Consider the following 115,343-nt stretch of genomic DNA (forward strand, 5'->3'; position numbering starts at 1 on the left):
TTTCAGATAAAATAGGAAGCTTGTTAATATAACTTAAATAGCCTGATAAATTATTATCGGATACTACGGGTAAAGTTTTTGTTTTTGCGGGTAAGAATTTTTTTTCACTACTCATTGTTGATAATCACCTTTGAGAAGTAAGATATGTTTTTATGAATTATATTAATAGTAAGCCTGCTTTAATCTATTTATTTGTTGTTGTTGTGCTTGTAATACTGAAACAAATTCTTTTTGCATTTGAACCATTTGTGCTTCTAACTGCCCTATTCTTCTATCTTGAGAGTCTATATGGCTTATCATCTGTTGAAACATTATTTTCTTTTGATTTTGTTTCATATATGCTTCTTCAGCTTTTTTAAGCTCTTCCATATTGATCCAGCCAGTTTTTCCATTCTCTTGATTTACAATTTCACACCAACTATTTTCTGTACAATAGAAAACTGTATAGCTTTTATCTGATTTTGGTAATAATTTGCTTATTACTTCAGCATCACTAGAGTTTTTATCATAAATGCTTACATAAATTTCTTTATTTTTATTACTATCTTTGCAACTACTATTGTTTTCAGCTGCAGTTGAACTTGCAAAACCATAGCTACAAAATAAAGCAACCAATGTTAAAGAAAAACTAATTATTTTTTTCACGATATTCCTTAAATAATTTATAAATATTTTAAATAAATTATAGTTTCCATAACTATAAATATTCTAACGAGATTATACATTATTTAATATTTTTTATATAGGATAAAACTTTAGATATCTTCTAGATTTTTAGAAACTTGTTTTGGTAATAAAGATTCCCTATTAAGGCCTAATGCAACAGCAATCACTCCAGCAACATATATAGAAGAGTAAGTCCCAACAATAATACCTAAGATAAGAGCTAATGAAAAATTATGAACAGATGCCCCACCAAATAAATATAGGATAACTACTACTAGCATAGTAAGACCTGAGGTTAAAATTGTACGTGATAATGTATCATTAATTGCACTGTTAACAACCTCAGTAACAGATGCTTTACGCATTTTTCTAAAGTTCTCTCTAACCCTATCATAAATTACTACTGTATCATTTAATGAATAGCCTATGACAGCTAATATAGCTGCTAGTACAGTTAAATCAAACTCTAATTGAAATGCTGCAAAAACTCCTAAAATAACTATAGGATCATGCAATAAAGCTAGACAAGCACTTATTCCAAACTTCATTTCAAATCTAGCACTTATATAAACTAAAATACATATAAGAGCTAAAAGTATAGCTAAAATACCATTGCTTGCTAATTCTTTTCCAACTTGTGGTCCAATATAATTTATACTCTCAACATTTCCATTAATTGCTTTTTCAATTTGAGTTTTCATTTCTTGTTGTACAGTTTCTATACTAACAGAGCTTGCTTTACTTTGTTGTGGAGGAAGCTTAATTAGAAAACCATTATTTTCACCAAATGTTGTAATATTAGAGTTTTTATAACCAATTTTATCTAATTCAGAAGTTAATTCACTTGCTGTTTGTGAATTACTCAACTGAACTTGCATTTGATAACCGCCTGTAAAATCTAGTCCCAAATTAAGACCTTTTGTAAAAATAAAGAATAAAGATAATACAATTAAGATAGCTGAAAAAGCAGTCGTATATTTCTTTATTCCAAGGAAATCTATTTGTGTTTTTTTCTTAAAAAATTCCATTTTAAAATCCAGCCTCTTAAATACCTATAGATATTTTTTCTAATTTTTTTCTTTTACCATAAACAAAGTTTGTCATAGCTCTTGAGACTGTAACTGCAGTAAACATAGAAGTTACAATACCTATCATTAAAGTTATAGCAAAGCCTTTAACAGCACCTGTACCTATGAAGAAAAGAATTACAGCAACTATCAATGTGGTGATATTTGAATCAACGATAGTAGCAAATGCTTTTTCATAACCAATATGTATAGCTGACTGTCTTGGTATTCCTGCTCTTATTTCCTCTCTAATTCTTTCAAAAATAAGAACATTTCCATCTATAGACATACCTAGGTTTAAAACAATGCCGGCTATACCAGGAAGAGTTAAAGTTGCTCCCGGGATAATTGACATAACAGCTACAATCATCAATAAATTAAGTACAAGAGCAATATTTGCTATAATTCCAAAAACTCTATAATAAATAAGTATGAAAACTATAACAGCGCCTAATGCAGCAATGATAGAGATCATACCTTTTTCAATATTATCTTTACCAAGGCTTGGACCAATTTGTTGTTCTTGAACAATATGTACAGGAACTTGTAAAGCACCCGAACGAATCATTAATGCTAAATTATTTGCTTCTTTTTGCCCGAGCCCAGTTATTTGAAAATGTGAGCCTAAAGCAGATTGGATAGTTGCAACATTTATTAATTTTTCTGTTTTATCTATAGTTGTTTTGTCGCTGCCATCTTTATTTTTAACTTTATCATAAGTTATATTTACGAGCATTACTCCCATTGGGTTACCAATGTTTTTAGAAGTCATTTCTCTAAAGTGGCTGGCTGCTGTACGACTTAGTTCAACTTTAACAATAGGTAATCCTGTTTGTTGGTCTACTCCTGGATTAGCATTAATAATATCTGCTCCACCAGCTACAGGTAAACCTTTTAGACTATAGTAGCTTTTATATCCCCTACTATCATTATCTAATTCGTATACTTTATAGCCCTGTTCCTCAGTTGCTAACCTATCAGTAACAAGTTGTACCAAATAAAAGTTAGCTGTAGATGTCCCACCTAGAATTTGTTTAGCTTGTGTAGCATCTTGCAATCCTGGAATCTCTATAACCACTCTATTTTGTCCAGCTTGAGCAACAGAAGCTTCTGAAACACCTAGTGCATTAACCCTATTTCTCATTACTGTAACAACTTGAGATATTGCATCTTGTTGAAGTTGTAGGATTTTAGCACTATCAAATGTTACATATACAGTTTTACCTTTAACCATGTATGCTATTTGATAATCTTGATTCTTTTTATAATCATTTTTTAAGTAATCAACCAAAGATTGAGCATCATTGTTATTAGCTAATGTAACAGAGAAATAGCCATTTTGTGTATAGCTCTTAGGAACATCAATAATATTTCCTTTTTCTTCAGCTTTCTTACTACTGCTGACAGTAATATTTTTTTCTTTTAGGTAATTTAAAACTATATTTAATGAGTTATCTAACTGAGCATTAACTGCTGATTGTGTATCTGCTTCTAACATTAGGTATATACCACCTCTTAAATCTAGACCAAGATTCATTGGAGAAGCACCTAATGCTGTTAACCATGCTGGAGAATTAGATAGCATATTCATAGCTATTACATAATTAGCACCTAACTCGTCTTTAAGAGCTTTTTTAGCTGATAGCTGATCATCAACATTGTTAAATACTATTGAAATATTACTTTCATTATCGGCAATGTATGTTTTCTCATAAACTATTTTATCTTTTTTTAGAATATCTTCTACTTTAGACAAGGTTTGTTCTGTAACATTTGAATCCTTCTCTGAAACCTGTAAGGCTGGATTTTTACCAAATACATTTGGTAAAGCATAGAATAAAGACAATGCTAATATGAATACTATTAATAAATTTTTCCATAATGGAAATTGATTTACTGGAAGAGTTTTATGTTTTGCCATGGAGGATTCCTTCAAACAATAAAAAAGATAAAATGAAGAATTTTATATAATTAGTAAATTATGCTTTTAAAGTACCTTTTGGTAAAACATTACCGATAGCATTTCTTTGAACTTTAACAGTTAAATTATCAGCAATTTCTAAATCAACAAAAGTGTCGCCTAATTTAACGATTCTACCAACTATTCCGCCGCTAGTAAGAACTTCATCACCTTTAGTTAATTCAGATAACATTTTACGAAGTTCTTTATTTTTCTTTTGTTGAGGTCTAATTAAAAGGAACCAAAAGATTGCAAAGAAAACTACTAGCATCAATATAGAAGCTATTGGACTGCCTGCTTGACTACCTGCAGCATCAGCTGCGAAAGATGTTGAGCTAAATAAAGTAATCGCTGCTAAAGATAGAATTATTTTTTTCATTATTAAGTTACTCCCTAATTTAAATACATTACATTTTTATAATTAAACGACAAAATTTTACATTACACACATGGTATTATCAAATACTATTACTTGTAGCTTACTATAAAGTCTTTATAAAAGTCTTCAAACCTTTCTTCTTCTATAGCTTTTCTTATACTTTGCATTAGCTTTTGGTAGTAATGTAAGTTATGAACAGTATTTAGTCTTGCACCAAGTATTTCTTTAGTTTTATCTAAGTGATGTAAATAGCTTTTTGAAAAATTCTTACAGGTATAACAATCACAGTTTTTGTCTAAAGTAGATGTGTCCTCTTTATATTTAGAGTTTCGAATTCTAATTACCCCATCACTTGTAAACAAATGACCATTCCTAGCATTTCGTGAAGGCATAACACAGTCAAACATATCTATGCCTCTATACACAGCTTCAACCAAGTCTTTAGGAGTACCAACTCCCATTAAATATCTTGGTTTATCTTCTGGTAATTTATAAGCTATATGATCTAAAACTCTAATCATATCTTCTTTAGGTTCACCAACAGACAAGCCTCCTATAGCATAACCATCAAAATCAATTTCTTTTAATGCTGCTAATGACTCATCACGTAAATGCTCATACATACCACCTTGGACAATGCCAAATAATGCAGATGGATTATCTCCGTGAGCATCTTTAGATCTCTTTGCCCAACGCATAGATAGCTCCATAGAATCTTTAGCTTCTTTTTCTGTAGCCGGATATGGAGTACATTCATCAAAACACATTACAATATCTGAGCCTAGATCTCTTTGAACTTGCATAGAGATTTCTGGAGATAAAAAAACTTTTGCTCCATTTATAGGAGAGCTAAAAGTTACACCTTCTTCTATAAGCTTTCTCATTTTTCCAAGGCTAAATACTTGGAAACCACCAGAGTCTGTTAATATAGGCTTATCCCAGCCTATAAAATCATGTAGGTCACCATGTTTTTTAACGATATCTGTACCAGGTCTTAGCCATAGATGAAATGTATTACCTAATATAATCTCTGCTCCTAATTCTTTTAATTCTACAGGAGACATGGACTTAACTGCCCCATAAGTCCCAACAGGCATAAAAGCTGGAGTTTGAATATCTCCTCTAGGAAAACTGATGATCCCCCTTCTTGCTTTATTCTGCTTATTTAATATTTTAAATTTCATTACACTCATACTATAAATATCTATATTTTATAATTAGTACTAACTATTGCAGTTTACTATGCTATAAAAATAACTCTCTAATAGCAATAAAAATAGCTAGTCTATATCTCTAGGAAATAGTATTATTTATCCTAAAATTTATATTTAAATGAATATTTTTTATAACAGGAGTAATAAAAATGGATTTAGTAAATTTTTCATTATTAATATTTGCTTACCTATTAGGGTCTATTAATAGTGCTATTATTATATGTTATTTATTTAGGCTTCCCTCCCCTAAATCAGTAGGTTCTGGGAATCCTGGCACAACAAATGTTTTAAGAATTGGTGGGAAAGTTCCTGCAGCTTTGACTTTGTTATTTGATTTGCTTAAAGGCCTTGTTCCAGTAGTTGTAGCTAATATTTATAGCAGTAGTGAATTTATAGTAGCCTTTGTTGCACTATATGCTGTTTTAGGACATATCTTTCCAATTTTCTTTGGATTTAAAGGTGGCAAAGGTGTTGCTACTTTAATAGGAACATTATTTGGTTTTTGCTGGATAGTAGGATTAATTTTTGTAATAACATGGGTTTTAGTAGCTAAAATTACAAAATATTCCTCTCTTTCAGCTCTAGTGGCAACTACTATTTCATGCTTATCTGTAATATTTCTAGCAAGTTTCAAAGTTGCTATTCCTTTTATAATAATAGCTCTTATTGTGATTATAAAGCATAAAGGCAATATACAGAGATTGATAAAAGGTGAAGAAAGTAAAATTGGTGATAAGGCAAAAGCCAAAAGTTAAATATAAGGCCTGATAGAATGATAAGAGTAGAAAACTTAAAAAAAGAATATATAACCAATGGAGTATCAAACTTAGTTCTTGATAATATAAATTTGGAAATCAAGAAAGGAGAGATATTTGGTATTATTGGACATAGTGGTGCTGGAAAGAGCTCTTTACTTCGTTGTTTAAATTTACTTGAAGAACCTTCTGATGGTAAAGTATTTGTTGCAGATGAAGATATTACTAAGAAAAATCCAAAGGCTTTAAGAGCTTTTAGAAAAAATCTTGGAATGATTTTTCAACATTTTAATCTACTGTCCTCAAGAAATGTTTTTGAAAATGTAGCATTACCTTTGGAAATTCAAGGATATAGTAAACCAAATATAAAAAAGAGAGTTTTAGAGCTACTTGAGTTAGTTGAGTTGCCAGGTAAAGCAAATGCTTACCCTAATGAACTAAGCGGAGGTCAAAAGCAAAAAGTTGCTATTGCTAGAGCTTTAGCATTAAATCCTTTAGTTTTGCTTTCTGATGAGGCAACCTCTGCATTAGATCCAACTTCAACTAAGCAAATTCTTAAATTATTAAAAAAATTAAATAGAGAGTTAAATTTAACAATTGTACTTATCACACATGAGATGGATGTAGTTAAAAATATTTGTGATCGAGTAGCTATTATAGATAAAGGAAAAATAGTAGAACTTGGAGATACTATTAATATCTTCTTAAATCCAAAAGCTGATGTTACAAGAGCTTTTGTTGAAACAAGTATTAACACAAAGATACCAAACTATTTATTATCTAAATTACATGATAACCCTTACTCTCATGATAATCTTTTTCCATTAGTAAGGCTCACATTTTATGGATTAAAAGGTAAAGCACCTATTATTTCACAAATATCTAAAAAATTTAATGCCAATGCTAGTATTATCCAAGCGAACATCGAAAGGATTCATCAGCAGATTGTAGGAATAGCAATTTGTCATATAACTGGCGAGAGAAAAGACTGGGAAGAAGCATTAAAATTCTTATCTACTCAAGAAGTAAACTTAAAGGTACTGGGCTATGCATCAACAGATAACATCTAACCTTACTGAGCTAAATTTAATAATCGGTGCAACTTGGGAAACTATATTTATGGTTTTCATTGCTACACTTGTAGCAGTTATTGGTGGTATTGCACTTGGTATAGTTTTATATATTACAAAAGATAGTAAAAATATTTTTATAAGAGGCTCTAATAAAACTATTGGAATAATAATAAATATTACTAGAAGTATTCCTTATATTATACTTTTGATCTTACTTTACCCTATAACTAGGATAATTGTTGGAACTACTATTGGGACTACAGCTTCAATAGTGCCTTTAGCGATAGCTGCCCTTCCATTTTATGCTAGGTTAACAGAATCTTCTTTGAAAGAAGTTGATAAAGGATTAATAGAAGCTGCTACAGCAATGGGAGCTACAAAGTTTCAAATAATTTTCAAAGTACTTTTACCAGAGTCTAAAAGTCTATTAATAGATGCTGCTACATTGACATGTATTTCATTAATAGGTTTCTCTGCTATGGCTGGTATTGTTGGTGGTGGCGGTCTTGGTGACTTAACTTATTTTAAAGGTTATAACTATAGCAACTATACTCTTCTTTTTGGAGGAGTAATAATGTTAGTTATTCTTGTGCAACTGTGCCAATCATATGGTAACTACTTAGTTTCAACAAAAAGATTAACTAGTTTATGGATTGTTACAGCTATATTAATTTTAGGTAGTGGTGCTCAAATTTATTATAACAATAGTAAAGTTAATACAAATGAAATCACTATAGGTTATGTCACTAGCCCCCCTCAAGATAAAATAATGCAATTAAGTAAGAAGATTGCTAAAGAGAAATATGGCTTAGATATAAAACTAGTAACTTTTGGTGACTATAACATTCCAAATAGAGCATTAAATGATGGTGAAATTCAGGCGAATGTTTTTCAACATATTCCTTTCTTAGAAGATCAAATAAAACAATTTGGTTATGATTTAACTTATATTGGAAAAACTTTCTTATATCCTATGGGCGTTTTCTCTAAAAGAATAGATAACTTAGGTGAATTAAAAGATGGAGCAACTGTAGCTATTCCAAATGATCCAACAAATCAGGGAAGAGCTCTAATGATTCTTGAAGATACTGGACTTATTAAATTAAGAAAAGATGTTAAGTGGAATGCGACGCCTAATAGTGTTGTAACAAATAATAAGCATCTTAAGATTATACCTTTGCAGGCTGATCAAATTCCTAATAATCTTCAAGATGTTGACATAGCAGTAATTAATAATGATTACTTGGCTAAAGCTGGCTTAAGTCTTAAAAATGCATTATTTATTGAACCTAAAGATTCTCCTTTTGCGAATATTATTGCTGTACAAAAGAGTCAAAAAAATAATCCAAACCTTCAAAACTATGTTAAAGCTTATAATAATGATGAAATGATAAAATTAGTTGATGAGCTTTATCCAAATGGCGCTGCTATTGCTGCTTGGTAAAAACTACTTTTTACTTAAGAAAAATTCTACAAATTCTAAATCTTCTTGCTTTGTTACTTTAATATTACTTTTTAACCCTTCTACAATTATTGGATTATCACCATATAATTCTAAAGCAGAAGCTTCATCTGTAACGTTATTTATTAGATTATTATTGGAACAGAAATTAAATGCGCTTAATAAATCTCCAAATTTTGATAGTTGAGGAGTTTGAGCTAACCATATATTTTCTCTATTTAAAGTTTTAATAATTTTATTATTTGTAACTTCTTTTACTGTTTCAAATGCTCTAATAGCTAATATACCAGAATTTGAATTAACATTAGTAGAAACCTTGTTTAATAAACTTTCTACACTTTCTATGTTAATACAAGGTCTAGCAGCATCATGGACAAATATCCAGTCTCTCTCATTGGCTATATCTTTTATGAAGCTAAGAGCATTATAAACGCTGTGAAATCTTGTTTCTCCACCAATACAAGTTTTTATTAATGGATGAGTTGCAAACTCTGATTTTATCCAATATTTATCCTCATCGCTTAGAGAAACTATAACTAGATCAAAAAATTGTTTTTCTAAAAGAACTGAAATTGTATTATCAAGAATAGTTTTATTATTGCTTAGTTTAAAATATTGTTTTGGTAGATCTAATTCCATCCTTGAGCCAATGCCTGCAGCTGGAATAATTAATATTTTTTTAGGGTTACTCGACACTATAAAAAACTTCTCCTTTTTTAATGTATCCAAGATTCTCTCTAGCTAAATTTTCTAAAACACTATTATTATCTCTTAAAGAGACTACTTCAGAATATAACTTTTCATTGTTTAGCTGTTTGTTATTAACTTCTTGCTTTTCTTGGACAACTTTAACTCTTAAACTTTTAAGCTTTAAATATCCTGTATCACTAAACCAGAAGTTATATTGTAAAGAAACTATTAGTAAAATAACTACTGCTATAAAAGCATAGAAAGGAGTATTTGTTTTTACCTTCATTTAAAATTATTCTTCTACACTTATAACAACGTTTTCTGTTTCTTTTACAATTGTCTCTTTTACTTCTTCATTCACATGGTTATTCTCATCTTCTTGAGCTGAAGCAAATACAAAAGCTTTTATTCCTGGGTAAATAGCATTTTCACCAAGTTCTTCCTCTATTCTTAGAAGCTGATTATATTTAGAAATACGATCAGATCTACATAAAGAACCTGTTTTGATTTGACCTGAACAAGTAGCTACTGCTAAATCAGCTATTATAGTATCAGAAGTCTCTCCTGAGCGATGAGAAACAACACAAGTATAACCAGCTTGACCAGCCATAGCCATTGTTTCAAATGTTTCAGTTAATGATCCAATTTGATTTAATTTAACTAGAATAGAATTAGCAACACCCTTTTCTATTCCTTGAGCTAGAATACTTGCATTAGTTACAAATAAGTCATCGCCAACTAATTGAACTTTATCACCTAATTTTTCAGTTAACAGTTTCCAACCGTTCCAGTCTTCTTCTGCTAATCCATCCTCTATAGAAACGATAGGATATTTCTCTACCCATTCAGCATAATAGTTTACCATTTCTTCTGAAGTAAGAGATTTATTCTCTGATTTTAGTTCATATCTACCATCCTTGTAGAATTCACTACTAGCAGGATCTAGTGCGATAAATACATGTTTACCTGGCTCATATCCAGCTTTTGTAATAGCTTTTAAAATAGCTTCAATAGCAGATTCATTTGAAGGTAAATTTGGAGCATAACCACCCTCATCACCCACTCCTGCTACTGTGTAGCCATCTTCTATAAGAACCTTTTTTAGAATATGGAATACTTCTGTACCACATCTTAATGCTTCTGAAAAACTATCAAAGCCAGCTGGTACAATCATAAATTCTTGCATATCAACATTGTTATCAGCATGAGCGCCACCATTGATAACATTCATCATAGGAACTGGCATTAAGTATTCTTTTACATCCATCAAATAACGATAGAAAGGTTTTCTCAAATGAGATGCTGCTGCTCTAGCTGTAGCTAATGAAACACCTAAAATAGCATTTGCACCAAGTTCTCTTTTGTTTTCAGTTCCATCTAGTTCAATCATAGTTTTATCAACTAATCTTTGATCTAAAGCATCAATACCTTTTACTACCTGAGATATTCTTGTATTAACATTCTCAACGGCTTTATAAACACTTTTACCTAAATAAATATCTTTATTACCATCTCTTAATTCTAAAGCTTCTCTAATACCAGTGGATGCACCTGATGGCACAGCAGCTCTACCAAAGGCACCGCTTTCTAATATTACATCAACTTCAACTGTTGGATTTCCTCTAGAATCTAAAATTTGTCTTGCAACTACTTTATTAATTAGTGATGACACAATTGATCTCCTTTATTTGTATAAGTAAGTAAAATAGTACTTAAAATGTCTTTGATAAATTATAGGTTAGAGTTATAACCTTTGCAATTATTGATACTGTTATTTGATATATATAAATTGATTAATTAGTATTATTTTTTACGAGAGTATCAATTTTTCTTTCAGAAGTATTTATATTTAGAGGCCTTGTTGGATCATCTCTATCATCTTTCTCATTTTTTTTATCCCAGCCTTTAGTTGTTTTCACACATAATTCAGCAAAATCAGGTAGATAGAAGTTTTTTTCTACTTCTTTACACCCATCTATAAATATATCTATATATGATTGTTTTATTGGATATTCCTTATTTGGTTTTTTAATATCTGATTCTTTTTTGGCATATATCCAATAGTCACCCTCTTTTAAAGTGATATTACCTATTTGCTCAATATCTTTTGATTTTAATTTATATCGACAATATTTTTTTTCTCTTTCATCAGTTTTACTAATATCTTCAGGTTTTGCTGAATAGTAGACTGCATTAAAATTACTATCTAGTTTAGGTATAACAACTAAGTATGTTATTTTATATTTATTAGACCTTTTTCCCCATAATCTTTCATAGTTTTTTATCATTATGGGATATATTTTTTTAGCATTTGGATCTGTTTTTTGTCTAGATTTTGAATTTATTAGACTTCCATAGCCTACTATAAAATTATTTTTTTTTGTATTAACTTTTGGGTGGCATTCCATACTATAAGCATATGAAATACTGCTTAGTAAGAACACAAGATAAATAAGCTTTTTAAAATATGAGCAGTCCATCAGATAAATTTTATTATTTATTAAATTACTTTAATAATACTTTATTTTGTAAAAAATGTTTCTATTTTTTTGTCACTTTTTGTCAAAAAAAGGTTGACATGATTTTTTACAGCACTTATACTCGACTATGAACTGACAACATAAGGAGTCAAAAAATGAATAAAGAAACAGTAAAAGGCAGATGGAATGAGTTCGTAGCTACTATGAAAGTAAAGTACGCTGAAATAAAAGATGACAAAGAATTAGAAACTAAAGCGAACATAGAAAAATTTGCTGCACATTTACAAGCAAAATATGGAATAGCTAAAGAAGAAGCAGAAAAACAAGCTAAAGAATTTGGAAAAGCGTTTAAATAAGAAATGGGGAGAAAATAATATGTTTACTAAAAATAAAAAGAAAATAGCTTTAACGATTTTATTATCAACTTTAATTTCACCTGTAGCTTTTGCAGGAAACCTTTCAGATGCTGGTGAAAGCATGGATAATGCTGGAAGCAATATAGCAGATGCTGCTTCTAGTACAGGAAAAGCTGTAGCAAATAAATCATCAGATGCATGGCAAGCAACTAAAGAAGGTGCTTCTGATGCAGGAGATGCAATATCAGATACATCTTCAGACGCATTGGATTCTACTAAAGAAGGAGCTTCTAAGGCTGCTGGTTATGTTTCTGATAAAACTAGTGATGCTGCTGATGCTATGGATCCAAGAAGCCCTGCAGAAAAAGCTGGTGATGCTTTAGATAATGCTGGTGATGCTGTAGCAGATAAAGCTCAAGATGCTAAAGATGCTGTAGATCCTCGTGGACCAATGGAAAAAGCTGCTGATCAAGTTGAAGATTAGTAATAGTTAGTTAATCTTTCACAAATATGTTAAGTAAACAAAATCTCTTAACAAATTTTTTCTTTCCTTTTTTTTTAAATATCTGTTTAACATCCTTATACATGTATCTTCATCATGGACAACTAATGTATTTAAATCTTGTTGAAAGTATACAAAAGTTTTTGCCAATAAGTATTTCTATATTCTTTGTAACTTTTATAACGATACATACTTCTGGAAATCCCTTTTTATCTAAAAGGATATCAATTACTCAAGATATATTTTATTTTAAAAATAATCTTATCTGTAAAAATTATATTAGTTTTGTTTTTTCAAAATTATTGATAGTAAACATCTGTATATATTTATTAACAGTAGTTTTTGATAAATCTGCGAATATAGTTAAAGAATCTTTTTTATTAAATCAATTTCTTTCAATTGTTCTATTGAGTAGTTTTTTTTATATATTACTTAACTTAGTTCGTATAATTAAGTTATTAAGAAGTGTTACTTATGAAGATGATTCATCAGCTTAGATAAAATTATTTTGCAAAGAATTTTTCTGCTATGTTTATAGTTTTTTGAATATCTTCATCAGTATGAGCTATAGACATAAATCCTGCCTCATATGCAGATGGAGCAAAATATACTCCATTATCTAGCATATATGCAAAAAACTCATTGAACATTTTTATATTACATTTAGCTAAATCAGAAAAACTATTTATTTCTATATTACTATCACAGAAAAATAAACCAAACATACTACCTAAAGCTTTGGCATGAAAAGGAAAGTTCTTAGCTTTTGCAACACTATTTAAACCATCAACTAAAGTTATAGTTTTCTTTGTTAATTCCTCATAAAACCCATGCTCAGTTACTTTTTCTAAAGTTTTTAGACCAGCTTTCATAGCTATAGGATTTCCAGATAATGTACCTGCTTGATAAACAGATCCTGCTGGTGAGATTAATTGCATAATTTCTTTTTTACCACCGAAGGCACCTACTGGCATGCCTCCACCTATTACCTTTCCTAAAGTAGTAAGATCAGGCTTTATATTATATAAGCTTTGAGCTCCTTTTAAAGCAACTCTAAAGCCAGTCATAACCTCATCAAAAATTAATAGGCTATTATATTCATCACATAATTTTCTTAACTCAGCTAAAAAGTTTCTATGTGGTGTAATAAGGTTCATATTGCCTGCTACTGGCTCAACAATAATACAAGCAATACTATCTTCATGCTTTTTAAATAAATCCTTTACAGAATCTATATCATTAAAACTAGCAACTAATGTATCTTTTACAACATCTTTTGGTACGCCTGGAGAATTTGGTTCACCTAATGATAATGCTCCCGAACCCGCGGCCACAAGAAATTCATCTGCATGACCATGATAGCACCCTTCAAACTTGATGATTTTATCTTTTTTTGTATATGCTCTAGCTAAACGGATAGCACTCATAGTAGCTTCTGTACCAGAGTTTACAAATCTAACTTGCTCAATATTTGACATAATACTGATAATCTTTTTAGCAAGCTCAATTTCTAATTTACAAGGAGCACCATAACTTAAACTATTAAAAGCCTGCTGTTGTACAGCCTCAATAACTTCATCATCTGCATGTCCTAATACCATTGGTCCCCATGAACCAACATAGTCTATATATTGATTATTATCTTCATCAAATACATAAGCTCCTTTAGCAGAACTTATAAACCTAGGATATTCTTGCCCTACACTTCTAAAAGCTCTAACAGGCGAATTAACTCCACCTGGGATATATTTTTTTGCTTCTTCAAAAAGTTTTTTTGAGTTTGAGTAATCTCTGCTCATCTTAATATGACCTCATTTTTTCAAGTCTTTTTTCAATTGCTTCAACCAATAAACCTGCTGCATTTATCCCTGTATTTTTATAAATTTCCTGAATGCCTGTTGGGCTAGTAATATTAATTTCAGTAAGTTTATTTCCAATAACATCTATGCCTGCAAACATAACACCATGTGTTTTTAATTTTAATGCTACATCTTTAGCAATTTGGTATTCAACTAAATCTAATTCTCTAACCTCTGCAGTAGCACCGGCTGCTAAATTACCTCTATTATCTTTATCACTAGGTATCCTAGCTAAACAATAATTAATAGGCTCTCCATCCACTATTAATATTCTTTTATCACCTTTAGATATTGTAGCTTGATAGTCTTGAACCATAATATATTTAGTTTGATGTTCAGTAAGCATTTCAAGGATTACATTTTTATTTTTATCACCATCTTTGATTCTAAAAATAGAACTACCACCCATTCCATCTAAAGGTTTAACTATAATATCTTTATACTGCTCATAAAACTCATTAATTTCTGCATAACTTCTTGTCACAAGAGTTTGAGGAGAATATTGAGGAAAATTAGATATAGCAACTTTTTCATTATAATCTCTTAAAGCTTGAGGATTATTGACTATAAGAACATTAGCCTTTTTAGCCAAATCTAACATATATGTAACATATATATACTCCATATTAAATGGAGGATCTTTTCTCATTAAAATAACATCTAAGTCAGTTAGAGCCATTTTATGTTCACTTTCTATCGTATACCAACTACTTTCACTATTATGATTAAACTTAAATACCTTAGCATTACCAAAAGGAACGCCATTTAGAATACTTAAGTCATTTAAGTAAAAAGCATATATATCCCAACCTTTATCATGGACAGCATTTAGCATCATGTATGTACTATCTTTTCCTATATTAAAGGTTTCTAATCTATCAATAATAAAACCAACTTTCATATGTTAACCTACTTTTTTACCTATATAATTTTTCAAATCTTTATAACCATTTAATATATCTGCAATATTGAGCATTTTTTTACCAGGAAATTGTAATTGCTTGAATCTAATAACTTTATCGGCTGTAGCCACATCAAAACCATTCTTACTTATATCTAGAATCTCACCAAAGTTATTACTATTAATTTTAGAGTCTAATATCTCAAACTCGCCAACCTTAATTGTTTCATTATTTAGTATAAAATATGCTGATGGCCATGGAGTAAATGCTCTTATTTGACAGCTTATTTCAGCTGATCTCTTAGAAAAATCAATATTTCCTTCTTCTTTTGATATCTTATGAGCATAAGTAATATCACCATTTTGCTTTTGTGGTTCGATAGTTTCAATATTATTTAAAACCTCTAGCAATGGTTTAATAGAAAGCTTTGCAAATTTATCATGTAATGTCTGTGAAGTATCTGTATCTAATATGTCTATTTCTAAAATTTTTAGAATATCACCTGTATCTAAACCTTCATCCATTTGCATAATACAAACACCTGTTTTTTTATCTCCAGCCTGAATTGCCCTTTGTATTGGTGCAGCACCTCTCCATCTTGGTAGAAGTGAAACATGAATATTTAAGCAGCCATATTTTGGAATATCTAAAAATTCTTTAGGAACAATAATTCCATATGCAATAACAATAATTACATCAGGATTTAAATTTTTTATATCTTCTAAAACTTCAGGATTCTTTTTAAATGACAATGGCTGAAAAACAGGAGTATTATGATCTAGAGCAATTTCTTTTACTGGAGAGTATTGAACTTTTTTTCCTCTGCCTTTTGCTCTATCTGGTTGAGTTAAAACTGCTTTGATATTGTGTTCAGTCTTATATAAATCTTTTAATACTTGTGCAGATATGTCCGGAGTACCCGCAAAAACTATATCCAGCTTTTTCATAATAACTAATCCCTAAAAGCATAAGCTTGAAGATTAACTGTACTTAATTCATTTAACTGCCCTTCTGGAAAGAAGCACATATATCTTACAGTATTCGTACCATTAGCAGCTGCTAACCTAACAGCTTCTTCTAGGTCTTTATTGCACGCTCTTTCAAAATCTTGAGGATTTTTAACGTTTATAGAAACTCTAATAGATCCTATAGCATTATCAAATTCACCTTTATAAAGTTTATTTTGGCTATATTTTAAATCAAAAGCTTTTACATTATCTGGATCTATGCTTGGCAACCTTATATCATGAGCTGGTAAAAAAACGCCATGAGGCTTTATTGGTTCATTTGTATAAAATAAAACAGCACATATTGCGAAAACAACTAGTAAAACACCTAAATATAATAAATTTTGTGAAAACCTACTCATCAGACTTATCTTAAACTTTAAAACTAGCTAAATTTTATCATATCTTAGAAAAGATAATTTACTAATAGTCAGTAAAAACTAAAAAGAATGTAGATTTATCAATTATTTATTTCTAATTTCCCAACAATTATGAATATTTTTATTTGATAAGAAATCTCTAGATAAACATTTTTTATCTATATTTTCACAAGTATATTTATCAATAATGCTTTGAGCTATTTTAAAACGACGGTAATTATTAGAAAAATATAAAACTCCATCTTTGTTTAAAGATTTCATAGCTAAATCTATAAGCATTTCATGATCTCTTTGTACATCTAAAACATCGTCCATTCTCTTTGAGTTAGAAAAAGTTGGAGGGTCTAAAAAGATAACATCAAATTTTTGTTTATTATTTTTTAGCCATTGAATACAATCTGCTTGAATAAAACTATGTTTTGACCTATCAATATTATTTAGATCAAAGTTTTTCATACCCCACTCAAGATATGTGTTAGACATATCAACACTTGTGGTTTTCGCTCCATTTAAAGCAGCATGAACACTTGCTGTACAAGTATAAGAGAAAAGGTTCAGCATAGTTTTATATTTGCTAGCTTTAGCAACTAACTGCCTAATTTTTCGATGATCTAAGAAAATACCTGTATCTAAATAATCTGTAAAATTTACATAAAATTTAGCATCAGCTTCTCTTATTATATAAAATTCTTTTTTTGTATCAGCCTTTTCATACTGATTTGCACCCTTTTGTCTTTGTCTAACCCTTGTATAGATATTTTCATAAGGAATATTTAGGATATTATGTATTTGATATATAGATTGAAAAAATCTTTGTTTAGCTATTTGAGGATTAATAGTAGCATCTGCTTTATATTCTTGTAGGTAAACTTTATCACCATAAACATCAACTGCTATAGCAAATGTAGGTATATCTGCATCATATAAACGATAACATTCTATATCACTCTGATTTAACCAAGGTTTCAAATTATTTAGATTTTTTTTAAGTTTATTGGCAAAAGCTATATGCTCATCAGATTTTTCTGCTGAATATTCTGCTAATCTAATATTTTTTTCTAATTGAGTTTCATGTTTAAATCTTGATTCTTTATTAATATTAAATTGGTATAGAACTACCTCAATAGCACCATTATAAAACTTATTTTTTCTAACAGCCCTATATTGAAGCTCTTTTACTGAATCATAAAAGCTTGTGATTATAGCAATATTCCATCCTTGGAAATCTTTCTCAAGAGCTTTATCAAATTGAGTAAATGAATCAATTAGTTTAGGGATTCTATCGCCAAAAAGCCTTTCTCCATAAGGAGGGTTCATAATCATTAAACCACCATCTGTTGGAAAAATATTTTTAATATCCCTAATATCTTGCTGTTTGATATTTATTACATCTTCTAATCCAGCTATTTCAATATTTTTCTTAGCTTTTTCTAATATGTAATTATCAATATCATAGCCTTGGATAATTGCATTTGAACACTTTACTTTAGACTCTGCTTCTTCTAATAGATTAGACCATAGCTTTTCATCATGTAATTTTGAATCAAAAACCTTAAAGTCTGGGTTTAATAATGCTGGAGCAATATTTTTAGCCATCAATGCTGCTTCAATAAGTATAGTTCCTGAACCACACATCGGGTCAACTAATACAGGATTCTCACTTTGTAATTGTTCTAACCATCCTGATTTAATAAGGATAGCTGCAGCTAAATTTTCTTTTAGTGGAGCATAACCTTGGAAGTTTCTATAACCTCTTCTATGTAAACTGTCATTATTTATACATAGAAAAATATTTACATATTCTTTATTTAAATGGATTTTAATTACATTATCTGGAGTTTTTTGATCAACATCTGGTCTGATATCATATTTATCTCTAAACTGATCAACTATAGCATCTTTAACCTTTTGTGATACAAACATAGAGTTATTAAAATCATAATGACTACCAGATATTATGATCTTGAAACTTTTTTCAACGGAAAAATATTCATCCCAATTGATAGAGTTAGCAAAGTCATATAACTCTTCTTGAGTTTTGACTCTACTAGTTTGTATTTTAAGCATTACCTGACTGGCTAAATATGAGTATATACAAACTTTATAAGCATCCTCTATAGATCCTTCAAACTCTACACCAGCTAATTTTTCTTGAGAAAAAATATCTAACCTTTCTAACTCATCCTTTAAAAGAAGTTCCAACCCCTTAGGGCAACTTACAAAAAATAGATTATCTTGCATGATTATAAAAATATAAAAAATATAAAGACTATAATAACTTAATCAATAAAAATAACAATCGCTAAGTAAAAATCCATTTTTACCAAGACATAAATCTATTTATTTTGTCCAAAGAACCAAGTAAAACCTGCAGATACCATACTCATTGCTGCTTTTGCATTTGGTTGCTGCATACCACCACCTGCTACAGGATCAGGGCCTACTGTTTCAATATATCTGTACATAACGCCGACATTTAGATGTTTTGAGAGTACGAAGTTAAGCCCTCCACCAACATCCCATGCACCTTTAACAGGACCAGAAAGATTTGACCACCCTCCTCCTCCAGCAAAGCTTGGCATAACCATAGTTCCTGTTGGGATCATGATTACACCCTCACCTATTCCAGTAAATGTGCCTCCTAAAGACATCATTTGGTTATATTGAATACCAAAATATTTATTAAAATTATAACCTGGCATAATCATCACATTTGCCATTGGACCACGCATTACACCATTATAAGCAGGAATACTACTACCAACCATAACTCCTAAGTGCCATTGACCAGACCTATTTTCAGGTCCCCAAGTATCATCCTCATTTGTCAAGGAACTCCATGTACTAGCAAAAGGTTTTATAAAGTAGTTTGAGGTGATGCTATTAGAGTCATCAGTATTAATATTATTTGGAGAGATATTTGTTTCATCATTACTACTAAAAGATATGCTAAATATACTTAAAAGCATAAAAGTAATTATTAGAAACTTTTTAGCCATAAAAAAATATTTTAAAAAAAATAGATGCAAATAATATATTTTTTTTATTAAAAGTACAAATTATTTTGCTCCAATCCCATATAGATTTGACATTAGAAAAATTAATACTATAATGAAACTTCGAATACTCGCATAGCTCAGTTGGTTAGAGTACTACCTTGACATGGTAGGGGTCACTGGTTCGAATCCAGTTGCGAGTACCACTCTCAAAACCTTTAATTATCTATATGACTCTTCAAAATGAGTATCTTTAAAGACTTTTATTTATTTTATTTGAGGTACTACTGGGATACTACAATATATTTTCTGAAATGTATAAAATTAGAATAATTAAAGAAATATTAAAAAGTTAAATTGTCTATAACTATAGTATTATTCTCTATATCTGTAGCAAGAGCAGTAAATTTTTTATGATGAACAATATTCATATGCACTTGTATCAGAACCAAGATTAAATGTCTCAGTGCTAGAATGTGCTGTATGATTATTAATAGATGTACTATAAGACCCTATCTGAAAAGCACAAGAAAACTCAACCAATGTCACTAACGATATAGTTACCAATAATATATTACTAATCCTTTTTATCATTCTATCTCCCAAATTATAGTTGTTTTTACTAATCTGGATTAATAATATGAGTTTTAAGATTAATTAAACACCTGCTAATGAGAAAAATACTTTTTCCAAAATGGAAAAAGCTCAAAAATATAAAATATATTTAAACAACCTTTTTAAAAACTCTTAAGAAATCAAGCGACTTATAGCGCATGTTCGCAAATATTAAGGTTAATACAATGCTGTCTCAAAGAGCAGCCTCCTTGACCAAAGATAACAACTTTATCTAGAATTGAATCTCCTCATTTAGGTTAGTTGCATCAACATAAAGATAGTCAATATTAACTGACTTTTCTCATCTCTTTTTTTTGACAGCTTTAGTCTTATTATTTTTTATAGCAGTTAAGATCTTTACTTGTTGCAATTAAAGCTTTTTTATAGGTTATAAATATTATTAAACAAATTCCTCCCATTATTAAAAATAATGAAGTTCTTCCAAAGATTTCTAATAATATACCTCCTGTAAGAGGTGCTAGGAATAACCCTAAACTGTATAAATTAGCAGCACCAAAATATGCTCCTTTTAAATTGTTTGGAGCCATTTTATCTATCTGAAGATTAATTATAGAAAATAAAATAATCTCACCTAATGTTAAAATTATTGTAGCCAATATCCAACCTAAAAATAAAAATACAGGTGTGCTCGCAAAAATTATCTGAGCTATAGCAAATAATGAAATTCCCAAATAGACTTTTACTTTATCTGAGAAGCTTGATATTAACTTTAAAAGAGGAAATTGGAATATTAAAACTGTCACACAATTTATAACCATTAAAGCACCGACAAGTGATATTAGTTCGGAACTATTTTGTCTTGAGAAGAACTGAACAAGAGTTGAATCAAACTGATCAAAAACAAGCATTATTAATAAAAAAGATATTATTAATAAGATAAATGGTTTGTCTTTTCTAACTATATATAAGGATTCAAAAAATGAATACTTCTTTTCAGATATAGATGATAATTTGTTTTCAAATACAAAAACAAAAGAGATTAATAAAACTAGAAGCGTTAATGAAATAGCAATAAAAGTACTACTTGGATAGACTAATGCAAAACTAACACCTAAAAATGGGCCGATAGCTCCGCCTATATTTATAGCATAATATAAAAAGTAAAATGCATGCTTTCTTACCTCAACATCTTGTATCGCATCAGAAATAATTGCCTTAAAAATAGTATCTATTACACCTTTACCTAAAGCTACGCTATATAAAAGGATTAAATAAAATAAAAAGTTTTGGATAAAAATTAAAAAAAATGTGCTAGTCAATAGAATACTTAATGTTGTAATTAATATTAATTTTCTACCTACTCTGTCTGAAATAATACCTGCGTAGATACTACAAATAATTGATACTAGAACACCAGATGCTATTAATGCTCCAGTTGTAATAATAGATAATCCAAAATCTCTATCAAATACAACAGCAAAGAATGGCCAAAGCATATAATATATAGTTCTAATACTTAAGGCGCCAAGAAGTATAGCATTTATAGAAGTGGGGAATTGTTTAATGATTTTCACTTATTTAAAAACTTTACAATAAAATATAGATTATATTAAAATCATTGATGTTATAACATAAGACATATAATAATTTTTATTAAAAATGTTTTTAACAAAATCTCTTGATAACACTCAGATGCAGCACAGGTTTTATACCCTTCAATGCCCTTTATTTGTTTAGCAATTTCATAACCTCTTTTCTGGATGATAATGTTGCTCAAAACTTCATTACAAAATTCAAAAATAGCTTTCTCTTCACATGAAAATGAATAATTTATTATTCTAAGACCTATCTTTCTCTTTCTTATAACAAAAACACTACTTCTAATACTATTTAGAATATATAAATTATAAAAAGATATTTGACTTAAAGAATTTTTTGCAGTTTCAATATCTTCAGCAGATGTAAATAGTTTGCGCGCTAAGGAAAAAAGGTATTTTAATCACTTGAGGCTCATAATAGTCAGCAACACTAAGAATCTTATCATAATTACTATCAATTATTTTGCTGAGAGAGTTAGCAAGATAAAATTCTATAGATATTTTAGGATAGCCTTTTAGAAAGTTTGTAATCATATTCATTAATGGACTATTAGTAAGAGATAGAGGTATAGAAAAAATATTTTTTAACTAATACTTATAATTTCTTAACAAACTGCGACTTTAATTTCATTGCTCCAATACCATCGATTTTACAATCAATATCATGATCTCCATCAACTAAACGAATGTTCTTAACTTTTGTACCTACTTTTACTACCAGAGATGACCCCTTAACTTTTAAGTCTTTAATAACAGTCACACTATCACCATCTTGTAAAAGATTACCATTAGCATCTTTTACGATCTTTTCATCATCTGAGCTATTTGATTCCCCTACAGCATTCCACTCATATGAACACTCTGGACAAATAAATAATTGGCCATCTTCATAAGTATATTCTGAATTACATTTTGGACAATTTGGTAAACCTGACATGATAAAAATTCCTTATAGCTTTTGATATACCCATAAGTATAACATTTATTTATTTTGGATTTTCTTGATTTAATTAAAGTTTTTTCTTTTCTTAATCGCATTTATAATTTATTTTAGACAATAGATTATATATGTATATAAATAATATGTTTGCCAAATTTAACCCTATAAAACTAACTCTTGCTCTAGCTATTTTATCTAGTATCGGTTCATCATATGCATCAGAAAGCTTAGCTCCATCATTATCACCAGAACAAATAGCTCAATTACAAAAAGAGCGTAAAGAGTTTATACAAACTTTGATAGATAATCGTTATGTTTATAAAATTTCTACAGAGAACAATCAAGTAATCGTATATGTAACACCTAAATTATTAGAAGGATCTCCTGCAAGCCCTCAGGTTAGAGAAGAGACTCTTAACACTATACTAGCCTATTATTATACTAGTGATAAAAAAATTAATAAAATAAGTATTAAATCCAGTATATCAGATAAAGAAGTCGGCTATTATTCATTTCAAGATGGGCTAATTCTGAATCAAAAAATAGCTAAATAAATTTTCAATAAATTTGTTCTAAGATTACCAAAACATATTTGATGTCATTGGTTTAATAGCTAAAACTACTATTATTATTACATAAGCATACCATGGTACAGTTATTAAAACCGGTACTAGAACAGTAATCATACATCCAAAGAAAAATGTAGAAAAGAATAATAATACTTGATATGACGGTTTATTAGTTGCCAAATAATGTCTTGCTTTTTCTATATAGCTCCCCTCTGAAGCAAAAAAATGTATAAGTAAAGGAAATTGAGCAATCAATGCCATAAGTAAGAAAAAGATCCAACTAACATTCAATAGTGGTGTATAAAGTGTACAGGTTAATAGACCAACAAATAAATAAACCCATTTAACTAGAGCAATATCTAATAAAGAGAATTTTTGTAACTTTTCTGATAGAAATTCCTCTGCAGACATAATAAACCTCCAACACATATTTCAAATAAATATATTACTGCAAAAAACAGTATAGCCTAGCTATATTAAAAAACAATTATTTACTTAAGCATTAAATTTTCATATTAAGATCTATCAAAATTATCATTATATAAAACATGCATCATAGCTATAGTTTTATTAGTGTTATATAAAGGTTGATAACTATTCATATCAAGCTTACAAGATTTCTCATACAATGGTTCAAACTCTTTATTACACAATTTAAAATAATATAAACAGAATTCTTTTGTGATTTTTGTATGAGTCTCATAGTATGCTACATTTTTAGGTGTATATACTTTGCAGAAATTCACATATTCCTTATTTTCTCCAGCATATAATGCGCTTGAAAAACATAAGCTGACAATCAGCAGAAATACTCTTTTCATATATATAACCATGTAAATTACTAACTTAGCTATATGGTTTTTTTGATGATATATAATTAAATTAACTCACATACTCAATATATTTCTCTGATGAAATAAGATTTTTCAACTCTTCAGAATTTGAAAGTTTTAATTGATATAACCATCCCTTGTCATAACACGACTCATTAATAAGCTTCGGTTTATCAACAAGAGTTTCATTAACTTTAACCACTTCACCAGATAATGGAGAACAAATATCAGAAGCTGTTTTCACTGACTCAATCACACACACATCATCATCTTTTTTACATTTTTGACCAATCTTTGGTAAATCAACATAAACAATCTCACCAAATTCATTTTGAGAATAATCATCTATACCAATAGTAGCAATATCGCCATCTACTCTAATCCACTCATTTGTTTCTGTATATAAATAATCCTGCTTTATTTCAGCCATCTCATATCTCCACTAGGACTTTATAGCCCTTTCTATTTAAAGCTTTTTACTGCTATAGATAATAACATAAAAATATTTTAAACTTAATCTCAACAAATCTATCTATTTATAATGACTATATGGAATATAAAACAGATTTATCTAAGCTAAAAAATAAAAATATCATTATTACAGCCGGCGGTACTGGCGGCCATATTTTCCCTGCATTAGCTGTAGCTCATGCACTAAAAGAAAATGGCGCCAATATAACTTGGGTTGGTACCAAAAATAGTATGGAAGAAAAAATAGTTTCTGGAAAATTTAATATTCAATATATTAAAAGTTCTGGTATTCGTGGTAAAGGTCTTTCAAAAAAAGCTGCTTTACCATTTACATTAACAGCAAGTGTCTTAGCTGCTACTATTATTCTTAAAAAAACAAAAGCTAATTTAGTTATCGGTTTTGGTGGATATGTTTCTGGACCCACATGTATAGCTGCTAAGCTTATAGGAATCCCTGTAATAATTCATGAGCAAAATGCTAAAATAGGTTTAACTAATAGAGTTTTAGCTAAATTTGCAGAAAAAGTTTGCTTGGCTTTTCCCATTGATAATTTAAATAACTATTTTAAAGAAAAGCAGTTAAAGAAATTTTCAATCGTAGGTAACCCTGTTAGATCAGAAATTGTAAGGCTTAATGGTATCAATAGAGATTTTAGCCATAAAAAATCCTTAAACTTACTAGTTTTAGGTGGCAGTCAAGGAGCTAAGGCTATAAATGAGAAAATACCCTCTTTAATAGAAACTTTAAAGGATAGAGGTATTAATATAACAGTATGGCACCAAACAGGAAAGTTATTATTTGAAGATACAAAAGAACATTATTCTTCTACTCCTAATGAAAATATTAAGGATCTAGCTCCTTTTATAGAAAATATGGCTGAAGCATATGAATGGGCTAATATTGTTATTTGTAGAGCTGGAGCACTTACAGTATCAGAAGTAGCCATATCAGGTTTACCTGCTATTTTTATACCATTTCCATCAGCTGTTGATGATCATCAGTATTTTAATGCTCATACAATGGTAGAAAATAATGGTGGATTTTGCTTGCGACAAGAAGAAGCTAGTATTGAAGAATTATCAAATATACTCTTAGAACTCGCTTCAAATAAAGAAAAACTTGCTAATATGTCAGAAAATGCGAGAAATACCTTGATAAAAGATAGTACTGCACAAATATTAACTATAGTAGCACAGACTTTAAAATAATTATTAGATGGAGAGAACAATGAATTTCGATATGTCCAAATTAATGCAACAAGCACAAAAAATGCAAGAGCAAATGAAAAAAGCTCAAGAAGAAAAAAATAAAATGGAAGTTGTCGGCGAAGCTGGCGCTGGTCTTGTAAAAATTATTATGACAGGTAAGTATGATGTTAAAAGTGTTAGTATAGATGATAGCCTAATGTCTGAAGATAAAGAGATGTTAGAAGATTTAATTGCTGCTGCTGTTAATAGTGCCGTAAGAAAAGTAGAAGAGAGTTCTGGAACAGATTTAAACAAGATGGCTCAGGAAGCTGGCATAGATATACCATCAGGCATGAAGTTTCCATTCTAACTCGTCTTAACTATGCAAAACAATATACTTTCACCTAAAATAATTGCAGTAATAGATTCTTTAAGAAAACTTCCTAGTATTGGAAAAAAGACCTCTCAAAGATTAGCTTTACATCTTTTAGATAAATCTCCAGATACAGCTATTCAAATTGCTAATTCATTATTAGAAGCCGTTAATCATATTCAAAAATGTAGCATTTGCCAAATATTAACTGAATCAGATATTTGTGATATTTGCCTAAATGACAGAAGAGATAGCTCTAAATTATGTATTATCGAGAATATGCTTGATTTAATTGCTATTGAAGAAGCAAATATTTTTAAAGGAAAATATTTCGTATTAAACGGAAGGCTTTCCCCCCTAGATGGAATTGGTCCCAAAGAGCTTAAGCTAGACCTTCTAGAGAAAATCATAACATCCAGAAAGGTTGAAGAAATAATACTTGCTATAAGCCCAACCGTAGAAGGTGAAACTACTGCACACTTTATATCTGAAATGATTCGAAATAAGGATATTAAAATTACCAGAATTGGTTTTGGTGTTCCTTTTGGAGGAGAACTTGAGTATCTAGATCAGCAAACGATATCTCATGCATTTAACTGTAGAACAAATATTTAATCTTTATTTAAACCTCTTTCAGCATTTAGACAAATATCTAATTTCCTAATAGCCCTAGATAGTAAATAGAATTCTTTTGTATCTTTAACAATTATTACAGCCTCTAAAACAGCAACCGAATTACTCATACTTAAAACGCTGAAGCTTCTAATATCAACACCCTCTCTTGCAAAAGCAGTTGTGATTTTTGCTATTGCACCTGATATATTGTTTATTGTAATAATCATCCTAGCTCTGAAACTAGCCTCATCACCATCATGAGAAACCCATTTAGCAAAAGTCTCTTTAGAGCCTTCTTTAGCTAAATCTCTATAAGCAATATTACAACTTGATCTGTGAACTTTAGTACCTTCTCCTGAAACTATAACCGCTTTTACATCATCGTTTGGAATAGGTAAACAACAGTTTGCTATCCTAAGATCATCACCATATCTAATTCTTATCACAGTTTCATCAAATTCTTCTTCTTTTATAGAATCTGATATATGTTTAACAATAAAGTCTATAAAGTTATCTTTCTCAACTAATCCGAGACCTATATCCAAATAAAATCTGTTTATTGTTTCTATACTTTCATAATTATATAAAGCACCATCAACCACTTCAGATGGAATTTCTTCTATATTTATATCAAATTTAGCTAATTCATTAGAGATAATCTCTTTACCTCTAATATAGTTTTCATTCGTACTTTGTTCTTTTATATATGATCTTATAGAAGCTTTTGCTCTGCCTGTAACTACAAAATTCAGCCATGCCGGATTTGGATCAGCTACGGGTGATGTAATAATTTCAACGCTATCTCCTTGTTTAAGCCTATAGTTTAAAGGAACATTTTTTCTATTAACTTTTGCCCCTAGACATCTATTCCCTACAGCTGTATGAATGTAGTATGCAAAATCAACACATGTAGAACCTGCTGGTAATTCTATAATTTCTCCATTTGGAGTAAATACAAACACATCATTATCAAACAGATCTTTTTTTACATTTTCTAAAAACTCTACAGAACTAGCTGTATACACTTGTATATCAGAAATTCTCTTAAGCCATTTTTTAAGAGACTTATCACTCTTCTCATCTGACTTATAGCTCCAATGAGCTGCTACTCCAAATTCTGCAGACTCATCCATTCTTTGAGTCTTAATTTGTATTTCCATTGGAATATTATATGGACCTAAAACTACTGTATGTAAAGATTTATATCCATTTACTTTTGGTGTAGCTATATAGTCTTTAAACTTTTGTGGAACAGGTTTATAAGCTTCATGAACTTTACCTAAAGCAACATAACAATCTATTCTTCTAGGAACTATTACTTTATAAGCATACATATCCATTATTTCAGAAAAAGGCATTCCTTTTTTCTTCATTTTATTATAAATACTATAAAGGGTCTTTTTTCTACCTTTTATACTCTTATCTGTAATTAATGTACCAAGCCTTTTACTTAAAGTTTCTTTTACTTCATAGAATACTTTTTCTTTATTTTTTTCTACTTGTCTAACTCTTTCTTCTAGGATCCTATAACGGTACGGATACATTCCTTCAAATGCTAAAGTTTCTAATTGTTCTTTTAATGTATTGATACCTAGTCTATGAGCTATAGGTGCAAAAACTTCTAAAGTCTCTTTTGATATTCTTCTTTTCTTTTCTGGCTTTAATGGAGCTAATGTCCTCATATTATGAAGCCTATCAGCAAGCTTTATAAAAATCACTCTAACATCTTTTGTAACAGACAATAACATTTTTCTGAAATTTTCAGCTTGTTGCTCTGCTCTATTTTTATGCCTAATTTGAGTAAGTTTCGTAACCCCTTCCACTAATTCTGCAACTTTAATCCCAAATTTATTTTTTATATCTATAAAAGTATATTCTGTATCTTCTATAACATCGTGTAGTAGTGCTGCAATTATTGTATCTGCATCTAACATCATGTCTGCTAAGATACATGCCACAGCAACAGGGTGTGTAAAATATGGTTCTCCGGAGCTTCTAACTTGCGTTTCATGAGCATCTGCGCCAAAGATATATGCTTCAGCAATCTTTAATCTGTCAGATTCAGATAAGTATTCACAAATTAATTTATTTAAATGATAAAAGCTAAACATAAGAACCTATTATATAAACTTATATAAATATAATAATTAGATTTAAAGATCAAAGCAATTATTTAGTTTTATAGGAAATAAGATATCTTCTTGAAAGAATTGCTACTACAGTTATTAATATAATATCTATAATTAGTAGTATAGCAGCCAATGTTGTATTATATTTTTTTTGTGCAAATATAGCACCCTGTCCAGGAGGCACCATTGTGTTAGGGTTGTAGGCAACTCCATACTTCTCAACAATAGAGGAGTTGATATCTCTAATATTAACAACTGGAATGCCTTCTTTTAAATAGTTAACTGCTACTGAGTTTATATTTTTATATTCAGGAGGTAGTTTCTTTGTTATCCCTGGTGGAAAGCTAGGAATACGTACAAATTTTTTATTTTCTTTTTTATCATCGCTCTCTTTCGTAGCCTTATCATCAGTATCTATTTGTTTAAGACCAATAGAAGCCATATTCCCACCAACGTTAATATAAGCTTCTATTTTATCTTCTCCAGCAGCTTTTTTATAAAGTTCCATTCTTGTTTTTATTGATGTATTAGTTGAATCTTTATAAGGAACATTTATCAATTTATAACCATTTCTTTTAACAGCATCATTTAATTTCAATATAGCTGCTGGTGACATTCCATAACCAGTATCTCTTGAACCTCCTAAAGTAATGCCTAAAATAGGATAATCAAAAACTCCATTTTTAACCAAATTCTTATAAATATCTGGCCATGTGAAATCTGGTCTATTTGCGCCAAACTGAGAAGCCCCAGCTGAAAAAATAATAATGGGCTTAAGTTTTAAGGCTTTGATAGCAGATAGCATTCCTATATCTAAAGCTGGATATGAGCCAGTTTCTTGAACAGCCACTACATCACCTTCTTTTAAATCTAACTGCGTTAACCAACTAACAAATAAAGCTGCTATATTAGGATTTACTGATGACCTTTTAGCATAAAGATCTCCTGAGTCAGTTGTAATTTCCGTCATAGATTCACCAATCAAACCAGTACAAGAAACATCGCCAACCTTACTACAATAGTAACCTTTCGACAAAAATTCTCTTTGCGTAGTTTTAAAAGCATTAAAAGCAATATTTGCAGCTTCTAGTTTTTGTGTCATTCCTTTATTTTCTACAACAAGGTTTCCTTCAACTATATATAAAGAAACTATCATAAATACACATAAGAAAACTATAATGTAACGTGACAAAAATTTTCTATGCCAATACATATTTTTCATTTTATATCCCTACTATTTGTGGACCTATTAATACAATTAACAATAAACGGATTATTACAGATGCTATCAATAGAGAACCTATTGTCTCTATAAGCCCTTGTCTATCTATAGATAAGGTAATTAATCCTGGTATGATATATCCAATAACTTGTAAATCACTAGAGAAGTAGCTTGCACCAATATATGGAGCAACAAAGATATTTGACAAATAACCTATAATAAAAGAAAGCAAAACTGTTAATGCTATCCTTCTTCTTCCATAGATAATCATAAATTTAGACATAAAGCGTATAATACCAAAAATAATTATTGAAATTATTATAGTTATTATAACTCTATCAGGAGCACCCATTTCTAAAGCAAAATAACCAGGTACAACCATACCTCCGGTAGAAAGCCCTAGAAATGAAACAAATATTAAACCAACGACAAGACCAATTCCTATCGAGAGAGTTAACGGATCCATAAACAATTACTCCTTAAACAAATTAAACTTCTAAATTATGCTTCTTTTTATGTTCATTATCACAAAAATCAACTAATTGCATACCTATATCTTTAATATTCCCAACACCAACCAAGATATATGAATCGCCAGAATTAGCCACTATAGTTTTATTTAAAATCTCTATTGGTGTCATTTCTTCACAAATAACTACTTTTGCCATAGGCTTACTAAGTACTTTTGCATATTTTTTATAAAAAGAAGTAAAGACCTCTGTTCCTGTACCAATAAGCACAATAAGATCTTGAGTTTGCCATTCTAAAGCTGCTTCTGCCATTTGTTTAGATCTGTCTTCCCTATCATCTCTACAGTTAACAACAAGAACTTTTTTATCACAGGCCTCATATTTGCTACAAAGTTTATCCCAAAGCATTTTTGTAGATACAGGATCATTTGCTGCAAAAGCATTTGCAAAATTAATCTCTTTACCTTGGATATCAAAATTATACTCTGTCATAGCCCCTGGATCTGGAGTTGCTTCCCACATGCCTTTTAAAGCAACATCTCTTGGAATTCCAAGATCATCTGTCACTTTTAAAGCCAAAGCTACATTAATTTTAAATTCTGAATAAACAAACTTATTAATTTCTTCGTCTGTTATTTTTTCAGCATCTTCTGGAGTAGCGACTATAAGCTCTGTACCTCTATCCTTACATGCATACTTAAAAAAATCTAAATGAACATCTTCAGCAGTGAAATATTTTGTCCCAACAGGAACTGTCCCAGCTAAGGCTTTCGCAACATCTCTTTCAGCAGGACCCATAACATCTAAATGGTCTGGACGCGCATTTGTCAAAACTCCATGAGTAGCTCTCACTAACTTTCTTTCACAAAGAGATTGTAAAAGAGGTTGTAAAGCCATACATTCAATAATAATAGCATCCGCTTTTGCTTTTCTTGCTTTAAAAAGTATTTTTATCTGCTCTGCAATATTACTATAACCTATTCTAAAAACTGGTGTTTCAGAACCATCCACATCTATGTATCTTGCTAATGTTCCTGTTGTTTTAGCAACAGTTCTATAACCACCAGCTCTAACACCTGCAGCTATTAGTCTAGCTACACTTGATTTCCCTCTAGTTCCATTAACATGAATTCTTATAGGAACACTTTTTATACTTTTATTGTGAAAAATATTTTCTATTATTAAATACACAGCTAAAGCCACAAAAACGCCAGCAACTAATAAAAAGTCCAAAACTACATCCTTATATTGACAATAAGATATCGGCTAAGATTATATCACTATAAAAGATTTATATAAAGTAACAGATAAAATGTATATTCACTACACTTCTTTAAATCTTGTTTCCGGCATATAGTAAACTATTGGAATCATTATTATTGATGAAATGATCAATAACCAAGCAGGAGCTGATGCACTACCGACAACAACTAATAATAAAGTCGCAACGAAAGGTACTGTCCCACCAAAAAAAGAATTTCCTATATTATAGCTCAAAGCATTACCACTATAGCGATATCTAGCTTGAAATAACTCTGGGGCTGCTGCACCATATGAACCCCAAATTAGCATAAGTGGAATGCTTAATATAGCCGTAGAAAGCATAAGGTAAACAGGTCCCATAGTCATCATAATAAATGCGGGATATGAAAATATTATGTATAACACTATTGAAATTTTAACTAATATCTTACGACCAAAGAAATCACTCATTAAACCCCATAATGGTGCAGAGAATGAAAATAATAAACTAAAAACTGTAATTATAGCTAACGAAAAAAATTCAGAATAACCAAGATCAATAAAGTGTGTTTCTAGATACGACAAAATTAAATAATATGCGATATTACCATATGCTGATAAAGCTATAGCAAAAAACAAAGGTTTTCTCTGCTCTTTAAACATTGAGCGAACTGGAGTTAATGCAATTTCACCAGCTTCTTTAAGCTTTTCGAAAGAGTGACTTTCTGGTATGATCAGTCTCATTATTAATGCAATTATTGCTAAAATCAAACCAACTAAATACCCTACTCTCCAACCCCAAATATCTAAAGCAGTGCTTCCTAATATCCCAGATAGAATCATCACCACTAGAGATGCAAAAAAGACGCCAGTTCCAGATGACATAGTTGCAAAACTTGCAATAAAGCCCCTACGATTAGATTTTGCTGATTCAATCATAAGAACCATTACACCACCATAAGATCCACCTATTGAGAATCCTTGAAAAAGTCTCATCAATATCAATATTAAAGGGGCTAAAATACCTATACTGTTATATGTTGGCAGAAAAGCAATCACCAACATAGGGAAAATCATCATCAGTAAAGATATTACTAATGCTCTTTTCCTACCTAAACGGTCCCCCACACTCCCCATAACCATACTTCCTATGGGACCCATAAAAAAACCGGCAGCAAAAACCCCAAAAGTCATCAAAATTCCAGCATACTTATCTACATGTGGAAAAAAATTATGTGCAATAATTGGAGTCAAATATGCAAAGAGCATAAAGTCATACCACTCTACTATAGTACTAGTAGCGGCAAAGAATACATGTTTTTTTGAGAATTTGATCATTCTAAAATAAATATAATATACATATTGATACTTTAATAAGTATTTATAGTCTTTACAATGATTATTTAGAGTTTGGCTTAATTTTAAATTTGAATGGTGCGGACGGGGAGACTCGAACTCCCACGGTTGCCCGCTGGAACCTAAATCCAGTGCGTCTACCAATTTCGCCACGTCCGCAATATTGTGGGGTGATTGATGGGACTTGAACCCACGACAACCGGAATCACAATCCGGGGCTCTACCAACTGAGCTACAACCACCATTACATCTCTTACTATGTAATGGCACGTCCGGCAGGATTCGAACCTGCTACCCTCGGCTTAGAAGGCCGATGCTCTATCCAGATGAGCTACGGACGCACAAAAATGGTCGGAGCAGAGGGATTTGAACCCCCGACCCTCTGGTCCCAAACCAGATGCGCTACCAAACTGCGCTATGCTCCGACAATATTTTAATTAGTGGTGGCCAGAGGCAGAATCGAACTGCCGACACGAGGATTTTCAGTCCTCTGCTCTACCGACTGAGCTATCTGGCCAATGACGTATATTAAACTATATAGACTATTCTAAGTCAACATGTTTTTTACATTTTTTCTTCGTAAAAAGTTCTAATTTTGTTGCCATCTGCATAAGCATATAGCGTCTGTGCAACTTTAGTTGATCCCGAGTAGATATTACCCTTTTTATCTAGAGCTATTAATCCAACATAATACCCTAATTCATCACTTTCATTTATAGACTTATCCACAGCTTCTTCAAGACTCAATCCATCTTTAATTCTTGTTGCTACTTTTACAGCAACACCTTCATTAACAATATGCTCACCTATACCAGTACAAGATATTCCCATAATATCATTAACGAAGTTCCCAGCTACTGTTGGACTATCTCCAACTCTTCCAGGATACTCAAAACCTGCACCACCTGTTGAGGTTATTGCGCAAATATTACCTTTAGAATCAAGAACTACTACACCTATAGTTCCTGAATATCCTTTTTTCAGGCTTAAATACTCCTTCCAACGTTTTTCTGTCATTGGATTATAAACCTCTAAACCCATAATATTATAAGCAAAATCTGTAGCCTGTTGACCCGCTAAAACACTATTATGCTGCTCTGCCAATTTATTAGCTACTTCAATAGGATTTTTGATATTCTGAATATTTATAACTCCTGCAAATTTCTTTTTAACACTATCCATAATAGATGCTGACATTCTTATTTGTCCATCTTGCTGAACTCTAGATCCTGTTCCAGCATTAAAGATATCATCATCCTCTAATAACTTAGCTGCAAATATAGCCACCTCTCTAGCATTATCTATTTGCACTAAATACTCATGTGATTTTTTGATAATAGACAATAAATGCTCATGATAATCTGAAAAACTTGTATTTTTATCTTCTCTTGCACCACAGCCACCATGAATAATAATTTTTTGCATAATAATTACACTAAGTAAAAATTTATTTACAAAAATTATATATTAACTATCTAAAAAGAGAAAAAGAAATGATTAAAATTCTACAAGATGAGTATTTAAGTTATATTTTTGACCTTCAAGAAGTAAGTGCATTCTGATATCAACTAAACTAATAGGATCATCATCTCTAGCATTATGCATAGACGAATGCTTAAGATGAGAAAAATCTACTATTGTTATCATACCACTACCAACTACTTCAACAACACCTGCTGGATTTAAAAATGCCCCAGTATCCTCATCTATCCCAATACCAACCATATAAGGATTATAAGACAATGCTGTTAGTAACCTACCCAATCTATCTCTCTGAGAAAAGTGTTGATCAACTAATAATTTATTAGTTAATCCTAATCCAGGTGCTAAACTAACCATATTACATCTAGGCATAAGACCTGGTTGACCACTAGCAATCATAAAGCCAGACATAAATGCTGCTCCTGCAGAAGTTCCAGCAACATGAACACCTCTAGCGCTTAATCTTCTAATCATTTGAGCGATAGGAGTTCCACCTAGAGTTGTAGAAAGTAACAATTGATTACCTCCTGTCATAAATACACCTGTACATTCACTCAGCGTATTTAAATACTCTTCATTTACCGTTGCATCTAGCCTAGTTTCGATTTTTAGATTATAAACATCTCTTACACCCATTGAATTAAATATTTTGACATATTCATCACCAGTGTCTGGAAGTTTAGAAGCTGTAGGAATGACTGCTATTTTTGCATCTTCTCCACCTGCTAAATCTATAAATCTTTTTAATACTGTAGGACTTGCTAACTTATCTTCTCTACCCCCAATAGGGATTATATAACCTCTTTCTTCTTTAGAATCTACTTTAGAAGGCATTAATTAAATCTCCTTTAATAAAAATAAAATACACTAAACTTTAAATTTTAAGCCATATAAAATAATACTAATTTATCATTAATAATTCTATATAAATTACTCTAAATAAGTATATAAAGTAACTTATTATACTCTTATATAAATGCTATAATTCGCTTAATTGTTTGATATTTTATAAATGTTTAATTTACCTATGGATAAAAACATAAAAACCCTCGTTATCGGTGGTGCTACTTTAGATACTATTATTGAATATGAAGAAATGCTTACCATGAATATGCAAAGAAAAGATAGTAACCAATCATTTATGCTTTTAGAAGAAGGGGCTAAAATAGAAGTTAAAGAACATAATTCTTTTTCTGGTGGTGGTGCTACAAACACAGCTGTTAGCTTTAAAAAACAAGGCTTAGATGTTAGCTTCTTTGGAAAAGTTGGCAAAGATATAGCTGGAGAAAAAATAATAAAAGAACTATTGGATCTAGGAATAGATACTTCAAATGTTAGATATTCTGATACTTATGGAACAGCAACATCATATGTAATACCCTCATTAGGAGGAGATAGAACTATTTTTGCATATCGTGGAGCTAATAGAGATATTCTAAAAGATGATCTTCCTTATGATGCTATTAAAAGCAGTGACTTTATATATATAACCTCATTAAGTAAAGCCTCTGCAGCTAGGCTTCCAGAAATAGTTAAAATTGCTTCAGAAAGCAATGTAAAAGTCGCTATAAATCCTGGATCTAGCCAGTTAGATGTTGGAGAAAGTTTCATTAAAGATTCTATGTTTGGCATAGATACTCTTGTGTTAAATTACCAAGAAGCAAAAAAACTTATGATGTCTTTACTCTCTACGGCTAATTCTGATGTTATAGAAGTCAGAGATGACAATACAAATGAAAATTTAATAGAAACTAGTACAGCAGTCTTTCAAGATGCTACTTTTAGATTAAAAAGTTTCTTTAAACTATGTCTTAATCTAGGACCTAGAATTATTGTAGTGACTGATGGAGAAAAAGGTGTTTATGCTGCAACTAAAGAATGCCTCTATCATTCAGAAGCTATTTATACTGAAAATGTAGTAAATACATTAGGTGCTGGAGATGCATTTAGCTCAACTTTTTGTGCAAATATATACAAAAATAAAAAAATTCCTGAAGCCATACAATATGCATTGATAAACTCAAGTCAAGTTATACAATATCCTGATGCAAAATCAGGTTTACAAACTTTTGAAGATATAGAAAAAATCAAATCATGGCTTGATAAAGAGCTTGATAAAAATATAAAAGTCATTTCCTGGTAGCTATATAATCACCATCAAAGAAAGATTCTACATCTCTAACATAATAATCAATCTCTTCATTATCATAAAAGTTAGTAGCTGATTTATCATCATCCGCATGCACAAGTACTGTAGTCATGCCTAAATATTTTGCTGTAACTAGATTATGAGAAGAGTCTTCAAAAAAGATGCTATCTTCAAAATTTATACCAAATTTTTGCTGACCTATTTCATAATATTTTTGCTTTGGTTTTGGCACAAGTCCAGTTTTTTCAAGTGTTAAAATGCCATGAAAAAATTGATGTAAATCAAATTGCTTTAAAAGCCTATCAGCATGAAAGTCTGATGCATTAGTAAAAATATATAGGTTTTTATTCTTTTCTTTAAGATCTAATAATATTCCGTTTAATTCTTTATTTGGCCTAAAGTGATTTATTTCAATGTTATCAATAAAATGTAAGAACTCTTTATATTCTATATTATGATATCTCATAAGACCAAGCATGGTTGAACCACACTCATAATAAAGCTCATCTCTTATAGCATTTGCTTTTTCATCATCTAAAACATCTAGCTTAAGTTTTATGAAATCAGACATTCTTTGAAGTTGCATATCGAAAAGGCCATTATCATATGGATAAAGTGTATTATCTAAATCAAATATGTAGTTTTTCATAAGTTCTTCCCGCTCGCTATTTTATACATTTTCTTCTAAAACTTGTCTATATAAATCAACATATTTTTTTGTATTTAATTTTTTAGAAAATCTATTTAAAAAGTCTTCTCTTATAGCGTCTGGATCATAAAAATTAATATTTCCAATAATATCTAACATTGCTTCTACTAGTTGTTTAACATCGCCTATATCTACAAGCTTTCCATTTATATCATTTACTATATCTTCTGGACCTCCACACTTAGTAGCAATTATAGGTTTTCCAAAAGCTAGTGCTTCTATATATACTATCCCAAAACTTTCATGTCGACTAGGTAATACAAATGCATCACAGTTATTAAACTCTTCTATAATATTTTTTCTATCAAGCTTACCTACAAATTCAACTTTATCAAAAATATTATAATCTTGTGATAGCTTAATATACTCTTCTTTTTGATTTCCATCTCCAACAATTCTAAATTTTATTTCTTGAAGATTTGGTATATCTTTAATAGCTCGTAACAAAATATCTATACCTTTTTGACTTGTCATACTGCCGACACTAAGGAAAGTAAATATTTTTTTATTTATCTTAGCTTTTTCTTCTACATAATTATTTTCATTAATAAAATTACTTATAACTACTATTTCTTTTTTCATATTAAGTTTCGCTATATCTTTTTTCAGACTATTACTCACAGCTATAACTCTTGCTGAATTTTCCATTGATTGCTTTATCTGATTTAAAATTTGCTTATTTTTGATATAAGCATTAAAAGGAAAAGGGCTCATGTGTTCAGTAATAATAAAGGGGATATCGAAATCTTTTGATAATATATATGCTATATAACCAGCTGGATAGCTCACATGAGCGTGCAATATATCAATTTTTATACCTTCATTAAGTAAATTTTTTAGCCTTTTTCTATGATTTTGTATTTGATTATCTAAATTACCATTTAAAACTATATTGCTCCAACTCAAAGACTTTGAATAATACTCTATATAATTACTAAGCAACTTATTAATCTTACATTCATCATTTTTATAGTTTTTAAGATTTTTGATGGATTGAATAATAGCTTTAGGAGATAGTGTATATAAACTTGCTATACTTACAAAATAATTTACCTTATTCTCATGCTCTTCAGCAATCATCATAGCTTGTTCTTTTATAAAAGATCCTGATAAAGTATTGTTTTTATCAGGATACCAAGATGGGATTAAAAATATATTTATCATTTCTTTCCACAAAATACTCTCATAACTTTCTCCATAGAATTAAGTTATAACATATAATTTGAACTATTTCTGCTAACACAAATAAATATAAAGCTTGCATAATATTATCTGAAATATAAAAAATAAATCCTCTATAAACTAAACTTATTATTCCAAAATAAAGCCCTATATTTTGAAGTCCTAAAACTAAATATGCTCTACTTGTTGGAGAGGAAATAAAGATAAAAAGATACATCCATGCTAATATACTAGCTATATCACCAGCTTCTTTCCAACTTTCTCCAAAAAGAAAAGAAAATAACTCGGGACCATAGATAAACAATAAAATCGTTGGAAAAATACCTATAGCAAATAAAAACATCCATACTTTTAATAAAAGTATTTTTGCTGACTTTTTATTATTGTTATTAATCCTATTAGAAAATTCTTGATAAAAATTCTGTCCTATAGCACCACCAATAATTCCCATAGGAATAGATAACATTCTCTCAACCAACATATAATATCCAACCATTATCAAACTATGATATAGTGATGAAATAGCAAATATTGGTATTTTCATAGAAACCATATCAAGTAAAGATGTTGGTAAAACATATTTAGGTTGTTTACTATACTTTTTTACCATTGAAATTATTTTTCGTTTTCTAATATATTTTATTTTATTCTTGTCCACTCCCAAGATCATTTTTGCTAGAACGGCAATAGTGACTCCCTGCCCAAAAACTCCACCTAATATTAATCCATCACTTCCGACATGTCCAAAACCCATACCTAGATTAGCTGTAGCTGTTGTTGTACTTTGCACTATCGCACTTGTAGCAATTCTTTTATACTCTTTTTTTCTATTTAACCAATAATTAAAACTTTGATAAATACCTGCAAATAGAATAGTGATAGGTAGAACATAAAGCCAGTGAGATATTTTGGTATTTCCTAATAAACTTATAATCTTAGTATTAAAGACAAAAATAATCACAAGAGATATAAGGCTAACAAAAAAAGATATTATAATTGAGAGTGCTAGCAAATTAACAGCATCACTATCTTTTTTAGGAAGCACTATAGCAACCTCATACTTTCCTGTTACAGCAACCACCATTATAGATGCTGCCGCCATATAAAGAGCAAAAGCTCCAAAATCCTCCGGAGAGTATAGCCTTGTTAGGATAGGGCTTATAATAACTGGTATTGCTTGCGCAATAGTTAACCCTATCATAATAATTAAAACATTTTTTTTAAATGAATTATTTTTTGACATCAACTTAATACAAATTAATTGGCAAACTCAAAACCGTATCACATAAATTTTGAGAACCTTTAAAACAATCTAAATCTATCAACTTGCCGTTAAAAGCTCCTTGCTTATGCATTGACTTATTATAATAAATCATAGTTAATACATCTTTATTAGCATACTTTTTTTGCAAATTATCTCTAGCTTCTTTTGAGTTTAGCCTAATAGTATATTGAGCAAAACTAGAAATATAGCCTTCTGGGATACATGGTAATTGATAATTCTTACCTTTTAACTGTTGATTATATTTTTCTGCTATCTTATTTACCGCATCCAGCTCATAATTTTTGAAAGCCTTTAACTTAACTCGTAAAATTGCAGCTTGAATACTATCTAATCTAGAATTTACTCCAATACGAATATTATCATACTTATCATCGCCATTTTTACCATGGACAACATACGAGCGTATAAAAGTTGCTAATTCATCATTATTTGTAAAAATAGCTCCACCATCACCATAACATCCAAGAGGTTTTGCAGGGAAGAATGAAGTCGTAGCAATATCTCCAAAGCTACAAGCTTTCTGACCATTAATACTACCACCAAAGCCTTGGGCTGCATCTTCTATTATAAGCAGATTATATTTATCTACTATTTTCTTAATTTCTGGATAATTTGCTGGTAGTCCAAATAAGTCGACAGTCATTATAGCTTTTAGTTGTTTTCCATAGCCTTTTTGCTGTAATTCTAAAATAGTTTCTTCTATTTTTTGTGGACAAATATTATATGTCTGCTCATCAACATCCACAAATACAGGCACAGCCCCTACAAATGCTACTGATTCAGCACTTGCAAAAAATGTAAAGTCAGGCACCAAAACAATATCATCTTTACCAATACCTAAAGATGTAAGCGAAATAGTCAAAGCATCTGTACCATTAGCACAGGTAATACAATGCTTAACTCCAATATATTTGGCTAGCTCTTTTTCTAATTCTTTGACTTCTGTTCCACCTATATATTGACCAGATTCTAAAACATTTAAAATAGCTGTATCAATCTCTTTTTTCAACGCTTTATATTGAGCTTTTAGCCCTCTAAACTCCATCATATTTGTACCAGATGTTTATCTTCTATTCTATAACTTCGTCCACATTCACTACATATATTAATATCTTTAAGCACATTACCACATTCACAAACCCAACCAATCTGTTTAGCAGGTATACCAGCAACTAAGGCATAGTCAGCGACATCTCTAGTCACAACAGCTCCAGAAGCTACCATCGCCCATCTGCCAATAGTATTACCACACACAATAGTTGCATTTGCTCCTATTGAAGCTCCATATTTAACTAATGTTTTTTTATACGCCTCCCTCCCCTTAGGGTATTTTGCTCTAGGAGTTAAATCATTAGTGAAAACCATTGACGGACCACAAAACACATAATCTTCAAGCTCTACCCCTTCATATATGGAGACATTATTTTGAATTTTAACACTATTACCAATTTTTACATTATTACCAACGTTCACATTTTGACCTAATGAACACTTAAAACCAATACTAGCTCCTGAATGTATATGACAAAAATGCCAGATCTTAGTATTCTTTCCCACAGTAACATTATCGTCAATATAACTTGACTGATGTATAAAATAGTTAGACATTTACTTCTCCATATATTTTCTAATTAGATCTCTAGAGAATTTTGAAAATGGTTTTTTTACTGCTTTATTACAAAATGGGTGATAATCTCCTTTTAATCCTATAGGGTCAATATGTCTAATTTTAAATACTGTCTCAATTGCGACACGTGCATCTGATACTCTATAACCCTCTCCTGTAAGTATACCTTGATAAGTCATAGTATGTAAATCCGCAAACCCCTCACTAAACTCTATTTCCTCACTATCTACTGTTATAGAGCGATATGTTCTTTGGCCTTTAGTTTTAATTTCATCTGGTAACATATCGTAGTCAATACTTAAGAACCATCTAACTCTTGCATTTTCAAGCTCAATATAGCCTGCTATTTTATCTTCTTCACGAATATGAACAATATTTTGCTTAACATCTCCAAATATCCAATATAGCATATCAAAAAAGTGTACACCAATATTACTAGCCAAGCCTCCTGACTTTTCAACATCTGCTTTCCAGGTTGTATAATACCAGTTACCTCGACTAGTAAGATATGTGAGATCTATATCATAAATTTTATCTTTAGGTCCATTAGCAATCTTTTGTTTCAAAGCAATTATGCTTGGATGAACTCTTAACTGTAAAATATTATAAATATTTTTACCTGTTTCTTTCTCTACTTGCTCTAAAGCATCTAATGTCCATGGATTTAAAACTAGAGGTTTTTCAGATATTGCATGTGTACCATTTCTAAGAGCAAATCTAATATGACTATCATGCAAATAATTAGGTGAACATATAGATACATAATCAGTCTTATCATTCGTATGTTGAAGTTTATTAACGTGCCTTTCAAATCTTTCAAATTCTTTAAAAAAACTAGCTTCAGGAAAATAGCTCTCAATAATCCCTACAGAGTCAAAAATATCCATTGCAGCAATAAGATTATTATTTGTTTCTTTGATAGCCTTCATATGCCTAGGAGCTATATATCCAGCAGCTCCTATTAATGCAAAGTTTTTCATTTATTTACCTCTTCATAGTTTAAAATATTTTCTATAATTATTTTACTAGCATTGCCATCACCATATAAACTATTTGAGAAATCAAATTTAGTTTTATCTAGATCAACATAGGCTTCTAATATGCTTGTTTTATTAGCTCCTACGAGGATATTTACTCCAAGATTAACTAATTCAACCCACTCGGTTTCATCTCTTAGCGTAATACAAGGTTTAGCAAAAAAATATGCCTCCTTCTGCAAACCTCCACTATCTGTCATAACTAGCTGTGAATTGTTTATCAACCATATCATTTCTAAATAACCAACAGGATTAATTATTGTTAGATTTGAATGAGAGTCTAAAACATCATTTTTCTCTAAAATATTTTTTGTTCGTGGGTGAAGAGGTAATATAATCTGTGTTTCTTTAGCTATCTCATTAAGCCCTGAAAGAATCTCTCTTAATCTATTTATGTTATCTGTATTTTCAGCCCTGTGAATAGTACATAATATAAACTCTTCTTGAATATAAAAATTAGATGGCTTATTTGCTAATTTTTTATAAAAGATTATTCCATCTTGCATTACATCACCAGAATTTATAACTTTACAATTAAAATTATTATATCCTTCATTTTTAAGATTCTGGATAGCTATATTAGTTGGACAGAAGAGTAAATCACTAACTCGATCAGTAAGTATTCTGTTTATTTCTTCTGGCATTTGCATATTAAAGCTTCTCAAGCCTGCCTCTATATGAGCTAGCTTTATATGTAGCTTACCAGCAACTATAGCTCCGGCTAAAGTAGAGTTTGTATCTCCATAAACTATTATCCAATCAGGCTTTTCTTTAAGAGCAATCTCTTCTATTTTTTCTATCATCTGACCAGTCATAGCACCATGAGATTTACCACTAACCCCTAGAAAATAGTCTGGTTTAGGAATCTTCATCTCATCAAAGAATATATCCGACATATTTGCATCATAATGCTGTCCTGTATGAACAATTATTTCTTTGATATTATTATATTCAGCTATCTTACGACTTACAGAACCAGCCTTAATAAATTGTGGTCTTGCACCTAGTATTGTTAGTATTTTAAGCATTTATAACATCTCTATAAACTTTATATAACTTCTCTTCTTCTATACTCCAGTTATATTTTTCTAGGACTGCTTTTTTTCCATTTTGCCCCATTCGTTCTGCCTCTAATGGATTATCTATTATATAGTCTATAGCTTTCGCTATCTCTTTAGGCTCTAAAGGATTTACACATATCCCACAATCATTACCCTCTACTATTTCTTTCCAAAAGAAAATATCTGAAGATATAACAGGTAATCCAGCAACCATATATTCAAACATTTTCACAGGTAATGCATCTAGATAATTAATAATTGGATGTAATGTTACTAACCCAGCCTTTGATTTACAATATACATTTAACACCTGGTCTCTACCTAAAAAACCTAACTCATTTACCTTTTGCCAGCCAACATACAGTTTTACTTCTTTTTCAGTCTTTTTTTCACTAAATTGTCCGCCCAAATTCAGCCTAGCTACGTTAACAAACTCCATAGCCTTTACCATCTCTTTTATACCTCTAGTCTCACATATACCTCCCACATAACAAACCTCGTCTTTTTTTTGATCCCAAGATGTATTATTTGATAGCTCTCCAATTATTGGGAAATTATTTATATCTACAGTATTTTGATTAATCTTTAAAAACTTATCTCTGATATATGGAGTTGCAGCTATGATATAGTCAAATTTCTTAGATGAGTATTTTTCATATATAGCAAAACATTTAGAAAGAATGATTCTTGTATATTTATTCAAATATGGTTTTCCAAGCAGCTGTTTTGGTAAATCTTCATGAGCATCAAATATTACTATTTTACCTAGCTTTTTAAGCTTCAATCCTATAGGAATTAGTTCTGGATCATGCAGATGATATATATCACTATCTAATTCTTTTGCTTTTTCAAAGACTTTCTTTACAGTCTTTGTCATACGCAAAATTCTACTACCACTTTTTGCTCCAACACCTAATATATCTATATTATTTATAGTTTCATCTTGCTTACCATCTGCAACTACTAAGCTAACTTGATAATTAACAAGTTTAGCAAGAGAGCTACACATTTTTATAAAAATACGCGTATCATATCTAGAATGTGCTGATGTCAGGTGAGATATTTTAATCAATTTTGACATTATATATTCTTTCCCATATAGATATATTATATAGTTTCCATAAGATATTTTTATTACTATAATCAGCTTTTTTTACAAATTGCTTAACTATTCTAGATCTACTAATTTCAGCTTTTATATTCTCTATATTAGCATCAATCCACATATCCGTAGGTGCTTCAAATCCAAACTTATTCTGCCTCCAAACAATATCTTTAGGCAATAAATTCTCCACAACCTTTCTCAGTAAATACTTTAAAAAACCTTTCTTAAATTTAAGCTTATCATCATATGATATCGCTGATGTAACAACTTGATAATCTACAAATGGCAATCTTGTTTCTATAGAGTGTCTCATTGAGTTTTTGTCCTCATATCTAAGTAGATGAGGCAGGTTTCTTACCATGATCTCTCTTTTTTGAAAGTTTTCAAATGTTTGAAAAGAGTAAATATCAGTATATCTCTTACTATCAAGAGTATGATTAAGTAATACTCTTTTGCTTCTATATTTTTTTTCTATCAAAGACAGTTGATTTCTAAAAAGAACTGCTACACTACCCTTCAAAACTCTTCTCTTAGATACTTTAAAAACTTTTAGCCTCTTAAAGTCTATTATAAATCTAACAATATTTAGCTTAGCCAGTAATGATGCGAAATAAAATGAGTAATAACTCTCATATCCAAATAATGTTTCATCGCCTCCTTGACCATCAAGCATTACTATACAGTTAAGTCTTTTTGCTTCTTTCATGACAAAATACTGCATAAGTATTGACGGGCCTCCAAATGGCTCCTCTTGAGTATATACAACTTCTTCAATATTATTAGAAATAGCTTTTAGACTTGGCTCTATGACAGATAAATCAAAGTTACAATAGTTAGATACTTTCTCAGCATATCCGCTTTCATCTGTCTTATTTTCAACAGACTTTGCATGAATAGCTATGAATTTACTTCCGCTATTATCTGTATACATTTTTGAAGCTAATGCGGCTATAGATGAACTATCAAGACCACCACTTAGACATGTACCAATTTTAACATCAGATCGAAGCCTTAAAGCTATAGAGTTCTTCAAACTATTACCCAAATGCTCAATAGCTTCAGACTCTTTTAGTTTAACAAGATGGCGACTAGGCTTTAAATCAAAGTATTTAAAGGTTTTATAATTATTATCTTCTAAATTATATATAAGATTATGAGACTGCGTTAACTTAAAAACTCCTTCAAAGAATGTTTCATTAGTATGCTCTTCTAAACTATAAAGTAAATAGTCCGCTAAAATATTTTTATTTACATATCTTTGTGGCAAATATTCTAAAATTTGCTTTATCTCTGAGCCAAATATAAACTTATTATCTACTTCAGCATAATAAAATGGCTTAACTCCGAACCTATCTCTACTACAAAATATTTCTTTTTTAACCTTATCATATATAGCAAATGACCACATACCATTAAACTGATTTACGCAATCATATCCCCACTTATCATAAGCCGCCAGTATGACCTCTGTATCTGTGTTTGATTTAAATTTATATCCAACCTGTTCTAGCTGTTCTCTAATTTCTAAATAATTATAAACTTCTCCATTATATGTTATGGTATATCTATCCATATAATGCATCGGCTGATGGCCGTCTTCACTCAAATCAAGTATTGCTAATCTCCTATGTCCAAATGCAAAATTAGATTCAAAGAAAAAACCCTCACTATCTGGTCCACGATGTATGATAAGATCATTGATATTCTTTATATCACTAAAATTAACCTCTAAATTATCTTTATTGATTATGCCACTAATCCCACACATTATCCTAAACCTCTATAAACTTCTAATAGATTTTTTTCCTGTTCTTCCCAATTAAAAATAGCTTTAACTTTTTTTATATTCGATTTGAGTTTTTCTTTATCTAGTCCTTCAGCTTCTGTGATTGCTTTTTTTAATCCATTTAATGTATTTTCTTTTGCTACTGTTCCGATCTTATTTGATTCAACTAACCTTCTCATCTCATACAAATTTGAAATTATAACTGGTATTTCAGCCATAATATATTCAAACATTTTATTAGGTGAACACAGATAATGATTTAAACAGTTATTTTCATAAAATAATAATCCAAAATCAGCACTGCTTGTATAATCAAGCAAAATCTCAGGTGCTACAGCTTCGTGAAAATATATATTCCTGTATTTGTCTGAACTTTCTTTTATTAAATTTTCAAGAGAGCCGTAACCCATAAAAACTATTACAGCATTTTCATTTTCTATACTTATAAATGTATCAAGAAGTATCTCAACTCCCCTGCCTTTTGATAAACCTCCTTGATATAGGAATATAGTTTGATTATCTTTTATACCTAGGTTTTTTCTGAATAAATTTTTCTTATTTATTTCTTTATATGGTGGTGCATTAAGTACTAATGCTGGCTTTCCTATATTATAAAGCTTCACATACTCATTTGCGATTGACTCACTTACAGTTATAACTTTATCAACATATTTTATTAACGATTTTTCTAAAATATATTTTAACTTAATACTGACTTTTGATTGATTAGGTATGTCATTTATCTCATATTCATGTGCATCGTATACAAGTTTTAAATTTTTATTAAAAAACTTCTTTATTATTACTCCTACAGGCAAAGCATTAAGGTCATTACAATGTACAGTGTCACTGGATTTATATTTTTTAACAACCTTATAAATAAATTCTAAATATTTGATTATCTGCACCAATTTATGCTTAGACCATTTTCGAGTTCTAAGTTTAATTCTATGTATAGGTATATTTTGAATACTATCAAACTCTTTTAATGGTTCTTCGTGAAGCGCTACAACCTTTACATCATATCCTGCATTTTTTAGTGATATATTTTCTTTTAAAACACGACTATCATTTTTAAAATTATTTAATACTATTGAAGTTACCTTTTTCATAAAATTTTCTACAAAACCTCAATATTAGATTTATCAGCTAAATTAGCGGTTGCATTTTTAGCATCAAAAATAACCTTAGTATTTTTTTGTACTAAGCTATAATCAAAACTACTATGATTTGCCCCTATAAAAACTAAATCAGCACTATTTAAATTACTAGTACTCAAATCTTTCAACCCAACTTTTTTAATATTTTTATACTTATATTCGTTAATATAAGGATCATAAAACTCAACATCCGCTCCCATAGACTCAAAAATATCTATTATTTTTAAAATAGGACTTTCTCTATAGTCATCAACATCATTTTTATAGGCTACACCTAACACTAATATTTTTGAACCATTTATAGGTTTTTTATATTTATTTAAAATTCGTGATACTCTTTCAACACAATACTCTGGCATCCGATCATTCACCATCATTGATGCTTCTATCATAGAGGTATGAAAACCAAACTCTCTAGCCTTCCAAGATAAATAATAAGGGTCTAATGGTATACAGTGCCCGCCTAATCCAGGACCAGGATAAAATGCTTGAAATCCAAATGGTTTAGTCTTAGCTGCTTCAATAACCTCCCAGTAATTTATACCCATCCTTTCACTAAGAATAGCCATTTCATTTGCTAAACCTATATTTATATTTCTATATGTATTTTCAAGTAGCTTTGTCATTTCAGCTACAGCTGTAGTAGATGTCACAAAAACATCACTTTCTAAAACCTGCTTATATACTTCAGAAATTAACTCTTTAGCATCTTCACCTATTGCTCCTACTACTTTAGGAGTATTTTTTGTTTTAAATTGTTTATTGCCTGGATCAACTCTCTCTGGTGAAAACCCCAAATAAAAATCATCCCCACATTTTAGACCTGAACCTTCTTCTAAAATTGGTTTTAATAGCTCTTCTGTAGTACCCGGATATGTTGTTGACTCAAGCACAACCATAGCTCCTTTCTTAAGGTATTTAGCTACAGCTCTTGCTGAATCCCTGACATAACTAATATCTGGCTGTTGGTAAGCATCTAATGGAGTAGGAACACATAGAGCTATAAAATCCACATCTTTTATAAAACTAAAATCCTTAGTTGCTCTTAACAGACCGCTTTTAACAACTTTTGATAAATCAGAGTCTATAATATCCCCAATATAATTCCTACCTTTATTAACTTGATCAACTTTCATATCTTGGACATCAAAACCTATAGTTTTAAAACCTACTAGAGCCTTTTCTACAGCTAATGGTAAGCCAACATAACCTAAACCAACAACACCTATGATTATTTCTTTAGACTTTATTCTCTTTAATAAACTACTTTTCATAATTATTTTTAACCATTTTAAGAATATTGTGCAACTTTTCGGCATGCTTTTTAAAATCAAAAGCTTTAGCCTGCTGTGAACTGTTCAAAAAATACTTTTCCTTTCCATGCTTATCCAATGAATATATTTGATTGATTGCTTTAACTATATTATTTATAGTAAATGGATATACATTAATTCCACACCCTCTTTCTTCTACAAAATTAAAATCTTTAACAGGATTTGTTAAAACTATTGGTTTAGCTGCCGCCAAATATTCAAATAGTTTATTCATTGAGATACCGTATTTATATAAGTTTGGTTTATCATCAATAATAATAATGTTTAAATCTGCTTTTGAAAGAATTGAAGGAATATATTTTTTTTCTACCCTTCCTTTAAACTCTATATTCTTTAACTTTTTTAATATACAGTCTTTCTTTAGCTTCTCTTCCTCAGACCCCTCGCCAAAAATAACTACTCTTACTTTTTCATCTTTAAGTTGTTCTGCAAGTTTAACAAGCTCTCTAATTTTATTGACCTTAGATATAGTGCCCGTATAAACAATCTTAAATAAGCTTGGATCATCTAAGTCTTTATCACTAAATACATATTTTTCTTTATTTTTATTAAATGTTTCTAAGCATACACCATTATTTATATAATAAATTTTTTCAAAATTTATATCACTATCCCAACCTTTGTCTATAATGTATTGTTTGCCGCCTTCTATAGTGAATACTATTGCAGATGCTTTTTTATAACACCATTTTTCTAACTTATATAAGGCTTTTATAATTAAATTTCTATTAGTCAAACGTGAATACTCAACTATCGACAATGGCCATAAATCCCTGACCTCACAAATACATGGGATTTTCATTTTTCTTGCTATATGCAAGCCAACATGAAGTGTTGATAATGGACCACTTGACGCGATAATAATATCTGTATCTTTAGGTATTATTTTTTTATAGGAAAAGAAAAGTTTAAAATAAAAATCTAAAACATTAAACCATCTTCGTTTAGACTGAATAGCTTTATACTTTAATGTATTAACAAAAATCCAATCATTATCATTATCATCTTTTAAAGTTCTTATTATCTTTTTATAAGTATTAACAATATAATCACTATGATGATCTACATTTGCACAAACTACTTTTACATTATGACCTTTTTTAGACAATTCCTTAGCAAAATAGTATTGACGTCCTCCTCTACCTTTATAAGCTCTAGTAGCATAGTGATCAATAATAACTATATTCATAATAAATTACTCTTATTACCTTTTAGTAAAATTTTGCCACTTAACCACATCTTGACACATATTATCTAGTGTTTTTTTTGTCTCAAAGCCTAGCTCTTCTTTTGCCTTTGAAACATCTGCAAACATTTTAGCTATATCTCCAGATCTTCTTTCAACTATCTCATAAGAGATTTCTTTCCCTAAAGCTTTTTCATAAGATTTAATTACTTCTAAAACACTAAAGCCTTTACCTGCACCTAAATTATATGCTCTACAACCTATCTTTTCATTCTGTAATTTTTCCAATGCAAGTATATGACCAATTGCCAAGTCCATAACATGTATATAGTCTCTTACGCCAGTTCCATCATCAGTTTCATAATCCCCACCAAAAACACTTAGCCTCTGACGAACACCGGATCCAACTTGTGCAATATATGGCATTAAATTATTTGGTATGCCTTCAGGATCTTCTCCTATTATTCCACTTTTATGAGCTCCCACTGGATTAAAATATCTTAAAAGAGCTATATTAAATTCTGGATAAGCATTTTGAATATCGTTAAGCATTCTTTCTATCATTAGTTTAGTCGCACCATAAGGACTTGTTGCACTTAAAGACATATCTTCTCTAAATGGTGGCTTATTATCAACGCCATATACAGTTGCTGATGAACTAAAGACTAAATTATTTATTTCGAACTCTTCCATCAACTCAATCAAATTCAAAGTCATATCAATATTATTTCTATAATATAATAAGGGCTTTTCAACGCTTTCACCAACTGCTTTCAATCCAGCAAAGTGAATAACTGAATCAATCTTATTCTCTATAAAAACTTTACTAAAAGCTACTTTATCAAGCATATTAAGTTTATAAAGCAAAAAATCTTTATATGTTATCTGCTTAATCCTATCTATAACTGATTCTTTACTATTTGAAAAATTATCAACAATAATAACTTTATAATTTCTTTCTAAAAGTTCAACAACGGTGTGACTACCTATAAAACCTGCCCCACCAGTAACAAGAACTGTCTTACTCATAAATATACCTTATACAATTTTTATCTATTTCTTCTTTGACTAATATTTGTTTTTCTTTTGGTTTTAAAAAACAAGATAATAGTTTCATAAAAATTACTCGACCTGTTTCTATTATTATTAATAGATCAAAAACTATATTCCATTTGCGAATATAAATTAAATCTAACTTTAATTTATTTTCTGGTAAAGTTTTATAACCAGTTAAAACTTGTGCATAACCTGTAATTCCTGCCTTTACTTTTGTCCTATATTTAAACTCTGGTGTATTTTTACTAAAAACTTCTATTAGCTCTTTTCTTTCAGGCCTTGGACCAACTACAGACATATCGCCTTTTAAAACATTAATAAATTGTGGTAACTCATCTAACCAGTATTTTCTAATAACTTTACCGACTTTAGTTATCCTATCATCATTATCTCCAGCCCAAATAGCACCTGTATTGTTCTCCGCTCCAACTTTCATACTACGAAATTTTACTAGCATAAAAGGTCTATCATCTTTAGTAATTCTTTCTTGAATAAAAAATGGATTTCTCCTATCTTCAATAAAAATAAATATCCCAACGATAAGCATTATAGGAAAAAATAAAACCAACATAATTAAGCTAAATAAAATATCAAAAAGGCGCTTAATAAAAATAGCCTCAAATGATAAGCCTAATCTTCTTATATTCATGGCTATACTATCTTCTAAAGGAATTAGAAAACTAGACCATACTGATATCTCATACTTTCTGGGAATAATAATTATATTTAGGTTTAACAAATTTAAATAAGTTATATCTTTTTCATTAAGAAAATTTAATGCCTTATCAGATATAAAAACTTGTCCTATAGCTTTAAGCTCTTGATCTAATGAATATCCATCTTTATCTGCAAAAAAATATTTAGCTACTTTTTCATTAGGTAATTTTATATTATTTACTTTAGTCCAAAGCCATTCTTTTTCATTTGTGGTACCAATGATTAAAATCTCATTATAAACTCTATTTCTAGAAATATTTCTAAAAATAAACCTTAATGGTATTAATAAAACTAACTGAATGAAAAAACCAAATATTATTAGACTTCTTGGAAAAGCAAAGCTCCTTGTAAAAAAAGCTGTAGACATTATAAAAATACTAATCATTAAACAGCATAGAAGTATTTTAAGAACATTTATTGATTTAGACGATCTAATACTACTAGTATATTCAGCTCCAAAAAAAACTATAAAACTCAATGCACATATAAATAATGTTAAAAAATAAAATGAGCTAAAATTTGTAACTTGATAATTTAAAAAATATAAAGGTAAAAAATAACTAAGTAGAACAATGCCAACTGCAAAAATAATCTCTATACTTTTTAAAAAATTATTCATATTAATCAACTTGTAATAAATTATTTCTCATAGCTAAAATAGTCTTTTCATAACTCTCAGAGTTAAAAATTGCTGATCCTGCAACAAAAGCATCTACTCCACAAGAAGCTATCTTTGCAATATTTTCAGGATTAACTCCTCCGTCAATTTCAAGTAAAATATTCTTATTTATACTTTTCATCCATTGAGATACTTCTTTTGCTTTATCTAATATTGCTGGAATAAACTTTTGTCCACCAAAACCTGGGTTTACAGACATTAACAAAATTCTATCTAATTTATCTACAACATATTTTAAGCTATCCAAACTTGTAGCAGGATTTAAAGCCAAGCCTGCTTGAATATTATAAGACTTAATTAACTGTAAGCTTCTATCTATATGCTCACTAGCTTCAGGATGAAATACTATACTAGTAGCTCCTGCTTCTGCAAAACTTTCTATTAAAGAGTCTACAGGTTTAACCATTAGATGAACATCCATCCCTGCTTTAATACCATAATCTCTTAATGATTTAAGTATCATTGGTCCAAATGTTAGATTAGGAACATAGTGATTATCCATAACATCAAAATGAATATTATCTGCCCCAGCCTCTAAAACAGCTTTAACATCATCACCTAGTTTTGCTAAATTTGCTGAAAGTATTGAAGGATTTATTTGAAAAAATCTCATTATAAAATTAATTTAATTGAGTTAATTAACTTAGAATTCTATCATATTCGTGATTAAGATTTGAGTATATAAGTAACTTTTATATAATATTAAATATGTGAGTATCATCTATTATTCACTTTTCAGGAGATATTAAAATGAATAGTCATATCAAGAATGCTATAGAAACTTTTGATTTAGAAATTAGAACTTTAGAAAATTTAAAAAAATCAATTGATGGAAACTTTGAAAAAGCTTGTGATTTAATATTGACACACAATAAAGAAAAAGGTCGTGTTATTGTAACAGGAATGGGAAAGTCTGGTCATATAGGAAAAAAGATTGCAGCAACACTTGCAAGTACAGGAACACCAGCTTTTTTTGTACACCCTGGAGAGGCTGGGCATGGTGACTTTGGAATGATTACAAGTAATGATGTTCTAATAACTATTTCTAATTCAGGAACTTCTTCTGAAATAATGGGGTTAATGCCTATGCTAAAACATCTTAAGATTCCTATAATTACAATAACAAGTAATCCTAACTCTATAATGTCAAACAATAGTACTATAACCCTTAATCTAAATGTAGAGAAAGAAGCATGTCCTCACAACCTAGCTCCAACTTGTAGTACAACAGCCACTTTGGTTTTAGGAGATGCTCTAGCTATAGCATTACTTAAAGCCAAAAATTTTACTGCAAAAGATTTTGCATTCTCCCATCCAAGTGGTGCTTTAGGTAAAAAACTAATTCTTAAAGTTGAAGACATAATGAGAAAAGACTCAGAAATTCCTATAGTTAAACCTACAGACTCAATTAGAGATGCTATATTAGAAATAAGTAAAAAAGGTATAGGCCACACTCTAATCTCTGAAAATAGCAAACTACTCGGTATATTCACAGATGGTGACTTGAGAAGAATATTTGAAACAACTAATTTTAGTAGTCAAGCAGCTATAAATACAGTCATGAAAGAAAATCCTAAAACCATCTATCAAGATGATATGGCTATTTTTGCTTTAGAAAAAATGGAAACCCATAAAATTACTAGCCTTGCTGTAGTAAATAAAGAAAATTCTATCTTAGGTGTAATCACTTTACATGACTTAGTTAAATTAGGCCTAAAATAATAAAGATTTATTTGAAAGAAAAATTAAATTGATTATTAAAGAACGTTACCCATTAATACACTATGATAACCAGCATCTACGTGAATATTCTCACCCGTAATACCAGAAGCCATATCTGAACATAAAAATGCAACCGTATTACCAACTTCCATAATATCAACATTCTTTTTAAGCGGTGATACTGTAGCATTGTAATCAAGCATTTTCTTAAAGTTAGATATTCCTGATGCTGCTAAAGTTTTGATAGGACCAGCTGATACACAGTTCACATTAATTCCATCTTCACCTAACGCTAATGCTGTATATCTCATAGTAGCTTCTAAAGATGCCTTAGCAACACCCATAGTGTTATAACTAGGCATAGCTTTTTCAGCACCAATATATGTAAGACCAACAATCGAAGCTTTTCTACCTTTCATCATCGCTCTACCTTCTTTAGCTAATGCTGCAAAAGAATATGCGCTAATATCATGAGCAATTGCGAAACCTTCACGAGTAACACAGTCGATAAAGTTACCTTCTAGTTGGTCACGAGGAGCAAAAGCAATAGAGTGTATAAGACCATCAAGACCATCCCAAACTTTAGCTAACTCTACAAATAAGTTCTTAATTTCTTCATCAGAAGTAACATCACAAGGAAGAACAGCTGCAGGATTAAATTCAGCCGCAATCTTTTCTACTCTTTCTTTAAACTGGCCAACGTATGTAAAAACAAGCTCAGCACCTTCTCTATGTAAAGCAGTTGCTATACCATAAGCAATCGATTTATTACTTAGAAGACCTGTAACTAATATTTTTTTACCTTTTAGAAAACCCATGTTATTCTCCTTTTTGGATTTATTAAAACTTTTTAGCAGTAAAAACCCATGTAAGGTATAATTACTACGACGCATATAAAGAACATTATAAATAATACTATTTTAAAAATCACTATTTAATCTTTATTGAGGCTATAGAGAAAATGAGTACTAATTATAAAAAAAAGAAGGTTATCACAGATCCTAGAGGTGAAGTAAGCTTTGATAGAGCAAAAGCAGCATGGGATATTATGAAAATAACTTCTGAATTAGTTGAAGGCTATGAAAGACTAGATAATATCACTCCTGCCGTAAGTATTTTTGGATCTGCTAGATTAAGAGAAGGAGACAAACACTATGATGCTACAAAAAAACTAGCAAATAGGCTCTCTCAAGAAGGCTTCTCTGTTATTACTGGCGGCGGACCTGGAATAATGGAAGCTGCTAATAAAGGTGCTTATGAAGGAAGCTCAATTAGCGTTGGTCTAAATATAACCCTGCCTCATGAGCAAAGAGCAAATAATTATCAAGATGCTTCTTTATTTTATAGATATTTCTTCACTCGCAAAGCAATGTTTGTTAAACATTCTATGGCTTATGTTGTTATGCCTGGAGGATTTGGAACTTTAGACGAACTATTTGATATTACAACTCTAGTACAAACAAAGAAAAAAGCATATATGCCAATTATACTTTTTGGAAAAGATTTCTGGGAAGGATTATTAGATTGGATTAATACTGTAATGATTGATAAAGGTGTAATAAATAATGAAGATAGAATGCTATTGCATTTAGTAGATGACATAGATGAAGCTTGTGAGATTATAGAGTTACACTATAAAAATACATATCACTCCCAAGATCACTGCAAAATTGTATTTTAAGGAAAACATGGATATTAATACTGTTTCATCAACAATAATAACAAATGCTTTACCAATTATTACAGTATTTACTGTTCTTATTCACATTTTTTGTGGATTGAGTATTGCAAAAGATATACCCAAAGTTTTAGATAAAAGACTAACTACAATTTTACTACCAAAGAATATATGGATATTAGTTGGTTTAGTCTTTGGTATTTGGGGTATATTAATATATTGGTTAATCCACCACTCAAATATCTCTAAAGGTTAAATCTCATTTATAAATATGTCCTTTCGCTCAAGTGCAAAGCTTGTAAAATCCCTATATATCTTCTACTATAGGCAATAAGCTTATAAAAATAAATTTCATATGAAAATAGCAGTTATAATTAATAAAGACTGTCGCAACTATAAAAAAAATAAAGACTTAATTAAAGAATTTGAAAATAATATCTCTTGTGACAAATTCATAATCAAAGCAAAAGATCTTGTTTCTACATTAAAAAAAGCTCAAATATACCCTATCGTTATTATAGGCGGCGGAGATGGCACTATTCATACTGCTGTACAATACATCAAACCTGAGCAGGTTTTAGGTGTCTTACCTATTGGAACATTAAATCATTTTATTAAAGATGCACATTTACCTCAAACAGTACAAGAATTAATAAAAAGTATTAAAGCAAATAGAATAAAGAATATTGATTTAGTCTCTATTAACAATGAAAAAGTCATAAATAATATTTCTTTTGGTTTCTATCCTTACTTTGTAAAAAAAAGAGAAAAAATAGAAAAATCTATAGGGAAATTGCTTGCATATTTTCCAGCTTTTTTCCGACACCTATTAAGACATAAACCTTTGAATCTCAACTTAGAATATAATTCAAATAATTCAGACATAACTACACACTCTTTAATTATAAGTAATACTCCATACGAGATTAGTTTTCCAGTATCTATTGTTAGAGATGATTTAACCTCAGAGACTATGGGTATATACTATATAAATACTTTAAAAAATGTATTTCAAGCAAGCTCTGATAAAAGCTTCTGGAAAGTTGAGCAGACAAACCATAGCATAAAAATAAAAACTAAATCTAAACACAATATAATAAAGGTAGGGATAGATGGAGAAGTTATTACCCTGAAATCTCCATTAAATATTTCTATCCTTCCTAAAGCATTAAAGGTATTTTACTAAGCATGAAAATATTACATATTTCTGACCTACACTTTGGCTATCATGATGAGCATCTCATTCAAAATTTTAAGAAATTTACTAGAATAGAAAATCCAGATTTAATAATAATTACTGGTGACTTAACACATCGTGCTAAAACTGATCAATTTGAAGATGCTAAGGAGTTTATTAAGGATTTGCCTTGCAAAACTCTTTGTATACCTGGTAATCATGATGTTCCTTTATATAGAGTAGATAAGCGTCTTTTCTCTCCTTTTTCAAAATATAAAAATATTATGAATCTTCCAAAAGAAATTTCTTTTGAAAATGATCTAGTTAATCTAATTGGTTTAAACTCCGTTAATCCAAGATCTGTAAAGAAAGGAAAGCTAACTAGTCTCCAACTTGAACGTATAGATAATTATTTCAGTAATGAAAATAAATGGAATATATTAATGTTTCATCACAACATATCTAAAATTGAAGATCTTCATAATCCACTACATTCTTCTAAAGACTTGATAGAAATTGCTAAAGATCGCCCTATTCATATTATTTGTACAGGACATCTACACTATAGTCATGTAACCCCAATAGATGAAAAATTTCCAATAATTGCACATGCCGGATCTCTTTCATGCAAAAGAAAGAATGATAATTATAATAGTTTTTTTAGCTTTGATGTTGATTTAAAAAACTTAAAAATAACTAAACATATCTATAAAGAAGATAATTTTATAAAAGACGCTTATTGGGAATTCTCAAAATAAGATTATGCAGCGATAGCTAATAAATCTTCTCTAATAATATTTAACAATCCATCCTCACCAAGACAATGTCCAAGACCTTTTATAATTTGTATATTTTCAAATCCTTTCTCGAAATATTTATTATCTGTAACAATATCTAATTCAGCTAGCATAACTCTAATTCTAGGATCAAATTTACCCATAGAACCATTTAAAAGCATTAGAATATGACAACCAAAAAAATCTTTAGGCGCTGATTTCAATAAAATACGCACCGATTTTGAATGTAAAAAGAAAGGAGTAATCATACATAACTTACTAAAATGCCTTTCTTCAATTATTGAAGTTATACATGAGGACATAGATACTACATATATATAATCATAATTATCAAAATTATGTTCTGACAATATTTGCTTTAGTCTTTTTCTAACCAAGATAGGTTTGCCTATATGAACAACTGTAAGGTTAATTTTTTTATTATTTACATCAATAGTTTGTTTAAAAGAATTTTCACTACTATATCCTCTAATAACTAAAATATTCATCTTGCTTTTCTTACCCTTGAAATTAATTTATCTTACTTTCTCATCTATTAATTCTATTTGGTATCCATCAGGATCTTTTATAAAAGCTATTACTGATGTTCCACCTTTAACTGGACCTGCTTCTCTAGTAACTATACCGCCCTTTGCTTTTATTTCATCACAGGTTTTGTATACATCATTAACTTCCATACATAAATGTCCAAAAGCATTACCATGATCATACTCATGAGCCTCCCAATTATAAGTAAGCTCTAAAGCAGTATTTTCATTTATATCTCCGTATCCCAGAAATACTAAAGTATATTTATATTGTGGATTATCAGATTTTTTAAGAACTTTCATCCCTAATACGTTTGTATAGAAATCTATAGATTTATCTAAATCTTTAACCCTCAACATTGTGTGTGCAAATCTCATCTTTATTTCTCCTTCAAATTTGTCATTAAAGCAGGTTTTTGCTATATTATAGCAGATTTTAACTCCCCTGTTCGCAATACCTCCAGGGTTAACAAAACTAAGGATTCTAGAAGTGACAAACTTTGAACTGCTTTTTCTATATACGATTATAGATTTCTTTATAGCGTTTTTAGCATATCGCCTATTTGGCAAAAAAGGACTTATTGTTTTTATAATTATTAGTGTTATTGCAGCAAATATACAAGTAAACAAAGGGATTGACTACTCTGTTTTTGGATATACATTTTCAGCTACGATGGGGAATGTAATGTTTGGTGGAATATTTTTAGCTAATGATTTACTTAATGAAAAATATGGAAAAGATGAAGCTAGAAAAGCCGTATTTATTTCAATATTTGCAGGGCTCTCCTTTGTTGCATTAATGTGTTTTTCAACTTTTTATCAAAGTATAACCTCTGATGAATACTATAAAAACACTAATGAAGCTATGGATTTATTTTTTTCCATTAATGGAGGAGCTCTAAAAGCTATTATAATAGGTAACTTAGTCTATCTAATTTCTCAGCTTTTTGATGTATTTATTTACGCAAGATTTAAAAGCTATAACTCAGATTTAAAGTGGCTTTGGTTAAGAAATAGTGGCTCTACTGCCATTTCACAGCTTATTGATACAACACTTATAACATATGGATTTGCTTTTGCTGGAATTATCCCAATGGAATATGCTTTAGAAATGGTCTTTACTACTCTGCTTATAAAATATATTGTGACAGCCATTAACTCGCCTCTTTTTTATCTAATAGCCTATGTTAAACCTAGTAAGAAATTTATTTAGAACTGAATTAAATCTAACTCTTTTAAAGCATGAAATATTCCATCTTCAAAATTGCTCTTAGTTATTAACGATGCTTTTGCTTTTAACTTGTCAGAAGCATTATCCATAGCAATACCACAATCAACTTTATCAAACATTTCTAAATCATTATTACCATCGCCAAAAGCATAAGTTTTATATCCTTCTAGACCTAGATGTTCTATCACTTTAGATATTCCATCTGCTTTTGTATGATTCTCAAGATAACAATCAACATACCCACAAGAAAAGTGCTCAGCTACCACATATCCCTTACCTAGCGCTTTACGCAAAGCATCAAGATCAACATAGTCTGCCATTATCAATGCATTATAAATAATCGCATTATCTAGATTTTTAGCTTCAATAATTTTTTCTTTATTAACTATTACACTATTATAAAAATTCTTTAGCTCTTTTGACTCTAAACTCTCAACATAAGCTTTATCACCTTCAAACATCCATGGGTGATTATTTTGTTCACAGAAATCTAAAACTCTATTAATAGCTTCTTCTGGAAAAAGTTTCTCATAAACCAATTTATTATCAATTCTAACCACAGATCCATTAGCAGTAACAAATCCATCCATATCTAACTCATACACAGAATTTGGTACAAAGGCTTCAGTTCTACCAGTCGCTATAAAAGTTTTATGTCCTTTAGAGCGTAATTCATTAATGGCATCTATACTTTTTTTAGAAACAACTAGCTGTTTGTTTTCTGGATAAACTAGAGTTCCATCAATATCAAAGAAAAATGCTTTTTTCATATAATCAAAACCTCAATAAAACCTATACTACAACATTACTATCTTGTTCTAATATATTTTTTAACCAACAAAAAGACTCCTAATAATATAACTACTATATTTACGCTTAGCATTACATAGCTAGACAAGCTACTATAATTCACCATAAAAAATTCATTATAAACACTATATAATAGTACCATCATTTGGTAGAGCGCAAATATTAAAAGACCATCCCTATAATGTTTAGCAATTAGTATTAAACCAAATATACTCACAATATCCTCTAATACAAAAACTGCTGTAATGACTGGATCAGCCTTAAACATCGTATAATAGAAACCTTTTGCAATAAAGCACTCTAGCAATATACACATTAATACAAATAAAAATATCACAAATAACTTTTGTTTATTCTTTATACTCTCAAAATCTTTTTTATTATTTCTAATAAAATTAATATATCCAAATAGATAAATAGACATATATAAAGCAGTCTCTACTATTGTATACACCATATAATCATGCTGACCTTGCATATATAAGAATGCCAATATTACTGGAATGCTATTTGCTAAGACTAAAAATAACCATGCACTCTTCCTATTTAGAACAATATTAATAATAAATAAAAAAGGTAAAACAAAGCTTAGAATCCCTATTATATAGGCCATAAGTTTCCTTAATAAATCATATTACTAGAAATAATTTTCTCATATTTCAGATAATGATACTTTTATCAATCACCATTAACTATATTTCTTGAGTCATGTCCTATAGTTCTAGTAATATCTCTAGCTCCATGACCTATAGCATCACCCATGTCTTTAAAATTTTCTTTGATTGAACCATTATGTTTTTCAGTATCAGAACTACTACTAATACTAGAGCTGGAACTATCACTATCATTTGAGCATGATGCGAGCAATATTATCAATATAATAGATATACTTAATTTTATATATTTCATATAGATATTCCTTATGAATTTTGGATGAATTATAGCTATTAAACTATAATTTTGAAAGATTGATTAAAAATATAATTACTGAAATATTAGTATAGCTTTCTAAAAAAGAAACATAGCATCGCCATAGCTAAAAAACCTATACCTTTCTACTATTGCATGATGATATGCTTTCATAATATTTTCTTTACCTGCAAAAGCACTAACAAGCATTATTAGTGTAGATTTAGGTAAGTGAAAGTTTGTAATCATAGCATCTACAACATTAAACTTTTTTCCTGGATATAGAAAAATATCTGTCTCTCCTTGATAAGGTTGAATTTCACCATTTTGCCCAGCTGTTTCAAGTGAGCGTACAGAAGTTGTACCAATAGCTATTACTCTTCCACCATTTGCTTTTGTTTGGCGAATCTTCTCACAAACATCTTCTGGTACTGATATAACTTCTGAATGCATTTTGTGATTATTTACATCATCAACCTGTACTGGCTTAAATGTTCCAGAGCCTACATGTAGTGTTATATAAGCCGTATCAACACCTTTATTTTTTATTTGCTGCATTAACTCTTCTGAAAAATGAAGCCCCGCAGTTGGTGCAGCAACTGAACCAAGGTCTTTAGCATATACAGTTTGATAACGCTCCGCATCAAACTCTTCATCTTCACGCTTCATGTATGGAGGTAATGGAATATGCCCAAACTCTTCCATTAGCTGATAAATATTTTTATCACCTTGCAACTCAAGTAGATACATTCCACCATCTTTTTCTAGCACTTTAGCTAAAGTATCTTGAACATATATTTCGCTTCCAATAACTGGTGAACGATTTGCTTTAATATGTGTTTCAAATATTTTTGGCGTTTTTATTTTCTCTATTAGAAACTCTAATTTTGCACCAGTTGCCTTCTGACCATACAGCCTAGCTAACATCACCTTACTATTGTTAAAGACAAGTAAATCTTTAGAATTTATAAAATCTATAAAATCTGTAAATTTATGATCCACTATCTCGCCAGTCTGCTTATTTAACTTCAACAATTTACTAGCATCTCTATTTTCTAGAGGATAACTAGCAATTAGCTCTTCTGGTAATTTATAATCAAAATCATCTGTTTTCATTTAATAAAATTGTTTTTAAAAACTTTTGGGCAAAATATTACCATAACTTAAATAATTGATATAACAATTTAGGTCATTATCAACCTAATATGCTATTATCCGTAGATATAATAATTTAAATATAAATATTTATGTTATTCTCAGACTTACACGTAAGCCAAGATATTATAGAAATATTAGAAAATAAAAATATCAAAACACCTACAAATTCACAAATTTTAAGCTTTGAGAAAATTTTAACTGGAAATAATATTTGGCTAAAATCACCAACAGGTAGTGGTAAAACACTAGCTTATATTTTACCAATCATAAATAAATTATTAACAGATAAAAAACCTCTAACACAAGTTGTATTTTTTACACCCACTCATGAATTAGCTATTCAAATTAGTAATTTTATAAATGAGACTTTCTCAAATATAGGCATTAAATCATTAGCATTAATTGGTAAAGCATCGATAGATAGACAAAAAGAAAAGTTAAAGAAAAAACCAAATATTGTCGTTGGTTCTGTTGGGAGAATTCTAGAACTTATTGATCAAAAGAAACTAAAAGCCACTCATTTACAATACTGTATTATAGATGAAGCAGATCGTATGCTTGAAGATGATAGTTTAAGACTTTTGAAACAAATTATTTCTAAAACTACAAATCTACAATATATATTAGGTTCTGCTACTATCAAAAACCATGCCTTTGATATTGCTAATAGTTTTATAGAAAACCTAGAGCTTGTTGATAACTCAAAAGAAATAGAAACTATAGAGCATAGTTATATTACTGCTGATGGCAACCGTAAAACAGATACATTACGAAAGTTACTTAACAAAATATCTCCAGCTAAATCTATAGTATTCTTACATAGAAATAATGATGTAGATTTTGTCACAAAAAAGATAGATAAACTAGAATGTGGTGTTGGCTCTATTCATAGTGAACAAGATAAAATTGATAGAGCTAATACCATCAAAAAATTCAAAAATGGGCAGATTAAAGTTTTAGTTGCCTCTGATGTCGCAGCTAGAGGGCTCGATATTAATGATGTCGATTTTGTAATAAATTATGATATCCCATCCAAACCAGAAGACTATCAACATAGAGCTGGCAGAACAGGCCGTATGGGTAGATCTGGCAAAAGCATCCTTATAATTACAAAAATAGAATTTTCTTATATTGAAAAACTACAAAAAAAATTAAACATCAATATTAAGAATGAAGTTTTTAATAAAATATTATAAAACATCAATTATAAAGCTTGTTTAACTATAGTTTTCTTAACTAAATTATTTTTATTTACAAAATTTAGGCCAAATTTTCTCAAGCTACTAATGACACTATTATTACTAGCAAACACTTCTTTAAATGCTTTCATCAAATATATCATTTTTGTATTGTCTAATTTGCGTTGTCTTTGATACTTATCTAATGTCGATAAAGCACCTAATATTCTACCTTTTTCAAAAGCCTCACTTAGAACATCTACTAAAACTTGAACATCCTTAAAGCCTAAATTAATACCTTGTCCAGCTAAAGGATGTATAGTATGGCAAGCATCACCTACTAAGACTACCCTATCTTGGATATACTCTTTCGCATGTCTTTCAGCTAGAGGAAAACTAAATCTTTTAGAAAGAAGCTTCACTTCGCCTAGCATTCCATTAATAGCCTTAGAAAGCTCTTTTTGGAAATCACTATCATCTAAAGAATTAATATAGTCCACATATTCTGATTTTAATGACCAAACTATTGAAGCTCTTTTTTGATCTTCTAATGGTAGAAAAGCCAATACTCCCTTATCATAGAATCTTTGATATGCAGTAGCTTCATGAGATTTTTCTAACTCTAAAGTTGCTACAATAGCTGTGTGATCATAAGCTTTTACTTTTGTTGGAAAATTAAAATAATCCCTTACAAATGAGTTAGCTCCATCAGCTCCAACTAGTAAATTTGCTTCTATTTCTAAATCATCAAATTTTACTCTAACAGTATCTTTATATCTTTGTATTTCATTAATCTTAGAGTTTTCTAATATTTGTATATCTGTTGATCTAATTTTATTTAAAAGTGAGTCTACTATAAGCTGATTTTCTACAATATGTCCAAGGTTATGCTCTGATATTTCTTCAGCTGTAATGTTTATATATTCATCTGGAGTATCATCCCACACTCTCATCATATAATATGGAGAAACTCTTTCATCTTTTATAGAACTCCATACATCAAGCTCTTTAAGAAAATTTTGACTATTATGATTTATAGCACTAACTCGTGTCTCTACTCTATCATTAGATAACTTCTTAACAGGTATTTTACCAGCTTCTACTATTACTACTTGGATACCTTTATTGTATAAAGCTAATGCTAGTGACAAGCCAACCATACCAGCACCAATTATTACTACATCTTTTTGTAACATTACTCTACAACCTTTCTCATTAGTGTTGAGCCTTTACTAAATTTACCCATCATTAATTTACTAAATGTTTTTTTAGCTGTTTTACTTCTTTGTAATAAATGCAGCCCTGTATTTCTAAGTGTTTTTAAAGCAAAATTATCTGAAACAAATAGTTGTATAAAACTATGTGTAACTTTCACTGTCCTTTTATGATCAGATTTTCTGACATCTGCAAAATTTTGTAAAACATTTGTGAGCTTTTGTTTATCTGTTATATCTAAGTCTTTAAATAAATCATATAAACAGCCAATATCTCTGATACTTAAGTTTAAGCCCTGTCCAGAAACTGGATGAAGGAAATGTAAGGCATTTCCAAAAAATAAAACATTCTCTTTAAAAACCTTTTGTGACTGTACTAAATATAATGGAAAAACTATAGGTTTCGAAATATTAAGAAACTCTCCTAATCTATATCCAAACTTTTCTTGCACAAATCTTTTAAGCTCATTATCTGATAATTTAACTATAGGGTCTACCTTATCTCTATCTACAGTCCATACGCAAGCCATCTTATTATCATCTTTTGGTAAAAGTGCTAAAACCCCATCACCAATAAATCTTTCATAAGCTACACCTTGATGATCTAGTTCTATATCAATATCAAAAACTATAGCATCTTGCTTATAATCTTCATTATCCGCTAAAACACCAAGCTGTTTTCTAATGCTGGAATTAGCTCCATCACAAGCTATAAATAAATCAGCTTTAATTTTTTTTTGGTTATTTTCTGAATCTCTAATATTCAAAACATATTCATTTTGTTCGTCTGAAATTGATTCAACTGTAGTTAAAAATGCTTTTGTTATATTTTTAGTCTCAGATACCCTTTTCAGAGCAACTTCTAACAATAGTCTCATCTTAACAATATACCCTAGAAAAGGAAGGTTTTCTTCTTCAGCAGAAAGCTCTGCTCTACCATAATTTCCTTTATCAGATACATGTACTTTTTTTATCGGTTGAGAATCACCCTCTATTTCTGACCAGAGATTTAAGGCGTTTAAAATTGCTGTTGATGAATATGATAAGGCTAAACTTCTATTATCATTTTTTACTACTAACGCATCTTTCTCAATATGTAAAATTTGAAAACCTTGTTTAGCTAATGATAATGATGTTAGAAGACCAACAACTCCTCCACCAACAATAACAATATTATATTTATCTTTCATCACAAATTATTTACACACTTTCACTATCTATAAGCAACACAGCAACCTTTGTATATTCAACTAGCTCCATAAAGTCTTCTTCACTAGCATCTCCTTCATCCAAAGCTTCATAATCCATATAAGAGATTTGCATAAGGTCACGTATAGCTTCTTTAACTTCCTTTGAATTACTATTTTCATAATCTAATCCAAATAGCCCCACACCTGATAAAAACCCTTTTATCCAATATGTTAATGCTTCTGCTCTATAACTTAAAATTTCTGTATCTTCTGGTATAAACAAATCAAAGCTAAGGCCTTTTTCATCAAATTGCTCTTTAGTATAGTCATAGAGTTTTTTCATAACACTAATTGCAGAAGTTGCAACAACGTCACCATTCTCTATAGATTTCGTCATCAATGAATCAGCCCATGCTGTAAATTTAACATCCGCACCAAAACTAAATAATGCACATAACAATCCATGAGCCTCTGAAGAGTTTGTTAAAGCTTGCATAACTCTTAAAGCTTCTGTTACATCAGAATAACTAGGTTTTTTATTTTCCATAGAAATAATTTATTAATAATATTACTTTTATCTAATAGCCATTTTACTTCATCTAATCTTTTAGTAGTAGATTAATATTGAAATAAAACCTAAATAGCCATTAAAAGTTATTGCTACAAAGCATCATAAACATTTATAATTACATTGAAGTTTATATAGTGTTATCTGGATTGTTTGTGATTTAGCTTCAATCTTGAGCCGATACATTTTACAAAGGGAGTCTTGGTATTTTATCTAGAGTGCATGCTTTTGCTTTTGCCAGAAAGAAGCCCAACGATAAAATTATGACACCCACTTTTACTGTCCTGGGATCAAGGACATTGAGTTAAAACGACAATCTGGATAGCCACCCTTTTATGATAAAAAAAGAGTTTAGACAAGAGCTTTTGCAAAAACGAAGAAATCTAGAAAACAAATGGTTCCTATCTGAACAACTAAACCTTAAAGCTATAAAATATCTAAAAGATAATTTTAACAAGGATGTAAAAATAGCAAGCTATAGCTCTTTTCGTGATGAAGTTGATACTAGTACTATAAATAAATATTTCCAAGTTTACTTACCCATAATACATCCTTTTATAAAACGTAGTTTATGGTTTGTGAAAGATACTATTAAATATCGCCAAAACAAATTCAATATTCCTGAACCTATTTATTCAATACAAGATATATTCGCTCCTTGGGAACTTGATATTATTTTAGTGCCACTAGTTGGCTTTAATGAAAAAAAATACAGAATGGGCATGGGTGGAGGCTTTTATGACTACTCTTTCAAATTTAAAAAGTCTTTTAATTCTCCTTTAACAATAGGACTTGCCTTTGATGAACAGCAAAATAATGATATTATCATAGATAGTCATGATATTGCTCTTGATGTAATTATCACACCTACAAGGATTTTATAGATGAACTCTTCTGCAATTGCTACAGAGATAAAAGAAAGAATTTTAGAAAAAATAGATAGTAATGCAGAAATAAATATTATTGATGAAACACATAAACATAAAAAGCATAAAGGGTTCATTGAAGGTAAATATCACTTTTTAATTGAAATAAATTCTAGAGAACTAAATAATCTAAGTAGATTGAAAGCCCATCAAGAAATATACAAAAGCTTAGAAGATTTAATGCAACATATTCATGCTTTATCAATAAAGCTAATTAATTAGGAAATAGATCATGCTTGATATGATATTACATTTAAATTCTTATATAGATTATTTTATTAACTATTTAGGTCCTTGGTTTTACGTTTTATTATTTATTGTTATCTTTTGTGAAACTGGAATTGTCTTTGGTTTACTGTTTCCTGGGGACTCATTATTATTTGCCATTGGAGTAACAGCTGCAGCGACTAGTTTAAATATTCATACAGCCATTATTACAATATGTGTTGCTGCCATAGCTGGAGATTCTTTTAACTATATAACAGGAAAAATAATAGGAGAAAAAATCTTCACCAAAGATGCCAAAATTCTAAAAGCATCATACTTAAAGAAAACTAACTATTTCTTTAACAAATATGGTGGTAAAACTATTATTTTTGCTAGATTTATAGCATTTGTAAGGACTTTAGCTCCTTTTGTAGCAGGTGTAAGTAAAATGAATTATCCTAAGTTCGTATTCTTTGGCACTATATCTGCTATCTTATGGTCTTGTTCAATAACGTATATTGCTTTCTTCCTTAGTGAAAATCAATTTGTCAAAAGATACTTAAGTTTAATAATAATATGTATAGTTAGCATTGTTTTTATTCATTACTTAATAAAAATAATTCTACAAAGATTAATAGCAAAAAAATAGTTTACGTTTTTTTAGCCAATACCTTATAATTGACGGATTAGTATATATTATTAACGTAGGCAATGGACTTATTTACAGTACTTTTAGATATAATATTACATCTTGATCAACATATAAGCACTTATATTAATCTTCTTGGAAACTGGTCTTATGTTTTATTATTTATTGTTATCTTTTGTGAAACAGGTCTTGTAGTAACTCCTTTCTTACCAGGAGACTCTTTACTTTTTGCTATTGGACTAACAGCAGCTGCTACTACATTAAATGTACACCTGATTGCGCCCTTACTTGTTATAGCTGCAATTCTTGGTGATTCTTGTAATTACTTGATTGGAAGATATATTGGTAAAAAGATATTTAAACCTGATGCCAAAGTTTTAAAAACAAAACATTTAGATAAAACACAAGCATTCTTTAATAAGTATGGTGGAAGAGCTATTATACTTGCAAGGTTTATGCCTTTAATTAGAACATTTATGCCATTTGTAGCTGGTATGAGTAGAATGAATTACCCTAAGTTTGTAGCTTTAGGTGTTATTGCTGCTATTATCTGGGTTTACTCAGTAACTTATACAGCTTTTATTTTTAGTAATAATGATTTTGTAAGACACAACTTTGGCTTATTCATTATGGTAATTATTGTTGTATCTTTGATTCCTGCGGCTATTTCTATTTTAAAAGCACTTATAACATACATAAAAGATCGCAAATAATAACCTAGTTATCTTTTAATCTTAAATAATCAAGCAAGAGCTTTCTACTTTTAAGCTCTCTCCTATCCAAACAAGCATTTATACTTATTTTAGTGATTTTACCAATATAAGCTAAATCTTCTTCGTCCCACAAAACCATTGAATCATATATCTTTTTTATAGATTTTCCAGATATTTTTGAAGTGTCCTTTTCAACCATTAGTTTAAAGCCTGTCAAAGGAATAACTTCATAAAATTCATCTAATTTTATTTTTTCACCAGCAATATCTTTATCTGTACAAATAGTTTGGCCTAGTGAATTTAATAATTCTAACTCAAACATTCTCAATAAATATTTGTAATTATTTTCATTTATATTTTTTATTAAAAAATCATATTTTCTAAATAATGCTTCTTCTTCATGAGAATAAGTTAATAATAAATACATTAGCTCATTAACATATTGTATGGATAGCAAAATAATATAAGAACTCTTATAGTTAGACTCGACAAACTCTATATTAAATACTTTATTTAAGCCATCTCCTTTTTTACTAAAACTTATTTCTCCTCTAAGCTTTGTAATTGGTTGATATAGATTTTGTTGTTTTTTATTTACTCTAATAATTGCTGATAGCTTTCCAAACTCTAAAGTAAATAAAGACACTAGAATAGAATTTTCTTTATACTTTTTTTGATGCAATATATAAAAATCATAAAGTTTACCCTTCATAAATTTTATCTATTAGCTCCATTATCTGAATAGCTCCTCGGATCTTAGTGTCTGGTATACTAAATAAACTAATTAACTCTTCAAGCTTAAGCCCAGACAAATGTGCTTTTATTTTAAGCTCACACTGTAGCCATTTTGTCATAGCTAAAATATAAGGATCACCCCAAACCCTAAAAGAGATCTCTTTTCCTACATACATTTCTATAATTGAAAAACTATCTTCTACTTTATAAAGCTTCTGACCTACTGCAATAATGCCATCTTTTTCAGAAACCTGAGAAAGTAAATTTTTGACCTTACTGTTATACATCAGCATAGTCCTTATTTGGTAATAAAGACCTTAAAAGTCTAACTTTATGATTAATCGCTTCAGCTAAGCTTTTTACACTCTCAACTGTCGTCATAATCCCAAAAGAAATTCTTAAAGTCGAATCAGCTTCTTCAGCTGTTAAGCCAATAGCTGTAAGAACATGAGATGGCTCTATTGAGCTTGAAGTACATGCAGAGCCCATAGATAAAGCAAATTCATCCAACATCGCCAATAAAGTTTCTCCTTTAATTAACTCAAAAGTTATATTAAGTATTCCTTCATAACTATTATCTAAATCAGTGTTTATTTTTATATAATCTTCTTTATTTAATTCTTTAAGAAAAACATCTCTAAGATTTTCTATATAAAGTAGGTTTTCTTCTTTATTGCTAAAAATTTCTTCAGCAGCGATACTTAAGCCCAGAATCTGATGATTTGCTAAAGTACCTGCTCTTTTTGAAAATTCTTGAGCTCCGCCATGAGTTTGTTTTTGTAATTTCACTTTAGGTGACTTAGAGCTTACATATAAAAAACCTATACCTTTTGGCCCATATATTTTATGCCCTGACACAGATAGCAAATTAATATTCATATCTTTAACATTTATATCTATCTTTCCATATCCTTGAGCAGCATCAACATGAAATAAAACATTATTTCTTTTCGCAATCTTGCCAATTTTAGATAAATCATTTTTAACACCTAGCTCATTATTAACAGCCATTAAACTAATCAATACCGTTTGTTCAGTTATTGCATTTTCTAAATCTTCTAAATTTATATTACCTTTATTATCAACGTCTAAATAAGTAACATAAAATCCTTTAGTCTCTAAATACTGACAAACTTCTAAAACGGCTTTATGTTCTATTTTTGAAGTAATTATATGATTACCTCTATTCTGATAACTTTCTAATACTCCCTTGATAGCCAAATTATTAGACTCAGTCGCTCCTGATGTAAATATTATCTCTCTTGGTAAAACTCCAAGAGTATCAGCTATTTTCTTGCGAGCAGATTCTATATTCTTATTAGCTAATTCACCAAATTTATGTGTTACTGAGCCAGAGTTTCCAAAATCAATATTTGAAAGAATATTATTAACCATCACCCCTTTTACTTTTTCAGAAAGGGGTGTTGTAGCAGCATAGTCAAAATAAATATTCTTCATATAAGTAATACTAATATAATTTTCTTTTCTTTAATATGTATACTTGCTATTATAACAGATAATTATGTTTAAAAAACTTTGACAAAATCGCTAATAAAAAAAGATTCCATTAGAGATGGTAAATCTAATTCTAGAGTCATTAAATTTTTAAAATTAGCGATGTTAAAAGAAGGCTACAAAATAGTAGCAAATAAAAACGAACTAACTTATTAAACGGTTAGTTGTGAGACCTATATATAAAGGAAAATTACAATAATGAAAAGAATATTAATAAATAGCAAAAGTAGTGAAGAAACAAGAATCGCTACCCTTGATAATGGAAAACTAATTGATTTAGATATTGAAAGTATTGATAGAGAACAAAAAAAAGCTAATATTTACAAAGGTTATATTTCAAGAATTGAACCAAGCTTAAATGCGGTATTCGTAAGCTATGGCGAAGAAAAAAATGGCTTCTTACCTTTTAAAGAAATATCAGAATACTATTTCAAAGATACTCCAAATGAAAATGGTGATAATATAGCTAGTCTTTTGACAGAAGGTCAAGAACTTCTTGTTCAGATAGATAAAGAAGAAAGAGGAGACAAAGGTGCTGCTCTTACAACTTTTATAGCTCTAGCTGGATCTTATATGGTTTTATTACCAAATAATCCAGATGGTGGTGGAATATCTAGAAGAGTTGAAGGTGACGATAGAGAAACTCTTAAAAAATACCTAAAACAATTAAATATTCCAAAAAGCATGAGCGTTATAGCTAGAACAGCTTGTGTAGAATGTTCTTTTGAAGAACTAAAACATGATTTTGATAATCTTCAAGAGCTATGGGATTCTATAAACAAAGCGTATCATAAAATAAAAAAACCTACTCTTTTACACAAAGAAAGTGACATTATCGTCAGAACAGTAAGAGATAATTTAAAAGAAGATGTTAAAGAAATCATAGTTGATTCTAAAGAGTGCTTTGACGATGTTAAAAGACAACTTTCTTTATTAAGACAAAATTTTGATACTAATAAAGTAAAATTTTATGATGAAGAAATTCCTCTTTTTACAAGCTTTAGTATAGATCAACAAATTGAAAATGCCTACAAAAGAGAAATTAGACTTCCTTCTGGTGGTTCTATAGTAATTGATACAACTGAAGCACTAGTTGCTATAGATGTAAACTCTTCAAGATCAAATAAAGCTGAAGATGTTGAAACAACAGCATTTAAAACAAATTTAGAAGCTGCTGAAGAGGTTGCTAGACAATTAAGAATTAGAGATCTTGGTGGTTTAGTTATTGTCGATTTCATTGACATGTCTTTCTTCCCTAATAGAAAACAAGTTGAAGAAAAATTAATGGAATCTTTACAACAAGACAAAGCTAGAATCCAAATGTCTAAAATATCTAAATTAGGTCTTGTTGAGATCTCTAGACAAAGATTAAATGCTTCTATTAATGAAAGTGTAATGCAAAAATGTCCTCGCTGTGAAGGTCATGGTTTTATAAAAACTACTCAAGCTACAGCACTTACGATTTTAAGAAAAATAAGAGTAGAAGCAATCAAAGAAGATACAAATGAAATTAGAGTTCAAGTTCCTGTAGATATTGCTGCATATATTCTTAATGAAAAAAGAGAAAGTATTATAGAAATAGAAAGAATATCAAACGTTAAAGTTATGATAATTCCTAACTTCAATATGGAATCTCCTAAGTTTCAAATGCAAAGAATATGGGGATCAAGCTACAAATCAAACAAAACAAGTTCTGAGCTCATAGAAGATGTTTTCAATCTAGAGATTCCTAAAGCTCCTAAAAAAGAAGTAGCTGCAACTAATTTAATTAAAGCTGCTGAAGAGCATTCTGTTAAAGAAATGGTTGAGCAACCAAAAGTAGAAAAAACTGAAGAGAAAAAACCTGAAGCCGTAACTACGCCTCAGAAGAAAAAAGGATTTTTATCAAAGCTGTCTAGTCTTATTTTTGGAAAAGAAGAAGAGGTAAAGCTAGCTCCAAAAAATACTCAAAGCAACAATAAATTTGAGAAAAAAGATAATAATCAAGATAATAATAAACTTGAGAAAAAAAATAATAGAAATAACAGAAATGAAAATGGTAATAATAACAATAATTACCAAAAAAATGATAAAAAACAAAACGACAATAATAAAGCTCCAAGAGACAATAATAAAGCTCCAAGAGATAATAATAAAGCTCCAAGAGATAATAATGAGAAGCCTTTCAATAAAAATAAAAAAAATGATAACTTTGAAAGATCTCCTAATAATAGAAGAAATAATGGAAATGGAAACAACAATAACAGCAGAAGCAACAATATAAGTATAAATAATGCTGAAGAAGTTGTCGATATAACTAAGCTTAAATACAAAGAACAAGCTAAACAAGAAGAGACTAGCAATGTAAAAAAAGTTATATCTAAAAACCCTCAAGAGTTTATTTCTGTAATGGTAAAAGATGTTTTAGAAAACTATAATAATTTAAAAGATGATAGTTCTGAAAAAATTACTACTATAGAAAAATCAAAAACTGAAAAATATCTAAAATTTGATATTGTTTCAACTGAAGAACTAGAAAAGTCTCTTCTAGCTGAACAAAACCAGATAGTAGAGCAAGCTATTGAGGAAAATCAACAACAACAAGAACTTGTTAATGAGATTAAAGAAGAGATAGTAGAAACTCCAAATAATGAGACAATCATTATAGAGAATGATATAAATGAAAATATCTCTAAAGAAGACCTTCAATCAGAAAATAAAAGCTCTGAAGAAAATAATAAACAAACTAATAAGCCAGCAAATAAACAGAAAAGAGCAAAGGCTAAACAAAATAAAGAAGAGCAAAAACTTGAAGCTAAAGATGATTTCATAAACTACTCTCCAGCAGTAGATTCTGACTCTCAATCTATCTTATAAAAGGAATCTAAACAAAAATGCTACAATATCCAAACATAGATCCAGTAGCTATAAGTCTAGGTCCATTAAAGGTTCACTGGTATGGTCTAATGTATCTCTTTGGTTTTGCTGCTGGATGGATATTAGGTGTCTATAGAGCAAAAAAACCTAATTCAATTATCAAGCCTGAGCAAGTTGGAGATATCATCTTCTATATTGCTTTAGGTGTGGTATTAGGTGGTAGAATTGGCTATATAATTTTTTATAATCTTCCTGTATACATTCATAATCCTTTAAGTATGTTTTATGTATGGGATGGTGGAATGTCTTTTCATGGTGGCTTTATAGGAGTTATGTTTGCTTTTTGGCTATATGCTAGAAAACATAATCTGAATTCTATTGATCTTGCAGAGTTTTTTGGCCCTATGGTACCTATTGGACTTGGTGCTGGACGTATTGGTAATTTTATAAATGGTGAGCTTTGGGGTAAAGTTACAGACTCTCCTATTGGTATGATTTTTCCTACAGGTGGGCCTCTACCAAGATATCCTTCTCAATTACTAGAATTTCTATTAGAAGGGGTAGTATTATTTACCGTTCTCTGGGTTACCACGATAAAACCAAAACCTAGATACTATGTTCTAGGAATGTTTTTAACTTTATATGGCGCTTTTAGGTTTATATGTGAATTCTTTAGACAACCAGATCCACAATATGGATATATTTGGCTAAACTGGTTAACTATGGGGCAAATCCTATCATTACCAATGATTATTCTTGGGATTGTTATTTTAATATTTGTTTACTTAAGAAATAGGAAGAATAAATTATGCAACAATATTTAGATTTCCTGAAATATATTAAAGAGAATGGCGTATTGAAAGGTGATAGAACAGGTACTGGTACTATTAGTATTTTTGGCTATCAAATGCGTTTTGATCTTCAAAAAGGTTTTCCATTAGTTACTACAAAAAAGATTCATTTGCCAAGCGTAGTTCATGAATTACTTTGGTTTATAAGTGGCGATACTAATGTTAAATATCTAAATGATAATAAAGTAAAAATATGGAATGAATGGGCAACTGAAGACGGTGAGTTAGGACCTATCTATGGTAAGCAATGGAGAGACTTCAATGGCGAAGGAATTGATCAAATAGCTGAAGTGATTGATATGCTAAGAAATAATCCCAATTCCAGAAGAATACTTGTATCCGCATGGAATCCTTGCGCTATTCCAACAGAAAAACTCTCTCCTCAGGAGAATGTAGCAAAAGGTAAATCTGCCCTTCCGCCCTGCCATGCTATGTTTCAATTTTATGTAGCTAATGGAAAACTTTCCTGCATGCTAACCCAAAGAAGTGCTGATGCTTTTCTTGGAGTACCATTTAATATTGCAAGCTACTCATTATTAACACATATGATTGCTCAGCAATGTAATCTAGATGTTGGTGAGTTCATATGGTCTGGCGGAGATTGCCACATATATAATAATCATATTGAGCAAGTAGAAGAGCAATTATCTAGAAATACTTTACCTCTAGCTACTCTAAAAATTAAAAACAAACCAAACTCTATCTTTGAATATACCTATGATGATTTTGAGTTTGAAAATTATGAACATCACCCTGCTATTAAGGGAAAAATTTCAGTCTAAGGAGGCTGGCTAAAATGTCTCAACTTTCATTAAGTAAAAAGAAAATTCCCATTTTATTATTAGAAGGAATTCATCAAAATGCTGTCGATGCATTTGAAGCAGCTGGATATGAAAATATTGAAGTAATGTCTACTGCTCTAGAAGGACAAGAACTTATAGATAAACTAAAAGATTTTAAAATTGTAGGAATCAGATCAAGGACTCAGATGACTAAAGAGGTTATAGAAAATTCTGATCATCTTGCAGCTATAGGATGTTTTTGTATAGGAACGAATCAAGTAGACTTACAAACAGCACAAGAATTTGGTATCCCTGTATTTAATGCCCCATTTTCTAACACAAGAAGTGTTGCTGAGCTTGTGCTTGCTGAAGCAATGTTACTAATCAGAAATGTAATTGATAAAAATGCTAAAACACATCAAGGGGTTTGGTTAAAATCTGCTGATCTTGCACATGAAGTAAGAGGGAAAACTTTAGGCATTATCGGTTATGGACACATAGGAACACAATTAGGTATTCTTGCTGAAAGTGTTGGTTTAAATGTTATCTTCTATGATGTTGAAGAAAAATTACCTTTAGGAAATGCTACTCAAGTAAAAAGCTTAAATGAATTATTGAATAAATCAGATGTAGTCTCTCTTCACGTACCTCAATTACCATCTACAAAAAATATGATTTCTAAAGATCAGTTTGAGCAAATGAAAGAAAATTCTATACTGATAAATGCTTCTCGTGGAAATGTAGTCGATATTAGCGCTCTTGTAAATGCTTTAGAAACTAAAAAATTAAAAGGCGCTGCTATTGATGTGTTCCCTAAAGAACCATCATCAAAAGAAGAGTCATTTGTAAGCCCATTGACAAAATTTGATAATGTATTTTTAACACCTCATATTGGTGGAAGTACTATTGAAGCTCAAGAAAATATTGCGACTGAAGTTAGTACAAAACTAGTTAAATATTCTGATAATGGCTCAACGTTAAATGCTGTTAATTTCCCAGAACTTTCATTACCTTCTCACGCTAGTAGTCATAGAATTCTACATATTCATGAGAACATTCCTGGAATGATGAATAAAATAAACCAAATATTAGCAGATAAAAATATAAACGTTGATGGTCAATATCTCAGAACTCTTGAAAAAGTTGGATATGTAGTAATGGACATCCAATCAAATTCTGATCAAGCTAGAGAGCTTGTTGCGGAATTCAAAAATATTAAAGGGACTATTAGAGCCAGATATTTAATGTAAAATGCTTTTTTCTCCAATTATAAAAGAAATATCACACTTAAAACCTTCTCATATTCTTGTTGGTTATAGTGGTGGTATAGACTCTAGCGTTATCATAGAAATTGTTTCTCAAATAAATAATATTCCCGTTACTGCTATACATATTAATCATGCGATTAATCATAATGCTGATAGTTGGGAGAATCATTGTAGAACAATATGCTCTAACAAAAATATAAAATTTATTTCACATAAACTAGAGAAGGCACCTAAAGGTGAAAGTTTTGAAGCTTGGGCAAGTAACCAAAGAATGGCTTTTTTTGAAAAACAAATGTCTACTTCTGACAGTCCATTACTAATATTAGGACATCATTTAGATGATCAAGCTGAAACCTTTCTAATTCAAGCTATTAGAGGTGCTGGACCTGCTGGATTATCATCTATGCCTAGATTGAGAAAACTAAATCATGGTTATGTTTTTAGACCATTACTAGATATTTCTAGAAAAGATATCGAAGAATTTGCTTATCAAAATAAAATAACATGGGTTGATGATGATAGTAACGAAGATATTAAATATCAAAGAAACTTTATTAGGCATAAGATAATTCCTTTATTAAAAGAAATAAGTCCCAGCATTAATCAAACTTTAACTAGATCGGCAAACTTATGTGCTAAAAATCATAACACTTTATCAAAGCTTTTAAAAAAACAATTAGATAGCATCTTAGAAAGTGAGCAGCTAATATTAGAAAAATTAATAAATCTAGATACTGATATACAAGAAAATATTTTACACCTATGGTTTAAAGAAAATACAGGAATTAGTTTAAAGGCTAACCAAACAGAATCTATTATTAATGCATTAAATACTACTGCCCTTACAGGATGGCAAGTTTCTATAAACAATTATAATCTCTGTCTTACTTATGGAAAGCTAAGTATCTTAAAACAAAATAATACTTATCCACCATCATCTCCAACTAAAGACAATGTTATAAATTGGTTAAAGGCTAATAATATATTTGATATAAACTTCTCTGATATTATTGTCAGAGAAAAAAAACCTTCTGACAAATGTCGCTATATAGGTAGAAATAAAGAAAATAAACTGAAAATTCTATTTCAAGAACTAAATATACCAGCAACTGAAAGAGATATTGCAAGAGTGATAGAATTAAACAGTCAAATTATAGCTGTTTATCCATTTTTTATTTGTCACTAAAAAACTTTTATTTTAGTCTTTTTATAACTAAAGATAAAATAAGCCATAAAACTATCATACCAACTATAATTAGAGCTATATGTGAAAACAATTCCAAAAAGAGATTAGCTTGAGTAACTAACTCATTTGTATCTGAAGTTGTAACATCTTTGAATGCAGCCATTTGTGCAAAGCGTGATGCAATAAATCCAGCAATACTTCCTGTAAATAAAAAGTATACTGCAGATAAAAATCCAGAGTGCTGCTTATCACTTATTCCCGTAATCTCTGATAGCGCTATAGGGTCTATAAAAAGCTCTGATAATCCTAAGAAGAATAACGAAACAATAACCCATATAGCTGAAGCTTTACCCAAAATTATTGCTTCTTTAGCCGCAACTATCAAGATAACAAAAGAAACTAGTTGAAGAATAAATCCAAAAACAAACTTAATCATTCTACCAAAATCATCATCAAGTGCTTTAAACCTTTTCCATACCCATGCAAGAAAAAAACCTCCAAGAATAATTGACAATGGATTTATAGATACAAAAACACTTGCTGGTAAATCATATCCAAATAAAGTTGTATCTACATTTCTCTCGATGAAAAGCTCAACCGAGGTAAACATTTGCTCATCAAACACCCAAAATAGAATACCAAAAATTAAAAAAGGAATAATTAAAAGTAGAGTTTTGCGTGTCTTAATATCAGTAGAAACAACTATTTTTATATACCATATAACACTAAATATTGTAGTTGCTGTAATTAAATAAATTTCATATTGGTTTTTAAGAGCAAAATAGCTAACTGTTACAATAATTATCGTTAAAACTAAAATAAACCAAACAAGACTTTTGTTGCCTAAATTAGAAATTTTTTCAGGCTTTACTTTTGGAACATATTTTTGTCCCAATAAGAATATTGCTAAGCCAAATAGCATTCCTACACCAGCCAGTCCAAAACCATAGTCCCATCCATATATATTAGCAACCACACCACAAGCAACTGGGGCACATATACTTCCTATATTTCCACCTAAATATAGTAATGTAAATGCTGAATCTCTTCTAGGATCATCTTTCTCATATAACTGCCCCAATAAACAAGGAACATTACTTTTAAAATAGCCATAACCACAAATAATAAAAGACATTCCTAAGAATAATAAATCTTTACCATCTATACCTATAATAATATGCCCACACGCCATTAAAATAGCGCCTATAATAACTGCAGTTCTAAATCCCAATAATTTATCAGCGGCTAAGCCTCCCAATATAGGAGTCATATATACCAAAGATGCAAAAGCCCCGTAAACTGCATAGGAATAATGATCACCTAATAAAAGCTCTTGAGTAAGATACAGTATTAATAAAGCTCTCATTCCATAAAAGCTAAAATACTCCCACATATAAATCGCTATAATAAACCACAGCCCTTTAGGATGTTTATTTGCTAATACTTTTTCCATAAATTAAGATAAAGAATGACTTAATTGTAACTATACTTTATTGTGATTAAAGTATGCAATTATTATATAGCTGAGCGAGCTTTATTAATATTTAAGAATATAAAGAAGAAATACCAAATAATAAAAATTATTCGAACCATTCATCTAATTTTGATTTAAGCTCATCTAAACCAAGCTTACTCATAGAAGAAAATAATTGAAAAGATATATTATCTGCTGACTTATAATTTTTTAGAAAGCTCTTAACCATAGTAATAGCCTCAGCTTTTTCTTTATTATTAAGCTTATCTGCTTTAGTCAAAAGAATATGTAAATTCATATTACAAGATATTGCCATTTCCATCATTAGACAATCAAATTCTTTTAGTTCATGTCTGGAATCTACTAAAAGCACAAGCCCTTTTAAGCATTGTCTTTCCGTAACATAAAATTCCATTTCTTTTTGCCAAACTTTTTTTATAGCCTCAGAAACTTTAGCATAGCCATACCCAGGTAAGTCTACCAATCTTCTTTCATCATCAAGCCAAAATAAATTAATTAATTGAGTCCTTCCTGGTGTTTTACTAACTCTTGCTAAGCCTCTCTGTCCAGTAAGCGTATTTAATGCACTCGATTTACCTGCATTTGACCTTCCTGCAAAGGCTACTTCTATACCCACATCTGCAGGTAGCTGAGAAACTTTGGCTGCTCCCATTATATACTTTGCTTTTTGATAATTTATCATAACTTATGCTCTTTCTTTATTTGATCTAAAAGTCCATGGCAAGCTGTATCTATCATTAAAAAAACTTTCTCAAAATTATTCTCATAATAAGGATCTGGAACTTCTTCTAAAATAATAGTTGGTGCATATTTAAGTAATCTTGATACTTTAGAAAAATTGGCTTGGGGAAACATTAGTTTCATAGTATCAATATTTTCATAATCCATAACAACTAAGTAGTCATAAACATCAAAATGTTCTAACTCTAGCTGTGCAGATATGAGGTCTGAAAGATCACAGTCATAAATTGATGCCATTTTTACAGCTCGTTTATCAGCTGGATTACCCTCATGATGCCATTCTCTAGAGCTTGTTCCAGCAGATGCAACTTCAATAACATTTTCTAATGATTCTTTTTTCACCAAATCTCTAAAAATACCATGAGCTGTTGGAGATCTACATATATTTCCTTTACAAATAAATAATACTTTTATTTGTTTGCTCATAAAACCCCTCTTACTTTGCCTGTTGTATATCTTTTGCTAGCTTACTATCAAGCTTAAATCCTTCAAAGAATTTACCACTTGGTTTCAACATAAATACAACTTCATTTTCACTATTAAAGCTTTCTTTATATGAGTTCATACTTTTTAAGAACTGATATAATGGTACAGATTTTGAATAAGAATCTGTAAATATCTTAGCGGCTTTAGCATCTGCCTCAGCTCTTATAGTTTTTGATTCTTTATCTGCTTCTGCCATTGTGACAGTTACCTTAGCATCTGCAGCTGCTTTAATTTTTTCAGCTTGTTGCAAACCTTCTGCTCTAATAGATGCTGCAACTTTATGACGAGAAGATTTCATTCTTTCGTAAATAGAGTCAGTAACTGTATCCGGTAAATCAATTTGTTTAACTCGCACATCAATAATAGTTACGCCTATTTGCTTAGATTGCTCTTGAACATTTTTTGTTAAAGCAATCATTAATTTATCACGATTATTATTTATTAGGCTTTGAATATCATTATTACCTACTTCTGCTCTTAAAGATGATTCTAAAAACTGTTTTAATAAAGTTTCCGCTCTAAATACATCTCCACTTGTACTTATAAAGAATTTAGAAATATTATCAATTTTCCAGACAACGTAAGCATTAATAAGAACATCTTTTTGCTCTTTTGTAACAACCCTTGCTGAGTCAGCTGTTAAAATTCTATTTCTCATATCATAGTTCTTAACAGTGTCAACAAGAGGAATTTTCACATGGATACCTGGCTTATATTCAATTACATTACCATCTTTATCTGTTACTAACTCACCAAGTCTTAATAGAACTGACTCTGTTCCTTGCTTTACTATAAACTTTGTACTTAGCCCAACTACAATTCCTACAATAATTAAAACTAAGAATATTTTTGCAAATTTATTCATATCTTAGTTACTCCCATTTGAATTTGAATTTGGTAACAAAGCTTTTTCTTGAGCTTTATCTAAACCATAAAAGATGTTTTTAGCACCATCACCATCTATAAGGAATACTTTATTGTGCTGTAAAACTTCTGTGATCGTATCAAAGTACATTTGGTTAGTAACAATATCAGGATTACTCTTATATATAGGAAGTAGATGTTCAAATTGTGCTATATCACCCTGCGCTTCTAACACAATTTTTTGTTTATATGCATTAGCTTGATCTAAAATCCTTTGAGCCTTACCTTCTGCTACTGGAATAATATTATTGGCATAAGCTTCAGCATCATTTTGCGCCCTTTCCCTATCTTCTCTAGCTTTTATTACATCATCAAATGCACTTTTAACTGCATCTGGAGCTTGAGCTGGTTGCATAATCACTTCACTTACATAAATTCCTGACTTATAAGTTTTAAGTAATGCTTCCATTTCCTCTCTAACTTGTTGTGTAATAACTGCTCTATTTGTAGTTAATATCTGTTCTAGTTTATTTTCTCCAACAACCTGTCTAACAGCACTTTCTAAAGCTTGTTGTAATAAGTTAGTTGGATCATTATTAGCAAATAAATAATTTTCTAAGTTTGCAATGCGATATTGAACAGTAAACGAAATATGCACAATGTTTTCTTCAGATGTAAGCATATCTCTTTTTAAAGATGTCGTTTTTAGCTCTTGTACATTCTCTTTATAAACTTTATCAATGCCTATAGGGTGCCAATGAAGACCCGGCCCTTCCATTTTAGAGAATTTCCCAAGCCTTAATACTGCCGCCTGTTCTGCTGGTTGAACAACATAAAAACCAAAAAGTCCCCATGCAACAATTAAAATAGCTATACCTATCCACACAATTTTTGCTATTGGTGGTTTTTCATATTTTTTAGCATTCTTTGAATAAATACTCTCTCCAGAATCTCCAGACTTTTTCTTTCTGGAAAAAAACTTCTTTATCATTTCTTCTAAATCTGGTGGACCACCTTGCTCAGAATTCTTACTCCAAAACCACTTCTTTTTGGTTATTTTTTCACTCATTACAACTTTTCCTAAGTATTTATTACTTTTAAAAATTTACTTAAATCTACTTCAAACTCTCTAATAAAGCTCTCAAAGTCACTCTCTGAAATATTAATATCTAATAAATAATTACCATTTTCAGAAAGATCTTCTTTTTCAACAACGCCCAAATCATATAATTCAGAGCGTATTTTTGAATATTTTGGTTCTAATTCTAATTGCCCTGTTATCCATGATTTATTAAAAAATCTAGCTAAAGCATCAAAAAAATAATCTAGCCCTTCTCCTGTTTGTGCAGACAAATAGACTCTTGATACTATATTACTATCTGCATCATCTAAATCAACAAGACCTTTATCAACATGTTCTATTTTATCAATTTTATTATACACACAAATCATAGGTTTATCTGAAGCACCTATTTCATCAAGCACTTTATCTACTTGCTCAATATATCCTTTATAATCTTCATCAGAATAATCAATCACATGTACTAATAGATCTGACTCTATAGCCTCTTCCAAAGTTGCATGAAAAGCCTCTACTAAATCATGAGGAAGATTTCTTATAAAACCCACCGTATCAGAAAAAATTACACTACCTAGCTTAGGAACATTAACTTTTCTCAATGTCGGATCAAGAGTTGCAAAAAGCTGATCTTTCACAAAAACATCTGCATTTGTAATTTTATTAAATAATGTAGATTTACCAGCATTTGTATATCCAACAAAAGATATCGTTGGAATATTATGCTTTTTACGTGATGATCTGCTCAAATCTCTATGGTGCTTTACTTTTTCTAACTTCTGGGTAATTTGCTTAATTCTTTGCCTAATTAAACGCCTATCAATCTCTAACTGAGTTTCACCTGGTCCACCTCTTACACCAATACCACCCTTTTGTCTTTCTAAGTGACTCCAGCCTTTTACTAGCCTTGTAGATTGGTAGTTAAGTTGTGCTAATTCAACCTGTAGTTGCCCTTCATGAGTTTTAGCTCTTAGTGAAAAGATTTCAAGGATCAACCTAGTTCTATCTATAACCTTACACTCAAGAAACTTTTCAATATTTCTTTCTTGTGATGGGCTAAGTGGGTGATTAAATACGACTAAATCAGCTTTTAACTCATCTAGCTTTTGTTTAATCATCTCCATTTTACCTAAGCCACAGAAATATTTAATATCTGGCTCTGGATGATTAAAACTAAGACTAGTTAGTGCAACTTTATCTGCTGCTATAACCAAACCTTCTAGTTCAGCCAAATCAGCATTTAAGCCTCTATGATATTTAAAAGTGATATTAACAAGTAGACATTTGCTACCTGATTCATAAGATTGGAAAAATTCCATTTACTAATATACCTCAACAATGGAATCACAAAAAAGATAAGGATAAAACAAGATATTATTGATTAGCGTTATTATTCTCTTCTATCTCTAAATCTTCAGAGTAAACTTGTTCAACATCATCACCATTGTCATTTTCGTTAGAATTTTCTGCACCTTGGTGATACTGATTATAAGAACTATATACCAATCTAACGCTTTTAGCTGGAACAATAGTTGATATTGCATGCTTGTAAACCATTTGGTTTACTGTGTTTCTTAAAACTATACAAAATTGATCAAAAGCTTCTACTTGACCTTGTAGCTTAATACCGTTAACTAAATAAATAGATACACTTACTTTTTCTTTTCTTAAAGCATTTAAAAATGGGTCTTGTAAAGATGATATTCTAGACATTGTTTCACTTCCTTTTAGTTATTTTATAATAATTATTATTTTATCAAGTTTAACAGAGTTATTTACTCCGGCTTCATTTTAACAATATTTATGTTCCTCAACAACTAGTTTTAGTTTTTTATTGATTCTCATTAGATAATTATACGGCTATTAATCATCTTAACTTCTAATAGCTCTATCTGCTGTTAAGATCACTTCGAGAGTTCAAATTATCAATATAGTTGCTCATTTTATCTCCTTTTACATTAACGATTCATAAAGTTTTTTCTGTTTTAAATATTCTTGTTTGTATTGTTTTTTATCGCATGATGAAAGTACAAAAGAGTAAACTAAACCAGAATACTCATACTTATCAAAATAGTAATTTTTCATTATCATTTTTCTGATAGAATTACATCGCATTGTAAAGTTACTCTCTGTTAGCTTTCCATTTTGCCCCCATGATATAAAACTTTGAAAAATGAAATAGTCTTCGTTTACAAACTTATCTGAGAGCTTTTTATATATATCTACATAATTATGTTTATATTTTGTTTGATTTATAAATTTCATAAATAATGTCACTCTCAATGGCAATGAGTAATTTTGATTTTTAAAATCATCTTGTAACATCTCAGCTGTTAGAGTATTTAGTATAAGCTGATTAGTTTCCATATCATCTAATGTTTGTTGCATTACCTCTTTTACAAAGTTGATATGCTTTGACATAACTTGCCAAACATTAGTATTTGCTGGTAGCTTATTCAATTTCTGATAACCTATTAACATATAATATGATTTAAAAAATATGTCATACATCATATCAACTTGACTAGTTACTCCTAGTAAGCCCTGACTTGGTAAACCTGCCCACCAAATAGAATAAAAATCAGTGCTATACCCAGCCTGTACACAATTCTCACTAACTTGTGTTAAAAGCTGACTTTCTGCTTTAGCTAATTCTTTCTGTTCTGATTGTGTAAATACTGTATTCGCTATCTGCTCTGGAGTTACTCCTGTTATCTCTATAGGCGTATCAACATTATTATCCAAGTAGTAAGTCTGATATTCAGCCTCAGTAGTTCCATTTATACTTTTACCTGCATTAAAAAAATCTCTAACTACTTGTACAGCATATAAATCTCTAAAGTACTCAAAGCTTTGATAGTTATATATAAAATCTAAAACCTGCTTTGTATATTCACCTATTTCCTGTGGATTATTTGATTTTATTAGATTCTGATTTAGGATATATGTGTAAACTTTACTATATGCCCTTAAAAACTCTTCTGCCTGAGCCTTTGTTGGCTCTACACATTGTGGAATATTATCTAAAAGCTGATTTTCATTTGGAAAATATAGATATGTATTGTATCTGCTTGGGTCACCTTTAGTATTTGCTAATAGCAAACCGTTATAAATAGCTTGTTTATCTACTGGATAAACTGCTCTTACCGCTTGTTTATCTAACTGTTGATTTTGATAGCTTGTATAATAAACCATCCCGATTATAGCTATTACTACAATAACTATGCTTACATAGATTTTCCTTTCCATGTAATCTACTGCCAGCTACCATAAGTTGGATTTGGAAACATAAAATACTTTTTACCAAACATTGAATAACCATCGTCATCGACTTTACGCATATTATCTTGAGTCATATTTGGAAAATCTTGAATATTATCGCCAAAATAAGCTATTACTTCATGAGCAGGTAATTTATTAGTTAATATAATATCATCTAGATATTTACCAGTTTCTATTGCTTTAAATCTTGGATTCTTATTATGGGCAACCTTCTCTTCTCCATTTGCAAAAATTACCTGATCAAAATAAATGCCTTCTTGTTTCAAATTTTTCACAGTTGCCTCAACCCTACCCTTTGCCTCACCATTACGATTAGTGACAAAGCTAACATACCCGCCTAAATTATGGACTAAATTAACTAACATTTTAGCACCTGGTAATGATACACCTTTTGCTTTGTTATATTCATCTTCATTGAATTCATAAGTTTTATAGTTCTCATACTCATTTAATGAGTTATCTAAAGTAGTTTCATCTATATCTAAAATAATACCCCATTGACCTTTTTGTAGTTTTTGAGACTCTACTTCTGCTTTAATTTTTTCTGCGGCTATATTATAAACTTCTAAATAAATTGCTCTTTTTTCATCAGATATATGGTACCACTTAACTCCATCAATGTTTGGATAGTCACAGCCTGTAGCATAACTTATTCCGATACTACCTTGTAATACTAATAGCATTCCTATTATTATCTTTTTCACTTTTTCTCCTTATATCTTTCTTATTAAGTTTATTCCATGCCTGATAGGCAAAACCACATTATCAAGATCTCCTCTAGACATAATGTATTTATTAAACTCATCTAATGCTTTTGCTCTTTTATCATTAGGATTTAATACTTCTCCTCTCCATAAAATATCATCAACAATTATTACTCCACGATCTGATAGCTTATTTATCAAAATATCAAAGTAGCTTTTAGTTTGTACTTTATCTGCATCTATGAATGCTATATCTATATTATTTGGCAAAGTTGGAATTACATCGACAGCATCACCGATTATATATTTTATTTTAGGCTCATCTTGGAAATAGCTTTGTGCCAGCCCATTGCCTGCTTGATTCTTTTTATCTATGGTATAGATAACTGCATCATCACTAGTTACCTCAGCCATTGCTAAAGCTGATAATCCTGTATAAGTACCAACATCTACACATAATTTTGCATTTGTAGTGAAAACTAAAAGTTGTAGTATCTTTGTTACAATTTTTTCAGATAGCATTTGTGAACCATGAACATTGATCTGTGTGTCTTTAATTAAGCTTTGTAATTTTGGAGATAATGCCTGAGTATGCTCCAGACAGTATTGCCAAATATCTGAATCTGTAAACTGATTTTGTTGCATCTATAAACAATAAGTAAAGTTAAGCAAAATATCTGAGTATTCTGCATTAGCCAGTTCCATATTGAAAGTGCTTTTATATATTTTTTATGTTAGAATTTTGCCGATTATTATATATGTTACTTTTTAACTTAAATTCTTCTAAAGGTTAATAATGAAAGATACTAAAAAAGTTTTTATAAAAACTCTAGGCTGTCAAATGAATGAGTACGACTCATCTAGAATGCATGAAGTCCTAGACCAACATTTTAATACAGTAAAAACTGATGACTATAAAGAAGCTGATATTATACTAATAAACACTTGTTCTATTAGAGAAAAAGCTCAAGAGAAAGTTTTCCATGAATTAGGTAGATGGAAAAATCTTAAAAAGAAAAATGAAGACCTAGTAATAGGTGTTGGCGGATGTGTGGCATCTCAAGAAGGTGAAAATATCATTAAAAGAGCTCCGTTTGTTGATCTAGTTTTTGGACCTCAAACTATTCATAGATTGCCAGAAATGATTAAGCAAAAAAGACAGACAAATGAATCTCAAGTAGATATTTCTTTCCCAGAAATTGAGAAGTTTGACTACTTGCCAGAACCTAAAGCTGAAGGTTCTAAAGCTTTTGTGTCAATTATGGAAGGTTGTGATAAATATTGTTCATATTGCGTGGTTCCATATACTCGCGGACCTGAAGTTAATAGACCATTTGAAGATGTCCTAGCAGAATGTGCTTCATTTGCTGAGCAAGGTGTAAAAGAAATTACTCTACTTGGACAAAATGTAAATCATTACTTAGGCCCTATGGAAAATGGTGAGGTTGCTGATTTAGCTTTGTTAATTCATTTCATAGCAGAAATTGATGGTATCGAAAGGATTAGATTTACAACTTCTCATCCTGTTGAGTTTTCTCAAAACCTTATTGATGCTTATGCAACAGTTCCAGAACTAGCTAATCATTTACACTTACCTGTGCAGCATGGTTCAGATAGAATTCTGATAAATATGAAAAGAAATCATACTATTTTAGAATTTAAACAAAAAATTAGAAAACTGAGAGCTATCAGACCGGATATAACTATATCATCTGACTTCATAGTTGGCTTCCCTGGAGAAACAGAAGAGGATTTCCAAAAGCTATTAGATTTAGTAAAAGATGTTCATTTTGATCAATCATTTAGCTTTATTTATAGTAAGCGTCCTGGAACTCCTGCTGCTGATCTACCAGATGACACTCCTATGGAAGTAAAAAAAGAACGTCTAAAAAGATTACAAACATTATTAGATAATAATGCTCAAATAATCTCAAGACAAATGGTCGGTACAGAACAAAGAATCCTTGTTGAAGGAACATCTAAAAAAGATGATAATATACTTGCTGGTAGAACAGAAAATAATAGAATCGTTAATTTTATAGGTGATAAATCTTTGATTGGACAATTTACTAAGGTTAAAATTACAGAAGCATTACCTCATTCATTAAGAGGAGAACTTGTCTAATATATGAATAAAACCCAATTCACATTAGAGCCATACAGCTATGACGCAATGATGGTACTATGTGGTAATCTTGACGAAAATATTCGAGCAATAGAATCTTACTTTCATGTAGAAATAAAACATCGCGCTGATGAATTTGAAATTTCTAGCGAATCTAGTGTAAATAATACTCAAGCTAAACGATTTATAAAATCATGCTATGCAGAAATATTAGCTGGTAATTCAGACTTTGATTTGGCTCAAATCACAACGATTTTAAATGCTACAGCTAAAGAAGAAACTGAGAAGAAAAAACATGCTCAAGAAGCTATTACAGAATATGAGATTCAGCTTAGAAGTAAGCAATTAAAAGCTAGAACAAAAAACCAAGCAATTTATCTAAATAATATAGAGAATAACTATGTTACTTTTGGAGTTGGCCCAGCTGGTACTGGTAAAACATACTTGGCTATAGCATGTGCTGTAGCTGCCTATGAAAAAGGTACTGTAAGAAGAATTGTTCTTGTTCGCCCTGCTGTTGAGGCTGGTGAAAAACTTGGCTTTCTCCCTGGTGACCTAACTCAAAAAGTAGACCCTTACCTTAGACCAATGTATGATGCTCTTTTTGATTTCATGGGAGTTGAAAAAGTAACTAAACTTATTGAAAAGCAAGCTATAGAAATAGCTCCCTTAGCTTATATGAGAGGTAGAACAATTAATGATGCTTTTATAGTATTAGACGAAAGCCAAAATACTACAAAAGAACAAATGAAAATGTTCCTAACCAGAATAGGTTTTAATACAACTGCTGTTATAACTGGTGATATTACTCAGGTTGATTTACCAAAAAATATAACATCAGGATTGAGAAACGCTATAGATATACTTCATAATGTTGATGGTATAGCTATCACTTATCTTAAACCTGTAGATATAGTTCGTCATCAAATAGTCCAAAGAATAGTTAAAGCCTACGATAAATACGAAGATAAAATAGAGAAACAAAAACACCATGAATAATATAGATTTAAATATTATAAATGATGATGATTATGAACACCCCTCAAGGGAAATCTTACTTAAGTGTTATAATATAGTCTTAGAATACCATAACCTAAAAAACTCAAGTATCAATGTGAATATTGTCTCTAACGATGAAATTCAATCTATAAATAATCAATATCGTAAAAAAGATAAAGCTACAAATATATTATCTTTTCCTTTTGATAAGCCAGAAGGCTTACCCGATGACATTATGGGTGACTTTTTAGGAGATATCATCATTGCACCAGATATTTTAGAAAAAGAAGCTATTGAGCAAAACAAGACTTTAGATAACCACTGGTGTCATATTTTTATACATGGCATTTTACATTTATTAGGTTATGATCATGAAAATGATAAAGACGCTGATAAAATGGAAACTTTAGAAATAAAATTATTACAGGAATTAAATATTCCTAATCCATATAAAGAGGATTTAGCATGACGGATAATTCTGAAAATACAGAAAAGAAAGAACATAAACATAGTTTCTTAGATAAGATAACTTCTAGTCTTTTTAATATTAAAACTGAGGATGATCTTTATCTAGCTATTTCAAAAGCTGTAAAGAATGAAGTAATTGACATTAAATCTAAAGATATGATTTTAGGAGTAATGCGAATAGCATCTCTAGATGTTGGTGACATAATGCTTTCTAGAACTAAAATGGTTACTGTAGATTTAGGAATGTCTATAAAAGAGATTCTAAAGAAAGTCATACAATCATCTCATACTAGAATTCCTGTTTTTGCAGATGACAAAGAAGATATTATTGGAATTTTACATGCTAAAGACTTATTAAAATTAATCTTTGATATAGAAGTTGAAGATAGAACAAGTAAAGAACTTGATGCTAATGATATTAAAGGAATATTACGCCCTGCCATATTTATCCCTGAAACAAAAAAACTAGATGCGCTATTAAAAGATTTCAAAAATAGTCAAAACCATATTGCTATAGTTGTAGATGAATATGGAGCAATCTCTGGACTTATAACTATAGAAGATATTTTGGAAGAAATTGTAGGTGACATTGATGATGAGTTTGATACTATAAATCAGACTATTAAAAAATTAACTGAAGATAAATTTATAATTGATGCAACAACATCTATAGAAGAGTTTAATGAATATTTTGGCACTGAAATAGATGAAGAGGATGATTTTGATACAGTTGCTGGAATGATTATTCAAATTCTAGAGCATCTGCCTAAAAAAGGTGAGAGTGTTACTGTTGGTAATTTTATATTTACTGTTAATGACTCTAATAATCGTAAAATTATAAATATCTTAGTAGAAAAAATTAAAAAATAATGAAGAAAAATATAGTTTTTGCCTTACTAGCTTTCATAAGCGGAGCTTCGCTTACTTTAGCATTCGCTCCTTTTAGGATAGACTTCCTAGCTATATTAGCTTTATGCTTATTCTTTTATTTAGTTGATAAGTCAGAAGGTAAATTAAAAAAATCATTAACTGGGCTGTTTTTTGGACTAGGTTTTTTCTCTACAAGTGTTTCATGGGTTTATATAAGTATTAGTCTTTTTACTCAATCCTTACCTATTGGTGTAATAACAGCTATTGCTTTAATTATTTTACTCTCTTTTTTACTACCCATCCCATTTGTTTTAGCAATACATTTTCTAGTAAATAAAAATTCTAGAATCTCAAAAATTATCCTATATCCAGCATTATGGACATTATTTGAAATTTTTAAAGCTAATGTTTTATGGGGAGGATTTCCTTGGGTTTCTCTTGGTTATTCCCAAACAGAAAGTCCTTTAATATGGTATTCAGCTATTGGTGGAGTTTATTTCTCGAGTTATATAGTAGCTTTCATAGCTATTCTAATTAACCAATTAATTCTGACTTCTACAAAAAATAAAAATATTGCAATCTGTGCTATAACTGTAGTTTGTCTATATATCATTGGTTATGGACTATCTTTATGTCACTGGTATAAAGATAGTGGATCTCCACAGAAAGTAGTATTAGTGCAAGGAGATTTCGTCCAAGGCTTTAAGTGGGATTACAATAATTTTAATAAAATGAAAAATTACTATAAAGAAATAGCAAATAAATATAGTAATTCCATTATATTTTTACCAGAAAATGCTATCCCAGCTTATAGAGAATATACACGAAGTTATTTTAATGAATTAAACCATGTAGCCAAAGAACATAATAATTCAATTCTAGTTGGTTCATTAAGCATTGATAATGATAAAAATTACTATAACTCATCGATAGTTGTTGGAGATGGTTCTGGAACCTACAGTAAACATCATCTTGTTCCATTTGGTGAATATTTTCCTATAATCTCTTCTTTTAGTTATTCGGTAGAAAAAGCAGGCTTAAGTAACTTCACTCCAGGTAAATATACTCAACCTCTTATGGAAATGTCTGGAAACAAAGTGGCTAATTTTATTTGTTATGAAATTGCTTATCCAGAACAAGTTAGAGACCAATTGCAAAATGCTGGTTTTATTTCTGTTATTAGTGATGATTCTTGGTTTGGAGACTCGATTGCTAGACCACAGCATCTTCAAATATCTCAAGTAAGAGCTATAGAAACAGGCAAATATGTACTTCAAACAACTAATAATGGCTTAACAGCTATAATTGAACCTAATGGTAAACTTCAAAGTCTACTTCCTAAAGATACTCAAGCCAATTTAGAAGGAACTATCTATTCTACAGATAGTTATACTATTTGGAATAAAGTTGGAATGTCATTAATCTATTTTATAATTATACTTTCTGTATTTATTAGTATTATTTTTACTAGAGTATATTCTAATAAAAAATAGTTTATATCTATTTAAAACCATTTTAGCTGCTGTGAACACCCTTTATAAAAAAGTTTAGTGGCGTAGTATATCTAATTAGAGATGAGAATTTAAAAATGGAGAAGTACAATTTTATTAATATTCAAATGGATCTTTAGAACTATAAAAAACTCTTTTGGAAACATAATTGAATGGTATGACTTTTCACTATATGGTTACTTTGCAACTATTATAGCTGCTCAGTTTTTCCCCTCCCATGACCCATGGATATCTTTACTCGCTGCTTTTGCAGCCTTTGGTGTAGGTTTTATAGCTAGGCCATTTGGCTCTTTTTTATTCGGCTACTTAGGAGATAAAGTTGGCAGACATTATGCAATGAACATATCTATAACCCTTATGGCAATTAGTACTGTCGCCATGGCATTTTTGCCCACATGGGACTATATAGGAGTATTAGCTCCAATATTATTAGTTTGCATAAGATTACTACAAGGTGTGTCTGCTGGTGGTCAATTTGGTAACTTAATGACTATAACAGCTGAAGATGAAACCTTAAAATATAGAGGATTTAGCTTAGCTATTGCTTACTCAACATCAGTTATTGGTTTCTTAATCGCTGCTGGCGTAAGCTATTGTGTATTTAGCTTTCTACCAAAAGATGCTCAAGAATGGGCATGGCGTATACCTTTTGTATTTGGCTTTATATTACTCCTAATACACATATTTCTTCGTGAAGATGATAAAGGAGAAGTGAATACTGCTCCTAGAGAAAAAACTCCTACACAAATTTTATTTAGTTACTATCGTTGGCATTTAACATTAATTTTAATCCTTTCAGTTAGTGCAAGTACACTATATTATCTAGTAGTAACTTATCTTGTAACATATATGGAGCTTGAACTTGGTTTATCTTTAAGTTCAGCATTAGGGGTTAGTACAATAAGTTTAGTTGGCTTATGTATTACAACACCAATTTTTGGGTTTCTATCTGATATCATTGGCAGGAAAAGATTTCATATAATAGCCTATATAGTGATGAGCTTATCAATAATTCCTTTAGTTCTATTATTACAAACTGATAACTTAACTCTTATCACATTGGGTGTACTTTTAATAGCAATAGCTACAGCTGTCACTCAAGGTGCTTCAACACCTTATTATACAGAGATATTTCCTCCTCAGGTTAGAGCAATAGGATGTTCTATAGGTTTTGGTTTTGGGGCTGCCATATCCGGCTTTGCACCTATGCTAGCCACATATATTATGGGAGTGACTACTTCTACAATTGGCTTATGTACTTTAATGATAGTGACGAGCCTTATAGGTTTAGTTGTTGCAATAATAATACCAAATCACCAAGCTGAAATAAGAAGAGTTAACAGTATAATAAATGCTGAAGAGACCGAGTAATTAATATCTAACTTATGATCTCGTTTATCATTTGTAAACCTAAAATTCCCTCATCAAATAAATACTTATCACTTATCTGATGAGCATACCAAGCTATTGTAGTTGAGCTATATATTGCTCTAAGTATAGCTATTGTATGAGTATGATTCTCTACATCTCCATAAACACTCCAGAATAAAGAATGGGCTTTTTTAGGTAAAAATTGATATACAATAGCAAGATCTATTGCTGGATGTAATAATCCTGAATCGCCCCAATCTATAATGCCATGCAAATCTTTATTACTATCTATAATTAAATGTTTAGCATATAAATCACCATGGCATAAAGTTGCAAAATCAGGAATACTTATATCCATATTACTTTCATAAAACTTTTTGATATTTAAATCATTTGATAATACATTTCTATTTATCAAATATTCTAAACGCTCTTTAAACTCTAAATATCGATCTTTGAAATTCAACCTATTAATCTGATCATATTCAATCCCCAAAGAGATACACTTATCTAAAGGAAAACTATGCAACTCTTTTAAAAAAGACGCTAGCTTAACTACTAAAAGCATCCTTTCATTACTAGTTAAATTTGCTCTGTCAGAAGTTACTCCATTAATATAATCATGGTAATAAAAAGGATAATTAAATGATTTTGGAGCTAAACAAACATTTTTAGGAATTGGCAGGGAAATATTAGTTTTTATAAGTTGTGATAGAACTTTAATTTCATTAGTTAATAATTTCGCGGCTTCTTCATGCTTTGGAAATCTAAAACATAAATTATCATTAATAATCCATGTAGTATTATCCCAACCTTCTCCTAATAACTTAATGCTTTTAATACAAATTTTTGGAAAATTATTATTAATAATTTCTTTAGCATGGTTCGCTGATAGAATATTTTTATTTTCCCAAGGCTTGATATTACTCATTTATTAAAAGCTAACCTTTATTAACAGCTACGTTTGTAATATATACCCCTAAGAACACCACACCTCCTAATAGAAATACCATTGGAGATACAGTTTGGGCATAAAGAATAAATCCTATTATAATTGTTTGGAAAGGTAGTGTATTTTGGAAAATTGCTGTTTTATAAACACCTAGGTGCTCAATAGACTGAAGATACCAAACATAAGCTACAACAGTTGCAAATATAGCTATATATAGCATACTCCCCCAAAATATATAATCCGTATCAGCAAGTTTACTATAATCAGATTTAAATATAGTTACTATACCAAACATAATAGCTCCTATAACAGCTGCATACATATTTACAGTTATCATTTTGACACCATCATGTGCAGCACATTTACCAAGTACTGCATATATTGAGAAAAATATAACTGCTAATACACTTAATATTTCTCCTAAACCAACCGTAACATTAACTGGACATGAGTCAGGATTTTTTGGAGCAAAAAGAACTACACCAATAGCTCCTACTAATGCTACTAAAATACCAAGTTTAGCTTGTTGACTAATTTTATTTTTAAACATATAACTAGACATAACGGTTATAAGACAAGGAGAGAATGCATATATTATAGAAATAATATTTCCAGAAATAATTTCCTCTGCCCATAGGAAGACTATGTTATACATAAATATTCCAAAAAAACCAACTCCAAAAACATAAAGCCACTGTCTGCTAGTTAGCATTGGAAAAAATGTTTTTGTATAAAAATAATGCATAACTATCAATATTACAGCTGCAAAAATATATCTAATAAAAGCAACCATATATAAATCAACATAACTTAATGGAATTGGTGCTATATGGTATAAGCTAGCCCAAAAAGTTATAGCTAAGAAAATCTTTACATAATACTTAAAATCACTCGAAACCATACTATTAAACCTTTTTATTTTTAATAAGGTGGTCAACTATTTCAGGATTTAATAATGTAGAAACATCTCCCAAATTATCATAATCATTAGCTGCTATTTTTCTAAGGATTCTTCTCATAATTTTCCCTGATCTTGTCTTAGGTAACTCAGGAGTAAACTGAATAACTGCTGGAGATGCTATAGCACCAATTTCTTGACGTACATGCTGAATCAATGCTTTTCTAATATTACTAAATTCCTCTTCTGTTAAAGGTGTATTATCTTTTAAAATACAATAAACATATATTGCTTCACCTTTTATGTCATGAGGGAAACCAACAACAGCAGTCTCTGCAACCTCTGGATGACTATCTAAAACAGCCTCTATTTCTGCTGTAGCTAATCTATGTCCAGAAACGTTAATGACATCATCCATACGCCCTTCTATCCAGATATAACCATCTTTATCTCTTCTAGCAGCGTCTCCTGAAAAGTAGTAACCTTTATATGGACTGAAATATACTTGAATATATCTATCATGGTCACCATAGATACTTCTAGCTATTCCAGGGGTAGGCTTTCTAATGCATAAAGCACCCTTACCTTCTCCAATAATTTCATTATGGTCAGAATCTAAAAGCACTGGATCAACACCAAAAAATGGCTTAGTTGCTGAACCAGGTTTTAACCTATGGGCTCCAGGTAAAGGAGTAATCATGATTCCTCCTGTTTCTGTCTGCCACCAAGTATCAACTAAAGGTGCTTTAGAGTTTCCAGCATCTTCAACAAACCACTCCCATGCTTCAGGGTTGATAGGTTCGCCAACTGAACCAAGAACTCTAAGCGAATCTCTATTAGTATTATTTAAATATTCATTTCCTACTTTTAATAAAGATCTAATTAAAGTTGGTGCTGTATATAAGATATTTACATTATGCTTATCAACTTCTTGCCAAATTCTAGATGCATCCGGATATGTTGGCACTCCTTCAAAAACTAATGTTATTGCTCCATTAGCCAATGGTCCATAGACTAAATATGAGTGACCAGTAATCCAACCAACATCAGCCGTACACCAATACACCTCTTGATCTTTATAGTCAAAAACCAGCTTATGTGTAAGAGCTGCGTAAACTAAATAACCAGCAGACGTATGTAAAAGACCTTTTGGAGTACCAGTTGATCCAGATGTATATAAAATAAATAAAGGATGTTCTGAATCAAAAGCAACTAGCTCATGAGTATCTTTAACTTTTTTAGACTCTTCTGTATAACATAAATCTATTTTGTCATCCCATTTGACATTCGAATTTGTTCTTCTAACAACTAAAACGTTTTTAACAAAATCTAATTTTGATATAGCTTTATCTACATTCGCCTTTAAAGGGATTTTTTTACCACCTCTAAGCCCTTCATCTGCAGTAATAACAAATTTACTTTTAGCATCTTCTATACGGTGCTTTAATGACTCTGACGAAAATCCTCCGAATACCACTGAGTGAATAGCTCCTATTCTTGCACAAGCTAGCATTGCATATACAGCTTCTGGAATCATTGGCATATATATAGTTACTACATCGCCTTTTTTTACATTATAGCTTTCTAGAATATTAGCCATTTGACAAACTTTGTTATAAAGCTCTTTATATGTTATTTTTTTGGATTCATTTATATCATCACCCTGCCATATTATCGCTGTTTGATCAGCTCTATCTTTAAGATGTCTATCAACACAGTTATAGCAAACATTCAGCTCTCCTTTATCAAACCACTTAATATCAAGAGGTTCAAAGCTAGCCGCATAAGCTTTTTCAAAGTTTTTATGCCAATGCACTCTATTTGCTTGCTTTGTCCAGAAACTCTCTGGATGCTCCAAAGATTCTTTATAGAGAAGATCATAAGTATCTGAGTCTACATGAGCATGTTTAGCGAAATCTTCAGATATCTGAAATTTTGAGTATGACATAATAAATTTTCCTTTATAAATAGCCTAAAGATAATATAGCATAATCAATTACTATATAATTAGTTATCTTGAGCTTGATCATTTTGATTTTGAGAACTATCTTCTTGACAAGGAAGCAAGTTCATTTGCTGTAATTCTTTCCATGAATCATCTGGACAAGCTGTTAGCTTATCTTTTGGTAGACACCAATATGTCGCACTTTCTAAAGTTGTTTGTGATAAACACTCTTTAAATTTTGGTACAGATAAATACTTAGGAGTATATGTACTCGGATCAGTACCAACCATAGTAGCTGAAACTCCTAATGCAGGTAGCAATGCTGTTGTTAACATTAAAGTTTTTTTCTTCATTTATCTCTCCTTCAAACTTATTTAATTAGTAGTCTCTTTATTAAAATATCTAGCTACAATCCAGTTAATCATGCTAATCCAAAGAGGACTAAATAATAATGATAAAGAAATAAGGGTTATACATAATTGATATGTAATAGGAGGAATTATGTTCAAAAGTGATCCCATAGAAACCAATACAAAGCTGAACTCTCCTATTTGTGAAAGCATAGCGCCTCCACATAAAGCTTCACACCACCTTTGTCGCAACGCTTTAAATATTAATGCATTTATAGTTGTATTGATAATATATACAGCCATTAATAATATGAAAAATAAGAGCAAATGTTGCCATAAAAGTCTTAAATCAATAAGCATTCCTATAGAAATAAAAAACAACGCCATAAAAATAGTCTTTACAGTTAATAAACTATGGCCAACCCATTCTGTTTCCTTTGCTGTTGCTACGACCATTCCTCCAACAAAGGCTCCTAATGCAGAAGATAATCCTAAACTACCTGTTATTGTTGCCATACCAAAGCATATTAACAATGCTAAAAAAACTCTCATCTCTTGGTCTTTAGCAAAGATGGAAACAAATGGAATTCTTATAGTATCTTTTATTGCCATCCAAGCAGCTAAGGCTAATACTAAAATACCACCAATAATTTGTATAACTATTTGAGTAGTTGATGGCATCTCACCACCTAATAAACCAATAACAATTAACATAGGGACTACTGCTAAGTCTTGTACAAGCAAAACTCCTAAAATATTTTGCCCTAGCCTTGTCTTAGTTTCTCCAGAGTCCTGTATAAGCTTAAGTACAACAGCCGTACTACTTAAACTAATAGCAGATCCAAATAGTACTACTTTTGCCATAGACCATTCTAATGCCCAACCAATAATAAACGTAATGGAAACTGTGACCATAATCTGAAGAAGAGTACCAAAGGTTGGCACAATCCAGTTCTGTGCAAACCTCCTTGGAGAAACTTCCATACCTGCAAAAAATAGTAGTAGGATAACACCTATCTCCCCCACTCTAGCCAAAGCTTCATGACTCTGAATTATATTCATGCCATATGGTCCAAGCAATATCCCAGTTAAAAGGTAAGCAACAACATAAGGTTGTTTAAATTTTTTAAGAATAACGGCAGTGAATAAAATACCCAACATAATAAACACAAAAACAGGAATGAGTGGCTCATTATGCATATTTATGACTTTTTATAAAAACTTAGTTCAAGTATAAATAATACTTTAATTATGAAATAACATCAATTTAAGTAATTAAAAATAAGAGCTACTTATCAATAAAAATATGTTTTTTTAAGACCCAAAGAGGACCTATAAGTAAGAATTGAATATCTTCTAAAAAAGATGGGTTTTTACCCTCTAAATAGTGTCCATAAAATTGAAATATCCAACTTACTACAAACACTAATATAGACACAAAGAAAATATGTGGGATCACACTAATAACTGCCAGCATGATTATACTTACAATAATCATAGCTATTGTATATTTGACAGATAATGTAGCATAAAAAAGTAATGATAAAACAATTGCTACTAATGCCACCCATGGAGATATTGACCACAATATTCCTAAGATAGAAAATAAAATAGCTGGTACACAAATACTATGTATAAATTGATTAGTTTTATTCTGATGACTAGATGCATATTCATCTAATAAGTCTTGCAAATTTCTTGCCATCTCAAATCCTTTATTATTTATAATGTAATTATATTTTTAAAATATACATTTATTTCTTCATTCCTTCGCCGTTATTAATTAAGCATAAAGGCATTTTCATAGTTTGAAGCTCTTTCCATACATTGTCAGAACAATTTTTTGGCTGATCACTTGGTAGACATCTTATAAACGCACCATTAGTTGTATCATTAGCTAAACAATCATTATATTTTTGGGGATTATAAACATACTCTTTAGGGTATGAGCCAGATCTAGGATCTGATACTGCTAAAGAGAAAGGCAATATGGCCAATAAAATTAAACTTATTTTTTTCATTATATTTCCCGTTATTAATTCTTTTATATATGTATTAATTAATTTCTCTGACACATTTTACATATTAGAAAATGAATATTCTACTTTAGAGCATAGCTCTAACTCACGTTAGAAAATTAAATGACTTAAATTTTTTTGCTTTAAAACTATTTACAAAATATAATTATGAACTATAATACATGAAATATAATACATAAATTAAATTTCATAAAGAGGGTGATTATGACAAGAAATGATATAGATAATGCACTTAACCAATGGAAAGAAGGTCTATTAGAAATAGCTAAGCTAAATAAGGAAGGAAAAGCTTATGAAGCGATGGCTAAAGCTTTTATCAATGATATGTACGCTTATGATAACCATGAAGTTCTATTTAAACCTACTCTAGCTTCTAAAAAAATGTTTAGAGACACTCTAGATGGTGCAGTATCATACTTTATTGGAAATAATCTTAACTTCCCAGAAGATAATGGTTTTGCCCTAAACGACTGGATAGAGCTAGAGTTTGAAAACACTGGTTATATTTTAGATGAAAACATTGGCATAGTTATGGGCAATAAGCATTTAACTAAATCAAATGGTGAAAAAGTAGTAGCAAATTACACAATGGGATTTAAGCGTAATAGCGAAGGAGACTTACAAATTGTTTTACACCATTCATCTTTACCTTTTGTTCCAGTATAATTACTCAAAATTATTAAAGTCCTAATAATATATGTCTAATAAAAAACAAAGCTGGACATTTTTAACAAATCATTCTCACGTATTATTTCTAATTAATAGCAATCCTAATATAACTATTAGAGATATGGCCATAAAAATAGGTATTACAGAGCGTGCAGTGCTAAATATAGTAAGCGATCTAACAGAGACTGAATACTTAAATATTACAAAGGTTGGTCGAAAGAATCATTATTCTATAAATAAGCTAAAGAAGTTACGCCACCCTATAGAAAGTCACTGTACAATTGATGATTTTTTAAAAGCTCTTTCTATTATTGATTAGTTTTTATACTCTACATTTATCTCAATAAAATCTTCTATTGGATTAAATCTATCAAAATCTGCAATATATGCTCTTTCTCTAGAATTATCATCCCAAATCTCCTGCCATTTCTCTATTACAGCTTCAGTATCTTCACCTTCTAGTCTATGTTGCTCATGATTTAGATTTATTATGACATCCTCAAATCCCGTAGGTGTTTCAAAAGATTCATCTACTTCATAACCAATTAACAAACTATATGGCTTTGTATGATCGCCTTGATAGTTGTAATAAACAGAAATAATATCTGCTGAAAGGTTTTTACCATCTAGGTAATCTAAAACTTCACTCTTAAAAAACAAATCCCAAGCATTTTCTAATAAATCATCTCTATCATTAGAAACCTCTGTCGATACTCCTACTACTTTCATGTTTATCTCCATTTATATATTTAATCTAAAACTTCATTATCTATTAATTTATTATCAATCTCTTTCTTTGGTTTAATATTTGAAACCTTTTTAAGCTTTTCTGTTTGAGATATAAGACCACCATTACCTTGCAACTGCTTAAAAGCTGCCTCGTAATCATCATTTGCTCTACTAATACTTTTACCAACTTTTTGAAAGGTTTCTATAAGGTTTGCTGCTTTCTCATATAGTTTAGTGGCTCTGTCATAGACTTCAGCTATACTTTGAGCTTGCTTTTCATATCTCCAAGTATTTTCAACAGCTCTTAATGCAACTAAAAGTGTTGTAGGACTTACTATAATTATCTTTTGCTTAAAAGCTTCATCAAAAAGATTTACATCATTATCTAAAGCTAAAAGTAATGCTCCTTCTATTGGTATAAACATAAATATAAAATCTAGCGAATTTATGCCCTTAAGATTTTCATAATTTTTATTTGCTAATCCCTTAATATGAGATCTTACTGATTCAATATGTTTCTTAAGATATATTTTTCTCTGATCTTCATCATCTGTAGCCATATAATCATTGTAAGCAATCAGAGAAGTCTTTGCATCGATTACAATATCTCTATCATCAGGTAGTTTTACCACAACATCAGGTCTAAAAGCTTTACCTTCATCATCTGTGATATGTTTTTCTCTAAAATATTCGAAACCTTCTCTAAGCCCAGATTTTTCTAATACATTTTCAAGCACCATCTCGCCCCAGACACCCTGCTGTTTTGTACTGCTTCTCAGAGCATTTGTCAAATTATGCGCTTCTATTGTCATCTTCTGATTAAGCTCTTTTAAGTTTTTTAACTCATTCTGTAATGCACCTCTTGCACTAGACTCTTTATCATAGACATCTTCAACCTTTTGCTTAAAATCTTTCAACTGCTCTCGCACAGGATTTAATACATTAGTTAAGCTTTCTTGATTACGCTCATTTAGTTTTTTTGAATTATCTTCAAAAATTTTATTAGCCAGATTTTCAAATTCTGATTTTAATTTAGCTTCACCATTCTGTAGTAACTCTAGCTTTTCTTGCATTGAAATATTTTGCTCTTTAAGCTGTGTTTCTAACATTGCTATTTGGGACTTATAATTTTTTACTTCTTCTATATAGTTATCGGTTTTAGATTTCTCTATTTTCAACTCTTGCCTTAATTCTTCTAGCCTTTGACTATTACTATCTTTTAGCTCAATATTCTTCTGCTTCTCATTTGAAAGCATAATATCCAAAGTAGATTTCTCACTCTGTAAAGCATGTATATCAACTTGTTTAGAATTTTTAAGTGTTTCTAGCTCCCTAGTTTTTTTATTCAGTAAAATAAAAAGCCAAAAACACAATATAATAGCTAATAAAATTAATCCAATTACAAATATCATTTACAAATCCCAAATCTTTTTTAATGAAAACATTCCCAAATTTCTTGAGCGAGTTTTTTACTAATTCCTTTTACTTTAGATATTTCTTCTACAGAGGCTTTACTTAACTCCTGCCACCCACCAAAATGCATAATTAAAGCTTTTCTGCGTTTAGGGCCAACTCCTTCTATATGCTCGAGAATAGATGATTGTCTATTAGAAGAAACTTTTTTCCTTTGTGACTTTATAGCTAAATCATGAGCAGAATCTCTAACCTGCCTTAACAACAAAAATCCTGGATTATTTTCATCTAAAGTATACTCTGCCTCATCATAACCTTTATAGATTTTTTCTTTACCACTTTTACGCTCTACGCCCTTTCCAAGACTAACTAATTTCACTTTATCCTGCAAACTATATTCTAAAATCACTTTCTCAGCTTGACGAATTTGACCTTTCCCGCCATCAATTATCATGACATCTGGTAAATTATCAGCTTCTATTCCTGAACTAACTCTACGCTCTACTGCCTGATGAATCGCAGCATAATCATCACCCGGTGTCACATCTTTAATATTATATCTTCTATGAGATTTTCTATCTTCACCTTCTGTATTATAAACTACACAAGATGCTACTGTAGCCTCTCCCTGAAAATGACTAATATCAAAACACTCAATTCTTTCTATAGATTTATCTAATTCAAGAAACTCTTGCAATGATTCTAACCGTTTTGAATATTGTGATTTCGAAGCTGTAAAGGTATTTAACTTTTGTTTAGCATTAACCTCTGCTAATTTAAGCCATTTTAGATTATCTGCTTGAGGAGCTAATATCCAATTTATTGAATGCCCTATTTTTTGAGAAATTGAAGTCATTAAGTCTTGAACTTCAGAGAATTCAATTTTAGATAAAATAATATTTTTAGGCCATATATTACGTATCTCATCACCAAGATAAAAATGTGATAAAAATGCCTGCATCACACTAGTTTCATCTTGTCCTTTAGCATCAATACTCCAATGCTTATCCGCAGCTATATTTCCATTAACAATCTGTAATAGTGCTATGCTCGCATATCCATCCTGAAGATAAACTCCTATAACATCAAAAGTTTTATCTGACTTTATATCTATAATCTGCTGTTCTTGGAGCTTTCTTAAAGTTACAAGCTGATCTCTATATATTTGAGCTTTTTCATATTCCATATTTTCGGAGGCTTGATACATATTTTCAGAAATATCATCTAACACACTAGTTAGCTTTCCAGACAAGAATTTTCTCAAAAGCTCTAACTGCTCATCATAAACTTCTTTTGAAACTAGACCAACACAAGGACCTAAACATCTTTTTATTTGATATTGCAAGCATGGTCTTATCCTAGAATTATAATAAGTATTCTCACACTGTCTAATAGGAAATAGTTTTTGGATAATATTCAAAGTATTCTTTACTGATGAGATTGATACATATGGGCCAAAACATTCACCTTTCTTATAGGCTGATTTACCTCTTTGAAAAAAAACTCTAGGAAATTTATCTTTTGATATTACAAGATACGGATAGCTTTTATCATCTTTAAATAAGATATTATACTTAGGCCTATGTTGTTTTATTAATGTATTTTCTAATAAATAGGCTTCATAATCACTTGGCGTAATTGTTATTTCTATTCTTGATATCTGTTTTACCATCATCAAAGTTTTTGAATCTTTAGCTCCTTTTGAAAAATAACTATTAACTCTATTTTTAAGATTTTTTGCTTTTCCAACATATATGATCTCACCATTTTCATCAATCATTCTATACACACCAGAATGCGTAGTTAAGCCTGATAAAAAGCTTTTCAGATCAAAATCACTCTGTTTATTAGAAATCATAGTGTTAAAGCAGATTTTTTAATTTACTAAATATATAAAAATGTTAGCATATAACTCGCAGTCAATACATTTTAAAAATTAATGATAATAAAACAACAAAATCAATTTGATCAGCTTATCGAAAGAATTAAAGCTCACAATCAAATTACTATAGATACTGAATTTTTTTGGGTAAGAACGTATTTCCCAATACTTTGTTTAATTCAAGTATCTATCGATGATGATGTTTTTCTAATAGATACTTTAAATAAAGATATCAATTTTACTGCTTTGACAGATGTTTTTGAAGAAACAAATATCCAAAAAATTATGCACTCCGCTGCAAATGATATTCCAATTATTAAACATTTCTTGAATTGTAAAGTTAATAACATTTTTGACACTCAAGTTGCAGCAAATTTTCTAGGTTATCAGAATCAAGTTTCTCTAAAAATATTATTAGAAGAAGCCTTAAATATCTCTATCGAAAAAGAAGAGCAGTTTTCTGATTGGCGAAAAAGACCTCTTTCTGAACAACAAATTGAATATGCTATAAATGATGTTAAACATCTATATTTATTAAAAAATCATTTAGAAGAACAGTTAAACAATAATCAATATGCAGATTATTTCTATGATGAAATGAAAACTATTTGTAACAACTCTGAATTTACAAATCCAAATGATGCATATTTAAAAACTGGTAATATCCAAAAATACTCAGCAAAAACTCAAAGAAATATAATATTACTTGCGAATTGGCGTGAAGCAACAGCTCAACAAAAGGACATTCCTATTAGGTTCCTATTTGATAACAAAGATTTATTCTCAATTGCTACTCTTAATCCTAAAAGTTTTGATGATTTTAAAGATCACCCCTTATCAAGATTAAAACCAAATTTAAAAAAACAAGTAATAGAAGTTCTTAATACTAAAGAAGATATTTCAGTATTAATAAAATCTAAAAAAAATCCTATAAAACTCGATGAAGACTTTCTGGAAAAAACCATCTCTTTCTTTGAATCAGAGGTGGACAAATATACTATCAATAAAACATTTATCGCCTCTAAAAAAAATATTAAGTCTTTAGCATATAACTTAAAATTGGAAAATGAATTTTCTAATAACAAACTATTAGAAGGCTGGCGTTATAAAGTAGTTGGAAAATCTTTAAAAGAGTATATATTAAAACACATGGTCTAATATATTTATTCTTTCTATGCGTATCCCTACTATTACTAGAAATTCTAAACTCTTCCCTGTCGTTCTTGCTATCTTTGCAGCCTTACCTCCTTTAGCAATTAATACCTATGCTCCTGCTATCCCACTTATAGCAGATAACTTCGGTGTTACAGATGCCGATGTTTTAGCAACATTCACTACATATTTTATTGGATTTTCATTTGGTATGCTTTTCTGGGGAGCTGTTTCTGATAAATATGGTAGAAAAAACATAATTTTAATTGGTACTTTTATTTATGTTATTAGCACTATTCTTTGCTCATTAAGCACTAGCTTTAAAATGCTTGAGTCACTAAGGCTTATACAAGGCTTATCTGACTCTGTGGGTGGAGTTATAGCATTTTCTATAGCTAGAGATTGTTATAAAGGTCATAAGCTCACTAACATGGTTGCAACTATAGTAATAATAATGCTTGTTGCTCCAATAGTTGCTCCTATTATAGGCACAGTATTAACATATACTACTAATACATGGCAAAGCTCATTCCACTTTCTAACCTTATACGGCGTGATTCTATTAGTATTTGCTTTAATGATAGAGGAAACATTAAACAAAGATAATAGACAAAAGAGTATTAAAGAGATTATCCCTAGTTATTTTAGTCACCTTAAAAATCCAGGATTTATGTTAGCTACTATAGCATCTGGCATGGCATGGACAGTTTTATTTATGTACATAGCTTCAGCTTCTATTATTTATCTAAAAATCTATAATACAGGACCAGTTTTATATTGTATTTATTATGCAATGGCAGTAATAGCATCAATTATGGCAAATTTACTTATTAAGCGTCTTTCAAGTCATGTAAATAGTTTAAAATATACAAATATTAGTATTTCACTTTTGATTATCTGTTGTTTAGGACTTTTTATCATTTCTAAATTCAACTTAGATAATGCTCTAAACTATACAATCTTTATGTGTATTCTTTGTTTGTCTGTCTCTTTTACATGTACGATATTATATTCTTTCTCAATGAATGTAGTTTCTCATAACTTTGGAACAGCAAACTCAATTTCAAATTTCCTTAAAAACATGATAGCTGGTGGAGGTGCTCTAATCATTAGTTATTACCATAGCACCATCTTAGTAAATATAGTTTCTTTTTATCAATTATTATTTATTATTCTTTGTATGTTATTAGTATTAACTATCTATCAACTTAAAATTAAAACCTCTATTGATGAGGACTAGATAATAGCCTTTTATAATGCTACAATTACAGCCTAATTTTTAGACCAAATTTTAATTAAAAGTATTAGTTATGGAATATAGAAAATATATATGTATAGTGTGTGGCTTGATATATGATGAAGCTGAAGGTTGGCCAGAAGATAATATCGCTCCAGGCACTAAATGGGAAGATGTCCCTGAAGACTGGGAATGCCCAGATTGTGGTGTTAGTAAAGAGGAATTTGAACTTCTAGAAGAATAGTTTATCTTTTCCAAAAATGTCTTCTCAAATTTTCCAAAAAGTCATCTTCGATAATAAACCATTTATTATTATGAGAGACGATTTATCTCACCCTATATTATCTGGAAATAAAGCAAGAAAGCTAGGATTTATTTTAAATAATCCAAATCACTTTTCTCATATAAAAACTATTGTGTCCTTTGGAGGAAATCAATCTAATTTTATGCTAGCTCTATCTCAACTTGCTAAGTTGAAAAAATGGGAGTTTCATTATTGGATAAAACCTTTACCCAAATTTTTAAAACAACAAAAATTAGGAAATATAAAATTAGCTCTGGATAATGGCATGCAACTTTTTGAAACCCAAGAGGAGTTAAGTCTACATTCTATAAAACATCTCTATAAAAACTTTGATAATAGCCTTTATTTTTTTGATCAAGGAGGTCGTCAAAAAGAAGCTGAAGAAGGAATAAAGGATTGTGCTGATGAAATATCTCAGTACTGCCAAAGCAATAACATAACAAACTATAGCGTTGTTATAGCCTCTGGAACCGGTACTACAGCTCTTTTTCTAGAAAAGTATTTGCCAAATAAGGTATATACAGTTTCCTGCGTTGGATGTGATGACTATCTTAAACAACAAATACTAAATGTAGATAACAAAATTAACATCCCTAAAATATTATCAAAACCTTTTAAATCTAATTTTGGCAATCTTGATTTTGAAAACTATAAAATATATAAAAACCTACTAAAACAAACTAATATTGAATTTGACCTTCTCTATGATCCTATTGCATGGAGAGTCTTATTAGAAAACTATCACAACCTACCTAAACCAGTTTTTTATATTCATTGTGGAGGTGTTAGTGGAAATCTATCTATGATAAAAAGATATGAAAAACAGCTTACTTAAAAATTGGATCATCTGATGGTTCATCTTTCAGCTTTATATTAGCTATGATAAGTGCAGCAAGACCTAGTAATAACTCTATAATAAATATAAATAAATTAAACTCATGCATGAAACTTATAACATCAGAAAGTAAGACTAAAATAAAAATAGACTTTCTACCTAGCTTCTTTGCTCTCAAGTAACATATGTAATATAACACTACCATAGCTAGGATATACAAAATTGATAAAAAGAAATTTGTATTTGTACTATGATTTAAATAAAAACGCATATCATAAGCTGCATACAAATATATACTCAAAAGAATATAAAGAAAATTAAATACTAATGTTTTTGCTAAAAAGCTATTTAGATTATCTAAAAAGCTATTTTTAACTCTTATAAAGTCTTTTTCTTTTTTTATTTTATCCCTACGCTTTGACCATTCTGGGATATTTCCTTTACTCATTTCAATAAAAACTCTCTAACTTAATTACCTTAAATCCTACATCTATTTTACAAAAAACTCAATAAATAGAATTTGCACTAAACACTCTTCTTTATAAGATAAAAACCACTATAATAAGAATGTATTAAATATTAGAGGAGATTAGTTGTGTTTAGAAAATCTATTTTCAAAAGAACTTTACTAGCTTTAGGACTTATGACAATTCCAGCTTTAAGTAGTGCTACTGTTGTATTTGAAGCTCAACTTGATGATGAACTTAGTGACACTTTATATTTTGGTAGTGCTGCCTATTTGGATACCAGCTGTAAAATACTTAGCTTAAACAGTGATAAAGTTGCTGTTTCATGTGATGTTTCATTTGGTACAGGAAAAATAGCAATTCCAATATTAAACAGTTCAACAAATAAACAGGTAACTCAATTATTAGTTAGTGATCCACTTATAGGCTCTGCAACAATTTCCCTACGTGATCCTAATAATTATGATTTTGTATCTTATTGTGATACTTCTGGTCAATGTACTAATGATCCAATTACTAGATATTACCTACTAGCAAACCCTATTGATGTAACTCCTAACTATCCTGGTCAAGAAGCGACTATAATTGTTAAGCGTGTATAATTGTAATAGCTATTTTATAATCTGTATCTAAATCATATTTCTTTATACATTCTTTCTTCTGCAGATCAAATATGTCTAATGACTTTACATCAATAAATAAACCCTCTCCTAAAGCTTTAACATATGACTCTTTAATAGTCCAAACATCATAAAAAAACTTTTGTTTGTTAACATTTCCTATTAATGATTCAAAATATTTAATTTCCTCAATAGACATAACTTCTCTATATAAAAGATTTATATCTATATTATTTTGTGTGTTTTCTATATCTGCACCTAATTCTTTAACTGAGTTAGAAATTGCTACTAGAATATATTTATCACTATAAGAAAAACTAAATTTGAATTTATTGTCTAGCAAAAAAGGTCGCTTAAAATCATTATAATCAAAATTTAAAAATCTTTTTTCATAACCATTTTTTTTCAAAAATTTATAAAGAAAACATCTAGATAGTATTCTTTTATAACGATCATAATATTGTTTATATTTATATATTTCAGATAACTCTTTTTGATTAATACAACTAAGGTCTAAATCATACTTCACATGGGAGTCAATGATATAAATATCATAGTCTTTTTCAATTATTTGTTTATAGCACTTAATTAACAATTTTGAATTATACTAATAGAATTACTATTAGAAATAATACCTAGATTAAGTTTTTTTACTAGTTGCCTGAATAATTTAATTAGATACATTTTTTTTATATTTAGTCTATAATTGTCCTGAATTTATAAAATAATGGACTCACAATGATCAATAATTTAAGGAATATTGCAATTATAGCCCATGTCGACCATGGTAAAACAACACTTGTTGATAAACTTTTACAACAGTCAGGAACTTTAAAAAATAGAGGCCCTGATGTTGAAAGAGTAATGGACTCTAATGACATAGAAAAAGAAAGAGGTATTACAATATTAGCAAAAAATACTGCTCTAAAATGGAAAGACTATAGAATTAATATAGTTGACACCCCAGGACATGCTGACTTTGGTGGTGAGGTTGAGCGTGTACTTTCAATGGTAGACTCTGTTCTTTTACTTGTTGATGCTGTTGATGGACCGATGCCTCAAACAAGGTTCGTAACAGAAAAAGCTTTTGCAAAAGGATTAAAGCCAATTGTTGTTATAAATAAAATAGATCGTGATGGCGCTAGACCAGACTGGGTAGTTGATCAAGTTTTCGACCTGTTTGATAGACTTGGTGCTACAGATGAGCAGCTAGACTTTCCTATTATTTATGCTTCAGCTATTAATGGCTGGGCAACTAATGAGCTTGATGAGAAAAAAGAAGATATGACAGACCTTTTCAACACAATTATTGAGCGTGTTGAGCCTCCTAAAGTTGATGAAAAAGGTCCGTTCCAAATGCAAATATCTTCACTAGATTACTCAAGCTTCTTAGGAACTATTGGTATTGGTCGTATTCAACGTGGCAAAGTTAAAACTAATACTCCTATTACTCTTATAAATAAAGAAGGTAAAACTCGTAATGGAAGAATCCTTCAAATACTAGGGTATATGGGACTAGACCGTGTTGAAGTTCCAGAGGCACAAGCTGGAGATATCGTTTGTATTACAGGCATGGAAGGTTTAAATATTTCTGATACACTTTGTAGCCCAGAAAAAGTCGAAGCTCTCCCAGAGTTATCAGTAGATGAACCAACTATTAGTATGACCTTTCAGGTTAATAATTCTCCTTTTGCGGGTAAAGAAGGTAAATATGTAACCTCTCGCCAAATCAAAGATCGTCTAGACAAAGAATTACTTACAAACGTAGCGTTACACGTTGAGCAGCTTGAAGATCCTGATAAATTTAAAGTATCTGGTCGTGGAGAACTCCACCTTTCTATCCTACTAGAAAATATGCGTCGTGAAGGTTTTGAAATAGCTGTATCACGTCCTCATGTTATTTTTAAAGAAGTTGATGGAGAAATGCATGAGCCTTATGAGCAAGCAATCATTGATGTAAATGAAGAGTACCAAGGCACTGTAATGGAACGCATGGGTCTTCGCCAAGGTGAATTAAAAAACATGGAACCAGATGGCAAAGGTCGCGTAAAACTTGAGTTTATAATACCTTCTCGAGGGCTAATTGGTTTTTATACAGAGTTTTTAACTATCACATCTGGCTCTGGTATTATGAATAAAGTTTTTGACCATTATGGACCTATGAAAAAGCAAACTCTTGAAACTCGTCAAAATGGTACCTTAGTCTCTATAAATAATGGTAAAGCCGTAGCATTCTCTATTTTTAATTTACAAGAACGTGGGAAGATGTTTGTAACACATAATACAGAAGTTTATGAAGGTATGATCGTTGGAATTCATAATCGTGATAATGATCTAACTGTAAATATAACTAAAGGTAAACAATTAACAAATATGCGCGCATCTGGTAAAGATGAAGCTCTAACTCTAGTAACTCCAATCAAGTTAACTCTAGAATATGCTTTAGAGTTTATTGAAGATGATGAATTAGTAGAGATCACTCCTAAAAATATTAGATTACGTAAAAAACATCTTACAGAGAGTGATAGAAAAAAAGCAAGTCGTAGTTCTTTATAAAAAATTATAATATTTCATCTCCTACATATCTTCTATAACAATTAATTTTAAATTAATGCAAAATATATAATAAATTTGCTGTAAATAATCTTGATTTAAAGTAGCAAAAAATTATATTATTGCGCCTGTATTTAAATTAGATTGATTTAATTCTATATTCCAAATAGGAGAAAATATGAAAAAATTAAGAAAAATATCTTTTATCACTATGTTATGCATGGGTACTGCTGGATTTGCAAATGCTAACTGTGTACAAGATGATGCATCAGCAGGTTGGACAGGTAGCTTAACTTTCCATTGTACAGAGGATACTGATCTTGTTAAAAACCCTATTTCTTTTAAAGTATCAAATGGCATTAAGGTAAGTTCTATGTGGGGCTTGCCTGGTAATTCTCAATTCACTCAAGATGGGGATACTATCTCTGTAACAGTTAAAAAATGGTGGCCTGATGAAGCTTACGTTGCACAAGCAGGCCAATACTATACTTTATCATTCTCACCAAATACAAATAATTTTGCTATTAGTGGATTCTCTATCAATAGCCAAGATGGTGGTCAAGAAGCTTCTAAAGCTACTATAAAAATAAACCTTCCTCAAAAACCTCAATTCATCGGCACTAGCAAAGCTAATGTAATTATTTACAAAGATGGTGTTAAAGTTGCGGAAATGAAAGATACTGCTTGGGGCTCTTCTCAAAGCTTTGAAGCTGAAGGTAACGTGGGCTATACAATTAGCGTACCAGCACTTGATAATGCTACAGGTAGTGCTACTCCATCTAACTTTACTACTACTGGTGGACAAACTCAAGAAGTTAACATTCAATACACTGCTCCTCAAGTAGATTATAAAGGAAACATAACTATAGTAGCATCCACTCCAGATTCTACCACTAAAACTCCTAGCTTTAATCTAACTGATGAGCAAGGAAACATTATTAAACAAGGAAATTTAAACTTTACTTCTCCTATAAACTTAGCTGACATTCCTACTAATGCAAATGGTAGACAATATCAGTTAACTGTTGATGGATATGCTGAAAATGGTTTTAACTATACTGCTAAACCAGTTTCTGTAGTTGTTAAGAATACTGAAACAACTGAAGCTAAAGTAGAATATACCAAAGAAGCCATGCCTACTGAGAAAGTAAGTGTCGAAGTTAAAGGTATTCCTAGTGGAAAAAGCTCTACTTTAACATTAAGAAGTGATAGTGGTAAAACCATTACATCAGAACTAAATGCTGATGGCTTATCCTCTATAGATGTTCCTAAAGATGGTGAAAATTGGGCTATCACAGCATCTTCATTTGATGGTTATAAAGTAGCTGTTTCTCCAGCAAATTTCACAGCTAACCAAAATGCACAAAATATTACTATAACTTTCACTGAACAACAAAAATCTACTCAAGATGAATTCATTACTGGTTACTGGGAAAACTGGAAACCTGCTCAACAACCTCAATCAACTGATATGGGTAATCCAGCTCATTATAGTACTGATGTTGCTCCATATACACACGTTGTTTACTCATTCTTAACTTTAGCTAAAAATCCTAATCCAGACAACCCATCAAATACTACTTGGGATGGAAGTGCTATTTATGAATCTATGACAGCAGGCGATGTTATTAAATTTATGAAACAATACCCTGAAGGAACTGCTAACTGGGAACGTACTGATAATTGGATGAGAGTTAGAGTCGATGCTTTAATTAAAGCTACTCATGATAATAACGGTAAATTCATCTGGGCTATTGGCGGATGGTCAGATCTACAGCAAACTATTTCTACAAACCAAGTTGACAAGCTTGTAAGCATGATTGTAGATTTACTTAAAGTTTCTGGTGATGGTGTTGACTTTGACTGGGAACACTTACATCAACTAGCTGATGGTAGCAAAAACCCAAATGCTCAACAACAAACTGCTGCTTTAGCAGAGGTTTTATTAAAACTTCGTCAAGCTCTAGATAAAGCTGGTTTACAAGATAAACAAATTGGTTATACTACTCGCTTTAATGCTTTTATGGCTGATAGTAAACAATATGGCTTCCCAGGATTTAATTCTGATGGCGAAGGCTTAGCAATAGACAACTGGTTAAAAGCTCATGGTAGTTCTTTAAACAATGTTGTTGATTTCGTAAATATAATGGCTTATGACGTTGGACCTGAATATATGCCAAATGGTCAAACTTGGAATATGAATATTTACAAAAATGTATTAAGTACTTTTGGCGCTCACGTTGATAGCAGTAAAGTTGTTCTAGGTTTTGAACCAGGTGGACAAGCTGCTGGTGGACAGTGGGAAGGTATGACTGTTGATAAACAAGCAATTGACTATGTAGCTAACAATGGTTATGGCGGAAGCATGTTCTGGGCAATAAACCAACCTCCATATAATAGTACTGAAAACACTGGCTTAAATTCTGATAAGCTAGCAAAATATTCTCAAGATAAATTCTCTAATAATTAATTCTTATATTCTTTTGATATCTATTACATCAATCATTCAACTCATAATAATGCAATAGATAAACTATTCGCTATATTTTTAATCTCGAATTTTTATATATAA

Annotated in this window: 121 protein-coding genes, 6 tRNA genes and 1 other RNA gene (1 of these 128 only partly in view); 44 read left to right on the plus strand and 84 right to left on the minus strand. The window is 30.2% G+C overall.

The window, feature by feature from the left end:
* The 6 genes from rpoH to tgt all read right to left on the minus strand — a co-directional run.
* Nucleotides 1-115: the 5' end (the start) of an RNA polymerase sigma factor RpoH gene (gene rpoH / locus DNK87_RS02060; protein ID WP_119330436.1), read on the minus strand. Its footprint begins 764 nt before the window's first position; the window shows 115 of its 879 coding nt (coding positions 1-115); the start codon lies at nucleotides 113-115; its stop codon lies off the left edge, out of view.
* A 47-nt stretch (nucleotides 116-162) separates the two neighbouring features.
* Nucleotides 163-645, minus strand: coding sequence for an SH3 domain-containing protein (locus DNK87_RS02065; protein WP_119330435.1), 483 nt, complete (start codon nucleotides 643-645; stop codon nucleotides 163-165).
* Nucleotides 646-755: 110 nt separating this feature from the next.
* The gene (gene secF, locus DNK87_RS02070) at nucleotides 756-1,694 is read right to left on the minus strand and encodes a protein translocase subunit SecF (protein ID WP_119330434.1); all 939 of its coding nucleotides are present in this window, start codon (nucleotides 1,692-1,694) and stop codon (nucleotides 756-758) included.
* Nucleotides 1,695-1,710: 16 nt separating this feature from the next.
* Nucleotides 1,711-3,654: a protein translocase subunit SecD gene (gene secD / locus DNK87_RS02075; RefSeq protein WP_119330433.1), complete on the minus strand. Its 1,944-nt coding sequence runs from the start codon at nucleotides 3,652-3,654 to the stop codon at nucleotides 1,711-1,713.
* A gap of 58 nt (nucleotides 3,655-3,712) precedes the next feature.
* Nucleotides 3,713-4,072: a preprotein translocase subunit YajC gene (yajC, locus tag DNK87_RS02080; protein WP_119330432.1), complete on the minus strand. Its 360-nt coding sequence runs from the start codon at nucleotides 4,070-4,072 to the stop codon at nucleotides 3,713-3,715.
* A gap of 89 nt (nucleotides 4,073-4,161) precedes the next feature.
* A complete protein-coding gene (gene tgt / locus DNK87_RS02085; RefSeq protein ID WP_119330431.1) occupies nucleotides 4,162-5,265 on the minus strand; it encodes a tRNA guanosine(34) transglycosylase Tgt in 1,104 nt (367 codons plus the stop codon).
* 170 nt (nucleotides 5,266-5,435) lie between these two features.
* Between tgt and plsY the strand changes: the two genes are divergently transcribed.
* Genes plsY through DNK87_RS02100 form a run of 3 tightly spaced genes read left to right on the plus strand, consistent with a single transcriptional unit; the run spans nucleotide 5,436 to nucleotide 8,558 of the window.
* Nucleotides 5,436-6,041 (plus strand): glycerol-3-phosphate 1-O-acyltransferase PlsY, encoded by a 606-nt coding sequence (gene plsY / locus DNK87_RS02090; RefSeq protein ID WP_119330430.1) that lies wholly within the window; start codon nucleotides 5,436-5,438, stop codon nucleotides 6,039-6,041.
* 17 nt (nucleotides 6,042-6,058) lie between these two features.
* Nucleotides 6,059-7,111: a methionine ABC transporter ATP-binding protein gene (locus tag DNK87_RS02095; RefSeq protein ID WP_119330429.1), complete on the plus strand. Its 1,053-nt coding sequence runs from the start codon at nucleotides 6,059-6,061 to the stop codon at nucleotides 7,109-7,111.
* Nucleotides 7,089-8,558, plus strand: a complete 1,470-nt coding sequence (locus DNK87_RS02100; RefSeq protein WP_119330428.1) for a MetQ/NlpA family ABC transporter substrate-binding protein — start codon at nucleotides 7,089-7,091, stop codon at nucleotides 8,556-8,558. Before DNK87_RS02095 ends, DNK87_RS02100 begins: the two co-directional genes overlap by 23 nt.
* Before the next feature lie 3 nt (nucleotides 8,559-8,561).
* Here DNK87_RS02100 and ispD read toward each other — a convergent pair whose 3' ends face one another.
* The 4 genes from ispD to DNK87_RS02120 all read right to left on the minus strand — a co-directional run bounded on the left by ispD (nucleotide 8,562) and on the right by DNK87_RS02120 (nucleotide 11,746).
* A complete protein-coding gene (gene ispD / locus DNK87_RS02105; RefSeq protein ID WP_244614588.1) occupies nucleotides 8,562-9,272 on the minus strand; it encodes a 2-C-methyl-D-erythritol 4-phosphate cytidylyltransferase in 711 nt (236 codons plus the stop codon).
* Entirely contained in the window at nucleotides 9,262-9,552 is a 291-nt protein-coding gene (locus tag DNK87_RS02110; RefSeq protein WP_119330427.1) for an FtsB family cell division protein, read from the minus strand. The genes ispD and DNK87_RS02110 overlap by 11 nt, the downstream gene beginning before the upstream one ends.
* Before the next feature lie 6 nt (nucleotides 9,553-9,558).
* Nucleotides 9,559-10,938: a phosphopyruvate hydratase gene (eno, locus tag DNK87_RS02115; RefSeq protein WP_119330426.1), complete on the minus strand. Its 1,380-nt coding sequence runs from the start codon at nucleotides 10,936-10,938 to the stop codon at nucleotides 9,559-9,561.
* 121 nt (nucleotides 10,939-11,059) lie between these two features.
* Nucleotides 11,060-11,746, minus strand: coding sequence for a gamma-glutamylcyclotransferase family protein (locus tag DNK87_RS02120; protein WP_154401840.1), 687 nt, complete (start codon nucleotides 11,744-11,746; stop codon nucleotides 11,060-11,062).
* Nucleotides 11,747-11,901: 155 nt separating this feature from the next.
* Between DNK87_RS02120 and DNK87_RS02125 the strand changes: the two genes are divergently transcribed.
* The 3 genes from DNK87_RS02125 (at nucleotide 11,902) to DNK87_RS02135 (ending at nucleotide 13,101) form a co-directional block, all read left to right on the plus strand.
* The gene (locus DNK87_RS02125; RefSeq protein ID WP_119330424.1) at nucleotides 11,902-12,102 is read left to right on the plus strand and encodes a CsbD family protein; all 201 of its coding nucleotides are present in this window, start codon (nucleotides 11,902-11,904) and stop codon (nucleotides 12,100-12,102) included.
* 19 nt (nucleotides 12,103-12,121) lie between these two features.
* Nucleotides 12,122-12,586, plus strand: coding sequence for a prolipoprotein diacylglyceryl transferase (locus tag DNK87_RS02130; RefSeq protein WP_154401839.1), 465 nt, complete (start codon nucleotides 12,122-12,124; stop codon nucleotides 12,584-12,586).
* Between the two features lie 125 nt (nucleotides 12,587-12,711).
* Nucleotides 12,712-13,101 (plus strand): hypothetical protein, encoded by a 390-nt coding sequence (locus DNK87_RS02135; protein WP_159240191.1) that lies wholly within the window; start codon nucleotides 12,712-12,714, stop codon nucleotides 13,099-13,101.
* Nucleotides 13,102-13,107: 6 nt separating this feature from the next.
* On the opposite strand, the gene hemL is transcribed toward DNK87_RS02135, so the two are convergent.
* The 6 genes from hemL to DNK87_RS02165 all read right to left on the minus strand — a co-directional run bounded on the left by hemL (nucleotide 13,108) and on the right by DNK87_RS02165 (nucleotide 19,751).
* Nucleotides 13,108-14,403 carry a glutamate-1-semialdehyde 2,1-aminomutase gene (gene hemL, locus DNK87_RS02140; RefSeq protein ID WP_119330421.1) on the minus strand — a complete coding sequence of 432 codons (1,296 nt, stop codon included), beginning with the start codon at nucleotides 14,401-14,403 and terminating at the stop codon, nucleotides 13,108-13,110.
* Nucleotide 14,404: 1 nt separating this feature from the next.
* The gene (gene gshB, locus DNK87_RS02145) at nucleotides 14,405-15,364 is read right to left on the minus strand and encodes a glutathione synthase (RefSeq protein ID WP_119330420.1); all 960 of its coding nucleotides are present in this window, start codon (nucleotides 15,362-15,364) and stop codon (nucleotides 14,405-14,407) included.
* Between the two features lie 3 nt (nucleotides 15,365-15,367).
* Nucleotides 15,368-16,312, minus strand: a complete 945-nt coding sequence (gene fmt / locus DNK87_RS02150) for a methionyl-tRNA formyltransferase (protein ID WP_119330419.1) — start codon at nucleotides 16,310-16,312, stop codon at nucleotides 15,368-15,370.
* Nucleotides 16,313-16,317: 5 nt separating this feature from the next.
* The gene (gene fvfA, locus DNK87_RS02155; protein ID WP_119330418.1) at nucleotides 16,318-16,734 is read right to left on the minus strand and encodes a Francisella virulence factor A; all 417 of its coding nucleotides are present in this window, start codon (nucleotides 16,732-16,734) and stop codon (nucleotides 16,318-16,320) included.
* A 102-nt stretch (nucleotides 16,735-16,836) separates the two neighbouring features.
* Complete coding sequence (gene rlmKL, locus DNK87_RS02160) at nucleotides 16,837-18,993, minus strand: bifunctional 23S rRNA (guanine(2069)-N(7))-methyltransferase RlmK/23S rRNA (guanine(2445)-N(2))-methyltransferase RlmL (protein WP_119330417.1); 2,157 nt, start codon at nucleotides 18,991-18,993, stop codon at nucleotides 16,837-16,839.
* A gap of 95 nt (nucleotides 18,994-19,088) precedes the next feature.
* Nucleotides 19,089-19,751: a hypothetical protein gene (locus DNK87_RS02165; protein WP_244614589.1), complete on the minus strand. Its 663-nt coding sequence runs from the start codon at nucleotides 19,749-19,751 to the stop codon at nucleotides 19,089-19,091.
* 126 nt (nucleotides 19,752-19,877) lie between these two features.
* On the opposite strand from DNK87_RS02165, the gene DNK87_RS02170 reads away from it, so the two are divergent.
* Nucleotides 19,878-19,954: transfer RNA gene (locus tag DNK87_RS02170), tRNA-Val, on the plus strand.
* 205 nt (nucleotides 19,955-20,159) lie between these two features.
* Here DNK87_RS02170 and DNK87_RS02175 read toward each other — a convergent pair.
* The 3 genes from DNK87_RS02175 to DNK87_RS02185 form a co-directional block, all read right to left on the minus strand.
* The gene (locus DNK87_RS02175) at nucleotides 20,160-20,342 is read right to left on the minus strand and encodes a hypothetical protein (RefSeq protein WP_119330416.1); all 183 of its coding nucleotides are present in this window, start codon (nucleotides 20,340-20,342) and stop codon (nucleotides 20,160-20,162) included.
* Nucleotides 20,343-20,695: 353 nt separating this feature from the next.
* Complete coding sequence (locus DNK87_RS02180) at nucleotides 20,696-21,898, minus strand: MFS transporter (RefSeq protein WP_119330415.1); 1,203 nt, start codon at nucleotides 21,896-21,898, stop codon at nucleotides 20,696-20,698.
* A gap of 619 nt (nucleotides 21,899-22,517) precedes the next feature.
* The gene (locus DNK87_RS02185) at nucleotides 22,518-22,859 is read right to left on the minus strand and encodes a zinc ribbon domain-containing protein YjdM (RefSeq protein ID WP_119330413.1); all 342 of its coding nucleotides are present in this window, start codon (nucleotides 22,857-22,859) and stop codon (nucleotides 22,518-22,520) included.
* A gap of 131 nt (nucleotides 22,860-22,990) precedes the next feature.
* On the opposite strand from DNK87_RS02185, the gene DNK87_RS02190 reads away from it, so the two are divergent.
* Nucleotides 22,991-23,416 (plus strand): hypothetical protein, encoded by a 426-nt coding sequence (locus DNK87_RS02190; protein ID WP_119330412.1) that lies wholly within the window; start codon nucleotides 22,991-22,993, stop codon nucleotides 23,414-23,416.
* Between the two features lie 24 nt (nucleotides 23,417-23,440).
* Here the strand turns inward: DNK87_RS02190 and DNK87_RS02195 are convergent, their stop codons facing one another.
* From DNK87_RS02195 to gcvH, 3 genes are all read right to left on the minus strand, one after another.
* Nucleotides 23,441-23,842, minus strand: coding sequence for a hypothetical protein (locus DNK87_RS02195; RefSeq protein ID WP_119330411.1), 402 nt, complete (start codon nucleotides 23,840-23,842; stop codon nucleotides 23,441-23,443).
* A 104-nt stretch (nucleotides 23,843-23,946) separates the two neighbouring features.
* Nucleotides 23,947-24,252, minus strand: a complete 306-nt coding sequence (locus DNK87_RS02200; protein WP_119330836.1) for a hypothetical protein — start codon at nucleotides 24,250-24,252, stop codon at nucleotides 23,947-23,949.
* 61 nt (nucleotides 24,253-24,313) lie between these two features.
* A complete protein-coding gene (gene gcvH, locus DNK87_RS02205) occupies nucleotides 24,314-24,694 on the minus strand; it encodes a glycine cleavage system protein GcvH (RefSeq protein WP_119330410.1) in 381 nt (126 codons plus the stop codon).
* 119 nt (nucleotides 24,695-24,813) lie between these two features.
* Here gcvH and murG point away from each other — a divergent pair, with 119 nt between their 5' ends.
* From murG to recR, 3 genes are read left to right on the plus strand one after another with little or no spacing between them, the layout of a single operon-like run.
* Complete coding sequence (gene murG, locus DNK87_RS02210; RefSeq protein ID WP_119330409.1) at nucleotides 24,814-25,944, plus strand: undecaprenyldiphospho-muramoylpentapeptide beta-N-acetylglucosaminyltransferase; 1,131 nt, start codon at nucleotides 24,814-24,816, stop codon at nucleotides 25,942-25,944.
* Between the two features lie 19 nt (nucleotides 25,945-25,963).
* Entirely contained in the window at nucleotides 25,964-26,293 is a 330-nt protein-coding gene (locus DNK87_RS02215) for a YbaB/EbfC family nucleoid-associated protein (protein WP_119330408.1), read from the plus strand.
* Nucleotides 26,294-26,305: 12 nt separating this feature from the next.
* Nucleotides 26,306-26,911, plus strand: a complete 606-nt coding sequence (recR, locus tag DNK87_RS02220; protein ID WP_119330407.1) for a recombination mediator RecR — start codon at nucleotides 26,306-26,308, stop codon at nucleotides 26,909-26,911.
* Here recR and DNK87_RS02225 read toward each other — a convergent pair.
* From DNK87_RS02225 to DNK87_RS02280, 12 genes are all read right to left on the minus strand, one after another.
* Nucleotides 26,908-29,022 (minus strand): RelA/SpoT family protein, encoded by a 2,115-nt coding sequence (locus DNK87_RS02225; RefSeq protein WP_119330406.1) that lies wholly within the window; start codon nucleotides 29,020-29,022, stop codon nucleotides 26,908-26,910. The two genes, recR and DNK87_RS02225, sit on opposite strands and share 4 nt — an antisense overlap.
* Before the next feature lie 58 nt (nucleotides 29,023-29,080).
* A complete protein-coding gene (gene pgsW, locus DNK87_RS02230) occupies nucleotides 29,081-30,262 on the minus strand; it encodes a poly-gamma-glutamate system protein (protein ID WP_119330405.1) in 1,182 nt (393 codons plus the stop codon).
* A gap of 1 nt (nucleotide 30,263) precedes the next feature.
* Nucleotides 30,264-30,728: a poly-gamma-glutamate biosynthesis protein PgsC gene (gene pgsC / locus DNK87_RS02235; protein ID WP_119330404.1), complete on the minus strand. Its 465-nt coding sequence runs from the start codon at nucleotides 30,726-30,728 to the stop codon at nucleotides 30,264-30,266.
* A gap of 22 nt (nucleotides 30,729-30,750) precedes the next feature.
* Complete coding sequence (gene pgsB, locus DNK87_RS02240) at nucleotides 30,751-31,965, minus strand: poly-gamma-glutamate synthase PgsB (protein ID WP_119330403.1); 1,215 nt, start codon at nucleotides 31,963-31,965, stop codon at nucleotides 30,751-30,753.
* A gap of 90 nt (nucleotides 31,966-32,055) precedes the next feature.
* Nucleotides 32,056-33,312 (minus strand): MFS transporter, encoded by a 1,257-nt coding sequence (locus tag DNK87_RS02245; protein WP_119330402.1) that lies wholly within the window; start codon nucleotides 33,310-33,312, stop codon nucleotides 32,056-32,058.
* 94 nt (nucleotides 33,313-33,406) lie between these two features.
* Nucleotides 33,407-33,489: transfer RNA gene (locus DNK87_RS02250), tRNA-Leu, on the minus strand.
* Between the two features lie 7 nt (nucleotides 33,490-33,496).
* Nucleotides 33,497-33,572, minus strand: a tRNA-His gene (locus DNK87_RS02255).
* 22 nt (nucleotides 33,573-33,594) lie between these two features.
* A tRNA-Arg gene (locus DNK87_RS02260) sits at nucleotides 33,595-33,671 on the minus strand.
* A 7-nt stretch (nucleotides 33,672-33,678) separates the two neighbouring features.
* Nucleotides 33,679-33,755: transfer RNA gene (locus tag DNK87_RS02265), tRNA-Pro, on the minus strand.
* 16 nt (nucleotides 33,756-33,771) lie between these two features.
* Nucleotides 33,772-33,847, minus strand: a tRNA-Phe gene (locus DNK87_RS02270).
* 47 nt (nucleotides 33,848-33,894) lie between these two features.
* Nucleotides 33,895-34,755, minus strand: a complete 861-nt coding sequence (locus DNK87_RS02275) for an isoaspartyl peptidase/L-asparaginase (protein WP_119330401.1) — start codon at nucleotides 34,753-34,755, stop codon at nucleotides 33,895-33,897.
* Between the two features lie 72 nt (nucleotides 34,756-34,827).
* Nucleotides 34,828-35,646 (minus strand): cyanophycinase, encoded by an 819-nt coding sequence (locus DNK87_RS02280; protein ID WP_119330400.1) that lies wholly within the window; start codon nucleotides 35,644-35,646, stop codon nucleotides 34,828-34,830.
* A gap of 193 nt (nucleotides 35,647-35,839) precedes the next feature.
* Here DNK87_RS02280 and DNK87_RS02285 point away from each other — a divergent pair, with 193 nt between their 5' ends.
* Nucleotides 35,840-36,955: a carbohydrate kinase family protein gene (locus tag DNK87_RS02285; protein ID WP_119330835.1), complete on the plus strand. Its 1,116-nt coding sequence runs from the start codon at nucleotides 35,840-35,842 to the stop codon at nucleotides 36,953-36,955.
* On the opposite strand, the gene DNK87_RS02290 is transcribed toward DNK87_RS02285, so the two are convergent.
* Genes DNK87_RS02290 through rpe form a run of 15 tightly spaced genes read right to left on the minus strand, consistent with a single transcriptional unit; the run spans nucleotide 36,942 to nucleotide 53,498 of the window.
* Complete coding sequence (locus tag DNK87_RS02290; RefSeq protein WP_119330399.1) at nucleotides 36,942-37,610, minus strand: HAD-IA family hydrolase; 669 nt, start codon at nucleotides 37,608-37,610, stop codon at nucleotides 36,942-36,944. The genes DNK87_RS02285 and DNK87_RS02290 overlap by 14 nt on opposite strands.
* Before the next feature lie 21 nt (nucleotides 37,611-37,631).
* Nucleotides 37,632-38,834, minus strand: a complete 1,203-nt coding sequence (locus DNK87_RS02295; protein WP_119330398.1) for a glycosyltransferase — start codon at nucleotides 38,832-38,834, stop codon at nucleotides 37,632-37,634.
* 19 nt (nucleotides 38,835-38,853) lie between these two features.
* Entirely contained in the window at nucleotides 38,854-40,095 is a 1,242-nt protein-coding gene (locus tag DNK87_RS02300; protein ID WP_119330397.1) for a lipopolysaccharide biosynthesis protein, read from the minus strand.
* Between the two features lie 4 nt (nucleotides 40,096-40,099).
* The gene (locus DNK87_RS02305) at nucleotides 40,100-41,185 is read right to left on the minus strand and encodes a DegT/DnrJ/EryC1/StrS family aminotransferase (protein ID WP_211360936.1); all 1,086 of its coding nucleotides are present in this window, start codon (nucleotides 41,183-41,185) and stop codon (nucleotides 40,100-40,102) included.
* Nucleotides 41,182-41,745, minus strand: coding sequence for an N-acetyltransferase (locus tag DNK87_RS02310; protein WP_119330395.1), 564 nt, complete (start codon nucleotides 41,743-41,745; stop codon nucleotides 41,182-41,184). The genes DNK87_RS02305 and DNK87_RS02310 overlap by 4 nt, the downstream gene beginning before the upstream one ends.
* A complete protein-coding gene (locus DNK87_RS02315) occupies nucleotides 41,746-42,744 on the minus strand; it encodes a Gfo/Idh/MocA family protein (protein ID WP_119330394.1) in 999 nt (332 codons plus the stop codon).
* Nucleotides 42,741-43,829: a non-hydrolyzing UDP-N-acetylglucosamine 2-epimerase gene (wecB, locus tag DNK87_RS02320; protein ID WP_119330393.1), complete on the minus strand. Its 1,089-nt coding sequence runs from the start codon at nucleotides 43,827-43,829 to the stop codon at nucleotides 42,741-42,743. The genes DNK87_RS02315 and wecB overlap by 4 nt, the downstream gene beginning before the upstream one ends.
* Complete coding sequence (locus DNK87_RS02325; RefSeq protein WP_211360937.1) at nucleotides 43,822-44,943, minus strand: glycosyltransferase family 4 protein; 1,122 nt, start codon at nucleotides 44,941-44,943, stop codon at nucleotides 43,822-43,824. Before DNK87_RS02325 ends, wecB begins: the two co-directional genes overlap by 8 nt.
* On the minus strand, nucleotides 44,927-46,735 hold the full coding sequence (asnB, locus tag DNK87_RS02330) for an asparagine synthase (glutamine-hydrolyzing) (protein WP_119330392.1): 1,809 nt from the start codon (nucleotides 46,733-46,735) through the stop codon (nucleotides 44,927-44,929). Before asnB ends, DNK87_RS02325 begins: the two co-directional genes overlap by 17 nt.
* Nucleotides 46,735-47,865 carry a glycosyltransferase gene (locus tag DNK87_RS02335; protein ID WP_119330391.1) on the minus strand — a complete coding sequence of 377 codons (1,131 nt, stop codon included), beginning with the start codon at nucleotides 47,863-47,865 and terminating at the stop codon, nucleotides 46,735-46,737. Before DNK87_RS02335 ends, asnB begins: the two co-directional genes overlap by 1 nt.
* An 8-nt stretch (nucleotides 47,866-47,873) precedes the next feature.
* Nucleotides 47,874-49,187 (minus strand): nucleotide sugar dehydrogenase, encoded by a 1,314-nt coding sequence (locus DNK87_RS02340; protein ID WP_119330390.1) that lies wholly within the window; start codon nucleotides 49,185-49,187, stop codon nucleotides 47,874-47,876.
* A complete protein-coding gene (locus tag DNK87_RS02345; protein ID WP_119330389.1) occupies nucleotides 49,177-50,436 on the minus strand; it encodes a glycosyltransferase family 4 protein in 1,260 nt (419 codons plus the stop codon). The genes DNK87_RS02340 and DNK87_RS02345 overlap by 11 nt, the downstream gene beginning before the upstream one ends.
* A gap of 15 nt (nucleotides 50,437-50,451) precedes the next feature.
* Nucleotides 50,452-51,462 (minus strand): UDP-glucose 4-epimerase GalE, encoded by a 1,011-nt coding sequence (gene galE, locus DNK87_RS02350; protein WP_119330388.1) that lies wholly within the window; start codon nucleotides 51,460-51,462, stop codon nucleotides 50,452-50,454.
* Nucleotides 51,455-52,825 (minus strand): sugar transferase, encoded by a 1,371-nt coding sequence (locus DNK87_RS02355; protein WP_119330387.1) that lies wholly within the window; start codon nucleotides 52,823-52,825, stop codon nucleotides 51,455-51,457. The genes galE and DNK87_RS02355 overlap by 8 nt, the downstream gene beginning before the upstream one ends.
* Before the next feature lies 1 nt (nucleotide 52,826).
* The gene (rpe, locus tag DNK87_RS02360) at nucleotides 52,827-53,498 is read right to left on the minus strand and encodes a ribulose-phosphate 3-epimerase (RefSeq protein ID WP_119330386.1); all 672 of its coding nucleotides are present in this window, start codon (nucleotides 53,496-53,498) and stop codon (nucleotides 52,827-52,829) included.
* A gap of 137 nt (nucleotides 53,499-53,635) precedes the next feature.
* On the opposite strand from rpe, the gene DNK87_RS02365 reads away from it, so the two are divergent.
* On the plus strand, nucleotides 53,636-54,607 hold the full coding sequence (locus tag DNK87_RS02365; protein ID WP_119330385.1) for a KpsF/GutQ family sugar-phosphate isomerase: 972 nt from the start codon (nucleotides 53,636-53,638) through the stop codon (nucleotides 54,605-54,607).
* A gap of 35 nt (nucleotides 54,608-54,642) precedes the next feature.
* On the opposite strand, the gene DNK87_RS02370 is transcribed toward DNK87_RS02365, so the two are convergent.
* Nucleotides 54,643-55,425 (minus strand): enoyl-ACP reductase FabI, encoded by a 783-nt coding sequence (locus tag DNK87_RS02370; protein ID WP_071664030.1) that lies wholly within the window; start codon nucleotides 55,423-55,425, stop codon nucleotides 54,643-54,645.
* A gap of 143 nt (nucleotides 55,426-55,568) precedes the next feature.
* On the opposite strand from DNK87_RS02370, the gene DNK87_RS02375 reads away from it, so the two are divergent.
* The 4 genes from DNK87_RS02375 to DNK87_RS02390 all read left to right on the plus strand — a co-directional run bounded on the left by DNK87_RS02375 (nucleotide 55,569) and on the right by DNK87_RS02390 (nucleotide 58,220).
* The gene (locus tag DNK87_RS02375) at nucleotides 55,569-56,288 is read left to right on the plus strand and encodes an LOG family protein (protein ID WP_119330384.1); all 720 of its coding nucleotides are present in this window, start codon (nucleotides 55,569-55,571) and stop codon (nucleotides 56,286-56,288) included.
* 7 nt (nucleotides 56,289-56,295) lie between these two features.
* Nucleotides 56,296-56,541, plus strand: a complete 246-nt coding sequence (locus DNK87_RS02380; protein WP_211360938.1) for a hypothetical protein — start codon at nucleotides 56,296-56,298, stop codon at nucleotides 56,539-56,541.
* Between the two features lie 99 nt (nucleotides 56,542-56,640).
* On the plus strand, nucleotides 56,641-57,471 hold the full coding sequence (locus DNK87_RS02385) for a diacylglycerol/lipid kinase family protein (RefSeq protein WP_119330382.1): 831 nt from the start codon (nucleotides 56,641-56,643) through the stop codon (nucleotides 57,469-57,471).
* A gap of 2 nt (nucleotides 57,472-57,473) precedes the next feature.
* The gene (locus DNK87_RS02390) at nucleotides 57,474-58,220 is read left to right on the plus strand and encodes a metallophosphoesterase family protein (RefSeq protein WP_119330381.1); all 747 of its coding nucleotides are present in this window, start codon (nucleotides 57,474-57,476) and stop codon (nucleotides 58,218-58,220) included.
* Nucleotides 58,221-58,222: 2 nt separating this feature from the next.
* Here the strand turns inward: DNK87_RS02390 and DNK87_RS02395 are convergent, their stop codons facing one another.
* Together DNK87_RS02395 and gloA are read right to left on the minus strand one after the other, a co-directional pair.
* Entirely contained in the window at nucleotides 58,223-58,747 is a 525-nt protein-coding gene (locus tag DNK87_RS02395; protein WP_119330380.1) for a hypothetical protein, read from the minus strand.
* 27 nt (nucleotides 58,748-58,774) lie between these two features.
* Complete coding sequence (gene gloA, locus DNK87_RS02400) at nucleotides 58,775-59,164, minus strand: lactoylglutathione lyase (protein WP_119330379.1); 390 nt, start codon at nucleotides 59,162-59,164, stop codon at nucleotides 58,775-58,777.
* Nucleotides 59,165-59,276: 112 nt separating this feature from the next.
* Between gloA and DNK87_RS02405 the strand changes: the two genes are divergently transcribed.
* A complete protein-coding gene (locus tag DNK87_RS02405; RefSeq protein WP_119330378.1) occupies nucleotides 59,277-59,999 on the plus strand; it encodes a queuosine precursor transporter in 723 nt (240 codons plus the stop codon).
* On the opposite strand, the gene DNK87_RS02410 is transcribed toward DNK87_RS02405, so the two are convergent.
* The 4 genes from DNK87_RS02410 to queA all read right to left on the minus strand — a co-directional run bounded on the left by DNK87_RS02410 (nucleotide 59,996) and on the right by queA (nucleotide 62,852).
* Nucleotides 59,996-60,787: a Cof-type HAD-IIB family hydrolase gene (locus DNK87_RS02410; protein ID WP_119330377.1), complete on the minus strand. Its 792-nt coding sequence runs from the start codon at nucleotides 60,785-60,787 to the stop codon at nucleotides 59,996-59,998. The two genes, DNK87_RS02405 and DNK87_RS02410, sit on opposite strands and share 4 nt — an antisense overlap.
* A gap of 38 nt (nucleotides 60,788-60,825) precedes the next feature.
* Complete coding sequence (locus tag DNK87_RS02415; protein WP_119330376.1) at nucleotides 60,826-61,440, minus strand: hypothetical protein; 615 nt, start codon at nucleotides 61,438-61,440, stop codon at nucleotides 60,826-60,828.
* A gap of 65 nt (nucleotides 61,441-61,505) precedes the next feature.
* Complete coding sequence (locus DNK87_RS02420) at nucleotides 61,506-61,736, minus strand: hypothetical protein (protein ID WP_119330375.1); 231 nt, start codon at nucleotides 61,734-61,736, stop codon at nucleotides 61,506-61,508.
* A gap of 99 nt (nucleotides 61,737-61,835) precedes the next feature.
* Nucleotides 61,836-62,852: a tRNA preQ1(34) S-adenosylmethionine ribosyltransferase-isomerase QueA gene (gene queA, locus DNK87_RS02425; protein ID WP_119330374.1), complete on the minus strand. Its 1,017-nt coding sequence runs from the start codon at nucleotides 62,850-62,852 to the stop codon at nucleotides 61,836-61,838.
* A gap of 131 nt (nucleotides 62,853-62,983) precedes the next feature.
* On the opposite strand from queA, the gene DNK87_RS02430 reads away from it, so the two are divergent.
* Complete coding sequence (locus DNK87_RS02430; protein WP_119330373.1) at nucleotides 62,984-64,090, plus strand: DEAD/DEAH box helicase; 1,107 nt, start codon at nucleotides 62,984-62,986, stop codon at nucleotides 64,088-64,090.
* Between the two features lie 8 nt (nucleotides 64,091-64,098).
* Here the strand turns inward: DNK87_RS02430 and DNK87_RS02435 are convergent, their stop codons facing one another.
* The 3 genes from DNK87_RS02435 to DNK87_RS02445 are packed head-to-tail and all read right to left on the minus strand — an operon-like array spanning nucleotide 64,099 to nucleotide 67,023.
* On the minus strand, nucleotides 64,099-65,268 hold the full coding sequence (locus tag DNK87_RS02435; protein ID WP_119330372.1) for a UbiH/UbiF/VisC/COQ6 family ubiquinone biosynthesis hydroxylase: 1,170 nt from the start codon (nucleotides 65,266-65,268) through the stop codon (nucleotides 64,099-64,101).
* Nucleotides 65,268-66,476 (minus strand): FAD-dependent monooxygenase, encoded by a 1,209-nt coding sequence (locus DNK87_RS02440; protein ID WP_119330371.1) that lies wholly within the window; start codon nucleotides 66,474-66,476, stop codon nucleotides 65,268-65,270. Before DNK87_RS02440 ends, DNK87_RS02435 begins: the two co-directional genes overlap by 1 nt.
* A gap of 10 nt (nucleotides 66,477-66,486) precedes the next feature.
* On the minus strand, nucleotides 66,487-67,023 hold the full coding sequence (locus DNK87_RS02445; protein WP_119330370.1) for a UPF0149 family protein: 537 nt from the start codon (nucleotides 67,021-67,023) through the stop codon (nucleotides 66,487-66,489).
* Between the two features lie 159 nt (nucleotides 67,024-67,182).
* Here DNK87_RS02445 and ssrS point away from each other — a divergent pair.
* The 5 genes from ssrS to DNK87_RS02470 all read left to right on the plus strand — a co-directional run bounded on the left by ssrS (nucleotide 67,183) and on the right by DNK87_RS02470 (nucleotide 69,539).
* A non-coding RNA gene (gene ssrS, locus DNK87_RS02450) (6S RNA) lies at nucleotides 67,183-67,372 on the plus strand.
* A 7-nt stretch (nucleotides 67,373-67,379) separates the two neighbouring features.
* Nucleotides 67,380-67,928: a 5-formyltetrahydrofolate cyclo-ligase gene (locus DNK87_RS02455; protein WP_119330369.1), complete on the plus strand. Its 549-nt coding sequence runs from the start codon at nucleotides 67,380-67,382 to the stop codon at nucleotides 67,926-67,928.
* Nucleotides 67,929-68,192, plus strand: coding sequence for a BolA family protein (locus tag DNK87_RS02460; protein WP_119330368.1), 264 nt, complete (start codon nucleotides 67,929-67,931; stop codon nucleotides 68,190-68,192). It abuts the gene before it with no gap.
* Nucleotides 68,193-68,202: 10 nt separating this feature from the next.
* Nucleotides 68,203-68,826 (plus strand): VTT domain-containing protein, encoded by a 624-nt coding sequence (locus DNK87_RS02465; protein ID WP_119330367.1) that lies wholly within the window; start codon nucleotides 68,203-68,205, stop codon nucleotides 68,824-68,826.
* A gap of 62 nt (nucleotides 68,827-68,888) precedes the next feature.
* The gene (locus DNK87_RS02470) at nucleotides 68,889-69,539 is read left to right on the plus strand and encodes a DedA family protein (RefSeq protein ID WP_119330366.1); all 651 of its coding nucleotides are present in this window, start codon (nucleotides 68,889-68,891) and stop codon (nucleotides 69,537-69,539) included.
* Nucleotides 69,540-69,543: 4 nt separating this feature from the next.
* Here DNK87_RS02470 and recO read toward each other — a convergent pair whose 3' ends face one another.
* From recO to DNK87_RS02485, 3 genes are read right to left on the minus strand one after another with little or no spacing between them, the layout of a single operon-like run.
* A complete protein-coding gene (gene recO / locus DNK87_RS02475) occupies nucleotides 69,544-70,251 on the minus strand; it encodes a DNA repair protein RecO (protein ID WP_119330365.1) in 708 nt (235 codons plus the stop codon).
* A complete protein-coding gene (locus DNK87_RS02480; protein ID WP_119330364.1) occupies nucleotides 70,241-70,561 on the minus strand; it encodes a hypothetical protein in 321 nt (106 codons plus the stop codon). The genes recO and DNK87_RS02480 overlap by 11 nt, the downstream gene beginning before the upstream one ends.
* Nucleotides 70,554-71,732 (minus strand): cysteine desulfurase family protein, encoded by a 1,179-nt coding sequence (locus tag DNK87_RS02485; RefSeq protein WP_119330363.1) that lies wholly within the window; start codon nucleotides 71,730-71,732, stop codon nucleotides 70,554-70,556. The genes DNK87_RS02480 and DNK87_RS02485 overlap by 8 nt, the downstream gene beginning before the upstream one ends.
* A gap of 255 nt (nucleotides 71,733-71,987) precedes the next feature.
* On the opposite strand from DNK87_RS02485, the gene DNK87_RS02490 reads away from it, so the two are divergent.
* The 5 genes from DNK87_RS02490 to tilS are packed head-to-tail and all read left to right on the plus strand — an operon-like array spanning nucleotide 71,988 to nucleotide 78,732.
* Nucleotides 71,988-74,645 carry an Rne/Rng family ribonuclease gene (locus DNK87_RS02490; RefSeq protein WP_119330362.1) on the plus strand — a complete coding sequence of 886 codons (2,658 nt, stop codon included), beginning with the start codon at nucleotides 71,988-71,990 and terminating at the stop codon, nucleotides 74,643-74,645.
* Nucleotides 74,646-74,662: 17 nt separating this feature from the next.
* Entirely contained in the window at nucleotides 74,663-75,469 is an 807-nt protein-coding gene (gene lgt / locus DNK87_RS02495; RefSeq protein ID WP_119330361.1) for a prolipoprotein diacylglyceryl transferase, read from the plus strand.
* On the plus strand, nucleotides 75,454-76,278 hold the full coding sequence (locus DNK87_RS02500; protein ID WP_119330360.1) for a thymidylate synthase: 825 nt from the start codon (nucleotides 75,454-75,456) through the stop codon (nucleotides 76,276-76,278). Before lgt ends, DNK87_RS02500 begins: the two co-directional genes overlap by 16 nt.
* Before the next feature lie 14 nt (nucleotides 76,279-76,292).
* The gene (serA, locus tag DNK87_RS02505) at nucleotides 76,293-77,528 is read left to right on the plus strand and encodes a phosphoglycerate dehydrogenase (RefSeq protein ID WP_119330359.1); all 1,236 of its coding nucleotides are present in this window, start codon (nucleotides 76,293-76,295) and stop codon (nucleotides 77,526-77,528) included.
* A gap of 1 nt (nucleotide 77,529) precedes the next feature.
* Nucleotides 77,530-78,732, plus strand: a complete 1,203-nt coding sequence (tilS, locus tag DNK87_RS02510; RefSeq protein WP_119330358.1) for a tRNA lysidine(34) synthetase TilS — start codon at nucleotides 77,530-77,532, stop codon at nucleotides 78,730-78,732.
* Nucleotides 78,733-78,739: 7 nt separating this feature from the next.
* Here the strand turns inward: tilS and DNK87_RS02515 are convergent, their stop codons facing one another.
* The 10 genes from DNK87_RS02515 to DNK87_RS02560 form a co-directional block, all read right to left on the minus strand.
* Nucleotides 78,740-80,185 carry a peptide MFS transporter gene (locus tag DNK87_RS02515; protein ID WP_119330357.1) on the minus strand — a complete coding sequence of 482 codons (1,446 nt, stop codon included), beginning with the start codon at nucleotides 80,183-80,185 and terminating at the stop codon, nucleotides 78,740-78,742.
* A gap of 127 nt (nucleotides 80,186-80,312) precedes the next feature.
* Nucleotides 80,313-80,906 (minus strand): ribosome biogenesis GTP-binding protein YihA/YsxC, encoded by a 594-nt coding sequence (yihA, locus tag DNK87_RS02520; RefSeq protein WP_119330833.1) that lies wholly within the window; start codon nucleotides 80,904-80,906, stop codon nucleotides 80,313-80,315.
* Nucleotides 80,906-81,394, minus strand: coding sequence for a low molecular weight protein-tyrosine-phosphatase (locus tag DNK87_RS02525; protein WP_071664000.1), 489 nt, complete (start codon nucleotides 81,392-81,394; stop codon nucleotides 80,906-80,908). Before DNK87_RS02525 ends, yihA begins: the two co-directional genes overlap by 1 nt.
* Before the next feature lie 10 nt (nucleotides 81,395-81,404).
* Nucleotides 81,405-82,319 (minus strand): protease modulator HflC, encoded by a 915-nt coding sequence (gene hflC / locus DNK87_RS02530; protein WP_119330356.1) that lies wholly within the window; start codon nucleotides 82,317-82,319, stop codon nucleotides 81,405-81,407.
* 3 nt (nucleotides 82,320-82,322) lie between these two features.
* Nucleotides 82,323-83,387, minus strand: a complete 1,065-nt coding sequence (gene hflK / locus DNK87_RS02535) for an FtsH protease activity modulator HflK (RefSeq protein ID WP_119330355.1) — start codon at nucleotides 83,385-83,387, stop codon at nucleotides 82,323-82,325.
* 11 nt (nucleotides 83,388-83,398) lie between these two features.
* Complete coding sequence (hflX, locus tag DNK87_RS02540; protein WP_119330354.1) at nucleotides 83,399-84,715, minus strand: ribosome rescue GTPase HflX; 1,317 nt, start codon at nucleotides 84,713-84,715, stop codon at nucleotides 83,399-83,401.
* A gap of 55 nt (nucleotides 84,716-84,770) precedes the next feature.
* Nucleotides 84,771-85,109 (minus strand): RNA chaperone Hfq, encoded by a 339-nt coding sequence (gene hfq / locus DNK87_RS09050; RefSeq protein ID WP_119330353.1) that lies wholly within the window; start codon nucleotides 85,107-85,109, stop codon nucleotides 84,771-84,773.
* Nucleotides 85,110-85,349: 240 nt separating this feature from the next.
* Nucleotides 85,350-86,645 (minus strand): hypothetical protein, encoded by a 1,296-nt coding sequence (locus tag DNK87_RS02550; protein WP_119330352.1) that lies wholly within the window; start codon nucleotides 86,643-86,645, stop codon nucleotides 85,350-85,352.
* Nucleotides 86,646-86,650: 5 nt separating this feature from the next.
* A complete protein-coding gene (locus DNK87_RS02555) occupies nucleotides 86,651-87,382 on the minus strand; it encodes an HAD family acid phosphatase (RefSeq protein WP_162523378.1) in 732 nt (243 codons plus the stop codon).
* Nucleotides 87,383-87,391: 9 nt separating this feature from the next.
* Complete coding sequence (locus tag DNK87_RS02560; protein WP_119330351.1) at nucleotides 87,392-88,027, minus strand: O-methyltransferase; 636 nt, start codon at nucleotides 88,025-88,027, stop codon at nucleotides 87,392-87,394.
* Nucleotides 88,028-88,178: 151 nt separating this feature from the next.
* On the opposite strand from DNK87_RS02560, the gene miaB reads away from it, so the two are divergent.
* The 6 genes from miaB (at nucleotide 88,179) to DNK87_RS02590 (ending at nucleotide 94,726) form a co-directional block, all read left to right on the plus strand.
* Nucleotides 88,179-89,507, plus strand: coding sequence for a tRNA (N6-isopentenyl adenosine(37)-C2)-methylthiotransferase MiaB (miaB, locus tag DNK87_RS02565; RefSeq protein WP_071663989.1), 1,329 nt, complete (start codon nucleotides 88,179-88,181; stop codon nucleotides 89,505-89,507).
* Between the two features lie 3 nt (nucleotides 89,508-89,510).
* Nucleotides 89,511-90,506, plus strand: a complete 996-nt coding sequence (locus DNK87_RS02570) for a PhoH family protein (protein ID WP_119330350.1) — start codon at nucleotides 89,511-89,513, stop codon at nucleotides 90,504-90,506.
* The gene (ybeY, locus tag DNK87_RS02575; RefSeq protein ID WP_119330349.1) at nucleotides 90,499-90,975 is read left to right on the plus strand and encodes an rRNA maturation RNase YbeY; all 477 of its coding nucleotides are present in this window, start codon (nucleotides 90,499-90,501) and stop codon (nucleotides 90,973-90,975) included. The genes DNK87_RS02570 and ybeY overlap by 8 nt, the downstream gene beginning before the upstream one ends.
* Nucleotides 90,972-91,844: a CorC family transporter gene (locus tag DNK87_RS02580; protein WP_119330348.1), complete on the plus strand. Its 873-nt coding sequence runs from the start codon at nucleotides 90,972-90,974 to the stop codon at nucleotides 91,842-91,844. Before ybeY ends, DNK87_RS02580 begins: the two co-directional genes overlap by 4 nt.
* Nucleotides 91,844-93,337 (plus strand): apolipoprotein N-acyltransferase, encoded by a 1,494-nt coding sequence (lnt, locus tag DNK87_RS02585; protein WP_119330347.1) that lies wholly within the window; start codon nucleotides 91,844-91,846, stop codon nucleotides 93,335-93,337. Before DNK87_RS02580 ends, lnt begins: the two co-directional genes overlap by 1 nt.
* Before the next feature lie 162 nt (nucleotides 93,338-93,499).
* Nucleotides 93,500-94,726 carry an MFS transporter gene (locus DNK87_RS02590; protein WP_280177127.1) on the plus strand — a complete coding sequence of 409 codons (1,227 nt, stop codon included), beginning with the start codon at nucleotides 93,500-93,502 and terminating at the stop codon, nucleotides 94,724-94,726.
* 7 nt (nucleotides 94,727-94,733) lie between these two features.
* On the opposite strand, the gene DNK87_RS02595 is transcribed toward DNK87_RS02590, so the two are convergent.
* The 7 genes from DNK87_RS02595 to DNK87_RS02625 all read right to left on the minus strand — a co-directional run bounded on the left by DNK87_RS02595 (nucleotide 94,734) and on the right by DNK87_RS02625 (nucleotide 100,892).
* Nucleotides 94,734-95,657 carry an aminoglycoside phosphotransferase family protein gene (locus DNK87_RS02595; RefSeq protein ID WP_119330345.1) on the minus strand — a complete coding sequence of 308 codons (924 nt, stop codon included), beginning with the start codon at nucleotides 95,655-95,657 and terminating at the stop codon, nucleotides 94,734-94,736.
* A 10-nt stretch (nucleotides 95,658-95,667) separates the two neighbouring features.
* Nucleotides 95,668-96,579 (minus strand): DMT family transporter, encoded by a 912-nt coding sequence (locus tag DNK87_RS02600; protein ID WP_119330344.1) that lies wholly within the window; start codon nucleotides 96,577-96,579, stop codon nucleotides 95,668-95,670.
* Nucleotides 96,580-96,583: 4 nt separating this feature from the next.
* Nucleotides 96,584-98,524, minus strand: coding sequence for an acetate--CoA ligase (acs, locus tag DNK87_RS02605; RefSeq protein ID WP_119330343.1), 1,941 nt, complete (start codon nucleotides 98,522-98,524; stop codon nucleotides 96,584-96,586).
* A gap of 59 nt (nucleotides 98,525-98,583) precedes the next feature.
* Nucleotides 98,584-98,874, minus strand: a complete 291-nt coding sequence (locus DNK87_RS02610; RefSeq protein WP_119330342.1) for a hypothetical protein — start codon at nucleotides 98,872-98,874, stop codon at nucleotides 98,584-98,586.
* 21 nt (nucleotides 98,875-98,895) lie between these two features.
* A complete protein-coding gene (locus DNK87_RS02615; RefSeq protein WP_119330341.1) occupies nucleotides 98,896-100,071 on the minus strand; it encodes a cation:proton antiporter in 1,176 nt (391 codons plus the stop codon).
* Nucleotides 100,072-100,159: 88 nt separating this feature from the next.
* A complete protein-coding gene (locus DNK87_RS02620) occupies nucleotides 100,160-100,576 on the minus strand; it encodes an Mpo1 family 2-hydroxy fatty acid dioxygenase (protein WP_119330340.1) in 417 nt (138 codons plus the stop codon).
* A 49-nt stretch (nucleotides 100,577-100,625) separates the two neighbouring features.
* Nucleotides 100,626-100,892 carry a hypothetical protein gene (locus DNK87_RS02625; RefSeq protein WP_154401838.1) on the minus strand — a complete coding sequence of 89 codons (267 nt, stop codon included), beginning with the start codon at nucleotides 100,890-100,892 and terminating at the stop codon, nucleotides 100,626-100,628.
* 222 nt (nucleotides 100,893-101,114) lie between these two features.
* Between DNK87_RS02625 and DNK87_RS02630 the strand changes: the two genes are divergently transcribed.
* Entirely contained in the window at nucleotides 101,115-101,576 is a 462-nt protein-coding gene (locus DNK87_RS02630; protein ID WP_119330338.1) for a phosphoribosyl-AMP cyclohydrolase, read from the plus strand.
* A gap of 31 nt (nucleotides 101,577-101,607) precedes the next feature.
* Nucleotides 101,608-101,898, plus strand: a complete 291-nt coding sequence (locus DNK87_RS02635) for a winged helix-turn-helix transcriptional regulator (RefSeq protein WP_119330337.1) — start codon at nucleotides 101,608-101,610, stop codon at nucleotides 101,896-101,898.
* Here DNK87_RS02635 and DNK87_RS02640 read toward each other — a convergent pair.
* Genes DNK87_RS02640 through uvrC form a run of 3 tightly spaced genes read right to left on the minus strand, consistent with a single transcriptional unit; the run spans nucleotide 101,895 to nucleotide 105,579 of the window.
* Complete coding sequence (locus DNK87_RS02640) at nucleotides 101,895-102,308, minus strand: GyrI-like domain-containing protein (protein WP_071663974.1); 414 nt, start codon at nucleotides 102,306-102,308, stop codon at nucleotides 101,895-101,897. The two genes, DNK87_RS02635 and DNK87_RS02640, sit on opposite strands and share 4 nt — an antisense overlap.
* 20 nt (nucleotides 102,309-102,328) lie before the next feature.
* The gene (locus DNK87_RS02645) at nucleotides 102,329-103,720 is read right to left on the minus strand and encodes a DNA recombination protein RmuC (protein WP_119330336.1); all 1,392 of its coding nucleotides are present in this window, start codon (nucleotides 103,718-103,720) and stop codon (nucleotides 102,329-102,331) included.
* A gap of 20 nt (nucleotides 103,721-103,740) precedes the next feature.
* The gene (gene uvrC, locus DNK87_RS02650; protein WP_119330335.1) at nucleotides 103,741-105,579 is read right to left on the minus strand and encodes an excinuclease ABC subunit UvrC; all 1,839 of its coding nucleotides are present in this window, start codon (nucleotides 105,577-105,579) and stop codon (nucleotides 103,741-103,743) included.
* Nucleotides 105,580-105,660: 81 nt separating this feature from the next.
* Between uvrC and DNK87_RS02655 the strand changes: the two genes are divergently transcribed.
* From DNK87_RS02655 to DNK87_RS02670, 4 genes are all read left to right on the plus strand, one after another.
* Nucleotides 105,661-106,761 (plus strand): ribonuclease D, encoded by a 1,101-nt coding sequence (locus tag DNK87_RS02655; RefSeq protein WP_119330334.1) that lies wholly within the window; start codon nucleotides 105,661-105,663, stop codon nucleotides 106,759-106,761.
* A 22-nt stretch (nucleotides 106,762-106,783) separates the two neighbouring features.
* A complete protein-coding gene (locus tag DNK87_RS02660) occupies nucleotides 106,784-107,995 on the plus strand; it encodes a Bcr/CflA family efflux MFS transporter (protein WP_119330831.1) in 1,212 nt (403 codons plus the stop codon).
* Nucleotides 107,996-108,065: 70 nt separating this feature from the next.
* Nucleotides 108,066-108,236 carry a rubredoxin gene (locus tag DNK87_RS02665; protein ID WP_119330333.1) on the plus strand — a complete coding sequence of 57 codons (171 nt, stop codon included), beginning with the start codon at nucleotides 108,066-108,068 and terminating at the stop codon, nucleotides 108,234-108,236.
* Nucleotides 108,237-108,252: 16 nt separating this feature from the next.
* Nucleotides 108,253-109,131, plus strand: a complete 879-nt coding sequence (locus DNK87_RS02670; protein WP_119330332.1) for a 1-aminocyclopropane-1-carboxylate deaminase — start codon at nucleotides 108,253-108,255, stop codon at nucleotides 109,129-109,131.
* On the opposite strand, the gene DNK87_RS02675 is transcribed toward DNK87_RS02670, so the two are convergent.
* Nucleotides 109,124-109,579: a hypothetical protein gene (locus DNK87_RS02675; RefSeq protein WP_119330331.1), complete on the minus strand. Its 456-nt coding sequence runs from the start codon at nucleotides 109,577-109,579 to the stop codon at nucleotides 109,124-109,126. The genes DNK87_RS02670 and DNK87_RS02675 overlap by 8 nt on opposite strands.
* A 147-nt stretch (nucleotides 109,580-109,726) precedes the next feature.
* On the opposite strand from DNK87_RS02675, the gene DNK87_RS02680 reads away from it, so the two are divergent.
* Nucleotides 109,727-110,200: a hypothetical protein gene (locus DNK87_RS02680; protein WP_119330330.1), complete on the plus strand. Its 474-nt coding sequence runs from the start codon at nucleotides 109,727-109,729 to the stop codon at nucleotides 110,198-110,200.
* Here the strand turns inward: DNK87_RS02680 and DNK87_RS02685 are convergent.
* A complete protein-coding gene (locus tag DNK87_RS02685) occupies nucleotides 110,187-110,747 on the minus strand; it encodes a 4'-phosphopantetheinyl transferase family protein (RefSeq protein ID WP_159240193.1) in 561 nt (186 codons plus the stop codon). The genes DNK87_RS02680 and DNK87_RS02685 overlap by 14 nt on opposite strands.
* 209 nt (nucleotides 110,748-110,956) lie before the next feature.
* On the opposite strand from DNK87_RS02685, the gene typA reads away from it, so the two are divergent.
* The gene (typA, locus tag DNK87_RS02690; RefSeq protein ID WP_119330328.1) at nucleotides 110,957-112,774 is read left to right on the plus strand and encodes a translational GTPase TypA; all 1,818 of its coding nucleotides are present in this window, start codon (nucleotides 110,957-110,959) and stop codon (nucleotides 112,772-112,774) included.
* A 175-nt stretch (nucleotides 112,775-112,949) separates the two neighbouring features.
* A complete protein-coding gene (locus DNK87_RS02695) occupies nucleotides 112,950-115,241 on the plus strand; it encodes a glycosyl hydrolase family 18 protein (RefSeq protein WP_119330327.1) in 2,292 nt (763 codons plus the stop codon).
* The last annotated feature ends 102 nt before the right edge of the window (nucleotides 115,242-115,343 follow it).

Source organism: Pseudofrancisella aestuarii (genome assembly GCF_003574475.2).
GTDB lineage: Bacteria > Pseudomonadota > Gammaproteobacteria > Francisellales > Francisellaceae > Francisella > Francisella aestuarii.

What these genes read in the sequence shown, in the direction of transcription:
- tilS (WP_119330358.1), top strand. Translation starts at nt 77,530, where the DNA reads ATGCTTTTTTCTCCAATTATAAAAGAAATATCACACTTAAAACCTTCT.
- DNK87_RS02655 (WP_119330334.1), top strand. Translation starts at nt 105,661, where the DNA reads ATGATAATAAAACAACAAAATCAATTTGATCAGCTTATCGAAAGAATT.
- DNK87_RS02280 (WP_119330400.1), bottom strand. Translation starts at nt 35,646, where the DNA reads ATGCCTTCTAAAGTAGATTCTAAAGAAGAAAGAGGTTATATAATCCCT.
- DNK87_RS02305 (WP_211360936.1), bottom strand. Translation starts at nt 41,185, where the DNA reads ATGATGGAGTTTAGAGGGCTAAAAGCTCAATATAAAGCGTTGAAAAAA.
- DNK87_RS02200 (WP_119330836.1), bottom strand. Translation starts at nt 24,252, where the DNA reads ATGAAAAGAGTATTTCTGCTGATTGTCAGCTTATGTTTTTCAAGCGCA.
- DNK87_RS02640 (WP_071663974.1), bottom strand. Translation starts at nt 102,308, where the DNA reads ATGAAAGTAGTAGGAGTATCGACAGAGGTTTCTAATGATAGAGATGAT.
- DNK87_RS02395 (WP_119330380.1), bottom strand. Translation starts at nt 58,747, where the DNA reads ATGAATATTTTAGTTATTAGAGGATATAGTAGTGAAAATTCTTTTAAA.
- DNK87_RS02490 (WP_119330362.1), top strand. Translation starts at nt 71,988, where the DNA reads ATGAAAAGAATATTAATAAATAGCAAAAGTAGTGAAGAAACAAGAATC.
- DNK87_RS02175 (WP_119330416.1), bottom strand. Translation starts at nt 20,342, where the DNA reads ATGATAAAAAGGATTAGTAATATATTATTGGTAACTATATCGTTAGTG.
- DNK87_RS02485 (WP_119330363.1), bottom strand. Translation starts at nt 71,732, where the DNA reads ATGAAGAATATTTATTTTGACTATGCTGCTACAACACCCCTTTCTGAA.
- DNK87_RS02615 (WP_119330341.1), bottom strand. Translation starts at nt 100,071, where the DNA reads ATGCATAATGAGCCACTCATTCCTGTTTTTGTGTTTATTATGTTGGGT.
- DNK87_RS02635 (WP_119330337.1), top strand. Translation starts at nt 101,608, where the DNA reads ATGTCTAATAAAAAACAAAGCTGGACATTTTTAACAAATCATTCTCAC.
- DNK87_RS02500 (WP_119330360.1), top strand. Translation starts at nt 75,454, where the DNA reads ATGCAACAATATTTAGATTTCCTGAAATATATTAAAGAGAATGGCGTA.
- hflK (WP_119330355.1), bottom strand. Translation starts at nt 83,387, where the DNA reads ATGAGTGAAAAAATAACCAAAAAGAAGTGGTTTTGGAGTAAGAATTCT.
- yajC (WP_119330432.1), bottom strand. Translation starts at nt 4,072, where the DNA reads ATGAAAAAAATAATTCTATCTTTAGCAGCGATTACTTTATTTAGCTCA.
- DNK87_RS02110 (WP_119330427.1), bottom strand. Translation starts at nt 9,552, where the DNA reads ATGAAGGTAAAAACAAATACTCCTTTCTATGCTTTTATAGCAGTAGTT.
- DNK87_RS02610 (WP_119330342.1), bottom strand. Translation starts at nt 98,874, where the DNA reads ATGAAGAAAAAAACTTTAATGTTAACAACAGCATTGCTACCTGCATTA.
- DNK87_RS02415 (WP_119330376.1), bottom strand. Translation starts at nt 61,440, where the DNA reads ATGGCCTATATAATAGGGATTCTAAGCTTTGTTTTACCTTTTTTATTT.
- galE (WP_119330388.1), bottom strand. Translation starts at nt 51,462, where the DNA reads ATGAGTAAGACAGTTCTTGTTACTGGTGGGGCAGGTTTTATAGGTAGT.
- DNK87_RS02440 (WP_119330371.1), bottom strand. Translation starts at nt 66,476, where the DNA reads ATGAAAGATAAATATAATATTGTTATTGTTGGTGGAGGAGTTGTTGGT.
- DNK87_RS02670 (WP_119330332.1), top strand. Translation starts at nt 108,253, where the DNA reads ATGTCTTCTCAAATTTTCCAAAAAGTCATCTTCGATAATAAACCATTT.
- tgt (WP_119330431.1), bottom strand. Translation starts at nt 5,265, where the DNA reads ATGAGTGTAATGAAATTTAAAATATTAAATAAGCAGAATAAAGCAAGA.
- recR (WP_119330407.1), top strand. Translation starts at nt 26,306, where the DNA reads ATGCAAAACAATATACTTTCACCTAAAATAATTGCAGTAATAGATTCT.
- DNK87_RS02470 (WP_119330366.1), top strand. Translation starts at nt 68,889, where the DNA reads ATGGACTTATTTACAGTACTTTTAGATATAATATTACATCTTGATCAA.
- DNK87_RS02165 (WP_244614589.1), bottom strand. Translation starts at nt 19,751, where the DNA reads ATGGCTAAAAAGTTTCTAATAATTACTTTTATGCTTTTAAGTATATTT.
- pgsW (WP_119330405.1), bottom strand. Translation starts at nt 30,262, where the DNA reads ATGAAAAATATGTATTGGCATAGAAAATTTTTGTCACGTTACATTATA.
- murG (WP_119330409.1), top strand. Translation starts at nt 24,814, where the DNA reads ATGGAATATAAAACAGATTTATCTAAGCTAAAAAATAAAAATATCATT.
- DNK87_RS02600 (WP_119330344.1), bottom strand. Translation starts at nt 96,579, where the DNA reads ATGGTTTCGAGTGATTTTAAGTATTATGTAAAGATTTTCTTAGCTATA.
- DNK87_RS02370 (WP_071664030.1), bottom strand. Translation starts at nt 55,425, where the DNA reads ATGGGTTTTCTAAAAGGTAAAAAAATATTAGTTACAGGTCTTCTAAGT.
- DNK87_RS02620 (WP_119330340.1), bottom strand. Translation starts at nt 100,576, where the DNA reads ATGGCAAGAAATTTGCAAGACTTATTAGATGAATATGCATCTAGTCAT.
- DNK87_RS02435 (WP_119330372.1), bottom strand. Translation starts at nt 65,268, where the DNA reads ATGTTACAAAAAGATGTAGTAATAATTGGTGCTGGTATGGTTGGCTTG.
- DNK87_RS02665 (WP_119330333.1), top strand. Translation starts at nt 108,066, where the DNA reads ATGGAATATAGAAAATATATATGTATAGTGTGTGGCTTGATATATGAT.
- DNK87_RS02215 (WP_119330408.1), top strand. Translation starts at nt 25,964, where the DNA reads ATGAATTTCGATATGTCCAAATTAATGCAACAAGCACAAAAAATGCAA.
- DNK87_RS02120 (WP_154401840.1), bottom strand. Translation starts at nt 11,746, where the DNA reads ATGGACTGCTCATATTTTAAAAAGCTTATTTATCTTGTGTTCTTACTA.
- DNK87_RS02130 (WP_154401839.1), top strand. Translation starts at nt 12,122, where the DNA reads ATGTTTACTAAAAATAAAAAGAAAATAGCTTTAACGATTTTATTATCA.
- acs (WP_119330343.1), bottom strand. Translation starts at nt 98,524, where the DNA reads ATGTCATACTCAAAATTTCAGATATCTGAAGATTTCGCTAAACATGCT.
- DNK87_RS02340 (WP_119330390.1), bottom strand. Translation starts at nt 49,187, where the DNA reads ATGAAAAGTAGTTTATTAAAGAGAATAAAGTCTAAAGAAATAATCATA.
- DNK87_RS02335 (WP_119330391.1), bottom strand. Translation starts at nt 47,865, where the DNA reads ATGAAAAAGGTAACTTCAATAGTATTAAATAATTTTAAAAATGATAGT.
- rlmKL (WP_119330417.1), bottom strand. Translation starts at nt 18,993, where the DNA reads ATGCAAGATAATCTATTTTTTGTAAGTTGCCCTAAGGGGTTGGAACTT.
- DNK87_RS02365 (WP_119330385.1), top strand. Translation starts at nt 53,636, where the DNA reads ATGAATAGTCATATCAAGAATGCTATAGAAACTTTTGATTTAGAAATT.
- DNK87_RS02295 (WP_119330398.1), bottom strand. Translation starts at nt 38,834, where the DNA reads ATGATAAATATATTTTTAATCCCATCTTGGTATCCTGATAAAAACAAT.
- DNK87_RS02445 (WP_119330370.1), bottom strand. Translation starts at nt 67,023, where the DNA reads ATGGAAAATAAAAAACCTAGTTATTCTGATGTAACAGAAGCTTTAAGA.
- plsY (WP_119330430.1), top strand. Translation starts at nt 5,436, where the DNA reads ATGGATTTAGTAAATTTTTCATTATTAATATTTGCTTACCTATTAGGG.
- DNK87_RS02185 (WP_119330413.1), bottom strand. Translation starts at nt 22,859, where the DNA reads ATGTCAGGTTTACCAAATTGTCCAAAATGTAATTCAGAATATACTTAT.
- DNK87_RS02225 (WP_119330406.1), bottom strand. Translation starts at nt 29,022, where the DNA reads ATGTTTAGCTTTTATCATTTAAATAAATTAATTTGTGAATACTTATCT.
- DNK87_RS02570 (WP_119330350.1), top strand. Translation starts at nt 89,511, where the DNA reads ATGAATAAAACCCAATTCACATTAGAGCCATACAGCTATGACGCAATG.
- queA (WP_119330374.1), bottom strand. Translation starts at nt 62,852, where the DNA reads ATGAAAACAGATGATTTTGATTATAAATTACCAGAAGAGCTAATTGCT.
- DNK87_RS02390 (WP_119330381.1), top strand. Translation starts at nt 57,474, where the DNA reads ATGAAAATATTACATATTTCTGACCTACACTTTGGCTATCATGATGAG.
- DNK87_RS02645 (WP_119330336.1), bottom strand. Translation starts at nt 103,720, where the DNA reads ATGATATTTGTAATTGGATTAATTTTATTAGCTATTATATTGTGTTTT.
- DNK87_RS02560 (WP_119330351.1), bottom strand. Translation starts at nt 88,027, where the DNA reads ATGCAACAAAATCAGTTTACAGATTCAGATATTTGGCAATACTGTCTG.
- DNK87_RS02290 (WP_119330399.1), bottom strand. Translation starts at nt 37,610, where the DNA reads ATGAAAAACTACATATTTGATTTAGATAATACACTTTATCCATATGAT.
- DNK87_RS02195 (WP_119330411.1), bottom strand. Translation starts at nt 23,842, where the DNA reads ATGTCTGCAGAGGAATTTCTATCAGAAAAGTTACAAAAATTCTCTTTA.
- DNK87_RS02325 (WP_211360937.1), bottom strand. Translation starts at nt 44,943, where the DNA reads ATGTCAAAATTGATTAAAATATCTCACCTGACATCAGCACATTCTAGA.
- secD (WP_119330433.1), bottom strand. Translation starts at nt 3,654, where the DNA reads ATGGCAAAACATAAAACTCTTCCAGTAAATCAATTTCCATTATGGAAA.
- typA (WP_119330328.1), top strand. Translation starts at nt 110,957, where the DNA reads ATGATCAATAATTTAAGGAATATTGCAATTATAGCCCATGTCGACCAT.
- wecB (WP_119330393.1), bottom strand. Translation starts at nt 43,829, where the DNA reads ATGCTTAAAATACTAACAATACTAGGTGCAAGACCACAATTTATTAAG.
- hflX (WP_119330354.1), bottom strand. Translation starts at nt 84,715, where the DNA reads ATGGAATTTTTCCAATCTTATGAATCAGGTAGCAAATGTCTACTTGTT.
- DNK87_RS02695 (WP_119330327.1), top strand. Translation starts at nt 112,950, where the DNA reads ATGAAAAAATTAAGAAAAATATCTTTTATCACTATGTTATGCATGGGT.
- secF (WP_119330434.1), bottom strand. Translation starts at nt 1,694, where the DNA reads ATGGAATTTTTTAAGAAAAAAACACAAATAGATTTCCTTGGAATAAAG.
- DNK87_RS02460 (WP_119330368.1), top strand. Translation starts at nt 67,929, where the DNA reads ATGAACTCTTCTGCAATTGCTACAGAGATAAAAGAAAGAATTTTAGAA.
- gloA (WP_119330379.1), bottom strand. Translation starts at nt 59,164, where the DNA reads ATGAGATTTGCACACACAATGTTGAGGGTTAAAGATTTAGATAAATCT.
- DNK87_RS02285 (WP_119330835.1), top strand. Translation starts at nt 35,840, where the DNA reads ATGGATAAAAACATAAAAACCCTCGTTATCGGTGGTGCTACTTTAGAT.
- rpe (WP_119330386.1), bottom strand. Translation starts at nt 53,498, where the DNA reads ATGAGATTTTTTCAAATAAATCCTTCAATACTTTCAGCAAATTTAGCA.
- DNK87_RS02095 (WP_119330429.1), top strand. Translation starts at nt 6,059, where the DNA reads ATGATAAGAGTAGAAAACTTAAAAAAAGAATATATAACCAATGGAGTA.
- DNK87_RS02315 (WP_119330394.1), bottom strand. Translation starts at nt 42,744, where the DNA reads ATGAAAAACTTTGCATTAATAGGAGCTGCTGGATATATAGCTCCTAGG.
- DNK87_RS02625 (WP_154401838.1), bottom strand. Translation starts at nt 100,892, where the DNA reads ATGAAAAAAATAAGTTTAATTTTATTGGCCATATTGCCTTTCTCTTTA.
- DNK87_RS02300 (WP_119330397.1), bottom strand. Translation starts at nt 40,095, where the DNA reads ATGTCAAAAAATAATTCATTTAAAAAAAATGTTTTAATTATTATGATA.
- DNK87_RS02410 (WP_119330377.1), bottom strand. Translation starts at nt 60,787, where the DNA reads ATGAAAAAAGCATTTTTCTTTGATATTGATGGAACTCTAGTTTATCCA.
- DNK87_RS02375 (WP_119330384.1), top strand. Translation starts at nt 55,569, where the DNA reads ATGAGTACTAATTATAAAAAAAAGAAGGTTATCACAGATCCTAGAGGT.
- ybeY (WP_119330349.1), top strand. Translation starts at nt 90,499, where the DNA reads ATGAATAATATAGATTTAAATATTATAAATGATGATGATTATGAACAC.
- uvrC (WP_119330335.1), bottom strand. Translation starts at nt 105,579, where the DNA reads ATGATTTCTAATAAACAGAGTGATTTTGATCTGAAAAGCTTTTTATCA.
- DNK87_RS02675 (WP_119330331.1), bottom strand. Translation starts at nt 109,579, where the DNA reads ATGAGTAAAGGAAATATCCCAGAATGGTCAAAGCGTAGGGATAAAATA.
- gcvH (WP_119330410.1), bottom strand. Translation starts at nt 24,694, where the DNA reads ATGGCTGAAATAAAGCAGGATTATTTATATACAGAAACAAATGAGTGG.
- DNK87_RS02480 (WP_119330364.1), bottom strand. Translation starts at nt 70,561, where the DNA reads ATGTATAACAGTAAGGTCAAAAATTTACTTTCTCAGGTTTCTGAAAAA.
- DNK87_RS02580 (WP_119330348.1), top strand. Translation starts at nt 90,972, where the DNA reads ATGACGGATAATTCTGAAAATACAGAAAAGAAAGAACATAAACATAGT.
- serA (WP_119330359.1), top strand. Translation starts at nt 76,293, where the DNA reads ATGTCTCAACTTTCATTAAGTAAAAAGAAAATTCCCATTTTATTATTA.
- hflC (WP_119330356.1), bottom strand. Translation starts at nt 82,319, where the DNA reads ATGAATAAATTTGCAAAAATATTCTTAGTTTTAATTATTGTAGGAATT.
- lgt (WP_119330361.1), top strand. Translation starts at nt 74,663, where the DNA reads ATGCTACAATATCCAAACATAGATCCAGTAGCTATAAGTCTAGGTCCA.
- pgsC (WP_119330404.1), bottom strand. Translation starts at nt 30,728, where the DNA reads ATGGATCCGTTAACTCTCTCGATAGGAATTGGTCTTGTCGTTGGTTTA.
- DNK87_RS02275 (WP_119330401.1), bottom strand. Translation starts at nt 34,755, where the DNA reads ATGCAAAAAATTATTATTCATGGTGGCTGTGGTGCAAGAGAAGATAAA.
- miaB (WP_071663989.1), top strand. Translation starts at nt 88,179, where the DNA reads ATGAAAGATACTAAAAAAGTTTTTATAAAAACTCTAGGCTGTCAAATG.
- DNK87_RS02190 (WP_119330412.1), top strand. Translation starts at nt 22,991, where the DNA reads ATGTATATAAATAATATGTTTGCCAAATTTAACCCTATAAAACTAACT.
- recO (WP_119330365.1), bottom strand. Translation starts at nt 70,251, where the DNA reads ATGAAGGGTAAACTTTATGATTTTTATATATTGCATCAAAAAAAGTAT.
- DNK87_RS02465 (WP_119330367.1), top strand. Translation starts at nt 68,203, where the DNA reads ATGCTTGATATGATATTACATTTAAATTCTTATATAGATTATTTTATT.
- gshB (WP_119330420.1), bottom strand. Translation starts at nt 15,364, where the DNA reads ATGAAAGTTGGTTTTATTATTGATAGATTAGAAACCTTTAATATAGGA.
- DNK87_RS02525 (WP_071664000.1), bottom strand. Translation starts at nt 81,394, where the DNA reads ATGAGCAAACAAATAAAAGTATTATTTATTTGTAAAGGAAATATATGT.
- DNK87_RS02595 (WP_119330345.1), bottom strand. Translation starts at nt 95,657, where the DNA reads ATGAGTAATATCAAGCCTTGGGAAAATAAAAATATTCTATCAGCGAAC.
- DNK87_RS02355 (WP_119330387.1), bottom strand. Translation starts at nt 52,825, where the DNA reads ATGAATAATTTTTTAAAAAGTATAGAGATTATTTTTGCAGTTGGCATT.
- DNK87_RS02125 (WP_119330424.1), top strand. Translation starts at nt 11,902, where the DNA reads ATGAATAAAGAAACAGTAAAAGGCAGATGGAATGAGTTCGTAGCTACT.
- fvfA (WP_119330418.1), bottom strand. Translation starts at nt 16,734, where the DNA reads ATGAGTAGGTTTTCACAAAATTTATTATATTTAGGTGTTTTACTAGTT.
- DNK87_RS02345 (WP_119330389.1), bottom strand. Translation starts at nt 50,436, where the DNA reads ATGAATATAGTTATTATTGATCACTATGCTACTAGAGCTTATAAAGGT.
- DNK87_RS02550 (WP_119330352.1), bottom strand. Translation starts at nt 86,645, where the DNA reads ATGGAAAGGAAAATCTATGTAAGCATAGTTATTGTAGTAATAGCTATA.
- DNK87_RS02380 (WP_211360938.1), top strand. Translation starts at nt 56,296, where the DNA reads ATGGATATTAATACTGTTTCATCAACAATAATAACAAATGCTTTACCA.
- hemL (WP_119330421.1), bottom strand. Translation starts at nt 14,403, where the DNA reads ATGAGCAGAGATTACTCAAACTCAAAAAAACTTTTTGAAGAAGCAAAA.
- DNK87_RS02515 (WP_119330357.1), bottom strand. Translation starts at nt 80,185, where the DNA reads ATGGAAAAAGTATTAGCAAATAAACATCCTAAAGGGCTGTGGTTTATT.
- DNK87_RS02430 (WP_119330373.1), top strand. Translation starts at nt 62,984, where the DNA reads ATGTTATTCTCAGACTTACACGTAAGCCAAGATATTATAGAAATATTA.
- DNK87_RS02100 (WP_119330428.1), top strand. Translation starts at nt 7,089, where the DNA reads ATGCATCAACAGATAACATCTAACCTTACTGAGCTAAATTTAATAATC.
- DNK87_RS02455 (WP_119330369.1), top strand. Translation starts at nt 67,380, where the DNA reads ATGATAAAAAAAGAGTTTAGACAAGAGCTTTTGCAAAAACGAAGAAAT.
- DNK87_RS02135 (WP_159240191.1), top strand. Translation starts at nt 12,712, where the DNA reads ATGTATTTAAATCTTGTTGAAAGTATACAAAAGTTTTTGCCAATAAGT.
- hfq (WP_119330353.1), bottom strand. Translation starts at nt 85,109, where the DNA reads ATGTCTAGAATATCATCTTTACAAGACCCATTTTTAAATGCTTTAAGA.
- DNK87_RS02385 (WP_119330382.1), top strand. Translation starts at nt 56,641, where the DNA reads ATGAAAATAGCAGTTATAATTAATAAAGACTGTCGCAACTATAAAAAA.
- DNK87_RS02245 (WP_119330402.1), bottom strand. Translation starts at nt 33,312, where the DNA reads ATGATCAAATTCTCAAAAAAACATGTATTCTTTGCCGCTACTAGTACT.
- DNK87_RS02420 (WP_119330375.1), bottom strand. Translation starts at nt 61,736, where the DNA reads ATGAAATATATAAAATTAAGTATATCTATTATATTGATAATATTGCTC.
- fmt (WP_119330419.1), bottom strand. Translation starts at nt 16,312, where the DNA reads ATGAAAAAGCTGGATATAGTTTTTGCGGGTACTCCGGACATATCTGCA.
- DNK87_RS02630 (WP_119330338.1), top strand. Translation starts at nt 101,115, where the DNA reads ATGACAAGAAATGATATAGATAATGCACTTAACCAATGGAAAGAAGGT.
- asnB (WP_119330392.1), bottom strand. Translation starts at nt 46,735, where the DNA reads ATGTGTGGGATTAGTGGCATAATCAATAAAGATAATTTAGAGGTTAAT.
- lnt (WP_119330347.1), top strand. Translation starts at nt 91,844, where the DNA reads ATGAAGAAAAATATAGTTTTTGCCTTACTAGCTTTCATAAGCGGAGCT.
- DNK87_RS02310 (WP_119330395.1), bottom strand. Translation starts at nt 41,745, where the DNA reads ATGTCTAACTATTTTATACATCAGTCAAGTTATATTGACGATAATGTT.